This is a genomic window from Carbonatibacter coralli (genome assembly GCF_039592655.1).
In the GTDB taxonomy this organism is placed as follows: Bacteria; Pseudomonadota; Alphaproteobacteria; order Kiloniellales; family Kiloniellaceae; genus Carbonatibacter; species Carbonatibacter coralli.
This window is the reverse complement of sequence record NZ_JBBUTJ010000006.1, coordinates 57,672-173,014: the sequence shown is the minus strand read 5'-3', so window position 1 is coordinate 173,014 and position 115,343 is coordinate 57,672. Positions and strand designations below refer to the sequence as shown.

General features: G+C 54.6%; 108 protein-coding genes, 2 tRNA genes and 1 riboswitch (2 of these 111 cut by a window edge). Of the genes, 37 read left to right on the top strand and 73 right to left on the bottom strand.

Features of this window, described 5'->3' with window-relative positions:
• Positions 1-1,199, bottom strand: the 5' portion of a protein-coding gene (gene recQ, locus AAAH10_RS13920; RefSeq protein ID WP_343564635.1) for a DNA helicase RecQ. Its footprint begins 670 nt before the window's first position; 1,199 of the gene's 1,869 nt are visible here — the first part of the coding sequence; its start codon is at positions 1,197-1,199; its stop codon lies beyond the left edge, outside the window.
• A gap of 187 nt (positions 1,200-1,386) precedes the next feature.
• Here recQ and AAAH10_RS13915 point away from each other — a divergent pair, with 187 nt between their 5' ends.
• Positions 1,387-1,833 carry a hypothetical protein gene (locus tag AAAH10_RS13915; protein WP_343564600.1) on the top strand — a complete coding sequence of 149 codons (447 nt, stop codon included), beginning with the start codon at positions 1,387-1,389 and terminating at the stop codon, positions 1,831-1,833.
• A gap of 89 nt (positions 1,834-1,922) precedes the next feature.
• Here AAAH10_RS13915 and AAAH10_RS13910 read toward each other — a convergent pair whose 3' ends face one another.
• Together AAAH10_RS13910 and AAAH10_RS13905 are read right to left on the bottom strand one after the other, a co-directional pair.
• Positions 1,923-2,639, bottom strand: a complete 717-nt coding sequence (locus tag AAAH10_RS13910) for a Bax inhibitor-1/YccA family protein (RefSeq protein WP_343564598.1) — start codon at positions 2,637-2,639, stop codon at positions 1,923-1,925.
• A gap of 245 nt (positions 2,640-2,884) precedes the next feature.
• The gene (locus AAAH10_RS13905; protein ID WP_343564596.1) at positions 2,885-4,873 is read right to left on the bottom strand and encodes an acetoacetate--CoA ligase; all 1,989 of its coding nucleotides are present in this window, start codon (positions 4,871-4,873) and stop codon (positions 2,885-2,887) included.
• A 495-nt stretch (positions 4,874-5,368) separates the two neighbouring features.
• On the opposite strand from AAAH10_RS13905, the gene AAAH10_RS13900 reads away from it, so the two are divergent.
• Positions 5,369-7,741 (top strand): mechanosensitive ion channel family protein, encoded by a 2,373-nt coding sequence (locus AAAH10_RS13900; RefSeq protein WP_343564594.1) that lies wholly within the window; start codon positions 5,369-5,371, stop codon positions 7,739-7,741.
• Positions 7,742-7,970: 229 nt separating this feature from the next.
• Positions 7,971-8,447: a hypothetical protein gene (locus AAAH10_RS13895; RefSeq protein WP_343564592.1), complete on the top strand. Its 477-nt coding sequence runs from the start codon at positions 7,971-7,973 to the stop codon at positions 8,445-8,447.
• Positions 8,448-8,453: 6 nt separating this feature from the next.
• Here the strand turns inward: AAAH10_RS13895 and AAAH10_RS13890 are convergent, their stop codons facing one another.
• The 5 genes from AAAH10_RS13890 to AAAH10_RS13870 form a co-directional block, all read right to left on the bottom strand.
• The gene (locus AAAH10_RS13890) at positions 8,454-9,965 is read right to left on the bottom strand and encodes a heme biosynthesis protein HemY (protein WP_343564590.1); all 1,512 of its coding nucleotides are present in this window, start codon (positions 9,963-9,965) and stop codon (positions 8,454-8,456) included.
• The gene (locus AAAH10_RS13885) at positions 9,962-11,524 is read right to left on the bottom strand and encodes a carph-isopro domain-containing protein (RefSeq protein WP_343564587.1); all 1,563 of its coding nucleotides are present in this window, start codon (positions 11,522-11,524) and stop codon (positions 9,962-9,964) included. Before AAAH10_RS13885 ends, AAAH10_RS13890 begins: the two co-directional genes overlap by 4 nt.
• A gap of 158 nt (positions 11,525-11,682) precedes the next feature.
• Positions 11,683-12,429 carry a uroporphyrinogen-III synthase gene (locus tag AAAH10_RS13880; protein ID WP_343564585.1) on the bottom strand — a complete coding sequence of 249 codons (747 nt, stop codon included), beginning with the start codon at positions 12,427-12,429 and terminating at the stop codon, positions 11,683-11,685.
• A 2-nt stretch (positions 12,430-12,431) separates the two neighbouring features.
• Positions 12,432-13,385 (bottom strand): hydroxymethylbilane synthase, encoded by a 954-nt coding sequence (gene hemC / locus AAAH10_RS13875; RefSeq protein WP_343564583.1) that lies wholly within the window; start codon positions 13,383-13,385, stop codon positions 12,432-12,434.
• A 121-nt stretch (positions 13,386-13,506) separates the two neighbouring features.
• Entirely contained in the window at positions 13,507-14,370 is an 864-nt protein-coding gene (locus AAAH10_RS13870) for a DMT family transporter (protein ID WP_343564581.1), read from the bottom strand.
• A 289-nt stretch (positions 14,371-14,659) separates the two neighbouring features.
• On the opposite strand from AAAH10_RS13870, the gene tsaD reads away from it, so the two are divergent.
• The 3 genes from tsaD to AAAH10_RS13855 are packed head-to-tail and all read left to right on the top strand — an operon-like array spanning position 14,660 to position 17,067.
• Entirely contained in the window at positions 14,660-15,739 is a 1,080-nt protein-coding gene (gene tsaD, locus AAAH10_RS13865) for a tRNA (adenosine(37)-N6)-threonylcarbamoyltransferase complex transferase subunit TsaD (RefSeq protein ID WP_343564579.1), read from the top strand.
• Positions 15,740-15,741: 2 nt separating this feature from the next.
• On the top strand, positions 15,742-16,761 hold the full coding sequence (locus AAAH10_RS13860) for an NAD(P)H-dependent glycerol-3-phosphate dehydrogenase (protein WP_343564577.1): 1,020 nt from the start codon (positions 15,742-15,744) through the stop codon (positions 16,759-16,761).
• Between the two features lie 18 nt (positions 16,762-16,779).
• Complete coding sequence (locus AAAH10_RS13855) at positions 16,780-17,067, top strand: YciI family protein (RefSeq protein WP_343564575.1); 288 nt, start codon at positions 16,780-16,782, stop codon at positions 17,065-17,067.
• Between the two features lie 79 nt (positions 17,068-17,146).
• Here the strand turns inward: AAAH10_RS13855 and AAAH10_RS13850 are convergent, their stop codons facing one another.
• On the bottom strand, positions 17,147-19,627 hold the full coding sequence (locus AAAH10_RS13850; RefSeq protein ID WP_343564573.1) for a methyl-accepting chemotaxis protein: 2,481 nt from the start codon (positions 19,625-19,627) through the stop codon (positions 17,147-17,149).
• A 1,172-nt stretch (positions 19,628-20,799) separates the two neighbouring features.
• Positions 20,800-22,437, bottom strand: coding sequence for a GMC family oxidoreductase (locus tag AAAH10_RS13845; protein ID WP_343564571.1), 1,638 nt, complete (start codon positions 22,435-22,437; stop codon positions 20,800-20,802).
• A 296-nt stretch (positions 22,438-22,733) separates the two neighbouring features.
• On the opposite strand from AAAH10_RS13845, the gene AAAH10_RS13840 reads away from it, so the two are divergent.
• The 4 genes from AAAH10_RS13840 to AAAH10_RS13825 all read left to right on the top strand — a co-directional run bounded on the left by AAAH10_RS13840 (position 22,734) and on the right by AAAH10_RS13825 (position 26,845).
• Positions 22,734-23,900: a TRAP transporter substrate-binding protein gene (locus tag AAAH10_RS13840; protein ID WP_343564569.1), complete on the top strand. Its 1,167-nt coding sequence runs from the start codon at positions 22,734-22,736 to the stop codon at positions 23,898-23,900.
• A gap of 96 nt (positions 23,901-23,996) precedes the next feature.
• On the top strand, positions 23,997-24,665 hold the full coding sequence (locus tag AAAH10_RS13835) for a TRAP transporter small permease (protein WP_343564567.1): 669 nt from the start codon (positions 23,997-23,999) through the stop codon (positions 24,663-24,665).
• 11 nt (positions 24,666-24,676) lie between these two features.
• The gene (locus tag AAAH10_RS13830; protein ID WP_343564564.1) at positions 24,677-26,044 is read left to right on the top strand and encodes a TRAP transporter large permease; all 1,368 of its coding nucleotides are present in this window, start codon (positions 24,677-24,679) and stop codon (positions 26,042-26,044) included.
• A gap of 18 nt (positions 26,045-26,062) precedes the next feature.
• Positions 26,063-26,845, top strand: coding sequence for an IclR family transcriptional regulator (locus tag AAAH10_RS13825; protein WP_343564562.1), 783 nt, complete (start codon positions 26,063-26,065; stop codon positions 26,843-26,845).
• A gap of 129 nt (positions 26,846-26,974) precedes the next feature.
• On the opposite strand, the gene AAAH10_RS13820 is transcribed toward AAAH10_RS13825, so the two are convergent.
• From AAAH10_RS13820 to AAAH10_RS13760, 13 genes are all read right to left on the bottom strand, one after another.
• Positions 26,975-27,391 carry a pseudoazurin gene (locus AAAH10_RS13820; RefSeq protein ID WP_343564560.1) on the bottom strand — a complete coding sequence of 139 codons (417 nt, stop codon included), beginning with the start codon at positions 27,389-27,391 and terminating at the stop codon, positions 26,975-26,977.
• Between the two features lie 161 nt (positions 27,392-27,552).
• A complete protein-coding gene (locus AAAH10_RS13815) occupies positions 27,553-27,957 on the bottom strand; it encodes a hypothetical protein (protein WP_343564558.1) in 405 nt (134 codons plus the stop codon).
• Positions 27,958-28,067: 110 nt separating this feature from the next.
• Entirely contained in the window at positions 28,068-30,188 is a 2,121-nt protein-coding gene (gene pnp, locus AAAH10_RS13810; protein ID WP_343564556.1) for a polyribonucleotide nucleotidyltransferase, read from the bottom strand.
• A gap of 349 nt (positions 30,189-30,537) precedes the next feature.
• Positions 30,538-30,807: a 30S ribosomal protein S15 gene (rpsO, locus tag AAAH10_RS13805; RefSeq protein ID WP_343564554.1), complete on the bottom strand. Its 270-nt coding sequence runs from the start codon at positions 30,805-30,807 to the stop codon at positions 30,538-30,540.
• 35 nt (positions 30,808-30,842) lie between these two features.
• Positions 30,843-31,787 carry a tRNA pseudouridine(55) synthase TruB gene (truB, locus tag AAAH10_RS13800; RefSeq protein ID WP_343564552.1) on the bottom strand — a complete coding sequence of 315 codons (945 nt, stop codon included), beginning with the start codon at positions 31,785-31,787 and terminating at the stop codon, positions 30,843-30,845.
• 24 nt (positions 31,788-31,811) lie between these two features.
• Positions 31,812-32,279: a 30S ribosome-binding factor RbfA gene (gene rbfA / locus AAAH10_RS13795; RefSeq protein ID WP_343564550.1), complete on the bottom strand. Its 468-nt coding sequence runs from the start codon at positions 32,277-32,279 to the stop codon at positions 31,812-31,814.
• Between the two features lie 105 nt (positions 32,280-32,384).
• Positions 32,385-35,120: a translation initiation factor IF-2 gene (infB, locus tag AAAH10_RS13790; RefSeq protein WP_343564548.1), complete on the bottom strand. Its 2,736-nt coding sequence runs from the start codon at positions 35,118-35,120 to the stop codon at positions 32,385-32,387.
• Between the two features lie 24 nt (positions 35,121-35,144).
• On the bottom strand, positions 35,145-35,807 hold the full coding sequence (locus tag AAAH10_RS13785) for an RNA-binding protein (RefSeq protein ID WP_343564633.1): 663 nt from the start codon (positions 35,805-35,807) through the stop codon (positions 35,145-35,147).
• 91 nt (positions 35,808-35,898) lie between these two features.
• A complete protein-coding gene (gene nusA, locus AAAH10_RS13780) occupies positions 35,899-37,416 on the bottom strand; it encodes a transcription termination factor NusA (RefSeq protein WP_343564546.1) in 1,518 nt (505 codons plus the stop codon).
• Between the two features lie 100 nt (positions 37,417-37,516).
• Complete coding sequence (gene rimP / locus AAAH10_RS13775; RefSeq protein ID WP_343564544.1) at positions 37,517-38,068, bottom strand: ribosome maturation factor RimP; 552 nt, start codon at positions 38,066-38,068, stop codon at positions 37,517-37,519.
• Positions 38,069-38,277: 209 nt separating this feature from the next.
• Entirely contained in the window at positions 38,278-39,000 is a 723-nt protein-coding gene (gene trmB, locus AAAH10_RS13770) for a tRNA (guanosine(46)-N7)-methyltransferase TrmB (RefSeq protein WP_343564543.1), read from the bottom strand.
• Positions 39,001-39,134: 134 nt separating this feature from the next.
• On the bottom strand, positions 39,135-40,307 hold the full coding sequence (metK, locus tag AAAH10_RS13765; RefSeq protein ID WP_343564541.1) for a methionine adenosyltransferase: 1,173 nt from the start codon (positions 40,305-40,307) through the stop codon (positions 39,135-39,137).
• Between the two features lie 458 nt (positions 40,308-40,765).
• Positions 40,766-41,386: a MarC family protein gene (locus tag AAAH10_RS13760; RefSeq protein WP_343564539.1), complete on the bottom strand. Its 621-nt coding sequence runs from the start codon at positions 41,384-41,386 to the stop codon at positions 40,766-40,768.
• Between the two features lie 222 nt (positions 41,387-41,608).
• Here AAAH10_RS13760 and hemP point away from each other — a divergent pair, with 222 nt between their 5' ends.
• The 6 genes from hemP to AAAH10_RS13730 all read left to right on the top strand — a co-directional run bounded on the left by hemP (position 41,609) and on the right by AAAH10_RS13730 (position 47,944).
• The gene (gene hemP / locus AAAH10_RS13755; RefSeq protein WP_442490275.1) at positions 41,609-41,776 is read left to right on the top strand and encodes a hemin uptake protein HemP; all 168 of its coding nucleotides are present in this window, start codon (positions 41,609-41,611) and stop codon (positions 41,774-41,776) included.
• 91 nt (positions 41,777-41,867) lie between these two features.
• On the top strand, positions 41,868-43,976 hold the full coding sequence (locus tag AAAH10_RS13750; protein ID WP_343564537.1) for a TonB-dependent hemoglobin/transferrin/lactoferrin family receptor: 2,109 nt from the start codon (positions 41,868-41,870) through the stop codon (positions 43,974-43,976).
• Between the two features lie 182 nt (positions 43,977-44,158).
• Positions 44,159-45,238: a hemin-degrading factor gene (locus AAAH10_RS13745; protein WP_343564535.1), complete on the top strand. Its 1,080-nt coding sequence runs from the start codon at positions 44,159-44,161 to the stop codon at positions 45,236-45,238.
• A gap of 44 nt (positions 45,239-45,282) precedes the next feature.
• Complete coding sequence (locus tag AAAH10_RS13740; protein WP_343564533.1) at positions 45,283-46,155, top strand: heme/hemin ABC transporter substrate-binding protein; 873 nt, start codon at positions 45,283-45,285, stop codon at positions 46,153-46,155.
• A complete protein-coding gene (locus AAAH10_RS13735) occupies positions 46,152-47,180 on the top strand; it encodes a FecCD family ABC transporter permease (RefSeq protein WP_343564531.1) in 1,029 nt (342 codons plus the stop codon). The genes AAAH10_RS13740 and AAAH10_RS13735 overlap by 4 nt, the downstream gene beginning before the upstream one ends.
• Positions 47,177-47,944, top strand: a complete 768-nt coding sequence (locus AAAH10_RS13730; RefSeq protein WP_343564529.1) for a heme ABC transporter ATP-binding protein — start codon at positions 47,177-47,179, stop codon at positions 47,942-47,944. Before AAAH10_RS13735 ends, AAAH10_RS13730 begins: the two co-directional genes overlap by 4 nt.
• A 73-nt stretch (positions 47,945-48,017) precedes the next feature.
• Here the strand turns inward: AAAH10_RS13730 and AAAH10_RS13725 are convergent, their stop codons facing one another.
• The 6 genes from AAAH10_RS13725 to AAAH10_RS13700 form a co-directional block, all read right to left on the bottom strand.
• The gene (locus tag AAAH10_RS13725) at positions 48,018-48,473 is read right to left on the bottom strand and encodes a helix-turn-helix domain-containing protein (RefSeq protein ID WP_343564527.1); all 456 of its coding nucleotides are present in this window, start codon (positions 48,471-48,473) and stop codon (positions 48,018-48,020) included.
• Positions 48,474-48,631: 158 nt separating this feature from the next.
• A complete protein-coding gene (gene lnt / locus AAAH10_RS13720; RefSeq protein ID WP_343564525.1) occupies positions 48,632-50,362 on the bottom strand; it encodes an apolipoprotein N-acyltransferase in 1,731 nt (576 codons plus the stop codon).
• A 5-nt stretch (positions 50,363-50,367) separates the two neighbouring features.
• Positions 50,368-51,477: a hemolysin family protein gene (locus tag AAAH10_RS13715; protein ID WP_343564523.1), complete on the bottom strand. Its 1,110-nt coding sequence runs from the start codon at positions 51,475-51,477 to the stop codon at positions 50,368-50,370.
• 47 nt (positions 51,478-51,524) lie between these two features.
• Entirely contained in the window at positions 51,525-52,127 is a 603-nt protein-coding gene (gene ybeY / locus AAAH10_RS13710; protein ID WP_442490276.1) for an rRNA maturation RNase YbeY, read from the bottom strand.
• Between the two features lie 5 nt (positions 52,128-52,132).
• Positions 52,133-53,113 carry a PhoH family protein gene (locus tag AAAH10_RS13705; RefSeq protein WP_343564629.1) on the bottom strand — a complete coding sequence of 327 codons (981 nt, stop codon included), beginning with the start codon at positions 53,111-53,113 and terminating at the stop codon, positions 52,133-52,135.
• A 253-nt stretch (positions 53,114-53,366) separates the two neighbouring features.
• A complete protein-coding gene (locus AAAH10_RS13700; RefSeq protein ID WP_343564519.1) occupies positions 53,367-54,275 on the bottom strand; it encodes a LysR family transcriptional regulator in 909 nt (302 codons plus the stop codon).
• A gap of 191 nt (positions 54,276-54,466) precedes the next feature.
• Between AAAH10_RS13700 and AAAH10_RS13695 the strand changes: the two genes are divergently transcribed.
• The 4 genes from AAAH10_RS13695 (at position 54,467) to speB (ending at position 58,469) form a co-directional block, all read left to right on the top strand.
• A complete protein-coding gene (locus AAAH10_RS13695; RefSeq protein WP_343564517.1) occupies positions 54,467-55,486 on the top strand; it encodes a TRAP transporter substrate-binding protein in 1,020 nt (339 codons plus the stop codon).
• A gap of 78 nt (positions 55,487-55,564) precedes the next feature.
• Positions 55,565-56,197 carry a TRAP transporter small permease gene (locus AAAH10_RS13690; protein ID WP_343564514.1) on the top strand — a complete coding sequence of 211 codons (633 nt, stop codon included), beginning with the start codon at positions 55,565-55,567 and terminating at the stop codon, positions 56,195-56,197.
• A complete protein-coding gene (locus AAAH10_RS13685; RefSeq protein ID WP_343564512.1) occupies positions 56,194-57,474 on the top strand; it encodes a TRAP transporter large permease in 1,281 nt (426 codons plus the stop codon). Before AAAH10_RS13690 ends, AAAH10_RS13685 begins: the two co-directional genes overlap by 4 nt.
• Positions 57,475-57,497: 23 nt before the next feature.
• On the top strand, positions 57,498-58,469 hold the full coding sequence (gene speB, locus AAAH10_RS13680; RefSeq protein ID WP_343564510.1) for an agmatinase: 972 nt from the start codon (positions 57,498-57,500) through the stop codon (positions 58,467-58,469).
• Positions 58,470-58,561: 92 nt separating this feature from the next.
• Here the strand turns inward: speB and miaB are convergent, their stop codons facing one another.
• From miaB to AAAH10_RS13590, 18 genes are all read right to left on the bottom strand, one after another.
• Positions 58,562-59,932, bottom strand: coding sequence for a tRNA (N6-isopentenyl adenosine(37)-C2)-methylthiotransferase MiaB (gene miaB / locus AAAH10_RS13675; protein ID WP_343564508.1), 1,371 nt, complete (start codon positions 59,930-59,932; stop codon positions 58,562-58,564).
• Positions 59,933-60,028: 96 nt separating this feature from the next.
• Complete coding sequence (locus AAAH10_RS13670; RefSeq protein ID WP_343564506.1) at positions 60,029-60,940, bottom strand: lysophospholipid acyltransferase family protein; 912 nt, start codon at positions 60,938-60,940, stop codon at positions 60,029-60,031.
• Between the two features lie 15 nt (positions 60,941-60,955).
• Positions 60,956-61,822 (bottom strand): GNAT family N-acetyltransferase, encoded by an 867-nt coding sequence (locus tag AAAH10_RS13665; protein ID WP_343564504.1) that lies wholly within the window; start codon positions 61,820-61,822, stop codon positions 60,956-60,958.
• 243 nt (positions 61,823-62,065) lie between these two features.
• Complete coding sequence (locus AAAH10_RS13660; protein ID WP_343564502.1) at positions 62,066-62,515, bottom strand: Fur family transcriptional regulator; 450 nt, start codon at positions 62,513-62,515, stop codon at positions 62,066-62,068.
• Between the two features lie 241 nt (positions 62,516-62,756).
• Positions 62,757-63,173 (bottom strand): Ros/MucR family transcriptional regulator, encoded by a 417-nt coding sequence (locus AAAH10_RS13655; RefSeq protein WP_343564500.1) that lies wholly within the window; start codon positions 63,171-63,173, stop codon positions 62,757-62,759.
• 286 nt (positions 63,174-63,459) lie between these two features.
• Positions 63,460-63,951 carry a ribosomal protein S18-alanine N-acetyltransferase gene (gene rimI / locus AAAH10_RS13650; protein ID WP_343564498.1) on the bottom strand — a complete coding sequence of 164 codons (492 nt, stop codon included), beginning with the start codon at positions 63,949-63,951 and terminating at the stop codon, positions 63,460-63,462.
• Between the two features lie 12 nt (positions 63,952-63,963).
• Positions 63,964-64,695 carry a tRNA (adenosine(37)-N6)-threonylcarbamoyltransferase complex dimerization subunit type 1 TsaB gene (tsaB, locus tag AAAH10_RS13645; RefSeq protein ID WP_343564497.1) on the bottom strand — a complete coding sequence of 244 codons (732 nt, stop codon included), beginning with the start codon at positions 64,693-64,695 and terminating at the stop codon, positions 63,964-63,966.
• Positions 64,696-64,824: 129 nt separating this feature from the next.
• Positions 64,825-65,388 (bottom strand): NifU family protein, encoded by a 564-nt coding sequence (locus tag AAAH10_RS13640; protein ID WP_343564495.1) that lies wholly within the window; start codon positions 65,386-65,388, stop codon positions 64,825-64,827.
• Between the two features lie 134 nt (positions 65,389-65,522).
• On the bottom strand, positions 65,523-66,062 hold the full coding sequence (locus tag AAAH10_RS13635; protein WP_343564494.1) for a universal stress protein: 540 nt from the start codon (positions 66,060-66,062) through the stop codon (positions 65,523-65,525).
• A gap of 68 nt (positions 66,063-66,130) precedes the next feature.
• Positions 66,131-66,889, bottom strand: a complete 759-nt coding sequence (locus AAAH10_RS13630) for a TIGR02186 family protein (protein WP_343564493.1) — start codon at positions 66,887-66,889, stop codon at positions 66,131-66,133.
• Positions 66,886-67,800, bottom strand: a complete 915-nt coding sequence (locus AAAH10_RS13625) for a sulfite exporter TauE/SafE family protein (protein WP_343564492.1) — start codon at positions 67,798-67,800, stop codon at positions 66,886-66,888. Before AAAH10_RS13625 ends, AAAH10_RS13630 begins: the two co-directional genes overlap by 4 nt.
• Positions 67,801-68,005: 205 nt before the next feature.
• Complete coding sequence (trpS, locus tag AAAH10_RS13620; RefSeq protein ID WP_343564491.1) at positions 68,006-69,049, bottom strand: tryptophan--tRNA ligase; 1,044 nt, start codon at positions 69,047-69,049, stop codon at positions 68,006-68,008.
• 190 nt (positions 69,050-69,239) lie between these two features.
• Complete coding sequence (locus tag AAAH10_RS13615) at positions 69,240-69,929, bottom strand: hypothetical protein (RefSeq protein ID WP_343564490.1); 690 nt, start codon at positions 69,927-69,929, stop codon at positions 69,240-69,242.
• 11 nt (positions 69,930-69,940) lie between these two features.
• The gene (gene murJ, locus AAAH10_RS13610) at positions 69,941-71,554 is read right to left on the bottom strand and encodes a murein biosynthesis integral membrane protein MurJ (protein WP_343564489.1); all 1,614 of its coding nucleotides are present in this window, start codon (positions 71,552-71,554) and stop codon (positions 69,941-69,943) included.
• Positions 71,555-71,632: 78 nt separating this feature from the next.
• Positions 71,633-72,430, bottom strand: a complete 798-nt coding sequence (locus tag AAAH10_RS13605) for a hypothetical protein (protein ID WP_343564487.1) — start codon at positions 72,428-72,430, stop codon at positions 71,633-71,635.
• A gap of 118 nt (positions 72,431-72,548) precedes the next feature.
• A complete protein-coding gene (dnaJ, locus tag AAAH10_RS13600) occupies positions 72,549-73,688 on the bottom strand; it encodes a molecular chaperone DnaJ (RefSeq protein ID WP_343564485.1) in 1,140 nt (379 codons plus the stop codon).
• Between the two features lie 122 nt (positions 73,689-73,810).
• Positions 73,811-75,721, bottom strand: coding sequence for a molecular chaperone DnaK (dnaK, locus tag AAAH10_RS13595; RefSeq protein WP_343564483.1), 1,911 nt, complete (start codon positions 75,719-75,721; stop codon positions 73,811-73,813).
• Between the two features lie 186 nt (positions 75,722-75,907).
• A complete protein-coding gene (locus AAAH10_RS13590) occupies positions 75,908-77,308 on the bottom strand; it encodes an aminotransferase-like domain-containing protein (protein ID WP_343564481.1) in 1,401 nt (466 codons plus the stop codon).
• A 104-nt stretch (positions 77,309-77,412) separates the two neighbouring features.
• Here AAAH10_RS13590 and AAAH10_RS13585 point away from each other — a divergent pair, with 104 nt between their 5' ends.
• From AAAH10_RS13585 to AAAH10_RS13570, 4 genes are all read left to right on the top strand, one after another.
• Entirely contained in the window at positions 77,413-78,273 is an 861-nt protein-coding gene (locus tag AAAH10_RS13585; protein ID WP_343564479.1) for a DMT family transporter, read from the top strand.
• A gap of 191 nt (positions 78,274-78,464) precedes the next feature.
• A complete protein-coding gene (locus AAAH10_RS13580; RefSeq protein WP_343564477.1) occupies positions 78,465-79,016 on the top strand; it encodes a hypothetical protein in 552 nt (183 codons plus the stop codon).
• A gap of 22 nt (positions 79,017-79,038) precedes the next feature.
• Positions 79,039-79,662 carry an alpha-ketoglutarate-dependent dioxygenase AlkB family protein gene (locus tag AAAH10_RS13575; RefSeq protein WP_343564475.1) on the top strand — a complete coding sequence of 208 codons (624 nt, stop codon included), beginning with the start codon at positions 79,039-79,041 and terminating at the stop codon, positions 79,660-79,662.
• 47 nt (positions 79,663-79,709) lie between these two features.
• A complete protein-coding gene (locus tag AAAH10_RS13570; protein ID WP_343564473.1) occupies positions 79,710-80,756 on the top strand; it encodes a hypothetical protein in 1,047 nt (348 codons plus the stop codon).
• On the opposite strand, the gene gshB is transcribed toward AAAH10_RS13570, so the two are convergent.
• The 5 genes from gshB to rsmI all read right to left on the bottom strand — a co-directional run bounded on the left by gshB (position 80,743) and on the right by rsmI (position 84,704).
• The gene (gshB, locus tag AAAH10_RS13565) at positions 80,743-81,693 is read right to left on the bottom strand and encodes a glutathione synthase (protein ID WP_343564471.1); all 951 of its coding nucleotides are present in this window, start codon (positions 81,691-81,693) and stop codon (positions 80,743-80,745) included. The two genes, AAAH10_RS13570 and gshB, sit on opposite strands and share 14 nt — an antisense overlap.
• A 108-nt stretch (positions 81,694-81,801) precedes the next feature.
• Positions 81,802-82,683 (bottom strand): SirB1 family protein, encoded by an 882-nt coding sequence (locus AAAH10_RS13560; RefSeq protein WP_343564469.1) that lies wholly within the window; start codon positions 82,681-82,683, stop codon positions 81,802-81,804.
• A gap of 37 nt (positions 82,684-82,720) precedes the next feature.
• Positions 82,721-83,323 (bottom strand): BON domain-containing protein, encoded by a 603-nt coding sequence (locus AAAH10_RS13555; protein ID WP_343564467.1) that lies wholly within the window; start codon positions 83,321-83,323, stop codon positions 82,721-82,723.
• A 56-nt stretch (positions 83,324-83,379) separates the two neighbouring features.
• Entirely contained in the window at positions 83,380-83,790 is a 411-nt protein-coding gene (locus AAAH10_RS13550; RefSeq protein WP_343564465.1) for a YraN family protein, read from the bottom strand.
• Between the two features lie 5 nt (positions 83,791-83,795).
• Positions 83,796-84,704: a 16S rRNA (cytidine(1402)-2'-O)-methyltransferase gene (rsmI, locus tag AAAH10_RS13545; protein ID WP_343564463.1), complete on the bottom strand. Its 909-nt coding sequence runs from the start codon at positions 84,702-84,704 to the stop codon at positions 83,796-83,798.
• 68 nt (positions 84,705-84,772) lie between these two features.
• Here rsmI and AAAH10_RS13540 point away from each other — a divergent pair, with 68 nt between their 5' ends.
• From AAAH10_RS13540 to AAAH10_RS13530, 3 genes are all read left to right on the top strand, one after another.
• Positions 84,773-86,248, top strand: coding sequence for a penicillin-binding protein activator (locus AAAH10_RS13540; protein WP_343564461.1), 1,476 nt, complete (start codon positions 84,773-84,775; stop codon positions 86,246-86,248).
• Between the two features lie 187 nt (positions 86,249-86,435).
• Complete coding sequence (locus tag AAAH10_RS13535; protein WP_343564459.1) at positions 86,436-88,010, top strand: SulP family inorganic anion transporter; 1,575 nt, start codon at positions 86,436-86,438, stop codon at positions 88,008-88,010.
• Positions 88,011-88,149: 139 nt separating this feature from the next.
• On the top strand, positions 88,150-88,761 hold the full coding sequence (locus AAAH10_RS13530; RefSeq protein ID WP_343564457.1) for a LysE family translocator: 612 nt from the start codon (positions 88,150-88,152) through the stop codon (positions 88,759-88,761).
• Positions 88,762-88,767: 6 nt separating this feature from the next.
• On the opposite strand, the gene AAAH10_RS13525 is transcribed toward AAAH10_RS13530, so the two are convergent.
• Genes AAAH10_RS13525 through rph form a run of 5 tightly spaced genes read right to left on the bottom strand, consistent with a single transcriptional unit; the run spans position 88,768 to position 92,664 of the window.
• Complete coding sequence (locus tag AAAH10_RS13525) at positions 88,768-89,631, bottom strand: phytanoyl-CoA dioxygenase family protein (RefSeq protein ID WP_343564455.1); 864 nt, start codon at positions 89,629-89,631, stop codon at positions 88,768-88,770.
• Between the two features lie 5 nt (positions 89,632-89,636).
• On the bottom strand, positions 89,637-90,002 hold the full coding sequence (locus AAAH10_RS13520; protein ID WP_343564453.1) for a hypothetical protein: 366 nt from the start codon (positions 90,000-90,002) through the stop codon (positions 89,637-89,639).
• Between the two features lie 30 nt (positions 90,003-90,032).
• The gene (gene hemW / locus AAAH10_RS13515; protein ID WP_343564451.1) at positions 90,033-91,286 is read right to left on the bottom strand and encodes a radical SAM family heme chaperone HemW; all 1,254 of its coding nucleotides are present in this window, start codon (positions 91,284-91,286) and stop codon (positions 90,033-90,035) included.
• Between the two features lie 7 nt (positions 91,287-91,293).
• Positions 91,294-91,902 (bottom strand): RdgB/HAM1 family non-canonical purine NTP pyrophosphatase, encoded by a 609-nt coding sequence (gene rdgB, locus AAAH10_RS13510; RefSeq protein WP_343564449.1) that lies wholly within the window; start codon positions 91,900-91,902, stop codon positions 91,294-91,296.
• A gap of 18 nt (positions 91,903-91,920) precedes the next feature.
• Complete coding sequence (rph, locus tag AAAH10_RS13505) at positions 91,921-92,664, bottom strand: ribonuclease PH (protein WP_343564448.1); 744 nt, start codon at positions 92,662-92,664, stop codon at positions 91,921-91,923.
• 241 nt (positions 92,665-92,905) lie between these two features.
• Here rph and AAAH10_RS13500 point away from each other — a divergent pair, with 241 nt between their 5' ends.
• The 3 genes from AAAH10_RS13500 (at position 92,906) to AAAH10_RS13490 (ending at position 95,492) form a co-directional block, all read left to right on the top strand.
• On the top strand, positions 92,906-94,198 hold the full coding sequence (locus AAAH10_RS13500) for a hypothetical protein (RefSeq protein WP_343564446.1): 1,293 nt from the start codon (positions 92,906-92,908) through the stop codon (positions 94,196-94,198).
• A gap of 89 nt (positions 94,199-94,287) precedes the next feature.
• Positions 94,288-94,839: a L,D-transpeptidase family protein gene (locus tag AAAH10_RS13495; RefSeq protein ID WP_343564444.1), complete on the top strand. Its 552-nt coding sequence runs from the start codon at positions 94,288-94,290 to the stop codon at positions 94,837-94,839.
• Between the two features lie 86 nt (positions 94,840-94,925).
• The gene (locus AAAH10_RS13490) at positions 94,926-95,492 is read left to right on the top strand and encodes a hypothetical protein (RefSeq protein WP_343564442.1); all 567 of its coding nucleotides are present in this window, start codon (positions 94,926-94,928) and stop codon (positions 95,490-95,492) included.
• Between the two features lie 83 nt (positions 95,493-95,575).
• On the opposite strand, the gene grpE is transcribed toward AAAH10_RS13490, so the two are convergent.
• The 8 genes from grpE to AAAH10_RS13450 all read right to left on the bottom strand — a co-directional run bounded on the left by grpE (position 95,576) and on the right by AAAH10_RS13450 (position 101,834).
• On the bottom strand, positions 95,576-96,214 hold the full coding sequence (grpE, locus tag AAAH10_RS13485) for a nucleotide exchange factor GrpE (RefSeq protein ID WP_343564440.1): 639 nt from the start codon (positions 96,212-96,214) through the stop codon (positions 95,576-95,578).
• Between the two features lie 60 nt (positions 96,215-96,274).
• Complete coding sequence (gene hrcA, locus AAAH10_RS13480) at positions 96,275-97,306, bottom strand: heat-inducible transcriptional repressor HrcA (protein ID WP_343564627.1); 1,032 nt, start codon at positions 97,304-97,306, stop codon at positions 96,275-96,277.
• Positions 97,307-97,486: 180 nt separating this feature from the next.
• Positions 97,487-98,662: a GTP cyclohydrolase II gene (ribA, locus tag AAAH10_RS13475; protein WP_343564438.1), complete on the bottom strand. Its 1,176-nt coding sequence runs from the start codon at positions 98,660-98,662 to the stop codon at positions 97,487-97,489.
• A 95-nt stretch (positions 98,663-98,757) separates the two neighbouring features.
• Positions 98,758-99,183, bottom strand: a complete 426-nt coding sequence (locus AAAH10_RS13470) for a gamma-butyrobetaine hydroxylase family protein (protein WP_343564436.1) — start codon at positions 99,181-99,183, stop codon at positions 98,758-98,760.
• 3 nt (positions 99,184-99,186) lie between these two features.
• Positions 99,187-99,372: a Trm112 family protein gene (locus tag AAAH10_RS13465; RefSeq protein ID WP_343564434.1), complete on the bottom strand. Its 186-nt coding sequence runs from the start codon at positions 99,370-99,372 to the stop codon at positions 99,187-99,189.
• Positions 99,373-99,427: 55 nt separating this feature from the next.
• A complete protein-coding gene (locus AAAH10_RS13460; protein WP_343564433.1) occupies positions 99,428-100,111 on the bottom strand; it encodes an LON peptidase substrate-binding domain-containing protein in 684 nt (227 codons plus the stop codon).
• A gap of 124 nt (positions 100,112-100,235) precedes the next feature.
• Positions 100,236-101,186, bottom strand: coding sequence for a tetratricopeptide repeat protein (locus tag AAAH10_RS13455; RefSeq protein ID WP_343564431.1), 951 nt, complete (start codon positions 101,184-101,186; stop codon positions 100,236-100,238).
• A 120-nt stretch (positions 101,187-101,306) separates the two neighbouring features.
• Positions 101,307-101,834 carry a prolyl-tRNA synthetase associated domain-containing protein gene (locus AAAH10_RS13450; RefSeq protein ID WP_343564429.1) on the bottom strand — a complete coding sequence of 176 codons (528 nt, stop codon included), beginning with the start codon at positions 101,832-101,834 and terminating at the stop codon, positions 101,307-101,309.
• Positions 101,835-102,033: 199 nt separating this feature from the next.
• Here AAAH10_RS13450 and AAAH10_RS13445 point away from each other — a divergent pair.
• Together AAAH10_RS13445 and AAAH10_RS13440 are read left to right on the top strand one after the other, a co-directional pair.
• Positions 102,034-102,108 (top strand) — tRNA-Gly (locus AAAH10_RS13445).
• Positions 102,109-102,174: 66 nt separating this feature from the next.
• Positions 102,175-102,249: transfer RNA gene (locus tag AAAH10_RS13440), tRNA-Gly, on the top strand.
• Positions 102,250-102,409: 160 nt separating this feature from the next.
• On the opposite strand, the gene AAAH10_RS13435 is transcribed toward AAAH10_RS13440, so the two are convergent.
• Together AAAH10_RS13435 and AAAH10_RS13430 are read right to left on the bottom strand one after the other, a co-directional pair.
• Positions 102,410-102,841 (bottom strand): GFA family protein, encoded by a 432-nt coding sequence (locus tag AAAH10_RS13435; RefSeq protein WP_343564427.1) that lies wholly within the window; start codon positions 102,839-102,841, stop codon positions 102,410-102,412.
• Positions 102,842-102,934: 93 nt separating this feature from the next.
• Entirely contained in the window at positions 102,935-103,810 is an 876-nt protein-coding gene (locus AAAH10_RS13430; protein WP_343564425.1) for a LysR family transcriptional regulator, read from the bottom strand.
• 151 nt (positions 103,811-103,961) lie between these two features.
• On the opposite strand from AAAH10_RS13430, the gene AAAH10_RS13425 reads away from it, so the two are divergent.
• From AAAH10_RS13425 to AAAH10_RS13415, 3 genes are all read left to right on the top strand, one after another.
• Positions 103,962-106,406: a GcvT family protein gene (locus tag AAAH10_RS13425; protein ID WP_343564423.1), complete on the top strand. Its 2,445-nt coding sequence runs from the start codon at positions 103,962-103,964 to the stop codon at positions 106,404-106,406.
• A 50-nt stretch (positions 106,407-106,456) separates the two neighbouring features.
• Positions 106,457-108,022, top strand: a complete 1,566-nt coding sequence (locus tag AAAH10_RS13420) for a trimethylamine methyltransferase family protein (protein ID WP_343564421.1) — start codon at positions 106,457-106,459, stop codon at positions 108,020-108,022.
• Positions 108,023-108,206: 184 nt separating this feature from the next.
• Positions 108,207-108,449, top strand: coding sequence for a hypothetical protein (locus AAAH10_RS13415; protein WP_343564419.1), 243 nt, complete (start codon positions 108,207-108,209; stop codon positions 108,447-108,449).
• A 78-nt stretch (positions 108,450-108,527) separates the two neighbouring features.
• Here AAAH10_RS13415 and AAAH10_RS13410 read toward each other — a convergent pair whose 3' ends face one another.
• Both AAAH10_RS13410 and AAAH10_RS13405 read right to left on the bottom strand, forming a co-directional pair.
• On the bottom strand, positions 108,528-109,178 hold the full coding sequence (locus AAAH10_RS13410; RefSeq protein ID WP_343564417.1) for a glutathione S-transferase family protein: 651 nt from the start codon (positions 109,176-109,178) through the stop codon (positions 108,528-108,530).
• Positions 109,179-109,207: 29 nt separating this feature from the next.
• Positions 109,208-109,756 carry a cysteine hydrolase family protein gene (locus tag AAAH10_RS13405; RefSeq protein ID WP_343564415.1) on the bottom strand — a complete coding sequence of 183 codons (549 nt, stop codon included), beginning with the start codon at positions 109,754-109,756 and terminating at the stop codon, positions 109,208-109,210.
• A 102-nt stretch (positions 109,757-109,858) separates the two neighbouring features.
• On the opposite strand from AAAH10_RS13405, the gene AAAH10_RS13400 reads away from it, so the two are divergent.
• Positions 109,859-110,800 carry a GlxA family transcriptional regulator gene (locus tag AAAH10_RS13400; protein WP_343564413.1) on the top strand — a complete coding sequence of 314 codons (942 nt, stop codon included), beginning with the start codon at positions 109,859-109,861 and terminating at the stop codon, positions 110,798-110,800.
• Here the strand turns inward: AAAH10_RS13400 and AAAH10_RS13395 are convergent.
• The 4 genes from AAAH10_RS13395 to AAAH10_RS13380 all read right to left on the bottom strand — a co-directional run bounded on the left by AAAH10_RS13395 (position 110,792) and on the right by AAAH10_RS13380 (position 114,159).
• Positions 110,792-111,274: a hypothetical protein gene (locus tag AAAH10_RS13395; protein ID WP_343564410.1), complete on the bottom strand. Its 483-nt coding sequence runs from the start codon at positions 111,272-111,274 to the stop codon at positions 110,792-110,794. The two genes, AAAH10_RS13400 and AAAH10_RS13395, sit on opposite strands and share 9 nt — an antisense overlap.
• A 95-nt stretch (positions 111,275-111,369) precedes the next feature.
• A complete protein-coding gene (locus tag AAAH10_RS13390) occupies positions 111,370-112,377 on the bottom strand; it encodes a FecCD family ABC transporter permease (protein WP_343564407.1) in 1,008 nt (335 codons plus the stop codon).
• Between the two features lie 4 nt (positions 112,378-112,381).
• On the bottom strand, positions 112,382-113,335 hold the full coding sequence (locus AAAH10_RS13385) for an ABC transporter substrate-binding protein (RefSeq protein WP_343564404.1): 954 nt from the start codon (positions 113,333-113,335) through the stop codon (positions 112,382-112,384).
• Positions 113,332-114,159 carry an ABC transporter ATP-binding protein gene (locus AAAH10_RS13380; protein WP_343564402.1) on the bottom strand — a complete coding sequence of 276 codons (828 nt, stop codon included), beginning with the start codon at positions 114,157-114,159 and terminating at the stop codon, positions 113,332-113,334. Before AAAH10_RS13380 ends, AAAH10_RS13385 begins: the two co-directional genes overlap by 4 nt.
• Positions 114,160-114,366: 207 nt before the next feature.
• Positions 114,367-114,589, bottom strand: a riboswitch (cobalamin riboswitch).
• A 189-nt stretch (positions 114,590-114,778) separates the two neighbouring features.
• On the opposite strand from AAAH10_RS13380, the gene AAAH10_RS13375 reads away from it, so the two are divergent.
• A protein-coding gene (locus tag AAAH10_RS13375; protein ID WP_343564399.1) for a hypothetical protein crosses the window boundary here: on the top strand, positions 114,779-115,343 show its 5' portion. The gene runs 371 nt beyond the window's last position; the window shows 565 of its 936 coding nt (coding positions 1-565); its start codon is at positions 114,779-114,781; its stop codon lies off the right edge, out of view.

Sequence of the window (115,343 nt, the reverse complement as noted above, 5' to 3'; positions counted from 1 at the left end):
TCCCCGAAATACTCCAGCACCACCTGACGGCGGCAGCGCGCGGTTTCACAAAAGCCCAGCAGGGCGTCCAGCTTTCGCTTTTCAACACGCTTCTGCTCCTGCGAAGCCTCGGACTGGGCAGCCATCTGGTGCAAACGCGCCAGATCATTGGTGCCGTAAATCATCCAGGCTTCTGCCGGCAGGCCATCCCGCCCGGCGCGCCCGGTTTCCTGATAGTAGGCTTCCAGGGATTTCGGCAAATCGAGGTGCACCACAAAGCGGACGTCGGGCTTGTTGATTCCCATCCCGAAAGCCACCGTGGCCACCATGATCACAGCATCATCGCGGATAAAGCTGTCCTGACTTCGTGCACGCTCCTCCTTGCTCATCCCGGCGTGGTAGGCCAGCGCATTGTAGCCCGAAGCCCGAAGCATCTGTGCCGTGTCCTCGACCTTGTTGCGGGACATGCAGTAGATAATGCCCGCTTCCCCCTCATGGTCCTGCAGGAAACTTTCAAGCTGCCGCTTGGGAGCCGTCTTCAGGCCCACACGGTAGCGGATATTCGGGCGGTCAAACCCCGCCACATACTGCTCTGCGCTCTGCAGGTGCAGCCGCTCGACAATATCCTTCCGCGTCGGTCCGTCTGCCGTGGCCGTCAGGGCAATGCGCGGAATTCCGGGGAAGCGGTTCTTGAGAACAGCAAGCTGAAGGTACTCGGGCCTGAAATCGTGTCCCCACTGGGACACGCAGTGTGCCTCGTCAATTGCAAAAAGAGACAGCCTGCACCGCTCCAGCAGATCCAGAAAAGGCTCTGTCATCAGCTTTTCCGGGGCCACATAAAGCAGATCCAGCTCTCCGGAACGCATGACCCCCTCGATGGAACGGACTTCACTGAAATCCAGGGAGGAGTTGAGAGAGGCCGCACGAACACCGGCTTCACGCAAAGCCGTCACCTGATCCTGCATCAGGGCAATCAGCGGCGAGATAACAACAGCCAGCCCCTCCCGACACAAAGCCGGGATCTGATAGCACAGGGATTTCCCCCCGCCTGTCGGCATGAGAACCAGTGCATCTCCGCCTGAAACCACATGCCGGATAATGGCCTCCTGATCCCCGCGAAAGGAACCATAGCCGAAAACCCTCTGCAGAATGTCTGCAGGGCGTTCGTCAGCCGTCACAAAGGGAGTACCGGCTGATGGAGCCAGTCTCTCTGCTTCCATAGTCATGCGGGAAAAAACCTGAAGAACCTGTTCATCGTCATAAAGGGTTATAGCCCTGCTGCTGACTCAGCGTCAAAACCCTTTTGAGGGCTTTTTCCAAGTTCCCTGTCGACAAGGGCACTTTCAAGAAGTTAATCTCATAGCAATAAAAAGACTTTTTTATAATTCTTTGAACAGGATAAATGCGTTGCCCGATCAGAAACCGCTCTCGCCGGAAGAACTGAAAACACTCTACCGCAGTGGAGCACAGGACGATATTTCCGCACTTCAGAAGCTGATCTCCGGTCTTGCAGATCAGAAGCAGGAAGCACGTGCGGATGTCATCTCGGAAATGGCAGCCATTCTCCACAACGTCAAAGGCCAGGGAGCGAGCTTTGGCTACCCTGCCATCACCCTTCTGGGCAGCAATGCCCATCTGATGATCAGGTTTCTTCAGGACACCACCCCTGAAACAGGAGAGCTTGCGAACATCCAGGCTGTGATCAAGGCCCATCTGGACATGATCGAACTGCTCCTCAAAGAAGACATTCAGGACACAAAGAGCGCTCCGCTGAACAACGCGATCGCCGCACTGACAGAACACTGCGCCCGGAACCTGCCGCAAGACCTGCAGGACAAGGTCCTCCGAAGCTGACTGGCACAGTAAAATCGAGTTTGGCGAAACAGCACAACAAAAAACCCCGCCTTTTCAGACGGGGTTTTTCCTTGGAAGGCTCACACTGCCTACTCGCGGTTGCCCAGCAGTTGCAGCAGCATGATGAAGAGGTTGATAAAGTCCAGATAGAGACGCAGCGCACCAAAGATCGCCATGCGCTCACCGTCTTCCGCAGACATCGCTTCGGAATAGGACAGTTTGATCTGCTGCGTGTCATAGGCCGTCAGACCGGCAAAGACAACAACACCAACAAGGGAAATGATCAGGTGCATGACAGAGGAGGCAACAAAGATGTTCACCACCATTGCAATGACCAGCCCGATCAGGACCATGCCCAGCGCTGCACCAAGAGGGCCGAGGTTACGCTTGGTTGTGTAGCCGTAAAGGCTCAGACCAGCGAAGGAACCGGCTGTGATGAAGAAAACGCGGGCAACAGAAGCGCCGGTGTAGACCATGAAGATGTACGACAGGGAAATTCCCATCAGAACAGCGTAAACCCAGAAAACCATCTGGGCCGTGGCCGGCTTCATGCTGTGAATCTTTGCAGAGAGGAAGAAAACAAAACCAAGTGGCGCGAGCATCACAACCCACTGCAGCGGTGTGCCATAGATCGCCTGCATCATCGCAGGGCTCTGGGACACGCCAAAAGCTGTCAGTCCGGTCATGACCAAAGCCAGTGCCATGTAGTTGTATACCTTCAGCATGTACTTGCGAAGGCCTTCGTCATAAGCGGCCATGGTGGCCTGCTGACGTGTCATTCCATCAAACTGAGGACGTTCCATCATCTCTTTCTCACTCTGATCCCTAAAGTTTCAGTGTACCCGGGATAACCCCGTATAGCTCCGGTTAAAGTTCGGGAAGTTCAACACACCTGAACAGGCGAATCAGACTTCACGGATTTCTGATACCCATATTGGGACTTTCCGGAAGAAAATCAATGGGACAATCCGTCAAAAGAGACAGAAACCGATCTTTTTTGTCGGATATTCTGCCTCTTTTTCAACAGGAAAACCCAAAACCCCGTGCAGGCCTAGTCACTTTGCAGCTCGGGGAGGTTCCTGAAGAACTCCAGAGCTTCCGGATTTGCCAGTGCTTCCACATTCTCCACAGTTCGCCCGTTGACGACATCGCGCACCGCCAGCTCAGTGATCTTGCCGGAGCGGGTTCTCGGGATATCCTGAACAGCAAGCACCTTGGCCGGCACATGTCGGGGCGTACAGCCTGTCCGGATCTGTGTCCGGATGGTCTTGACCAGCGCCTCATCCAGCTCCGGACAGTCATCCTGCAGGACAACAAAGAGGACGACACGCACATCGCCATCCCAGTCCTGCCCGACCACAATCGCTTCGCGGATCTGCGGAAGGATCTCGACCTGGCGGTAGATTTCCGCTGTTCCGATCCGGACACCTCCGGGATTGAGCGTTGCATCGGAACGTCCGTGAATCACAAAGCCGCCCTGTGCGGTCTGCTCCAGAAAATCTCCATGGGTCCAGATGTTGTCAAAGCGGGCAAAGTAAGCCTTGTGATAGCGCGCACCATCCTCGTCACCCCAGAACATCAGGGGCATGGAGGGGAAAGCGCTCCGGCAAACCAGTTCACCCTTTTCACCCTGTGCCACCCTGTTGCCGTCACCATCCAGTGCACAGACGTCACAGCCCAGAGCCGGAGTCTGCAACTGTCCTTTCCACACAGGAGCGGTCGGTTCACCGAGCAGGAAACAGCCGACAATATCCGTTCCGCCGGAGATCGAAGCAATCTGCAAATCCTGCTTGATTGCGGCATAAATGAAATCATAGGCCTCCGGCAGCAATGGCGAACCCGTCGAATAGAGGGTTCTCAGCGCCTCAAGCCTGAAATCATCAGCCGGGCGCAGGCCCATTTTGTTGAGGGTATCCAGATACTTGGGTGATGTTCCGAAGTGGGTGACCCCTTCCTCGTCAGCCAGACGCCACAGAATATCGGGCGTCCCCGCAAAGGGCGAACCGTCAAAACAGATCACCCTGGCACCGGCCACAAGACCGGATACCAGCCAGTTCCACATCATCCAGCCACAGGTCGTGAAAAAGAACAGGCTGTCATCCTCTTTCAAATCACCATGCAACAAATGCTCGCTGACATGCTTGAGCAAAACGCCACCGGCCCGGTGCACAATGCATTTCGGCACACCCGTCGTGCCCGAGGAAAACATGATGAAAAGCGGCTGGTCATAGCCGGAACGGACAAATTCCAGCTCGTGATCCTGCGATCCGCCACCCAGCGCTTCCCAGGCCGAAGCCTTTTCAATCGAATGGCTTCGCAGTGCACCGGCACCCTCCCACGGGATCATCACGACAGCAGCCAGTGAATCAATCTGCGCAGCCAGAGCCTCGGCCTTTTCTGTTACAGAATGGCGCTTGTTGTTGTAATCGTAGGCATCAACCGAAATCAGAACCTTCGGGGAAATCTGGCCGAAGCGGTCCATCAGCCCCTGCACTCCGAAATCGGGAGAGGCAGAGGACCAGACAGCCCCCAGCGAAACAGTCGCCAGCATGCCAATGATGGCCTGCGGCATATTCGGAACAACCGCAGCAACGCGGTCACCCGGCTCAACACCCAGATCCTTCAAGCCCCTGGCAACGCGCGCGACTTCCGCACGCAGTTCGTCGCGGCTCAGGGCAGCCTTGCGACCTTCTTCACCCCAGAAAACCAGTGCTTCCTGGCTTCCCTCGTGTTTGAGGAGGTTTTCCGCAAAGTTGATCCTCGCTTCCGGGAACCAGATGCTTTTGCGTGGATCAGCATCCTGTTTCAGAAAGGGAGCCGCACCCTTCTCCCCGACAAGACCTGACCAGTCCCAAAGGGCTGACCAAAAGTCTTCAGGCTGTTCCACAGACCAGCTGTGCAGATCGGAAAAGGATGAAAATCCGGAAGGCATCCCGTGGCTTTCGGATACCCGTTTCATGAAGTCTGTGACGTTCGCGTTTTCAATGCGTTCGGCAGACGGACTCCACAAAGGAGCCTGGGACTGTTGCAGGTCTGTCATGTCTCTTGTTTCCCTGATTTTTTATCGTTGCGTTTACCGCTTGGGCAGCAAGGTAATAGACAAGGCCTTTAACGGGCAAGACTGATCTCTTCAAAGCGCTTTATTAATTCCCGGCACACTTCAACAGGCAGGATACAAACTCTTCATTTCCAAAGAGTTCTGCCTTTTCTGCAGCTACATTTTTCCGAATCCGGCAGGTTTCACTCCTGCCCGGATCACCCCGCTCGGACAGGCGGGAGCCATGGTTTCGTAACAACAGGGAAACCATTTGAAATCGTTTCCGAAATCATAAGGCAACAGCGACAGATGCACTTGGTGGAAACAGTTGAGGGCAATGCCTGTCAAACCAACAGAAACCATCCCGAAGAGACGAGGCCTGTGATTTCACGGAAATCTGTCTTCCGTGAATCCGCCTGAACATTCAGTGGAGAAAATCTCCCCTGAAACCCGTGGGAAAGCGCTGTTCTCTCGAATGATACCGCGCAAGGAGAAGAGTTGAGTCACAGTCCCCGATTTATCACCGGCCTCCTGTTCGCACTTCTTGCCGCTCTCGCGATTTTACAACCGCAGCAGGGTTTGGCACAGTCAGATGCGCCAATTGCACAGGACCTGGAACCCCTGCTTCAAAGTGCAAAAGACAAGGGACTGAGCGTCATTATCGTCTCCCCGGAGACGGAAGACAGTGCTGTCCGGAACACAGGACCCGGCTGGGGTGAACAGGCGCTGAAAATACGCTCCGAGTTTTTCAGAATCATTTCGAAAGCCCCACAGCTTGGCACAAGCATCATCAAAACACTTGGGGATGTCAGTCCCGATGGCACCTTCAACTGGCTTGGCATTGCCCTTCTGACAGCAGCCGGTGGCACTGCTGGCGGAACCGCCTGTACCCTGGTCACCCGGAGCTGGAGCCGGCAATACTTCAAAGACCTCTTCAATCCGGCCCCCCGGAACCGGGCCGAGAAAATCTCCTATCTGATGTTCCGGGCCCTGATCATTCTGGTGAATGTTTCGATTATGGCCCTCTTTGCAACTGTCGTGGCGGTGGTCTTCGATTCCGGACACAAGGAAAGCCGTGAAACCATCGGGGTTATCATTGTCGCCTACACATCCTACAGAATTTTCAGACACGTGATTTTCTTTAATCTGATTGCCCCCGATACGCCCTCGCACCGCATGATCAATCTCGATGACAGGGACGCCGACATGATGCAGAGCGACTGGCGTACAATCGCGCCGGTTGTCATCGTCATCTGCGCATTTTTTGTCTGGCTCAAACTGCTGGGTCTGACACCGGATGCCCTGAAGCTTCTGGTAACAGGCTCGCTTCTCCTTTGCGCCCTGATAATCGGTTATGGCCTGCTGAAACACAAAAAGCAGTTCCACGGAATCATTCTGGGTGTGGGCGAACCATCAGCCAAATCACTCTGGCGACGTTTTCTGGCATCCCAATGGCATGTGATCAGCCTCGCCTATCTTGCAACAGCCCTGCTTGTCAGCACCTACAAAATACTGCTGAGCCTGCCAAGCGCCCTTGCCGTTATCGCCGCTCCAATCGTTGCAGTCATTGGCTGTATTGCCCTCTATGCCTTCGCACTGATTTTCATCGATCGTTTCTATACCGCGCGCCAACGCCGGTTTGAAGAACGTGTGCAACTGGCCCATGATCAGAAGAAACGGGAGCTGGAAGCGGAACAGAAGAGCGCTGCAGAAGCCCGGAAAGGCCGGACAGACGATGATGATGACGATGAAGAGATGATCATCAACAAAATGATGTCTGCCAGACAGCTCGAAGACATGCCCGTGTTCAAGCCGGTCTTCAAAACGGTTCTGGAAGAAGGCGTCGGCGTGCTGGTCACCCTTCTGGGCATCGGTTTCGTCATGACAACCTGGGACATCAGTGTCGGAACCGAGGAGCATCACCCGATCACTGCATTTTTCGACACGCTGATGATTATATTTCTGGGATGGATGATGTACCGCTGTGTCGCGGTCTACATTGATCACCAGCTTGAACAGGAAAACAGTGACAACCCCGCAGAAGAAGGCGAACCCGGTGAGGAAATGACCGGAAAAAGTGCCAGTCGTCTGGCAACGCTTCTTCCGCTGGTTCGGAATGTGCTGGTCGTCTCGATCATCGTCCTGTCCCTCATGATCATCCTGTCAAACCTCGGCATTGACGTCGCCCCCCTGTTCGCCGGGGCCGGCGTCATCGGTCTGGCTGTGGGATTCGGCGCACAAACCCTGATCCGGGATATCTTCTCCGGGGGCTTCTTCCTCTTTGATGATGCCTTCCGCAAGGGCGAGTACATCGAGATGGAAAATATCCGCGGCACGGTGGAAAAAATCTCCCTGCGCTCTTTCCAGCTGCGTCATCACAATGGCCCGCTCCACACGGTTCCCTTCGGTGAAATCAAGCAGCTGACCAACTACTCGCGCGACTGGGTCATGATGAAGCTCCCCTTGCGCCTGACCTATGACACGGATGTCGAGCGGGTCCGCAAGCTGATCAAGAAACTGGGGCAGCGATTGCTTGACCATCCGGATGTCGGCGACCTCTTTCTGCAGCCGCTGAAATCCCAGGGCGTCTACCGGATGGAAGACTCTGCCATGATCATCCGCGTGAAGTTCATGACAAAGCCGGGGGACCAGTTCATGACGCGCAAGGTTGTCTATGCCGCGATCCGTGAACTCTTTGAACAGGAAGGCATTCGCTTTGCAAGCAAGGAAGTCACGGTCCGCCTTGCCGATGAATCCGCAAGCGATCTGAGCACGCAGCAAAAACACTCCATCGCAGCCTCCGCCGCACGTTCAGCAGCAGACGACGAAGCAGCCACTGCAACGGAGCGACCCTCTGATGATGGTCCCTGACAGCAGCAGACCACACTGAAAATGCAGCCCGGGAAAATGCAAGCCGGTTCAGAAGACCAAAAGATCTCTGGCAGTCTTTTCCAGCAGAACTGAAATCATACTGTAACAGCCAAATAAAAAAATAAGCCTGCTGTTTAATTCCGGCAGCACAAAAATTCCTGAATAATCAATACCTTGCGCACAGCCTCCCTTGCCCGGCGCAAAGGCAATCCGAATGAGGAGAAAACCAGTGAAAAAACTGTTCGCGCTTTTCAGTATGACTGCCCTTTTGTCACTTGTTCAGCTTTCATCGGCTCATGCAGAGGACAAGCTGGACGAAACCCTTGATGATTTTATTGAGGCAATTGTCGCTTTGGACAACGAGGCCTTCTATGACGTCTTTCTCGAATCTTTCACCACTGATCCAAGGTTAACCCCTGAGGATATCGAGAAAGCCGATATGAGAGCGCAGCTTGATAACATCATGAGTCAGAGAGAGTTCTACGGAAACATTCTCTCTCAAGGAATTATCAGAAAGAAGCAGTGCAAAGACAAGATCGCCAGCGTGATCTGGCTGGCCTTTGCAGATCAGGGTCAATTTTTCTTTTCATTCAACTTCTTCAATGTGGACGGGGACTGGTCCATTGCAACAATCGACATTGAAGGACGAGGCGGTTTCGAAGACCTCCTGAACGCGCTGGAAGAAAACAGTCGGGATTTTTGCTGAGAGCCCTCAGGCTCCCAGCTTGCGAACCGCTTCCTCGGCGGCCAGGGCTGTCCGGGCCTTGTCTTTCTCCGCTCCGTCTGTCACTGCAGGCAGAGAGCTCGCCGGTGCCACATCCTTTTCCGTGGGCACAGGCGCAGACACAGGAACCGCTGCCCTGATTTCCGGATCCTGCGAAGGTTGTTCCTTCCCGTGGAAGTCCACCGCGCCCGGTTCAGCCTGGGTTTGCCAGGCCGGACGGGACCAGCTGAGACCGTCAAGCTGGTTACAATGTCCACAGTGAGCGGTCCAGTGATCGGCCGCACCACCACAGTTGCTGCACACCCAGGCCATGGGAACCTGCGCGGTTTCAGAACGCTGCAGCCATTCTGCAGCCCTGGCTGTATTCCCGTGTTCTCCCTGTTCAAGCTGGGCCATCAACTGACACACAGTCCGGCTTGGTTTTTCTTCGGCAATGGCGTCCAGATGACGGCGTGCTGCACCCCAAAGGCGGGCCTTGAGGTTCGCGCGGGCCATGACAATATGGCTTTCACGGTGATCTGCCTTGCTGTCGACCAGCAGGGCCAGTTCCCTGACCTGCCTGACAGGGTCCTGCTCGTCACAGGACAGCAGGAAAGCTGTCGCCAGATCCCTGTGAGGTTCTGAAGCCCAGGCCTTTTTGAGGACCTTTCTTGCATCGCGCTTGTTACCGGCCTGAATCAGGGCTTCAACATAGACTGTGACCACAGGAACGAGCGACGGCACCAGCTTGTAGGCCGCTTTTGCAGCTGCAAGAGCTTCGCCCACCTTGCCTTCTTCCAGCAGCTTGACCGCCTGTTCACGCTTGAGGATTGCCCGTTTTCGTTCGGCATCACTGCGTGGCACAGCCCCGCTTTTTGTCGCGCGCAGCAGGGCCGTCTCGGCAGTGGAGAGGTCCCCAACCTGCTCGGACAGGGCAAAGAGTGTTTCAGAAACCCAGGGTGTTTTGGGGCTGATGGCCTGGGCCTGACGTGCCAGAGCCAGAGCCGTGTCAACATCGCCGCGCTTCTGTGCCTGATTCATCAGACCCCGGATACCCAGCAGGGCCATTTCCGGAACCGCCATCATCTCTTCATAGGCTCTGGTTGCTGTCGCTTCATCATTTGACAACTGTGCAGACTGCGCTGTCAGCAAGAGTGTCAGGGACGCTTCATCACTCAGCAGGTTTCTGGCCTTGTCAGCCTGACGGCGCGCCAGTGCGGCATCCCCTGCTGCAACCGCTGTCATTCCCTGCATCAGGGCATGATAGCCTGCACTGCGCTTGCGTTCCCTGCGCGAGCGCCCCCAAAGGCCGGGCAAGCCCAGAACGGAGCGCCAGAAGCGATAGAGCAGGGCGACCACCACCAGCAGGGCAAGAACCATCAGAATGACGATTCCAACAGATGTTTCAATACGATACCCCAACCATTCAACAGAAACGATACCGGGCCGGTTCGCAATCCAGACAGCCGTGATCACCACCACGGCCAGCTTCAGGAAATAAAGGAAGGACTTGTGAATCATTGTGCAGTCCCCCCACTTTCAAGAACGGCCCCTTGCTCGGTCACACCCGCCAGCAGCGATGTCAGCTGTCTCAGGGTTTCCGCCGCCTGCAAGCGCTGATCGGCGCGAACCAGCCACTCATCTGCGGCAGAAAGCGTCGGTCCCTGCAGTTGTCTCAGCTCGCGGACTGCACCGGCCAGATCATCTTCGCTCAACAGTTCCTCTGCACGCCAGAGCACAGCAGAAACCTGCTGTCCGTCCTGAGGCCCGGTTTCACGAACGGACACCAGATTTGTCACCCGTCCAACCGCCTTTTCAATCCAGCCCTCTGCAGCATCAATCTTGTCGGCAGAAACAACAGCGCGCGCCACGGCCGGAAAATCCGTCTTCAAGCCGGTCAGGGACGGCAATCCCGTTGATGCGATCCCGTTCAGAGGCTCAAGGGTCATCAGAACCGTATCACGCCCCTGTGCAACATTCCGCACCAGATCCAGCTCCCTGACGAAGGGAGCAGAACCTCTCAGCGCATCACGCAGTTGCAGAATGGAAAGAGCCAGATAAACATCCTGACCACCCGGTGCTGTCACCGGAGATGCTGTCCCCACGGGCTGGTTGGCCACCTGATCCCGCAGGGAGGAGATCTCGCCCTGCAGACGGCCAATCTCGCTTTCAAGACCTGTCACATCTGCCGAAACAGCCGGGGCGGAAGCCGTGCCATCACCAGCCGGGCGTCTTTCCAGACGATCCAGCCGCCGCGCCTGATTGCGAAGCTGCGTTTCAAGCGAGGACAGATCTGTCGAACCGCCCGACGACGGAGAGGATGAACCGGAAGCCCCGAGATCGCGAAGCTGTGCAAACAGACGATTGTAATCCTGCCTGAGGGTGCGCACATCACTTTCCAGCTTCCCGGAGTTTGCAGCAGAGGATTGCTGTCCGTAAACAACGTCTTCAAGACTGCTCAGGCGCTGATCAACATCGCTCAGCGCAAGCTGTGACACACCGCCCGCAGCAATGGGAAGCTTTTCAACCAGCGGCAACCAGTGACCACGGAAATAGACGACAGCCCCCAGGGCCACAACGGTCAGACCAGCCCCCAGAAGCGCACTTCTGAACAGACTGCTTCCCTTTTTGACCGGTTTTGCCTCCACGGCGACCTTGTCCTTGTCGGAAACAGCTTCCTGCCTTTCATCCTTTTTCACAGGTTCCGTCTTTTTGTCAGTCTGACTTTGGACAACCTTGTCCTTGCTGCCTGCTGTCGGGATCGCGCTTTTCCCCGAAGGAGCTGCCTTGTCATCCTCTTTTTGAGGGTCCTGCGTTCCTTCGCCCTGCAGGCTGTCACTGGCGCGAACTCTGGCAACGTCAAGAGTGATGGACTTGTCTGCCGCAGCTTTCAGGATTTCCTCGTGCCGGGCAGCCGGAATGGAATCCCGCTCCTTCCAGCCCTGCACCGTACTGACCGCAACTCCCAGTGCCTTGGCCAATGGCCTCAGGCCACCAAAGGCATTGATGATTTCCTGAGTTGGGCTTTCAGAGTTCTGAGAATTGTCCCGGGACGGTGTTTCTTTTTTCCTATCGGTCACGTTTGTGCCCTTCATTCCCTGTCAGTGTTTCGGCAAACAAGACAATTTAAACTGAAAATTGCTGTTATCTCTGTTCACTATGCGCCAGATAACCATCAAAATCCAGTCACGAAAGCGCAAACGTACGTACAGCAGTACAGATAGGGGCAAACCCGGCTTTATAAAGGGGAAAGACGCTTTTTCATCAAAGACAGGAGCGACAGGCGTTCAGGCTTTTCCGACGTGAGCACCTGCAAGGCAGGGTTTTCCCCCAGTGCTTCACATACAGCAGGGCTCAGACAAAAGGCAGGCAACCCCTCCAGATGGTCTTCAAGCCCGGCTCGCGCGACAAGCTCCATAAAGGTTCGTGCCGATCTGGGAGAAAAGAATGAAAGAGACCCGATTTTGCCGTCTTTCAGCAACTGGCCTGTCCCGGGCTTCAGGGTATCAGCCTTGCGGGCCTCGTAAAGAACCTCTTTCCGGTAATCAAAACCACGTTCTTCGAGTTCCTGTCCCAGCTCACCTGCCAGAACAGAGGCCGCAGGATGGAAAAGGACACCATCTCCGGTCCTGATCCTGTCCTGAACAAGACGAACAAGGCTGCCAATATCACCGCTTGCGGAGAAAACCTGCGCAAAACCGGCAAGCTCTGCCTGACGGGCCGTTGAATCACCGACAGCCAGAACGGTCAGGTCCCGTCGGCTGCTGCTCTGCGCAAAGGCCCTGACACCATTTGCAGAGGTCATCAGAAGCGCCTGCACATCATCCAGCCGCAGAGCCGCCTCCGGCTTCAGAAACACCAGATTGAAAACAGGATCGTGTTGCGTTTGCAGGCCAAGTGCTTCCACCTCGGAACGAAAGGGTTCCAGATCGGCATCAGGACGTGTGATCAAATGATACAAACGCTTCTCCCAGTCAGCGGGCACGGTCAGTGTCCGGCCTGTTCCTGAATCATTCTGAAGAAATCCTCACCGGCCTGGGCTTTCAGGTCGCGGCCAGCGTCCTGCCCCATCAACACAGCCTCCTGAACAGAACCCTTGCGCTCTGTTCTGAAAATTTCACTGCCATCGGGCGCAGCAAGCAGACAACGCAGGTGCAACTGCTCCCCGTCCAGCTCGGCCAGTGCCGCAATCGGTGTGCGGCAGGAGCCATCAAGCTCGGCAAGGCAGGCACGTTCTGCAGAAATCCGCTGGGCCGTCGGGCGATGATCAATCGCATCGACAAGCGCTCTGACACGGTCATTGTCACTCCGGATTTCCAGCCCGACAGCCCCCTGAGCCGGGGCCGGCAGCATTTCCTCTGTGCTCAGAGCCGCCGTGATCAGATCACTCTTGCCAAGGCGGTTCAGCCCTGCAACAGCCAGAAGCGTTGCATCCACCTGACCTTCTTCCAGCTTGCGCAGTCTTGTCTGTACAGAACCGCGGAAGGTGATGACCTCCAGATCGGGACGGAACGCCTTGATCTGGGCCTGTCTGCGCAGGGAGGCAGAACCAACAACAGCCCCCCGGGGCAGGTCGGCAAGCGAGGTTGCCCTGTTTGAAAAGAAAGCATCCCGCGGATCTTCCCGCTCCAGAACGGTGCTGATTTCCAGACCGTCCGGCAACCAGGTCGGAACATCCTTCATCGAGTGAACAGCGATATCAATCGAGCCATCCTGCAGACCGTCCTCGATCTCCTTGGTAAAGAGGCCCTTGCCACCAATTGCAGACAGCGCCCGGTCCTGAATCATGTCGCCTGTTGTCTGAATCACAACAACCTCTATTGCACCTTCACCGGAAAGCTCCGGATGTGCTTCTGCCAGAAGGCGACGCGTTTCATACGCCTGTGCCAGAGCCAGCGGGCTGCCACGTGTTCCAAGGCGAAGAAGGGGGGTATCTGCCATGTAATCCTCAGTCTCTTTTCAGGACCTTGCTCCAGACGCAAAAGCCCCGTTTTGTTGCTTGCCTGCACCATACTCCGGCCTGCCGGACAGGGCAAGGCGACAGAAACGCACAAGAACAGGGCTAGATACTGAGAATACCTGCAATCCCGGCCGCCATGACAAGCGATGCCAGAAAACGCCTCAGAATGGCACCTTCCCTGAAGTACAGCCCCCCGATCAGGACCGAGACAGGAATGGAAGCCTGTCGCAGGGTTGAAACCAGCGCCACATCCGCTCCCTGTGCAAAGGTGTAGAGAATCATCTGGTAGGACCCGAACCCGAGAGCACCGATCAGCAGGGCAAAGGGCAGATGATGCCTGAGAATCTTGCTGACATTCCGGGTCGTCTGGAAGGATCTGTCAATAAAGGTGAAAAAGACCAGCATCAGGACCGCGTTGATTCCGTCCACCCAGGCCATGGTCACTGAAGCCGGAATGCGCTGGACCATCTCTGCATCAGCCAGGGAATAGAAGCCGGTGCCGAAAAGCGCCAGAATGGCCATTCCCAGAATGCGTGGATTTTCCAGAAGATTCTTGCCCCTGCGGTACTGCAGAATCACGCCACCCAACAGAACCATGCCGATAAAGAGCAGGCTCATCAGACTGTAGGACGCAGAAAAGAACAGAACAGACGCCAGAACAACAACCAGAGGTGTCGAACGCACAATGGGATAAAAGGCCGACAGATCACCGTGCCGCAGGACGTAGATCAAACCGATTCCATAAAAGAACTGCCCACAGAGGGACCACAGGGCATAGGGCCAGACATCAAGGATCTGCATGAAATCATGCCCGTGCCAGAGCGCTGTCAGAAAGGCAAAGAAGCTCAGGCCCATGGTAAAGACAATGTAATAGGAGCGCTGATTGTCCCGCCCCTTGATCAGGGCATTCCAAAGCGGGTGCAAAACAGCAGAAGTCAGCACGATAAGAGCCAGCGTCGTATCCATCAGGCCTCCAAACACTCACAGCCTGATTCAAGCCGGTCACAGGCTTTGCTTCTCAGCGCATTCAAGAGTCGGTTTTCAATAAAATGCAGCGGTTTTTTACAATTTTGTTGCACTTTTGTTTCAACAAAAACTGATACAGTCCTCTGTCTTTTTATCAAGCTGAATCTTTGCCTTTTGCACAGGAAGGGCTATATCGGTATCAATACTGTCATTTGTTGCATCAAACCGGATGAAAAGACCGCCCCGGAACCTGCCCTCTTCATGGAATCCGGAGTCTCAAGGAAACCTCATGATCGTTCTAGGCATCGAGACAAGCTGTGATGAAACTGCTGCGGCTGTTGTCGACAGCGAACACAGAATTCTGGCCAACAAGGTCCTGTCACAGCTCGACGAACACCGCCCCTATGGCGGCGTGGTTCCCGAGATCGCTGCCAGAAGCCACATGGAACATCTGGATCGCCTGATCCGTGAAGCACTGGAAGAGGCCGAACTGACCTTTGCCGATCTTGACGGAATTGCCGCAACATCCGGACCGGGGCTGATCGGTGGTGTTTTCGTGGGCATGATGACAGCCAAATCCATTGCTGCGGCGCGCAAACTGCCCTTTATCGCCGTCAACCATCTTGAAGGTCATGCGCTCACAGCACGACTGACCGAAGGCGCAGAAGCAGCAGCCTTCCCCTACCTTCTGCTCCTGGTGTCCGGCGGACACTGCCAGCTGCTCTCGGTCGAGGGCGTTGGTCGCTACAAAAAGCTGGGCAGCACCATCGACGATGCCGTTGGGGAAGCCTTCGACAAAACAGCCAAGATGATGGGACTGCCCTACCCCGGCGGCCCTCATCTGGAGCGCTGTGCCCGCAATGGAGATCCCAAACGCTTTGATCTGCCCCGCCCCATGAAGGGTCGGCCGGGATGCGATTTTTCCTTCTCCGGCCTTAAAACAGCGGTCCGCAACAAGATCGAAGGTCTGATTGGCAGGGATGCCGACCCAGCCCTGCTGAGCGATCAGGATCGCTCAGATCTCGCGGCATCCTTTCAGGCAGCCGTTGGTGATGTTCTTCTGGATCGCTGCAAAAAGGCAATGGATCTTTTTGAAAGCGAGTTTGGGCAGTGTGGCCCGCTGGTCGTTGCTGGCGGTGTTGCCGCCAATATCGCCCTGAGAGAAAAGCTGACAGCCCTCTGCACAAGCCGGAAAACCGAACTGCTCGCCCCACCTGTTGCACTCTGTACAGACAATGGTGCCATGATTGCCTGGGCTGGCCTCGAGCGTCTGCGTCTGGGCCTGAGTGATGACTTCGCAACGCCGGCCCGACCACGCTGGCCTCTTGACCAGCTCAAGGGCGCCACCGAAAGCGACAGGGCATCATGACCATGCAGAACCCGCCTTTCAAAATCGCTGTGCTGGGTGCCGGTGCCTGGGGAACGGCTCTGGCCATCCAGTCTGCACGCCAGGGCAACGAGACACTGCTGTGGTGCCGAAAGCCGGAACAGGCCGAAGCCATGGCCCGCGAAAGGGAAAACACCCGCTATCTCAAAGGCGTTGCCTTTCCCGAAAAACTGAAAGCCACCTGCGAGCTGTCTGATCTGTCCGGTTGCAACAGCCTGATCCTCGCTGTTCCGGCACAGCACCTGCGGTCCATATTGCTTCAGGCCCTGCCTCTTCTCCCGAAAGCTGTGCCACTGGTGCTTTGTACCAAGGGTGTGGAGATCAGCAGCGGCCTGCTGATGACGGAAATGATCCGGGAGATTGCACCCTCCCACCCTGTCTGTGTGCTTTCGGGACCAACCTTTGCAATCGAAGTGGCAAAAGGCCTGCCGACCGCCGTCACCTTTGCTGCGGATGACCGGGAATGGGCCGGACGCTTTATTGACACTTTCTCCTCAAAATCCTTCAGAATGTATTATACAGATGACATTCAGGGATCAGAGATCGGAGGAGCCGTCAAAAATGTTATCGCCATTGCCTGCGGCATTGTCGAGGGACGGCAGCTTGGCGACAATGCCAGGGCAGCTTTGATTTCCCGTGGACTTTCAGAGATGATCCGTCTCGGTCTGGCCTGTGGAGGCCGCGCAGAGACCCTGATGGGCCTGTCCGGTCTTGGCGATCTGACGCTGACCTGTACGGCCAGACAGTCACGGAACTACGCGCTGGGATTTGCCCTGGGGCAGGGGCAGTCCCTTCAGGAACACCTCAACAGCCGCAACACTGTTGCCGAAGGCGTCTCCTCCGCAGAGTCAGTCACGGCCCTTGCGCAAAAGCTGCAGCTGGACATGCCGATCTGCCAGGCCGTTCATAAAGTCTTGCATCGGAACGAACCGCTGGACACAGTGATCAGCGAATTGCTCAACCGCCCGCAACGGGCAGAACCCTTTCTTGCTTCAACAGCATAAACAGACAGGATCTTTTCTATGAAGTTTGCTTTCTATTGCGTCGATAAACCGGGTCACACCCATGTTCGCGCTGAAAACCGCGAGGCACACCTGGAATACGCCAAAGGCGTCAATGACAGAATGCTCTGTGGCGGCCCGCTGCTGTCCGATGACGGGGAACAGATGGTCGGCTCACTGCTCGTAATCGACTTTGACAGTCTGGAAGCTGCGCAGGAATGGGCCAAAAACGATCCCTATGCCAAGGCTGGCCTGTTCGAGTCCGTCCGCATCAGCCCGTGGAAACACGTTTTGCCGCTGCAGGGCTGACAGTTTCTGCAAGACCTGACAGAAAAGCCCTGCTCCGATCTTTCGAAGCAGGGCTTTTTCCGTCACAGGCCTTCAGGTCTCATGCAACCTCTTCCAGACGGGCCGGATGACCCAGTCTTGTCAGAATGTCTTGCAATTTCTCTTCATTCATCTCGAACTGATCCACGGCAAAGCCCTTGTCATCCAGACGGATCACAGCACCTTGCAGCTCGCAGCCTTCCATAAAGCGGAAAGTCACGTATTCCCCGATGCTGAGCTTCTCATGCAGACACTGACCATCAGCACAGCGGACAACAATCCGCGCACCACTTTTCGAGAGGTCCATCAACTCGACAGAGTATTCCGAACCCTCATGAATCACAGTGATGTTCATACCATTGGCAGGATAGCGATCATCGGCTCTCCTGTTGCCAGCCTTCGACTGACGCAGGGTTTGCAGATACTCGCGCACCTTGGTTTGCAGTTCCTTGCTGGAAGCCGCCAGTTCCTGAACACATCCCAGCGAGCTGCGTGTCATGGTTCCCGCCTTCTGGGACGAGTTCGAGATATCCAGGATTTCCTCTGACATCGAGTTTGAATCAGATGCGACTTCCTGAACGTTCGAGGCAATCTCCCGCGTGGCAGAATCCTGCTGTTCAACGGATTGCGTGATGGCTTCCGTCACTTCCCCGACAGAGGAAACCGCTGTGGAAATCTTTGTGATCGCCTTGCTGGCCTGGGTTGTGGCCTCCCGGATTTCGCCAATCTGGCTGGAAATCTGCTCGGTCGCCTTCGCCGTCTGGTTCGCCAGTGCCTTTACTTCACTGGCAACAACAGCGAAGCCCTTGCCGGCCTCACCCGCACGCGCAGCCTCAATGGTGGCATTGAGCGCCAGCAGGTTCGTCTGTGCTGCAATGTTTTCAATCAGACTGATGATTTCACCAATCTGGTCTGCCGCTTCCAGCAGGCCTTCAACCTGCTGGGACGACTCATTCGCTTCGCTTACAGCCTCGGCCGTGACCTTGGACGCCTGAACAGCCTGATTGTTGATTTCCTGAATGGAAGCCGCCAGCTCTTCAGTTGCAGAAGCAATGGTCTGCATCTTGCCATTCACTTCCTCGGAGCGGCCCCGCGCTGTTTGTGACAGGCGGTTCGACTGCTCGGCATCATCCGCGAGCTCTGCCAGACTGTCATTCACAGTGCTGGTCTGTCCCTGAACACCTTCAACAACGCTCAGGACAGAGCTTTCCAGAAGGTCAGCCATCTCGAGCGACTGTTTGCGCTGCTGCTCCAGTGAAAGCTTCTGTTCTTCTGCACGTTCAGCAGCCACCCGGACATTTTCTGCGATGTTCTCCTTGAAGACCTGGGCGGCCTGCGCCATTTCGCCAACCTCGTCGCGACGATCCAGCCCCTCGATATTCGTTTCCAGTTTGCCTTCTGCCAGAGACGTCAGAGCACTGGTCATCCTGGTGATCGGCACGGTCAGGGTTCTCGAGGCCAGGTAGGTGATCACAAGGCTCAGGATCAGCATGACCACAACCAGCATGGCAATGTCCCGAATCACTGTGTTCAGAGGTTCAAAAACCTCGTGAGATGCCAGTTCCACAACCAGGACCCAACGCGTTCCCAGAAAATCAACGGGCATGAACCCTGCAACAGTTTCATAGCCGGTGTAGCTCTGGTTGGTGATAATGCTTTCCTCACCGGCCAGTCCTCTTTCAACAGAATCTGTTTCAATCACCTGGGTCAGAATGGAGTTCTCATCAAAGCGTGATGCACTGCGCATCAGATGGTCTGTGCCCACCAGATAGCTCTCACCCAGTTCTCCCATGCCCGCATACTGAGCCAGATGCTTGTTGATCCGGGCAATAGGCATCTGGAAAGCCAGAACACCAAGGTTCTTGCCGTTTGCATCGACAATCTTGCGTGCCACAAAGGCAGCCGGAGCCCCGTTGCTGGGCGCATAGGGCCTGTAATCATCAAAGGTCAGCTTGTCGGGATCGTTCACAACCGATGCGCCGGTGAAAACAGCTGCAAGCCCGCTGTCCTTGTAGGGACCCGTCACAAAATTCTGGGCGTAATCCAGCTCCTTGAAAACGGAATAGACAAGATCACCATTCGGATTGAAGAAGAAAATATCGTAATAGCCCCGCTTGACGAGCAGCTCCCGGAACCAGGGGTGATACTGGGCATGAACCGCGTTGTACATCAGATCACCTGGTGCCTGGTTCAACTTGTCCTTTTCACCCGTCGGGTTCGGATTGTCCTCGATATAAAGCTTGTGGAGCGTCTCAATCCTGTTGCCCGGAACATATTCCCACGCTTCGTCAAAAGCCTCGAAGGCCGCAATGGTGTTGGGATTGTCTGCGACAAGGATCAATTCCTGCTTGATTGTATCCAGGTCTGTGTGAAGGGCATCATATCGGCTCTCAAGAATTGCTTCCAGCTCGTGCTTTACTTCGTACTCCAAAGAAATCTTTGTTTCGTAGTAAGACAGGATGCCTTCTGTAACCGCCACAAATGCAATCATTAAGCCGACAAAGATATTGAGTTTAAGACCAATCTTCATGTTCTTGATCATGTCAATTCCGCCTGCAAAATTAATTAAACTATCACAACTATAAATTTATTCGCCTTAAGCAATAGTTAATCAAGAGTTCAGACCAAAAGGGCAATAAAATTACTGAAGATATTCGAATACAAAGGCACTCGGACCACAAAAGGAAAACCGGCAACTTTACCGGAATTGACGGCACTTGTATTTCATCTGAAAAGGGGGGAGGTTTTACAACAAACAAGGGATTGATCTTGTTTCACCGGGGGAGCGGTGAATGAAAGCTCCCGGAAAGATCATGCCCTTGCAGAAAACGGACAGGTTTTGCTGACCCGGCGTGAAATTCGCCTCTTGCAGCAGGAGAAACAGAAACCGGATGCCTTGTGCTGACCGCATACGCCACGATCATGTCATATCCCGGTTTTTGAACTGCCTTCGCCTTTTTCGCCCTTGATTTGCGAGACGGGGCAGAGGAAATACACTTCAGACAAAACGGGGCAAGGTACTGAGGGGCTGTCATTCGGTCATCAAACCATCAGACAGGACAAGTTGCAGTGACCCGGTTTTCTGAAGCAGAATGCTTCAAAATGTCTGTTCCGATAAGAGCCTGCCGGAGATCCAGTTCCGGCAACCCGGCAAATCGCAGGAAGGAACCTGCTTCTGCTTCAGCCTTTATCAGGGAACAAGCTGAAGCACTCAGCTGGAAGACACACCTTCAAAAGCAACAATTGACAAAATCAGGGCTGTGCCCCAGCTCAGGAAGGCTTCAAACGTGCTTGCGTTTTCACCGGAGAACAGAATTTCGAACATTTCCATAACATTAATCCTTCATGATTTTCAAAGAGTTAATCAGATCGGCGACCTGATGACTTCATCATGGATGTTCGAAAAAACAGTCTCAACGTTTATCGTTTCAATATTATCTAAAATCCGGTTTTCATTTTAATTTCCTGTTAATTAAAATAGAATCAATTTTGTTTTTATTTGTATATTTCAGTTACAACAAATTTTATCTTTATAAAAAAATTTTTGTTTTGTTCTTGTCACGTCAAAAGAATCCGGAAATTCCCGTAAAAACAGATCTCAAATCATCCGTTTTACAGAGAAAACCCACCTGTCAAATGCCCGTCAAAGACACTCGAACATGTTTTTTTCAGAGCGATTCAGGCCCTGGACAGAAAGATCACCCAGAAAGCCGATCAGCGATCCTCGAGGATCATATCCGCGGCTTTCTCCCCTATCATGATGGTTGGCGCATTGGTGTTTCCGGAAACGAGGGCCGGCATGATGGACGCATCCACAACACGCAGTCCGTCCACTCCATAGACACGCAAACGCTCATCCACAACGGCTTCCGGGTCTTCCGCAGGCCCCATCTTGCAGGTTCCGGCAGGGTGATAGATTGACTGCGCCAGCGCCTTTCCCGCATCCAGCAGCTGCTCGTCGGTTGCAGCCTGCGGGCCGGGGCGCAGCTCTTCGGCAATCAGGGGAGCAAGGGTCGCACTTTCAGCAAAGCGCCGGGACCATTTCATTCCGGCCACAACAGATTCCTGATCTGCTGCTGCTGAAAGGTAGTTCGCGTGAATCGCAGGGTGATCCAGCGGATCAGGCGATCTCAGGCGAATCTCCCCCCTGCTTTCGGGGCGCAGCTGACAGGTTGAAGAGGTAAAGGCGGAAAAGGGATGGAATCCCTCACCGGGGGAATCTGCACTTAAAGGCTGCATATGGAACTGCAGATCGGGGATTTTCAGTGCTTCATCGGAACGGCAGAAAACGCAGACCTGACTGGCGGCCAGCGTCAGGGGTCCCTTGCGCCGCAACATATAATCCAGACCGGCCATCATCTTGCTCCAGGGCGAAGCCAGATGATCGTTCAGGGAAATGGGCTGGTTGATTCTGAAAATCATGCGGATCTGCAAGTGATCCTGCAGATTTTTCCCCACTCCCTTCAAGGCGTGGACAAGGGGAATACCCTTGTCCTGCAGCTCGTCGGCAGCTCCGATCCCAGAGAGCATCATCAACTGTGGCGAATTGATCGCTCCGGCAGAGAGGATCACTTCCCCAGCAGCCCTGAAAAAACGTTCCTGCCCCTGGACCGTGGCATGAAGACCGGTCACTTTCCTGTCTTCAAAGAGAATTCTCTGAACCTGCGCTCCTGTCAGAACTGTCAGGTTCCGGCGCTGTTTGACCGATTTCAGGTAAGCAACTGCAGCAGAACAGCGCCGCCCGTTTCGGGTCGTAAGCTGGAAATAGCCCGCCCCCTCCTGATCGGCTCCGTTGAAGTCCGATTTGACCGGCAGTCCCAACTCGTCGGCGGCCTTGATAAAACGGTCACTCAGATCCGTCTTGAACACCGCGTCCTCCACATTGAGAGGCCCGCCCTGGCCATGGAAGTCATCCGCACCGTGCTGCTGGTTTTCCGAGCGCATGAAATAGGGCAGCACCTCCTCATAGGACCATCCCCTGTTGCCCAGTGCATACCAGTTGTCATAGTCAAAGCGGTTGCCACGGATATACAGCAGCCCGTTAATGGAACTGCTCCCCCCGAGCGTCTTGCCTCTCGGCCACTTGATCGAACGGCCGTTCAGCCCCGGATCACTCTCCGTCTGATAACACCAGTCCCATTTCGGGTTGTTGATCGTTTTGAAATAGCCGACCGGAATGTGAATCCAGGGATACCAGTCCCGGTCTCCTGCTTCCAGAAGCAGCACGCGAATACCGGGATCAGCCGAAAGCCGATTGGCCAGAACACACCCCGCCGAACCCGCTCCCACGATAATATAATCGAAGGTTTCTGCGTCCCTGAGCTGTTCCGGTTGACTGTCCCTGTTCGACATCTGCTTTGTTCCTGCCCCCTGAGGGTCTGCTTGCTGCTACCACAGGGCCGTATCATGGAAGGTCGGCTTCCTGTGGAAAGACCGAGCAGCCAAAGGCCCTTAAAATAGGCTTAATTGATAAATAATGAGATTTCAAGTCTCATTATTTATCTTGCAAAAAGATTGCTTTTGTATTTAATGAGACGATAAGTATCAATAAAATAAAATCGGTTAATGGGAGGCATACAATGAAGATATCCAACAAGATCAACAACATATCACGCAGGGATCTGTTCAGACTCGCAGGTCAGTTTGGCATGTCATCAACATTGATGGCTGCAGCAACAATGGGCGGAGCAGCCACTTTGCCCTCTCTGGCCAACGCAGCTGAAAGCACCTATCAGAAACGATTCAAGAAACCGGCGAAGCACACACTCAAGTTTGGAGCCGCCGGATTCAATGCACGAAACCTGCTGATCGAACGGGCCGGTGCCCTGTTCTTTGCGCAGGACCTTGAAGAACGGACCGATGGTGAAATCCGCATCGAGTTTATCGGCGACAACCAGATTTGCGGGCAGCTGTCCTGCGTGAAAAAAACCCAGCAGGGTATTGTGGATATCTATGCGGCCTCCACACAGAACTCCGCCGGTGGCGCTCCCTATCTGAACGTTCTCGATTACGCCTACATGTTCCCGGGCAGGGCATCACAGTACCACTTCCTCTACAGCCCGGAGAGCCAGAAAATTCTTCGCGATCCCCTGGAAAAACGGCACGGCCTGAAGTTCCTGTTCAGCCACTGCGAGCTCCGCGGCATCCAGCTGGGACAGAAATGGGCAGACAAGCCCACAGTGAACAAGCTGGAAACACTCTTCGGCACCAAGAACCGCGTTACGGGAACACAGCTGGGCCGCATTGCCATGCAGCAGCTCAACCTGAACCCTGTTCCCGTTGCCTGGGAAGAGACACTGGACGGCCTGAAACAGGGCCTGATCGACGGGGCGGAAACATGGGCCTCTGCTGTGGCCTACGCCAACATGTCCCCCGTTGTCTCCCAGTCTGTCGATCTGAAATTCTTCTGCGGTACAGAGCACACCTCCATGTCTTCAAAGGTCTTCGACAGCCTGTCGCCCGAGCTTCAGGAAGCCGTTCTGGAATCAGCCTACACAGCGCAGGTGCACGTTCAGGCCGCCAACGAGGCTGCACTGGTCAAAACCGTTGGTTTCTCGGACCCGCAGCTTCCCGGTACACTCTTCGACCAGCACAATGTTCGTCCGGCCTTCCTGCCTGATTCAGAGATCAGAATGGCCGAGGAGATGTGTTCGCCCGAATTCAATCCGGAACCCTGGGCCGAATGGCGTGAGCGCCTGAACAAATGGGCCGGCGGGATTGACACCTACAGCGAGATTCACCGCATTGCCCGTGAAGTTCCTGCTGACATGCTTCCGGAAAACGTTGAACCGCGCCGCTGGTGGAAAGAAGCCTGATCCCTGTCAGGATTTGTGCTTAACTGTTCTGGCCAGTGCGTCGTGAGATCCGCGCGCTGGCCAGACTCCTGATTCAATGGACAGGGAAAAGACTGCATGGCCTCCTTACTTGAAGGGCTTGGAACGATCTTTCAGGCCCTAGCCTCCATGGACTCCTTTGAAATATCGGATGCACTGAACAGCCCGTCAGCCTACCTCTTCGGTCTGATTCTGGTGCTTCCAGGCAGCTGGCTGCTGATGCTCGTTCTGCAAAAGACACCCTTTTTGGACAAATACCTTGAACGCAGCCTGCTGGTTTCAACCTATCTGGCCATCGCAGCCATCATCTTTATTGAAGTGATCCGCCGCTTTGTCTTTCAGGTACAGGCGCCCTGGTCGACAACCCTGCCGCCCTATCTTTTCCTGATCATGGCCTGGGTTGGCTGCGCCTATAACACCAAGCTGCGCACCCATCTTTCCTTTTCAGAGTTCAGGCAGAAATTCCCGCCCTTCGGCCAGTTTCTCTGTCTGTCACTTGATGCGGTCCTCTGGCTTGTCTTTGCCCTGATTGTCGTGGTGACATCGCTCAAGCAAACGGCCAACTCTGCTGCAAACTTCCAGATTCTGCTGGGCACGGACAACGTGATGCAATGGTGGTTCTACGCTGTCGTTCCCTTCAGCTGGCTGATCCTGTCCGCCCGCGTGATGGAAAACTGGCTGGAAGATCTTCACAACTACAAGTCGGGGAAACCACTGATCACCCTGAACGCGATTACCGGCGAATAGGGAGTGGCTCCATGTCTGACGGTTCCTTGATCACACTCATCTCCGCAGGGGTCACCATCCTCTTCATGCTTGGTGTTCCCATTTTTCTCATCATCGGTTTCTGGGTTGTTCTCTGCAGCTTTGTACTGGGACTGACTCTCGACAATGTCGGCGTCGCCCTGGCAGATGTCTTTACGGACGGTTTTGCCCTGCTGGCCATGCCCCTCTTTATTCTGACCGGGGATCTGATCGCCCAGTCCGGAATCGCCCGGCGCCTTTCCGACTTTGCCTATGCCTGTCTGGGCTGGCTGAGAGGAGGACTGGCCATGGCAAGCCTCGGGGCCTGCGGCCTCTTTGCTGCGATTTCCGGCTCCAACTCGGCCACGACGGCAACGATCGGTGCCATGATGCATCCGGAAATGGTCAAGGGAGGCTATGACGAGCGCTTTGCTGCAGCCACGGCTGCATCGGGCGGAACCGTCGGGATTATCATTCCGCCTTCCATTATCTTCATCGTTTACGGCTTCCTGATGAATCTGCCCATTTCAGATCTCTTTGTCGGTGGCATTATCCCCGGAGCCATGATGGTTGTCGGCATGCAGTTCGCCTGCTGGCTTGTTTGCCGACGCAACGGCTGGGGGCATCTGATCCCGCTGAACATGAACAGGATTCTGAAAACGGCCTTTGGAGCCTGGCTGGGCTTCTTTGCCATCGGGCTTGTCCTGTGGGGCATTTACACCGGCAAGTTCTCTCCGACCGAGGCCGCCGGAGTGACCGTCGGTTTCTGCATGCTGGCCGGTCTGATCTCGCTGCCGCTCTATCGCCTTACAAAACGGGACAGGAACCCCTCTGCTGACATCAATGACAAAAGCTATGGTGACATGTTGCTGGTCGAGGGTTTCAGGGTCCGCGACATTCCCGGCATTGTTCTGCGCTCTGCCCAGATTTCCGGCATTCTGGCTCCGATGATCGCCATTTCAGTCGTCATGCAGCAAATCCTCTCCCTTCTGGGCGCAAAGGAAACCATTGAGGTCTTTGTCACCGGCATGGGCGGGTACTACGCTGTCCTCTTTACGGCCATGACTCTGGTTTTCATTGCCGGCATGGTGCTGGAAAGCCTTCCCAACACGATCATCATGGCCCCGATCCTCGCACCCATCGCCCACTCGATCGGCATAGATCCTGTGCATTTTGCCGTGATTTTCCTGGTTGGAGGATCAATCGGCTTCATCACACCGCCCTATGGTCTCAACCTCTATGTCGCAAGCGGTGTAACAGGTGTTCCCTATTTCAGGCTTTTGAAGTATACGGTTCCCTATCTTATCTCACTGCTTGCAGTCTGGATTGTCGTCGCACTCCTTCCCGAGCTTTCCACAATCCTGCTGCCCAACAGGAACTAGTATCAGGGTGAATTGCCGATGACCTCCGGGGCACATGATCAAAGTGAAATCTCCTCCAGAAGCCTGCGTTTTTTGCTGATTCTGGAAGAGGTTTCCCGGATTGGTGTCCCTGTCACCCCAACGGAAATCAGCAAAAATCTGGGACTGGCAAAACAGACTGTTCACCGCATTTTTGTCACGCTGGAAGAAACCGGTTTCCTGCAACGCGAAACAGACGGAAAACACTATTCCGCCGGGCCGCGCATGCGCACACTCTCGCTGGGGATCATGTCGTCCGTACGCTCCAGAACAGCCCGCCTTTCGGTGATGCAGGCCCTTTCGGACGAAATTGGCGAAACCGTCAACCTCGTAATCCCTGATCGTCACAACATGACCTATCTGGACAGGGTCGAGACAAACTGGCCCCTGAGAATTGAGCTTTCAATCGGAACCCAGGTTCCCTTTCACTGTACAGCAAGCGGAAAACTCTATCTCAGCTCCCTGCCCAAATCCCGCCTGACTCCGATCCTTGAAACCCGGAAACTGGAACGCTGTACAGACAATACTCTCTGTGATCCCGATCTTCTGGGCCGGGAACTCGACGAAATCCGAAAGCGCGGCTATTCAACCGACAATGAAGAGTTTGTCGCCGGGATGGTTGCCGTTGCGACGCCCATTCTGGATGCCAACAACCGGATGGTGGCCAGTCTGGCCTTTCACGCCCCAACCCCCCGGATGTCCCTTGAAGATGCCGTCAAGCATCTCGAGAGCCTTCAAACCGCAGCGCAAAAGCTCTCGAACATTCTGCGCGAAGAAGCCTGAGAATTCAGCCACCACACGTTCCCGGAGCAGCAGCAGCTCCAGTGAAGTGATACAGGTTTTCTGCAGAAGAAAGCCCCTTCCCGGTTTGCGAACAGAAAAGGGGCCGGAAGCACATAATTTCAAGGCGCTCTACAGGGCAGCAACGAGCTTTTTGAACTTTTTCTTGCTTCTGCCATAGGCTTTGGCCTTTGCCACAGCATCAAGGTTCGATGTGTCATCACCAACAACCACCAGACCAATCATGCCCATGCCCTTGTGTGGCGTGCACCAGTAGTAATAGACGCCTGGCGTGTCAAATGTGAGTGCCGCTTCCTTGCCCAGCTTTGACTTGAAGGTCATGTTGTTGGGTGATGCAACCATTTCCACGTTGTGCCCCTTGTCTGTTGGAACCCATGTCACAGTATCACCAACATTAACGCGAACGATTTCCTCGCTGAAAATCATACGATTGCCATCGGCGTCCTTGTTCAGCATTTCGATTATCATATCGGCAGCATAGGCAGGAGCAGCGAAAAAAAGGACAAGGGAAAGAAGCAACTGTTTCATCGTAACGAACTCTGTCTGGTTTCTACATCAACAGATCCAGACTTGTTGAGAATCATTCACAACTCAATTGTCCTTTTTGTCACATACACACTCTGTCGCACCCTCCTGCCCTGAAGCAGACAGGATCAGGCAGCCAACAAACAACCTGCCAGACAGACCTGCTATTTCAGAAGAACCTTCACGGTTTCATCCGCCCAGCCTGTCGTGTTGTCACTCAGCCTGACGAAAACCTCGGTCGTGCCTGCAGGAATCTGTACACCGGACAGACTGCGCGTAAAGGGCTGTTCGTTTTCATGAGGGTGATGAAGTTTACGATATCCCAGAACATCCCCTTGCGCATTTTCCACACGCCAGCCATCCGCATAGTGATCCCAACCCGTATCCCCGTGCCTGACGGTTACATTGAAGCGCCAGCTCCCGGCTGTTTCTGCAGCTTCAACCTTTACAATCTCTCCCGGATCAGCCCAGGCAACAGCTGCAGACAAAAGGGAGCAAGAGAAAACAAGCAATTTCAGGACAGTACGCATTTCCGGCCTCGGTTGATAATTGGGGTCATTCAGGATCATAAGACCATTCTGCCTCCGAAGTCCGCAGGAAAATCACCACAGACAGGAAAAGCGGGCGCCCACAGGACGCCCGCTTCAAAACCGAGTTCTCAGAAGTCAGAAACTGAAGATTACTCTTCGCCGCCTTCTTCCTTGCCTTCCAGGTCCTCACCGGTTTCCTGATCAACGCGCTTCATGGACAGCTTGACCTTGCCACGCTCGATACCGATACACTTGACCTTGACTTCGTCCCCTTCGTTCACAACGTCAGTGACCTTGGCAACACGGCGGTTTTCCAGTTCGGAAATGTGAACCAGACCGTCGCGCGCACCCATGAAGTTCACAAAGGCACCGAAGTCAACAACGCGAACAACCTTGCCGGTGTAAACCACACCAACCTCGGGTTCCGCCACGATGGACTTGATCCAGTTGACAGCAGCTTCGGACTGCTCGGAATCAACGGCTGCAACCTTGATTGTGCCGTCGTCCTCGATGTCAATCTTCGCACCGGTTGTTTCGGTGATTTCACGGATCACCTTGCCACCTGTACCGATCACTTCACGGATTTTGTCCGCAGGGATGGAGAAGGTGGTGATACGCGGAGCATTGCCGGAAACCTCTTCGCGGCTGCCTGTCAGGGCCTTGCCCATCTCGCCGAGGATGTGCAGACGGCCATCGCGCGCCTGACCCAGAGCAATCTCCATGATTTCCTTGGTGATGGAAGTAATCTTGATGTCCATCTGCAGGGCTGTGATACCGGCTTCGGTACCGGCAACCTTGAAGTCCATGTCACCCAGATGATCTTCATCACCCAGAATGTCGGACAGGACAGCAAAGCGATCCCCTTCCTTGATCAGACCCATCGCAATACCTGCAACAGGGCGCTCAAGCGGAACACCCGCATCCATCAGAGCCAGGGAAGTACCGCAGACTGTCGCCATGGAAGACGAACCATTGGACTCGGTCACTTCGGAAACAACACGGACTGTGTAAGGGAAGTTGTCGGAACCCGGCATCTTCGGGTGAACAGCACGCCATGCCAGCTTGCCGTGGCCAATTTCACGGCGACCCGGAGAACCCATGCGGCCAGCTTCACCCACAGAATAGGGAGGGAAGTTGTAGTGCAGCATGAAGCGCTCGCGATAGCTGCCTTCCAGCTGGTCAATGATCTGTTCATCCTGACCGGTCCCCAAGGTGGTTGTCACCAGAGCCTGTGTCTCGCCCCGTGTAAAGAGAGCAGAGCCGTGTGTCAGGGGCAGCATGCCAACCTGGCAGTCAATCGCGCGCACCTGCTTGGTGTCACGACCGTCAATACGCTCGCCCGTGTCCAGAATCTGGCCACGGACCACTTCGGCCTCCAGCTTCTTGAACAGACCACCTGCAATCGCAGCGTCCTCTTCCTCGAAACCTTCCACAATCGCTTCCTTCACAGCAGCGATCTTCGCCTGACGCTCCTGCTTGACGCGCTCCTTGTAGGCTTCAGACAGCTTTTCAAGGATACCGGCAGCCACCAGCTTGTCCTTGACGACAGCAACCTGCGGATCGGCTTCAGCCAGATCACGTGGCTCTTTCGCACACTGTTCTGCCAGATCGATGATGGCATTGATCACGGCTTCGCCCTGCTGGTGACCAAAGCTTACAGCACCCAGCATCACATCTTCAGACAGTTCGCTTGCTTCTGATTCAACCATCAGAACGCCTTCGCTGGTACCGGCAACGATCAGATCCAGATCCATGTCTGCATAGTCTGTCATACGCGGGTTCAGGATGTACTCGCCATCCTTGTAGCCAACGCGGCAGCCTGCGATCGGGCCGAGGAACGGCAGACCGGAGATGGTCAGCGCCGCAGAGGCACCAATCATGGCAACAACATCCGGATCGTTTTCCAGATCGTGGCTGACAACGGTACAGATCACCTGTGTTTCACAGAGGTAGCCATCCGCAAAAAGCGGGCGGATCGGACGGTCAATCAGACGGGAAACCAGTGTTTCCTTTTCGGAAGGACGTCCTTCACGCTTGAAGAAACCACCCGGGATCTTGCCCGCAGCGTAAGCCTTTTCCTGATAGTTCACAGTCAGGGGGAAGAAATCCTGACCGGGCTTTGCAGCTTTTGCACCAACGACGGTACAGAGAACAGATGTATCACCGTAAGACGCCAGAACGGCGCCATCAGCCTGACGCGCAATGCGGCCTGTTTCCAGTTTCAGGGTGCGACCACCCCATTCAATTTCCTTGGTATAGATGTCGAACATCTTTTGCCTTTCAAACAATAAAAGGGCCGATCTTCTCTGCCGGACCTACGGAAACTGTCCTCTCAAACGAGCAAAACAGACAGCTTTCGCAGGACCGGCCTTACCTGATGTCACTCCAGCCCTTTCAAGTAACACCAATTAAAACAGTACTTTGACTCAACCTTCTTTCTCATGTGCAGAAAGCAGAGCCGTGAAAACGCTCGCATAGTCTCACAAAGCACTGTCCGGCTAAATGACAAAATGCAAAAAACAGCAGAAATCTTTGATTTTTCCGACCCTGCTGTGCGTCAAAGACAAAACGCCCGATGTTTTCACACCGAGCGTTTCGAATCTCAAGCAACCGAGAAGCTTAGCGACGCAGGCCAAGACGCTCGATCAGGGTCTGGTAACGAGCCTGATTTTTGCTTTTCAGATAGTCCAGCAGACGGCGACGCTGACCAACCATAATCAGAAGACCACGACGGGAGTGGAAATCTTTCTTGTGGGTTTTCAGGTGCTCGGTCAGGTTGGAGATACGCTCGCTCAGTACAGCAACCTGTACTTCAGGAGAACCTGTATCGCCTTCTTTGGTTGCGAACTCGGTGATGAGCTCGGCTTTACGCTCAGCCGTGATCGACATCGCATTTTCCCTTCAAAAGAATGATGCCTGTGGCATCAGAGGTTTAAAACACGAACGGGACTCAGGATCAGATCGTCCAGCTGACAAAGCGCGACGGGTGTCACGCCTTCCTCTGCCAGAATGGTCTGGTCAGATCGTCCGGACAGATCCTCTGCGAGCTCTCGGGCACGTGTGTGATCCAGGACCACCTTGCGACCGAAACGCAGATCTGCAGCCTCCGTTTCAGATAAAGCCAGCACCGAGATGTCGTCCAGTGCGGCTCTGATCGGGAGCAATTGCTGATGCAATTCCTCTCCAGCGGCGGGACTATGCCCCATCGCGTCCAAAGATTCCAGTGAAATCGCATGTTCAAGCCCGAAGGGGCCGACTCGGAGTCTTCGCAGCATGACAATGTGCCCCAGGGTTCCGAGCTTTCCAGCAATATCCCGTGCGAGGGAGCGCACATAGGTTCCCTTGCCGCAGTCCACCTCGAAGGTTGCCTGATCGGGACCATCCACGGACAGAAGTTCCAGCCTGAAGATCTCGACCCTTCTGGCTTCCAGTTCGAATTCCTGATTGCTGCGCGCAAGATCGTAGGCGCGTTTGCCATCCACCTTCAGCGCGGAAAAGCGCGGGGGAATCTGCTGAATGGGCCCCAGAAACTCCGGCAAAACAGCACGAATGGCCTCTTCATCCGGACGGTGATCACTCTCCTGCGTGATCTGCCCGTCACTGTCGCAGGAATCTGTCTCCTGTCCCCACTGCACGGAGAAGGCGTAGGTCTTCCGCCCGTCCATGGCATAGGAAACAGTCTTGGTCGCTTCCCCGAAAGCAAGCGGAAGAATGCCCGTTGCCAGAGGATCAAGCGTGCCGCCATGTCCGGCTTTCTGTGCATTCAGCAAGCGGCGGGCCCTGCCCACCATCTGCGTGGAGGTCACTCCAGTCGGCTTGTCCAGAACCAGCCAGCCGTGCACCGGGTTGCCCTTCTTCTTTCGCCCCATGAGCCTCGCTCCTGCCCGGATGACCTAGCGGTCGTCGTCCTCGTCATCATCGGCATTGGCCAGCGCTTCAAAATCAATGCTGTTCGACGCCTCGTCACGATTCAGATCCTGCGCCACATGTGCAGAGTGGAGCAGTTGATTGATCTTGTCGGCTTCGTCAAAGGACAGGTCTTCCTCGAAACCGATACGCGGCACAGAACGAAGGTTCATCATACCGGAAATCTCGCGCCGGAAATAGGCACTGGCCTTGTTCAGGGCCCGCACAACCCCGGGCAGATCTGCCCCGCCGAGAGGAACGACGAAAGCCGTCGCGTTCTTGAGATCGGGGCTGACACGAACCTCTGTCACAGTAATGGACAGATCGTAAAGCACCGGATCATTCAAGGTGTGACGCGGCAGGATTTCCGCAAGGGCGTGACGCAGCTCTTCACCCACACGCAACTGACGTTGGGAGCGCGGCTGACCACTTCTGTTGTCCGATTGTCTGGACATGACACTGACCTCATACAGAGAGACGCTTTGCTCGCGTCTTCACAAAACAAGCGGGGGCTGATACCGGACCAGCCCCCACGATCTTCAGATGAAACAGCAGCAGGCTTAAAGCTCGCGCGCAATTTCCTCAATGATGTAACACTCGATCTGGTCGCCAGGCTGGATGTCGGAGTAGTTTTCAAATGCCATACCGCACTCGTAACCCTCGCGCACTTCCTTCACCTCGTCCTTGAAGCGACGCAGCGTTTTCAGTGTGCCATCGTGAATGACAACGTTGTCACGCAGCAGGCGAACCTTCGCGCCACGCTGAACGATACCATCCGTAACCATACAACCGGCAACCTTGCCAACCTTGGAGTTCTTGAAGATTTCGCGGATTTCCGCGTAACCCAGGAACTTCTCGCGCTGTTCTGGCTCCAGCAGACCGGACATCGCCGCTTTCACATCGTCCACAACATTGTAGATGATGGAATAGTAACGGATGTCGACCTTTTCCTGACGGGCAAGATCACGCGCCTGCGGGTTCGCACGAACGTTGAAGGCAATAACCAGCGCACCGGTCGAGTTCGCCAGTGTGATATCGGACTCGTTCAGGGCACCAACGCCGGAGTGAAGAATATTGACCTTCACCTCGTCTGTTCCCAGCTTGTTCAGGCTGGTTGCGATGGCTTCCATGGAACCGTGAACATCCGCCTTGATGATCACAGGCAGCTCTTCTACAGAACCCTCTTTCAGGCGTGCCAGCATCTGCTCCAGAGTACCGCGGCTGGATTTCGCAATGTCCAGTTCCTTCGCACGCTGGGAGCGGAACTCCGAAATGTTGCGCGCCTTGGCTTCACCCTCTTCAACGACGATGAAATCCTCACCGGCATTCGGGACACCGTTCAGACCCAGAACCTCGACAGGTTGGGACGGGCCAGCCTGCTTGACCTTCTGGCCACGCTCGTTGACCATGGCACGGACACGGCCCCACTCGGTACCGGTCACGAACACATCACCAACATTGAGCGTGCCTTTCTGGATCAGGATGGATGCCAGCGCACCACGGCCCTTGTCCAGCCTGGACTCAACGACAGTACCAACGGCAGAACGATCCGGGTTTGCTTTCAGCTCCAGAAGTTCGGACTGCAGCAGAATGGCTTCTTCCAGCTTGTCCAGCCCCTGGCGTGTCTTGGCAGAAACCTCGATGGCCAGAATGTCACCGCCCATGTCTTCCACGATCAGTTCGTGTTGCAGCAGTTCCTGCTTCACACGATCCGGGTTGGCTTCGGGCTTGTCACACTTGTTGATCGCGACAATGATCGGAACCTCGGCAGCCTTCGCGTGGCTGATCGCCTCGACAGTCTGCTCCATGATACCGTCATCGGCAGCAACAACCAGAACGACCACATCCGTGACGTTGGCACCGCGCAGACGCATTTCCGTAAAGGCTGCGTGACCCGGTGTATCCAGGAAGGTGATCGGCTCGCCGGTGCTCAAACGGACCTGATAGGCACCGATGTGCTGGGTGATACCACCCGCCTCGCCGGAAACAACATCCGCAGAGCGGATTGCATCCAGCAGGGATGTCTTGCCGTGGTCAACGTGACCCATGACCGTCACAACAGGCGCACGCGCCTGAAGCTGCTCTTCCGTATCTTCTGCAGAGATCAGAACATCCTCGATATCCGCATCTGTGACACGTTTCACAGTGTGACCGAATTCCTCGATCACCAGCTCTGCGGTATCCGCATCAATAATCTGGTTGATGGTCGCCATAACGCCCATCTTCATCAGCTTCTTGATGACCTCGGTCCCGCGCTCGGCCATACGGTTCGCAAGTTCCTGAACCGTGATTGTCTCGGGCAGTGTCACTTCGCGAACAACACGACCACCATCACGACCACCACCGACATTCCCGCCGCGTTCCTGGGCCTTCTGCTTCTCGCGCTGACGCTTTACAGAGGCAAGGGAACGCTGACGTCCACCGCGATCCTCATCCAGCGCCTCGGCGATGGAGAGCTTGCCACGACGGCGCTCCGGCTCGGCAGACGGCTTGGCTGTCTGTTTGATGTTGAAGGTGTTTTTCTTCTGCTTGACGCGACCACCCAGGCTGTTTGCCAGCATTTCCTCAACAGAAGCAGGCTCGGACTTGCCTTTTTTCTCTTTGGCATCCTTGGCCACGGCAACAGGGTCCTCGCCATTTTCACGACGCTTGCGTGCATCGGCAGCAGCGCGCGCCGCATCCTTGGCTTCGCGCTCGCCCTTTTCGCGATCTGTCTGGGCAGCAGCGATCCGCTTTTCTTCCTCTTCCATCTCGCGACGCTCGCGTTCCTCGCGCTCGCGCTCCTTGGTCGCTTCAGCTTCGCGACGGGCACGATCCTCGGCTTCGCGAGCGGCACGTTCCTGCTCTTCGATACGGCGCTGCTCTTCGAGGATTTTCTTTTCCTCGTCCGCTTTTTTCGCCGCTTCAAGAACGCGCAAACGCTTTTCGCGCTCTGCATCTGTCAGGACATCCTGCTTGGAAGCCGGTGCAGGGGAACGATTGCCACCGCGATCATTGTTACCGCCGGAACGCTTCGGACGGGAAGCGCCGGGTTTTTCAGCCTTTGGCGCAGGCTTCTCCGCAGGCTTCTCTGCCGCCGGAGCCGCAGATCCTGCAGGAACAGCCTTCATACGACCCGCTTCATTGCGCTCGAAAGTACGGCTGCGTTTGACTTCAACAGTCACAGCTTTGGATCGACCATGACTGAAGCTCTGCTGAACCTGACCCGTCTCCACTGTCTTCTTGAGTTCCAGTGTGTTCGGGCGTTTCAGTTTCAGTGGCTTTTTGCCATCAGTTTTATCATTACTCGACGTCATGTCTTAAGGCGTCCACTCTCTGTCTTAGCGGGAATCCCGCGGTTCTGTGCGTAAGGCCGACAATCGCGCAACATCAGCAGCGAAAGCATCGGCAATGCCACCGGGGCGCAGTGCAACGTGTACCCACGCATCACGCCCCAAAGCCTGGCCCAGCTGTCTTGCGCTAAAAAGCTCGACAGGTGCCGGAACTGTTCCAATCGCCCGGCCAAGGCCCTGTAATTTTTCCTTACCGTCCTGCGCAGCATCACTGGCTTGCAGCATGAGGCCAACCTTGCCGGATGTCAGCCAGGCCTTGACCTTTTCAAAGCCAGCTGTGAGCTGTCCGGCACGTCTGGCAAGACCCAGCGCATCAAGACAACGCTGCTCCAGAACGGTTTCAATCTGTTCAACCAGCCCCTCGGGAACACGGGCCGATTGCTTTGCAGCACGTGCAAAGAAATTCTTTTGACAGGCTTTCTCTAACACATTTCGGCTTGGAGACAACCAAATTCCACGCCCCGGCAGCTTTCCGGCAAAGTCAGGTACGACCACCTGATCCGGTCCGATGACAAAACGCATCAGCTCCGTTTTTGGCAAAACCTGACCTGTCACAGCACAGCGACGCAGCGGCCCTCTTGCCTCTTCGTCCCTTGAAGGAAAGACCGGATCTTCCCCTTCAACTGTCTTGGTCTGATCCTTGGCAACCATTGTCACACGCCCAACCCGGAAAAACTGCCTTGCAGCAGAATGTGTCAGAAGAGGTTGTCGACCCTGTCAACAACCCCGCCTTTTCAAAGACTTATTCCTCGTCCTCAAACCAGTGAGCACGGGCAGCCATGATGATGGTGTTTGCCTCTTCCTCGGTCGGAGCAAGATCGGCACCCAGCATTTCGATCAGTTCATCTGCAGCAAGATCAGCAAGATCATCCAGTGTCTTGATGTTCTGCTCACCCAGCTTCACACCGCGCTCGGTTGTGATGCCTTCGATGGCCAGCATTGCGTCATCAAGACCCAGTTCCTGACGGGCTTCTTCCAGCTCGGCAGCCTTGCGATCCAGATAGTCACGGGCACGGTTGCGCAGTTCCTCGGCAACCTCGTCATCAAAGCCTTCGATTGTCGCCAGCTCATCAACCGGAACAAAACCGACCTGCTCGATGGACACGAAACCTTCGGCAACAAGCAGGTGTGCAATCACATCATCAACATCAAGCGCATTCATGAAGAGTTCGGAACGCTGACGGATTTCATCCTGACGACGACGGCTTTCCTCTTCCTCGGTCAGGATATCGATATCCCAGCCTGTCAGGATGGAAGCCAGACGGACGTTCTGTCCACGGCGACCAATCGCCAGAGACAGCTGTTCGTCAGGAACAACAACTTCAATACGACCCGCATCCTCGTCCAGAACAACCTTGCTCACCTCGGCAGGAGCCAGCGCATTCACGATGTAGGTCGCGGTATCTTCCGACCACGGAATGATATCGATCTTTTCACCCTGCAGTTCGGTCACGATCGCCTGAACGCGGCTTCCGCGCAGGCCCACACAGGCACCGACAGGATCGATGGAGGAATCGTTGGACAGAACAGCAATTTTGGCACGGGAACCCGGATCGCGGGCAACAGACTTGATCTCGATCACGCCGTCGTAGATTTCAGGAACTTCCTGGGCAAAAAGCTTCGCCATGAACTGCGGGTGGGAACGGGAAACAAAGATCTGCGGACCACGCTGTTCCTCGCGAACATCATAGATGTAGGCACGGACACGATCACCATTGCGGTAGTTTTCACGCGGCAGGGTTTCGTCGCGGCGCATGATGGCCTCGGCACGCCCCAGATCAACAGTGACATTGCCAAACTCATTCCGTTTGACAACACCGTTGATCACTTCACCAACACGATCCTTGAACTCGTCGAACTGACGGCCACGCTCGGCTTCACGGACCTTCTGGACAATAACCTGCTTGGCAGACTGGGCTGCAATACGACCCAGATCAATCGGTGGCAGCTCTTCCATCTTGAAGTCGCCAATCTGCAGGCTGTCGTCACTCCAGCGAACACGGGCATCCTTCACCAGCATCTGGGTGAATTCATTTTCAATCAGGTCAACAACTTCGGTGTAGCGGTGAAGCTTCACTTCGCCTGTCTTGCGGTCAATAGTGGCACGGATGTCATGTTCCTGACCATACTTCGCACGACCCGCGCGGGAGATGGCCTGTTCCATGGCCTCCAGCACTTCGTCACGATTGATGCCTTTTTCACGCGCAACGGCCTCTGCCACCTGCAGCAGTTCGGTCCGGTAAAGAGCACTTGTGTCCATCTGTACACGTTCCTCAGTAAAGTTGGTGGAATCCTGTCGGACAGGCTCTTCCACAATATGCCGAAGTCAAATCCGGCCCTTAAAAGTTCAAACCAGCGTTCTAGCTCAGGGGTTCCTGATCAGAAGGACGCATGGCCTCCATCAATTCATCTGTCAGCAACAGCTTCGCCTTGACCACATCACCAAAGGCCAGTCGTGCTTCTGTTTCCTCGTCCAGTTCGAGGCAAATCGCTTCGCCTTCAACCCCCAGAATGCGCCCCTTGAAACGGCGGCGCCCTTCAACGGCAACCGACATCTCGACACGGGCATGAAAGCCTGCAAAGCGATGAAAGTCGCGCAGGCGGGTCAGGGGACGATCAACCCCGGCAGAACTGACTTCCAGTGCGTACTGACCGGAAATCGGGTCTTCCACATCAAGAATTGCCTCTGCAGCACGGCTGATATCAGCGCAATCCTCAACAGACATACCGCCGTCCGTCAGACGCTCTGCCATGATCTGGAGAACCTTGCGATCCTCCTGACCGGAAATGCTGACCCGGACGATCTGATACCCCATCGCAGCCAGTGTCGGCGCAATCAGGCGTTCCACCTCTGCAGCCTGTCCCTCACTGGTGCTGGACAGATCAGGAATATTGTCGATGTTCGTTTCCACGCCTCTGTCTCCGAAAGGTTTGCCTGCAACAGCCGATCAGGCTTTGCCAGGCTCCAGATACAAAAAATGGGCCTCATGGCCCACCCTTGTCACCGGATTGTTCCTGTTCAGTCTGAAAACAAGCTGAACTTGCGCGCAAACTACTCCTGAAACCTGCGAAAGGCAAGTCCTTTCTTGCCCTGTCCCGCCCCGCAATTCCATCACAGTATTCACGCTTTGCGAAGGAAACGCAAATACCCCGGCTTTCTGCCTTTTTCGACGCCCTTCTCCTCGTAGCGGGTCTGCGGCCAGTCCGGAGTCCTCCGGTCCCAGTCAGACGGCCCCGAAGCCTGCCATTCAAAGGCCGGGTGCGGCACCGCACGTTCCAGCATCCAGCGCAGATACCCCATATCGTCTGTCGCCATGCGCAGCTCCCCGCCGGGTTTCAGCAACCGGGCAAAGTGATCCAGGGTTTCGACCTGCAGCAGGCGCCGCTTGTTGTGGCGTGTCTTGTGCCACGGGTCCGGGAAAAGCAGGAAAACACGCTCCAGAGATCCTTTGGTCATGGCCGGCAGAACCTGTCGCACGTCAGCCTGGTGGATCCGGACATTCCGTGCCCCGTTGGCATCCAGATGCTTGAGCAGGGAAGCCACCCCGTTGATAAAGGGTTCAACGCCGATGATATTCACATCCGGATTGTGCTCTGCCTGATAGGCCAGATGTTCACCCCCGCCAAACCCGATCTCGAGCCAGACCGGGTTTCCATTGCCGAACTGTTCCGCCGGATTGAAAGGCGCATAGCTGTTTTTTTCTTCCCCCAGTTCAAGCAACAGGGTCAAAGACGGCAAAAGGTTTTCCATCAGGTCCGTAGCCTGCTTGCGCAGGGGACGACCCTGACGGCGACCATAAAATGTTCTGCTTTTGCGTTCCTGTTCCACGGGGGCTTCTCCCAACAGATGACTATCCTGGGCCCTTCTCTAATGCAGAGGCTTTCAAATAGCAAGACGGGCACAGAAAAAGGGCCGCAAGCTTTCGCGCGGCCCTGATTCCTCTATCCCGGTCCGGCAAATCCGGACAGCGGGCATTCCTAAAGATTGAAAGCAGATTTGAGCTGATCCACCAGATCCAGACGCTCCCAGGAGAAGGAACCGTCTTCGCGTGCGTCACGGCCAAAGTGGCCATAAGCAGCAGAATCAGTGTAGATCGGACGGTTCAGCTTGAGGTGCTCACGGATACCGCGTGGAGACAGATCCATCAGATCGCGGAGAATTGCCGGAATGGCGTTCTCGTCAACCTCGTTTGTACCGTGCGTGTTCACATAGAGCGAAAGCGGCTTGGAAACCCCAATCGCATAGGACACCTGGATCGTGCAGCGCTCGGCAAGGCCGGCACCGACAATGTTTTTCGCCAGATAACGCGCAGCGTAGGCCGCAGAACGGTCAACCTTGGTTGGATCCTTGCCGGAGAAGGCACCACCACCGTGAGGTGCGGCGCCACCATAGGTGTCGACAATGATCTTGCGGCCTGTCAGGCCAGCGTCACCATCAGGACCGCCAATGACAAAGCGGCCTGTCGGGTTCACATAGAACTCCTCTTCCGGGCACATCCAGCCTTCAGGCAGGTTCTTTTGAACGTGCTGGCGCACAACTTCGCGGATTTCCTCGTTGCTCATGGCCTCGCTGTGCTGCGTGGACACAACAACAGAAGTCGCGCGCTGCGGAACACCGCCGCGATAGTCCAGGGTGATCTGGCTCTTTGCATCCGGGCCCAGACCGGCAACTTCACCGGAGTGGCGAACCTCGGCCAGAGAGCGCAGGATATTGTGTGCATAATAGATGGGTGCAGGCATGAAAGCCGGGGTCTCACGGCAGGCATAACCGAACATGATGCCCTGGTCGCCAGCGCCTTCATCCTTGTTTTCTGCAGAGTCCACACCCTGGGCAATATCAACGGACTGCTCGTGAATGTAGTTCTGAACAGTCATGTTTTCCCAGTGGAAACCATCCTGCTCGTAACCGATCGCCTTAACAGCCTCACGCGCTGCATTCTCGATCATGTCCGGCGTTACGGATCTGGGACCACGAACCTCGCCAGCCAGAACAACACGGTTTGTTGTCGCCATGGTTTCAACGGCAATACGGGCTTCGGGATCATGGGAAAGATAGAGATCAACGATCGTATCAGAAATGCGGTCACAGACTTTGTCCGGGTGTCCTTCAGAGACGGACTCACTGGTGAATTGGTAGCTGCCAGGTCTCATGACAACGGCCTCACTTTCAATAGTGTTACAAGTAAAGGAAGGTCTGTCCCCACGGACAGCCTCCAACCTCGTGTCCGCTTGTGATGCTCTACGTCACAGGCGGGCGTTTAAGGGTTCTGCACAGTCACACCCGAAAGGTCGTTCCAGGTCCGACTGTAACACGGAGGTACGCTCTTTGCGCTCTACCCTAACTGAGCTTCGCGATATTCGCTTACCAGGCTTTCTCTCTGTTGTCCCGGAGCAAGACAAGGCTCTGAAACAAAACAAATAACAACATGCAGATGTCTTTATATAGATCGAAAACGCCTAAGACATGACGCAAAACACCAGAAGATGCAAATGATTTTTCACGTCAGCGCCCTGTTCCCGGGATCCCTCATAGTCAGCCAGAAACATTAAGAACTCTTAAATTCCAGCCTCCAAAACGGCCTCCCGGATCCCTTTTCAACGGCAAGCCTCTAAAGAGCGAAGACAGCCTTGACTCCGTCAACCACCATTTCAACGGCAATAGCCAGCAGAATCATCCCCATCAGCCGGGTCATGATGACACGCATGGTCTGGGTCAGGGCCTTTTCAAAGAGGGAGGAGAAAAAGAACACAAGGAACAGAAGCAGCAGAACAACGCCGACGATGGCGGCAGTTTCGGCAAAGGCAAGAGTGCTTTGGGCATGCCCGGCATAGATGATGAGCGTTGCAAGCGTTCCCGGCCCGACGATCATCGGGAAGGTCATGGGATAAAACGCAAGACCCGACAGGTTTTCAACCTGCTGACCATCAGTCGAATGGTGGGAGGAAACCTCCTTGCCGTTCAGCATCGAGAAGGAAATCTGGGCGAGCACGATACCGCCGGCAATCCGGAACTCGTCAATGGTGATGCCGAAAAAGGCAATGATCTTCTGCCCCAGAAAGAGGATGACACCACACATGATTGCCGAAAAGAGCGTCACCTTTGCCGCAAGCAGTCGCTGCTGGGCAACGGTGAACCCGGAGGTCAGCGCCAGAAAAATGGGCAGATTCACGAAGGGGTTCATGATCGCAAAGACCCCTCCAAAGATTTTCACCAGTTCTGCCTGATCCATAATCCCCTCCTCAAAAGCACGACACAGACATCAGAAAGTCTTGAGAACACTCAACAAAAACAGCTCCAGCCTTTCAGATAACGATTTCATAAGACAGGAATTCAAAATTTTGTGATCCGGAAAGTGTCGAAAATATGACATTTCACTTGCAACTGATAATGATTCTCACTACTCATAGTCAGGAATTGCTGATTACAAACCGTCACAGTTCAGGAGTTTGCTGTGGATAAAACCCTCTGCGACAACAGGGATCGCTCCCTTTTGCTGGCCAACAACTGTTTGCAAAGCGCAGATATTTTCAAGGACAGCAAGGAAATCCGTATTGAACACCAGGGCGCGTTCTACACGCTCCGGCTGACGGCCAACGGCAAATTGATTCTGACAAAATAAGGCTTCAGCCAGCCACCAAGCCGAGCATTCCCGCTTTAGCCAGGCAGCCCGTCACGAGCCTCTCTCAATTCTGACTATTGGAGACCCCCCTATGCGCAGAGCACAGTTTCTGGCGTGGACGGGGCCCTTTGTGACCTTGACGATGCTGTCTGCAACGGCCCATGCACAAAGCGCCACACCGCCTGAAGACACTGAACCCAAAATCGAACAGCTTGATCCGATCACCATCTATGCAACCCGCACGGAAAGGTCCACCTTCGAGGTTCCGGCCCTGGTGACTCAAATCGATACCGAAGCGCCGGGTAACGCAACGGCTGGAGATGTAGAAGATCTGCTTCAGTTCTCACCGGGCGTGGACATCACAGACAGCCCGCGACGCAACGGGCAAACTGTCAGTATTCGCGGCTTTGACGATGAATCAATCATCACACTGCTTGACGGACGTCGCCAGAATTTCGAATCAGGTCACGATGGTCGCGCCTTTATCGACCCCGCTCTCCTGAAATCTGTGGAAGTGGTCCGCGGATCGTCGTCTTCAATTTATGGCGGCGGTGGCATCGGTGGCGTTATCGCCTTTGAAACCAAGGATGCGCAGGACCTTCTGAAAGAAGGGGAAGAATTCGGTGTTCTGACCAACATAGGTTTCAGATCTGCCACAGATGAATTTGTCTCGACAGCCTCGGGTTTCGGTCTGGTCGGAAACTTCGACTATCTCGGCTCTGTCAGCTACAGAAATTCGGGCGACATTGAACAGGGCGGCAACAACAGGCTTGATAATGACAGTGAACTGATCAACGGCCTCTTCAAGCTCGGAGGAACGTTCGAACATCACAGAATTGAAGCTTCTGCCCAGCTTTACAATGATGATGCAACAGAACCGAACAACCCTTCTGATGTGTCCAACAACACAGACAACCCCTTTGTTGAAAAGGATGTCACAGACAACCAGTTCAGCATTGGTTATACGTACGAAAATCCGGAAAATACCTGGCTCAAGCCAAGCCTCCTGATTTACTACAATCAGACAGAAGTTGAAGAGACAAACTTCACCGGAAGCAACACCGGACGCGTTCAATCGCGCGAATACGAAACACTTGGTCTGAATCTGGACAACCAGAGCAGCTTCAAGATCAGCGACAACCAGACCCATACCTTCAGCTACGGTTTTGAACTCTACAGAGACAAACAGAACGGCAGCAATTCTGCCGATCTCGATGATGTCCGTGGCGGTGTCCCGAATGCCAAGGCCCTTAATTTCGGTGCTTATATCCAGGATGAAATATCACTGGAGAGTTCTATCGGTGAGTTTCTGATCATTCCTGCCGTTCGTTTTGACAGCTACGACAGCGAAGACGATATCGGCAACTCCCAAAACGAAACCGAATTTTCCCCGAAGATCGCCCTGAGCTATCTGCCAACCGACAATGTCGTTCTGTTCGGCAGTATCTCCCGGGCTTTCCGTGCCCCGAACCTCACAGAAATCTACTCCAGAGGCCAGCACTTCCCGGGACTGACAATTGATCCTCCAGGCCCTCCTCCTCCCGTTGTTATCTTCCCGGACAACTTCTTCGTTCCCAACCCGGACCTGAGACCGGAAACAGTCACAACATTTGAAATCGGTGCCGGTGTGGATTTCGATGACGTCTTTGCAGCCGATGACACCTTGAAAATCAAGGGTGCCTATCACTACAACGATGGTGAGGATTTCATCTCTTCAACAGTCAACACAGCTGCTGGTACCACCACAATCGACAATGTTCCCAATGCACGCATCTTCGGTTTCGAAATCGAAGGTAAATACGACCTTGGAAACTGGAACACCAAACTTGGCCTGAGCTATGTCGAGGCAGAAAACGACGACACAGGTGAATATCTGTCAAACAATGTTCCTCTGACTTTCTATTCCGACGTCAGTTACAACTTCACCCGGATCGACAGTACCGTGGGCTGGCGGGGACGCTTTGCTACAGACAATGACAAGGTTCCAAACCCTGCTTCAGATGACGATGAAGTCATCAGAGCCGATGGTTACGGTGTTCACGATCTCTACTTCAGCTGGCGTCCAACCAGTGGCGACTTCGAAAACGCTTCCTTTGATGTCGCTGTCACAAACCTGTTTGACACAGAATACCGCAAAGGCATTACCCCTCTGCTTCAGGAAGGTCGCAGCCTGAATGCCCGACTGACCTACAGATGGTAATTCATCAAACCGGGTTTAAGAGTTCAAAACCCGGTTTGAAAAGCTGTTCAAAGGCCTTTTGTAAAAAGGCCTTTGAGTGCGTTCCGGCCTCCGGGAATCCGGGGGCCTTCCGTGCACAATTGATAACAGAGAAACCAACCTCCAAAGCACACCTTTCAGAGTTTGCAACGAAGAGAACATCAATGACGTCAACACACAAATCAGCAGAAAACATCAGATCCCGACACGCAGACCTGCTCAGGGAAAAACCCGGCACAAGAATTCGCGACGCCGCCGCAGAGTTGAACCTGAGCGAGGCAGACCTGATCGCCAGCCGTGTTGGTCATGACGTTATCCTGCTCAAAAGCAGTGCAGAGGAGATCATCAAATCTGTCAAACAGCTCGGAAAAGTGATGGCCCTGACGCGCAACGAGTCCTGTGTTCATGAACGCAAAGGCGTTTACGACAACGCGCAGTTTTTCCTTCACGGCCCAATGCAACACGGTCTGCTTGTCAATGACGACATTGATCTCAGGCTCTTCATGCACCACTGGAAACACATCTTTGCCGTGCTGGAGCAAACAGAAAAGGGTCTGCGCAAAAGTCTGCAGTTCTTTGACAAGGCCGGCATGGCTGTTCACAAGATCTATCTGACAGAGACCTCCGATGAAGCGGCCTTTGACTCTCTTGTCCGGGACTTTACAGCCGAAGAACAGATCGATGTTCTCGCACTTGAAGACTACAAGCCCAAAGCAACCGACCTGCCGGATCAGGACATTGACTGGAGCGCCCTTCGAACAGACTGGGAAAACCTGAAAGACACCCACGACTTCCATTCCATGCTGAGAAAGCACAAGGCAGGCCGGGTGCAGGCCTTTCGCAATATCGGGTCTGACTTTGCCTACGAGGTTGCACCGGGCGCCATCAGGGCCGTTCTCGAAAAAGCACGGGACACACAGTGCAAAATCATGGTTTTTGTCGGGAATCACGGCTGCATCCAGATTCACGGCGGCCACGTTGAAACCCTCAGGGATTACGGTCCCTGGTTCAACGTCCTGGACCCGGACTTCAACCTGCACCTGCGCACGGACCATATCGCTTCGTGCTGGGTGTCGCACAAGCCGACAACAGACGGCCATGTCACCGCGCTGGAACTTTTTGATTCAGACAACGGGATCATTGCAACGCTCTTTGGCTGGCGACGCCCGGGCATTCCCGAGCTGCCTCTCTGGCGGGAGATCATTGATGCCTTGCCCCCAAAGGATCAGAGCAGCGCAGCCTGATTCATCAGATCATCCCGCATTCTTCCTGCATCAGAGTCACAAAAATGATTAAAACAGCCACCTCGCTCATCCAGGGATTCTTGCTGACAGCAGCCCTTCTCGCTACAGGCCCAGCCAACGCCGGAGACGTTCCGGAACGCATCCTGTCTGTTGGCGGCGCCCTGACAGAAACAGTCTATGCCCTTGAAGCCGGCGAAAAGCTGGTTGGCAACGATACAACCAGCACCTTCCCTGATGCTGCCAGAGCACTCCCGAAAGTCGGATATCAACGGGCCCTGTCCTCGGAAGGCATTCTGTCCCTTGCTCCTGACCATCTCTTCATGACAGATGAAGCTGGTCCTCCGCCCGTTCTTGCGCAACTGAAGGCCCTGAAGCTTCCCATGACTGTTATTCCGGCAGGCCGGAGCCTTGAAGATGTCAAGAGCACAGTCCGGACCATCGCAAAAGTCATCGACAAAGAGCAAACTGCTGAAGAACTCATCCACTCCATTGCCCGGGATGAAAGGAAGCTCGCAGAGAAGAATCAGGCCGTGACAAAACCCAAGCGGGTCCTGTTCATTCTCCAGCACGCTGGTGGAGCTCCAATGGCAGCAGGGCTTTCCTCTGCGGCCAGCAGCATTATCGAACTGGCAGGTGCGCAAAATGCCGTACAAAACTATCACGGCTACAAACCCCTCACACCCGAAGCTCTGGTGGAAATCCAGCCGGATGCCCTTCTGCTCACATCGGAAGGTCTGGCGCATACCGGCGGTCTGGAGAGTCTGCTGCAAACACCGGGTCTGGCCCTGACACCTGCCGTTCAGAACGAGCAGATTATCGATATGAACGCGCTTCTCCTGCTGGGCTTCGGACCACGGACAGCACAGGCCGCCCTGCAACTCCATGATGCACTTTATGCAGCGGATAGTGCGCAATGAGGTTCAAGGCAATCACCAGTCTGTTTTCCCGCTCGAACGGCTGGCTGATTTTGATGATCCTCACCCTGTTTCTGGTGGCCGGCACAGCCAGTCTGATCGGCGCCATCAACATTCTCCCGGGGGACATTCTCACCAGCGGCTTCACGCCGCAACAGGAAGCCATTCTGACAACAATCCGCCTGCCAAGGGTTTTTCTGGCTGCGATCACAGGTGCCGCACTGGCTGTTTCGGGAGCCGCCATGCAGGGCCTCTTTCGCAATCCGCTGGCTGATCCCGGACTGATCGGCATTGCAGGCGGCGCGGCGCTTGCCGTCGGACTGGTCATCGTTATCCTTGGCCCGATTGGCGGATTAGCGGGGCTTTACAGCCTGGGCATCGCAGCCTTTGCCGGAGGCCTCTCCACGTCGCTTCTGATCTTCTATCTGGTTCGCAAGGCAGGCGGCTTTTCTGTCACCACCATGCTGCTGGCCGGCATTGCGATCAATGCCATAACTGCCGCAGCGACAGGCTTTCTGACATTTCTGAGCAATGACCAGCAACTGCGTGCCCTGACCTTCTGGACCATGGGCAATCTGGGAGGCGCACTCTGGCCTGCCGTTCTGGTGGCCCTGTCCGTTGTGCTGCCCGCAACAGTGCTGCTTGCTCGATCCGCACAGCAGCTCAACATTCTGATGCTGGGTGAAGCCGAGGCTGAACATCTGGGCGTCAACACAAAGGCGTTGAAATACCGCATTGTTTTCTGCACAGCCCTCGCCGTGGGCATCGCTGTTGCCGTCAGCGGCATTATCGGTTTTGTCGGGTTGATTGTGCCTCACCTGATTCGCCTGCTTTTCGGCCCGGACCATCGCTTTCTGATACCTGCATCTGCTCTCGGAGGGGCTATCCTTCTGGTGATTGCCGACACACTTGCACGTACGGTGGTGATTCCCGCCGAGATCCCCGTCGGAATCCTGACCAGCCTGATTGGCGGCCCCTTCTTTCTCTTTCTTTTGATCAGGCAATTCAGAGGGATGATCTCGCTGTGATTGAAGCGCACAATCTGATTGTCCAAAAGGGGAGAAGCACGCTTCTGGACGATGTTTCACTGAAACTGCAGCCGGGACAGCTCACCGCCATTGTCGGCCCGAACGGTGCAGGAAAATCCACCCTGCTCAAATGCCTGAGCGGTTCGGTTTCACCATCATCAGGTACGGTTTTCTGGAATGAAAAACCCCTGAACACCTTCACGCCGGAAGAGTTGGCCAGAAAACGCGCTGTCCTTTCCCAAAACAGTTCTGTTCAGTTCCCGTTCAAGGTTCGCGACATTGTTGAAATGGGCCTCAACCCGCATCTCTCGACGGGCCTGGGGCAAAAATCCGCCGAAGCAGACGCGCTCATCCGTCAGTCCCTTGAACTGGCAGAGATATCAGCGTTGCGCGACCGCACAATTACATCCCTTTCAGGAGGAGAACAGCAAAGGGCCCATCTCGCCCGAACGCTCTGCCAGATCCTGCACAGGCAAAATACAGCTCTTTTTCTGGATGAACCGACCTCTGCCCTGGACCTCAAGCATCAACACGGCACCCTGCAGCTGGCTCGGGACTTTGCGCAGGAACACAATGCAATTGTGGTGATTGTTCTCCACGAGCTGCGTATGACCCTGCAATACTGTGACCAGGCTGTCTGTCTGCAGCAAGGCAGGCTGGTTGAAGCAGGTCCCGCAAAAGAAGTCCTGAACAGTTCACGTCTCGCGGAGCTGTTTGATATTCCGGAGCGGATTGCAAAAGACCTCACCCGCTCCTTTGCGTAGGCAAACAAAAAGCAGCTCTGCAAGGGAGCTGCTTTTCAAACCCTGCCTGAACAGGCAAGTCTTCATGAAAGGCCTAGAGAGCCTCTTCTGTCTCCGCAGAAGCATCAGCCGCCGAACCCAGCGCCTTGGTCATTTCAAACAACCGCTTGCGCAGCTGCGGGTCTGTGATCTTGTAATAGGCCCGAACCAGCTCAAGCGTTTCACGCTTGGCCATGGGATTGATCTCCTGCGTGATGCTCTCTGCAGGCTTTTCTTCCAGCTCACGATGACGGACCGGAGACTGATCTGCAATTTCCTGCGGCATGTCAGAGAAGAAATAGCCGACGGGAACATCGAGAACACGTGCCAGGTCATACAAGCGACTGGCGCCCACACGGTTCATCCCGCGCTCGTACTTTTGAACCTGCTGAAAAGTCAGCCCGATGGAATCACCCAGTTTTTCCTGGCTCATGCCAAGCAGAGTCCTGCGCTGACGGATCTTGCTTCCGACGTGCACATCAATTGGATTAGGTTTACCTTTACCCTTCATTTGTCAGCCCCAGTCTCTTTCACCATCGGCTTTCAGGCGTTCCTGTGCCACAGCATAACCAAGAAAACCGCTCAACCATGTTTAGCTATAGCAGAACAACATACTATCTTATGTTGAGTTCTGAGTACAACTTTAATTGTGGTTTTACAATCAAAATCCTAAATTCTCGTTCCAATTTTTCTAATGAGAAAAACAGAAAGAGACAAAAGGAAAACAATAAGAAAAACAGACATATTCCCAATCAGAGAAAAGAAAGTCCTCTTTTCCAGTTCTTTTGGAAGTTTTTGATCCAGATACCCTTTTTCACCCAAGGGATAACTTTGCAACAGGCGCCCATAGCCATCAATCACTGCAGAAATACCCGTATTGGCTGCTCTGAGAACCGGCAACCCTTCCTCAACGGCACGCAACTGCGCGATGGACAAATGCTGATAGGGACCTGATGAGCTTCCAAACCAGGCATCATTTGTAATGTTGAGCAGCCAGTCCGGGCGATTGTCAGGATCCACAACAGCTCCGGGGAAAATAATCTCGTAACAGATCAGTGGACTGAAGGCTGGCAGATTCGGCCCAGAGAGCGTTTGCGGCCCCGGCCCTGCAGAGAATCCGCCCTGCCCGAAAGAGGTCAGCTTGCCCAGTCCCAGCGGTGTGTATTCACCAAAGGGCACCAGATGCGCCTTGTCATAGGTTCTGACGATATCGCCCCTGCGGTTGAGAACATGAAGGGAATTGTAGAACTCTTCCAGATTGACCTGACCTGTTCCTGCGCTGACTTCATAGCGGGGCGCGCCTGTGATCAGATAACCGGCCTCCGGCGCGGCGCGTGCCACAAGCTGCTGTAACTCGCTGTTGCTGTTCAAAACGTAAGGCACAGCTGTTTCCGGCCAGATCACCAGATCAGGTTTGCGCCCTTCTGCTGTCGGTGCCTCGGTCGAGAGAACGATCTGGTTGAAGATATGCCCCCGTCGCAATTCCGGGACCCACTTTTCCTTTTGCGCGATGTTCGGCTGAACAAGACGCACGACTGTTTCGTGAAACGCAGCATCACCGGAAGGTGCATCCTGCAATCGCCCTGCTCCCCAGAAACAGGCTGCCCCGGGAAGAGCCCAGAAAAGAACCAGAATCAAAACGGGTCTTCTGAGAGTCTGGCGGGTCACAATATGTCTGATCCGGACAGCCAGCGGAACAGCTGTCCCGCTGGAGGCACGAAGAAGGGGAACAAGCTTCTCAATCGCAAGGTACGGCCCCAAAAAGACCAGCAAGGCCAACAGGGACAACCCCCAGACACCAAGCACGGAACCGAACTGAAGCAGTTCAGGCACAGAAACCCAGACCTGACCCAGCAGGTTCCACGGAAAACCCGTAAAGAGCCAGGATCGCAACCATTCCACCAGAACCCAGCTTGCCATAAAAGCAAGCAGAAGCGCAGAGCCCTCCAGCTTGAAACGGCGTTTCAAGCCATGAGTCATCGCTGCGGTTCCTGCAAAGAACAGTGCCATTCCACCTGCAAGGGCAGACACCGCAAAGGGCATGAGCCAGCCATGCCGGGCAATATCGACAAGAAAGGCTTCCCCGACCCAGTAAAGGCTGAGCGCATAAAAACCCAGACCATAAAACCAGCCGGACCAGCAGGCCTGCTTCAGGGTTTCAGCCTTGCTGACAAACCAGAAAAGCAGCATCAGTGAAGGAAACAACAGAACCAGCAGGCCAAAAGGCGGGAAAGCAAGGGCAGAGAAGACGCCGCCTGCAATCAGCAAAGCTGCCTTCCTGCGGCCCTTCGGCAGGGCGTTTACAGGACTGTATTCCTCTGCATCCCCGGACTGCCTCAGAACCTCGGGCTCACGGCCGGAACCCCTGAACAGGCGCAGCACCGCGCGAAAAGCCTGCATCCGCTTCAGCCCCTGTCTTCTGATGAAGAAGAGGAAGCCCGAGCGTCCTCGCTGTCATCCTGTTGCGCAGTTGTCAGGGGCTTGAGGCCCGCCTGGGCCAGAGTCATCAGACTCGGACTCTGCGGAGGTACATTCCAGACGCGCAGCTTCTTGATCCGCCGGGCATCTGCATCAAGAACCTCGAAACAGAGATCCGAGTGATCATGACGGATAATTTCCCCGCTTTCGGGAACGCGATCTGCAAGCCAGAAGACAAGACCGCCCAGCGTGTCGATATCTTCGTGCTTTTCCTCTTCACTCAGGATCGAACCGATCTGATCCTCGAGTTCCTCGATTTCACAGCGGGCATCCGCGATAAAGGAGCCGTCCGGACGCAGGTAGAGGCCCGGACCGTCATTGGTGTCATGCTCGTCCTCGATCTCGCCGACAATCTCTTCCACCAGATCCTCAATGGTTACGAGACCGTCAATGCCCCCGAATTCATCAACGATAAGGGCCATGTGAACACGCGACAAACGCATCTCCAGCAGGAGATCCATCGCCCGCATGGACGGCGCGACAATCAGGACACGGCGAACGAGAGACTGCAGGGAGCCAGCCAGACCGGAATCACCCAGCGACTTGCCTTCGGCATCCTGCTGGCGTGCAAACTGGAGAACGTCCTTGATGTGGACCATGCCCACAGCATCATCCAGCGTTTCCCGGTAGACAGGCATCCGCGAATGCCCGGCCTCGGTCATACGATCCATCAACTCGGACAGAGGCGTTTCAATATCCACGGCGATGATGTCTGCGCGCGGCACCATGACATCACTGCAGGACAGATAGCGCAGCTGCAGGATATTGCTGAGCATCAGGCGTTCATCGGCACTGATCGGCGTTATATCCTCTTCGGATTCGCCCTGCTCTTCAATTTCATCAATAATCTCGCCAATTGTCTCACGCAGATGCGATTCACCTCCCCTGAAACCGAAAAAGCGTTTCAGGGAAGACCACCAGCCTGAAGCGGCCTCGGGTCTGGAGGCATTCTGGGGAGAAAGGACACGATTGTCCGTCACGGATACACCCGGACTGCCCGGCTCAGGCTCCGGATCGGTTTGTGAAGAGGAAAGCATCTCTTTGTTGCCTTGATAATCACGAAAAGAAACTGAGGAAGAGTCCATTACTGTGCCTCATCCATCAACCATTCTGAACCCTCAGCATAAGGGTTTGCAACACCCAAACGGGCCAGGATTAACACTTCCAGTTGCTCCATTTCCTCGGCTTCCTCATCGGAAATATGGTCATAACCCAGCAAATGCAAGGTCCCATGCACCAAAAGATGAAGAAAATGGGCTTCCAGAGACTTGCCCTGTTCCGCGGCTTCCCGCTGCAGTGTCTCACGGGCAAGCACAATATCACCCAGCGACAGATACCCGGTCTGTTCTGCCCTGACGGCTTCATCCGGATCATCCAGCATGGCGAAGGACAGAACATTGGTCGGCTTGTCCTTCTGGCGGTGATCCCGGTTCAGAACCCGGACTTTGTCATCACTGCTCAGAGCCACAGACAGCTCGGCAACAGAACACAACAGCCCTGCATCAGGCCCGACAGCAGGGGAAAGCCCCATGGCATAAGCCAGAACGACAGCCCTGTGAATCAGGGCTTTGGCATCAGGCAGGACGTCCAGCCAGAGCTCATCCTCGACAGAACTGTACAGCTGCAAGCCCAGAAGCGACCCGGTCGTCTCCTGCTCTTCCAGTGGTGATTCCATTTCGGCAATCATCGCACTCATTGAGGTCCCTCGAAGAAATCGCGTTCCTCATGGAGGCCCTGTTCACTTTTCCTGAGACGGTTGTCATAAGCGCGAACAATCTTGGTCACCAAGGAGTGGCGCACAATATCCGACGATGTGAACTGAACAAAACCGACCTCATCCATGTGAGCCAGTGTTTCGGAAGCATCCTTCAATCCCGAGAGTTGCCCCTTTGGCAAATCAATCTGGGACAGATCGCCTGTGACAACCATGCGGCTGTTTTCCCCCAGACGGGTCAGGAACATCTTCATCTGAACAGAAGTCGTATTCTGGGCCTCGTCAAGAATGACAAAGGCATTGGACAGGGTCCGCCCTCTCATGAAGGCAAGCGGTGCAATTTCAATCTCGCCTGAATCAAGGCGGCTGTTCACCTGTTCTGCGGGGAGCATGTCGTAAAGCGCATCATAAAGCGGGCGCAGGTAGGGATCGACCTTGTCCTTCATATCACCGGGCAGGAATCCCAGACGCTCCCCGGCTTCCACGGCGGGACGGGAGAGGATGATCCGCTCGATCTTCCCCTGGATCATCAGGGACACCCCATAGGCAACAGCCAGATAGGTCTTGCCTGTACCGGCCGGGCCAATTCCGAAAACCAGCTCGTGTTTGTCCAGTGCTTTCAGATAGGCCGCCTGCCCGGGAGACCGCGGGTTCAAACGGCGTTTGCGCGTGACAATGGCGACATCTTCGCTGTGGGTTGCCTCGGCAGCCTGTTCCTTCTCGAAAAAGGCGGAATCCGGTTCTGCGCTTGTCATGCGGAGCACGGCATCAACATCGGCGATCGTGACATCCAGACCCTTTTCGAGACGTTCGTAAAGCGCCTTGAGTGAAATGCTTGCAGTTGTGACGTTGTCCCTGGACGTCCCTGTAATGGAAACCTGATTGCCTCTGGAGGCCAGCCTGACATTGAGCTGCTGTTCCAGCCGGGCCAAATTCTGATCGTGCTCTCCATAGAGCATCGGGAGGAGATTGTTGTCGTCAAATTCCAGAAACTTGTTGAAACCATCCTTGCCTGTGGCCGAATGCCCGTTCCGTGTGCGTCCGTTCAAAAGGACACCTCCCTTTCCATAAGCTTCAATCGATTCATCCAAACGGATATCTGAACTGCAAACAAATTACCCCTTACAAAGAACAATAGCATAAGAAAGCTATGTTAAAAAATGATGTTAGCATTCCTGATCGTGAATTTTGTACACAGATTTCACCTCCGCATCAGGCTTCCCTGCCTTTTCGCTCCAGCATGACATCCTGAAAGACATCAATGAAAACAGAAGCCGCATAGCGTTTCAGAACGGATTTCCGGCTGACCAGACTGAATTCCGATGCCCAGACAAGATCGGGATGCTTCAGCTCCCTCATCTGTCCCTTCCTGACCCAGTCACGTGCATAGTGCACAGGCAGGGCTCCCAGAAAACGACCACTCAGAATCAGAATGGCCTGGGCTTCCATGTTCGAGACCAGCGCCGGACTCTCCCCCAGTTCAACAGAGCCTCCGCTCTCCGATTTCCAGTAGGTCCGGCTGGACATGGGATAGTTTTCGACAAGAGAGGGTTCAACCTCGCCTTCCGCAACCGTAAAAAGCGGATGCTTCATACCGCAGTAAAGCCTGTGTTCCTCGGCAAAGAGGGGAACGTAGTCCAGCTCTTCCAGCCGCTGGGAAAAGGGAGCGATGGCCAGTTGGATCCGGTTGTTGAGCAAATCCGTTTCCAGCTCGTTCGGCGCAGCCATTTTCAATTCGAGCTGAACCTCGTTGTCATCCGCATAAAACCGTTCAATCACCTCACTCAGGGGAAAGTCTGAATTGGTCAGCACATTGTCAACCAGGCCGATACGAAGCGTGCCTTTCAGTTTCTCCTTCAGATCAATCAGCTCGGCTTCATAATCCTCAATGATATTGAGCAGCTGGCAGCATTTCTCATAAGCACTTCTGCCACGCTCTGTCAGATAGAACCCGCTGCGTCCCCGCTGACACAGCACATAACCCAGCGTTTCTTCCAGCATGTTGATATGTGCACTGATCGCTGGCTGGCTGAGGCCCAGCAGTTGCTGTGCACCGACAAACCCCCCGCCCTCGACAACGGCACAGAAGGTCCTTAACAGCTTTTTAGAGTACAGCTCCATTTCCACACTCCCAACCACTGGATGTCATGCTCTAAAAACATCATAAATCATAATATATACATTTTATATTTTTATTTTTTTTATGAAAAAAACTGTGCTCCTATGAATGAAAGACAACAAGAAGCGTGCCGCCTCCGAAGGGGTCAACACGCACAGGTACTTTCCGATCCAACGCAATAGGGAGCTACACAATGAAACGCGTAAAGTCCTTTCTGGGAGTTCTGGGACTCTCGACATCTCTGATCGCTCTTCCGCTGAGTGCCATGGCTGAAGAGTGGAAATTTGCCATTGAAGAAATTTCCGGCTCCATCATGGATGCCTATGCGCAGGAATTCAAAAAGCGCATCGAAACGGCAACCAACAACGAGGTAACGGTCACAGTCTATCCGATGGGCACGCTCGGCACGCCGACCGAAACCGTTGAGCAGACAGCAGACGGCATCATCAACTTCACCAACGTATCCATCGGCAACCTGGGCACGATCGTTCCGGAAAGCCAGGTCTTCCTGCTTCCCTACATCCTGCCGTCCGATGCCGAAAAGACCTCGGAAGTTCTAAGCTCCTCCGATTTCATTTATCAGGACCTCAACCAGGATTTCCAGAGCAAGGGTCTGGAAATCGTCACCATGTATTCAGAGGGCGCACAGGTCTGGACGACAAACCGGGAAATCCGCAAGCCGGAGGATCTGGACAACTTCAAGATGCGTGTGATGGTCTCTCCGATCCTGCTGAAAACCTATGAGGATCTCGGTGCCAATCCGACCCCGCTTCCCTTTGGTGAAGTTTACGGCGCCCTTCAGCTCAAAGCCGTCGATGGCCAGATCAACCCTGCGGCAACCATCGAGGAAATGAAGTTCTACGAAGTGACGGACTATCTGATCTGGGCGGGCGAACAGGAACTGATCACAACTGTGGTTGCAGGATCCGACTGGTTCGAAACCCTGTCCCCGGACCGTCAGCAGCTTGTCAGGGAAACCATGGCTGGCATGGCTGATTTCATCAACGAGACAACGAGAAAATTCAACGATGAAAAGCTTGAGAAAATCAAGCAGGCCAAGCCGGAAATCAAGCTGATTGTTCTGACTGAAGAAGAGCGTGCAGCCTTCCGCGCGCGCAGTGAGAACACCCACGAAGCCTATACGGAAATCACTGGCGATCGCGGTGCAGAGCTTCTCAAGGCCCTGAACGCAGCCGTCCAGTCAGTCCAGTAAGGCCCAAGGAAAGCTGTGTGCAGAACACGCCCGCCTGATCTGTTCCGGGCACAGCTTTTCCAACAGGGAATTTGAAAAATGTCCAGCAGCACTGAAAGACTCGTGAAAAGCTTTACTCTCCTGGATCAGTATATCGAAAAGACGGAAAAATTTATCCTGTGTTGGAGCATCATTATTATGGCGACCAACACAATTGCAAATGTTCTGGGACGTTATGTCTTTGGACAGTCAATCTATTTTTCCGAGGAACTGAACGAGTTCCTGATGGTGATCATCACCTTTATGGGGCTGGGGTATGCAACGCGGCGCGGTATTCACATCCGCATGTCGGCCATTTATGACACGCTGCCGTGGAAAGCCAAAAAGCTCATCATGATTCTCATCGCGCTCACAACAGCCATCATGATGGCAGTTCTTGCGTGGTACGCCTTTGAATATGTTGAAAAAGTCGCACGCCGGGGACGTGTCACACCTGCGCTGCAGCTTCCGCTTTACCTCACCTATATCTGGGTTGTTGCCGGTCTTGCCATCACCTCCATCCAGTATTTTCTGACCGCCCTGCGCAACACCGACTTTTCGGATCAGGACGTCTATGTCTCCTTTTCCGAAATTGACAGCTATGAAGACCCCGAAACCCTGTCTGCACTGAAAAACATCAAGGTGCAGGACACAACCGCTTCCGACACAGACAGGAAGGGAGATCAGCAATGACCGAACTGATGCTCACAGTCATGATCATCCTGCTCCTCATGGGTTTCCCCATGAAGATGCCGCTCCTCTCCGCAGCGGTTCTGGGTTTCCTGATCTATCTGCCCAACCTGAGCCTCCAGACTGTCATCCAGCAGATGATTGGTGGTGTCAAACCAAGCGCCCTGGTTGCCATCCCCATGTTCATTCTTGCCGCTGACATCATTACCCGTGGCCTTTCTGCCGACCGGCTCATTGATGTCGTGATGCGCTTCATGGGACACATCCGGGGTGGACTGGCGATTTCCGTTACCGCCGCCTGTGCACTCTTCGGAGCTGTCTGCGGTTCGACACAGGCCACTGTTGTGGCAATCGGTGGTGCCATGCGGCCACGCATGCTCAAGGATGGCTACAAGGACAGCTTTACCATTGGCCTGATCGTCAACGCAGCAGATCTGGCCTACCTGATTCCGCCCTCCATCGGGATGATCATTTACGGCGTGATTTCCGGCACCTCGATTTCCGAACTCTTCATCGCCGGCATTGGTCCCGGTCTTCTGATTGTCGCCCTCTTCTCGCTCTATTCCATGTGGTACGCCCACAAACACCAGATTCCGGTTCACGCCCGTGCAAGCTGGACAGAGCGACTGACCGCCCTGCGCCGGGCTCTCTGGCCCGCGGGCTTCCCGGTGATCATCATGGGCGGCATCTACGGAGGTGTCTTCAGCCCGACGGAAGCTGCGGCAATCTGTGTGCTCTATGCTGTTGTTCTGGAAGTGTTTGTTTTCCGCTCCATCAGCCTCAGGGATATTCCCGACATCGCGCTGTCCACAGGCGCCATCACATCGGTTGTCTTTATCCTGATCGCAGCAGGTGCCGCTTTCTCCTGGACACTGTCCTATGCACAGGTTCCCCAGGCCATCATTGAAGCAATCGGACTGGATGGATCAAGCCCGCTGACCATTCTGCTGGCCATCAACATCGCCTTCTTCCTGGGCTGCATGTTCGTGGACTCCATTGTCGTGATCCTCATTCTGGTTCCGATCTTTGCTCCGCTGATTCAACAGACAGGGCTGGACCCGGTTCTCGTCGGGGTTCTCATCACGCTTCAGGTCGCCATTGGTGCTGCAACACCGCCCTTTGGCTGCAACCTCTTTACTGCCATTGCCGTTTTCAGGCGACCCTTCATGGATGTTGTCCGCGGGGTTCCGCCCTTCCTGCTGATCCTGCTGGCTGTCACGGCACTGCTGGTTTTCTTCCCTCCACTGGCTTTGTTCCTCAGAGACCTTGCCTTTCGCTAACACTTTGAATTTCGGAGTAAGTTATGGCTGATCATGGTTATGAATCAGGACGTTTAAACCTGCCTTTTGTTGGCATTGCCACCTTTGCCAAAAAGGAACATGCGGCAGACTGGGATGCCATTGATGCCGATGTTGCCATCATGGGTGCACCCTTTGACTTCGGAACCCAGTTCCGTTCCGGAGCGCGCTTTGGCCCCCGTTCGGTGCGCGAGGCCTCCACGCTTTTCTCTTTCGGCCACGCAGGCGCCTATGATCATGAAGATGACTGTGTCTATCTGGGCGAAGACGTGAAAATGGTTGATATCGGCGATGCTGACATCATCCACACCGACACCGTCAAAAGTCACCAGAACATCGAACACGGCGTCAAAAAGATCCTCGAAGCCAATGCCATCCCTGTTGTTATTGGTGGCGATCACTCCGTAAACATTCCCTGTATCAATGCTTTCAGGGAAGACGCAGAGAAGAACGGCCCGATCCACGTGATCCAGATTGACGCCCACCTCGATTTTGTCGATGAGCGCCACGGCGTGCGCTATGGTCACGGCAACCCGATGCGCCGCGCCATTGAGAAGGATTACGTTTCCGGAATGACCCAACTGGGTATCCGCAATGTCTCCTCGACAGCACGCGAAGGCTATGAAGATGCCAGAAACCGCGGTTCGGATATCCTCTCGGTCCGGCAGGTTCGCAAGGTCGGTCTGGAACAGCTGCTTGAGCGTATTCCCAAAGGCGTCCGCTACTATGTCACGATTGATATCGATGCCTTCTGCCCGTCCATTGCACCCGGCACCGGCACCCCGAGCCATGGCGGTTTCCAGTACTACGAAGTGCTCGAAATCCTGCAGGGACTGACCAGGCAGGGACAGGTTGCAGGCATTGATCTGGTGGAAGTTGCACCCGACTATGATCCGACCAACGGCACCTCCATTCTAGCGGCACAGCTGCTGATGAACTTCATCGGCTTTATCTTTCACGAGAAAAACAAGGCTTGAATTATCTCCACAGTGAAGTCTTCCCGTGAAACTGAAAGCGCGCCAGGCACAGCCTGACGCGCTTTTTCTTGTTCTGCGGGATCTGAAATCCTTCAGGCCGATGCTGCAGCCGGGCTTTCAATCCCTGTCGTCACAACAGTCCCGGCCAGAGAATTTGCCAGAGCCCGGTCAATCCGGACATCAATGGAATTCCCGAGCAAACGGTCCGGGGCCTCCGCAAAAACCGACTGCATGAAAGGACTGCGACCGATCAGCTGGCCTTCGTGCTTGCCCTTGCGGTCAAAGAGAATGTTGAAGGTCTTGCCGACACAGGACTGGTTAAACGCAACCTGCTGTGCATTCAGCAGTTCCTGCAGCATGGCCAGACGCTGCGATTTGACCTCTTCCGGGATCTGGTCTGCGATACCCGCTGCCGGAGTGCCCGGACGCGGGCTGTACTTGAAGGAATAGGCCTGTGCATAGTTCACATCTGTCACCAGACGGATTGTATCGGCAAAATCCCGGTCGCTTTCCCCCGGGAAGCCAACAATAAAATCACCGGAAAGCGCCAGATCAGGACGCGCTTCACGCAGCTTGTCGATCACACGGCGATAGTCATCAGCCGTGTGTTTCCGGTTCATCATCTCCAGAATGCGATCGGAACCGGCCTGCACAGGAAGATGAAGATAGGGCATCACCTTCTCCGCCTTGTGCGCCTGAATCAGTTCATCTTCCATGTCGCGCGGATGGGATGTCGTATAGCGCAGACGCTCCAGACCGTCGATTTCTGCCAGCTCCAGCAAAAGACGTCCCAGACCCCAGGTTTTCCCGTTCGACGTTTCTCCGTGATAGGCGTTTACATTCTGGCCCAGAAGGGTGATTTCACGCGTTCCGGATGCAGCCAGCGTTCTGGCTTCACGGATGATGTCCTCAACCGGGCGGGAAAACTCCGCGCCACGGGTATAGGGCACCACACAGAAGGTGCAGAACTTGTCACAGCCTTCCTGAACCGAGAGAAAGGCCGTTGGCCCCTGGGAACCGCTCTCTTCCGGCAGGAAATCAAACTTTGATTCAACGGGGAAGTCCGTATCGATCACACCGCCACGGTTTTCATCACCCAGAGCCCTGGAAACCATCTCCGGCAGACGGTGATAGGTCTGGGGACCAAAGACCAGATCCACAGACGGAGCCCGGCGAACGATCTCCTCGCCCTCGGCCTGTGCGACACAGCCCGCAACACCGATCAGCATCTCCCCGCCCTGCTGTTCACGGCTCTCCTTGAGCTTGCGCAGCTTGCCCAGTTCGGAAAAGACCTTTTCAGAGGCCTTCTCGCGAATGTGGCAGGTGTTGAGAATAATCATGTCAGCGCCTTCCGGCGTCTCAACGGGCTCATAACCCATTGGTGCAAGCGCGTCTGTCATGCGGACACTGTCATAGACATTCATCTGACAGCCGTAAGTCTTGATGTAGAGCTTCTTCGCCACGGCGAACCCATCCTCTCCGGGTCAGACAACGAATTTCCGCAGGACGAGAAAGAATAAGGGAAATTCGGCAGCTGACGGCACTGACAATATTTATCGTTATAGCGCCAATGGATTCCCGGTCATATCGTGAAGGGAGAAATCAAAACCGGCCTCACAGCGATGCGCCATGGCCCGGGAGACTCCCACTGCAACCTTCTTCTGGCAATAGCTTGCCAATTCCTTGCGATCGGAAAAGTTCTCAAAGAGAACAGGCTCGTGACATTCAACCTGAACCGTCAGAACCCCCATTGACAAGGCATGCCACAGATGCCCCGCCAGTTCCATATCGCCATACCAGGCATAAAACGGGCGGAAACAGCGCTCCAGAGGCATACCATCCAATCGCGTGTATGTAATGGAGATTGGCTGAACCAGCAAGGGCTGATCTGCCTTTTTCACCGGAGTTTTGTTCTTTTGTTCGTCTGAAAGGTCCTGCTCGCCGACTGCAAAGAGGGAGGAGCGGAAAGGCAGAACACGTGTTCCGTCACTGGATGTGCCTTCGGGAAAGAGGATCAGGCTGCGCCCGGTGGAAAGGCGTTTGGCCAGATCATCCCTGCCCTTTGCAGCCCTGGAGCGGCGGCGTTCCACAAAAACGGTGTTTCCCAGTCTGGCCAGAAAACCGAAGAAAGGCCACTTGCTGACTTCAGCCTTGGCAACAAAGGCCGCATTCAGGCTTGAACCCAGGACCATGATATCCAGATAGGACACATGATTGGAGACAAAGAGCGTGGAGCGGTCCTGCTTGAAGTCACCCTTGATTTCAACCTTGATCCCGGTGATGAAACAGCAGGCCTGATGATAGAAGCGGATGAAGCGTTCGAGCGTGTGCTCCCCTCTCAGGGAAGCAGGCGTGATCGAGATCAGCAGATGCACCGGCAGACAGGACAGCGTAAAGACCAGATAACAGAAAAGCCTGAAACTGGCCCGAACCGGGGAACCGAAACCTGATGCAACTGCACTCTCGATCATCTCACCAATCCCGAATTACTCCGCGGCCACGTCAGACTGCGCATCAATCTGGCCTGCCTTGCGGGTGTAATGTTTAAAATACTTGTCGGTCACACGTTGCGTTTCCACAACAACGCAAACATCTGTCGTGCCGAACTGCTCGTCGACAACAGCACCTTCCCCGATCGTCCCGCCAAGACGCAGATAACCCTTGATCAAAGGCGGCACCGAACGCAGCGCAGAACGGTCATCAATCTCGTCACGCGCCAGGCGTTTCATGTCCACATAACGGTTGGGCAGCGCCTCCGGGCAAATGGAAGCATCCGCCGCATGATTGTAAGCCAGATAGGACAGCGGAAGGGCCAACTCGTCCGGATCTGTACCCTCGATTGAAGCACAGCCGAACATGTACTGGATATCGTGGTTGAAAACGTACTGGGCAATCCCCTGCCACAGGAGTTGCATTGTGGAGCCACGTCTGTAATCCGCATGGATACAGGAACGCCCCAGTTCCAGCAGTCCGTTGGAACGCTTCAGCAGGCGGGAGACATCAAATTCATCAGCTGTGTAGAAACCACCGGAATTCTCGGCAACGCTGCGACGCAACAGACGATAGGTTCCGACGATGGCATCCGCGCCCTGCCCCAGGGAATCATCCAGAACGATCAGATGATCGCAAATGTCATCATAGCGGTCAAAATCGCGTTCTTCACGGGCCGTCGCATCATCCGGACGGGCAGACATTTCCCGATAGAAAACGTCATATCTCAACCGTTGGGAGGCACGAATGTCCTTTTCGTCACGCGCCAGACAGATTGTCAGAGGGCCGACAGTGACAGGAACGAATTCCTGCGGCCTCTCTCCAAACTCCGGACTGTCATTATGCTCAGTTGAATTGCTCATCACCGATCAGGCCTCCAGCCTTTTTTATTTCTGCTTTTGTTTTGTTCTCGTTTCAGAGGACAGTAATCCCCTGTTGTTGAGTTTTTGTTTCCATTGCATGACAGCAGGATCAAAAGTACGGGTCAATCCTGTGACTCTTTTTTCAATCTGCAGGTTATCTCACTGACACAAAAACAAAAACCTGCAACATATGCTGTTGCAGGTTTATCGCACAATCTTCACCCTTTTGTCACAGAGGGGAGATCAGAGACTTTCATTGGCCATATCGCCAATAGCCTTGCAGCCTTCACGCACAGCATAAAGCTCCAAACGATGGTCCACCAGACGGTAACCAAGTTTGAGTGCCATTTCTTCCAGCATAACATGAATTGAATCATCACTGAATTCCAGAACTTCACCTGAGTTCACATCAATCAGGTGGTCATGGTCTTCCGGCGTTGCTTCCTCATAACGCGCACGACCATCCCCAAAGTCGTGACGCTCAAGAATATTCGCTTCTTCAAAGAGCTTTACTGTCCGGTAAACAGTGGCAATGGAAATACGGTCATCACGCGCTGAGGCACGCTGATAGACCTGCTCGACATCAGGGTGATCTGAAGCCTCTGAAAGAACACGCGCAATAACCCGGCGCTGCTCTGTCATTTTGAGCCCTTTTTCCACACATAACTGTTCAAGACGTGAAGGCGTTGTCATTTTCAATCAGTTTCCCAAAAGTAGTCCGGCTTCAGAATAACAGGAAAATCCCACATGCAGCATCAAAAGTTACAGTGAGTCCCGGAAGCTTTTTGTAGAATGATTCTAAACTACACCATTTACAGCTTTTTGCAAATGCCTTTAAACGCGGGAAGAAAAGCTTTCACAGATCAGAAAGCAAAAAAGCCCGGATCCAAAATCCGGGCTTTCAACAAAAGGCTGTATCAGGTCAGCCTGAACCTTACTTCTGACCACGGCTGCTGCGTGTACCCAGACCAATCTGCTTGGCCAGAGAGCTGCGCTGCTTTGCATAGTTCGGTGCAACCATTGGATAGTCCTGAGGCAGGTTCCAGCGATCACGGTATTCTTCCGGAGTCATATTGTAAGCTGTTTTCAGGTGACGCTTGAGCATTTTCAGCTTCTTGCCATCTTCCAGACAAACGATGAATTCCGGCGTAACAGACTTCTTGATAGGCACAGCCGGAACAGGGCGCTCAGGCTCCTGGGGTGCTTCAACACCCAGCTGGCTCAAGGTAGAATAGACATCACGGATCAGCTGTGGCAAATCAGCAATGGCGACAGAGTTATTTGAAACGTGTGCAGCAACCAGATCAGTTGTCAGCACCAGCAAATCGCCATTGTCTTGCTCTTTGGACATGATGAACCTCATTGACTTGGTAAATATTAAACGAATTTTTTCAACGCTGTTCTATCACAAATAAAACGCAGGGAAAGAACTTTCTAACACTTTTGACAAAGAAAATGTCAAAAAGACGAGTTTTCCTATAAACAAGGCATCAACAAAAATAACTTCAGCCTCAGAAGCCAATACTGAAGCAGTTCTCGCTCAATTCGATAAAATCCAAGCTAGTTTCTAAAACTGAAATCATGATACATCAAAAATATATCTTTATAAATATAAAATCATACACAGAAATAATCTTTTATTTTGCGACAATTATTTCCATAATATCCGCATCACAGGGTTGTCCGTTTTTTGAATAATAGCCCTTTCTTGTGGAAATCGACCTGAAACCAAAATCTTTATAAAGCGCTTTTGCCGCCCTGTTCTCTACATCAACCTCCAAAAGAATGCGACAAATTGACTTCCCCCGAAGAAAATCCGCCATAGCCTCCAGCAGTTTTCGCCCCAGTCCCCGCCTCCGGAATTGAGGATGGATACAGAAGGTCAGAATTTCTGCCTCGTCCGCAACCGTCTGTAGCAGCAAAAAGCCAGCCGGTTCATTTTCTTGACTTTCGACAGTCATCAACACCACACCGCTCATCGCAAAAAGCTCTCTGAACGACTTTGCCGACCAGGACAATCCATCCGGAAAACCTGATGCATGAAGAGCGGCACACAACCCGGCTAGTGCCTCACCGTTCAGGGAAAGGTCCTCGAAAAACCTGATGCTGTGTGCGGGGGAGCTGCCCATTTCCCTCTCGTCCTACTTCGGATTTTCTTCTCTGGGAGGTTGCTTCTTTGCGGGCAACGATACATCCGGCGGACGCAGATACAGCGGCTGAAGTGCTGCGCTCCCGACCGGTTTCCCGAACAGGCCCTGTTCCTGAACACAGGCCAGGATCATCTCGCCGGAAATCCGCTCTCCCTGCTCCAGAACCGAACAGCTGCAGGACGCATCTTCCAGATCGTCAAGCACCTGATCCAGAGCATTGCCGGCCACAAAAAGGCTCTGACCCTCAAGGATCCTGGCAAGCTTCGACGGATTCACAGCCATCGGGTCCGCCAGAGCCCTTCCATCAAGATCAAAGGATTGTGCAAAAAGATCGTCCCGCTTGGCATCCAGAACAATCAGCAACCGGCTTTCCCTGCTGTCAGATGAGGACAAGGCATCCGCTCCGCTCAACGCATGTGCAAGAACATCAAAGGCCGAAACCCCGACAACGGGAATATCCAGAGCCAGAGCCATACCCCGTGCCGCAGCCAGGCCAATTCTGACTCCGGTAAAGCCCCCCGGCCCCGTGGTCACAGCGAGCCCTTCAAGATCACTGTACTCCAGCCCCGCTTCCTTCATAACCTCTTCAACAAGCGGGATCAGACGTTCAGACTGCCCCCGGCTCATGGCTTCAAACCGGCTCGCCATCACCTTGCCATCACAGGCCAGGGCAACGGCACAGGATGCGCCTGTCGTATCAAAAGCCAGATAAGCACCTTTCATGGAGCCTTTACCTTCTTCAAAAACACCCGGCCCTTTCGAATGGAGCCAGAAAAGCGGGAGGCCCTCCGTTCAGGAGAGCCATCCTTTATCAACCAACGTTTTGTATCCGCAGGAATTCAGAAAAAACGGTCAGGCGACAGCACGCACCTCTGTCACTTCCGGAATGTAGTGACGCAGCATGTTCTCGATGCCCATCTTCAGGGTCATGGTCGAGGACGGGCAGCCCTGACAGGCCCCCATCATTGTCAGATAGACCACACCATTTTCAAAGCCCTGGAAAACAATGTCACCACCATCCTGCGCAACAGCAGGGCGGACACGTGTATCAAGCAGTTCCTTGATCTGGGAAACGACCTCGTTGTCTTCTTCGCCTTCAGTTTCGGCGTGGCCAGTGCTGACTTCAGAAGGATTCAGCAAAACCGGACGGCCAGCCGTGAAGTGCTCCATAATCGCACCCAGGATGGACGGCTTCAGAATATACCATTCCTTTTCGTCTTCCTTCGTGATGGTGACAAAGTCAGCACCGAAGAAGACGCCGCGGATCCCTTCAACCTCGAACAGGCGCTGCGCCAGCGGGGAGTTGGTTGCAACATCGGCGGACTCGAAAAAGGCCGTCCCTTCTTCCATGACAGTACAGCCTGGCAGGAACTTCAAAGTCGCCGGATTTGGTGTCTGTTCGGTTTGAATAAACATGGATGACCTCTTTTGACTCTACAGATAAAGGCGTTTGATCTGCTGATCCTTATATGGAAACAAAGCCCGGCCTTTCAAGCAGGAACTCACATTTCGGGGAGAATTCCTGCTTCCCCGAGGCCTGTCAGCCTTTCCTAGCTGATCATGTCAATTTCCTCAATTGTCAGATTGTCGGGAACCAGCGTGATCGGAACGTGGATTTTCCCGACAAACTTGCCGGTCAGAGCCGAAACCAGCGGCCCCGGGCCACCAGAACCGGCACGCGCAGCCAGAACCAGAATGGAAATCTGCTCTTCCTCGTCAATCAGCTTGAGCAGCTCATCCCGGCGATCCCCCTCGCGGATGTAAACCACCGGCATCTTGCCGGACATCTCCTGGACATTTTCCAGCAAGTCATCCAGAACCTTTTCAGCCTGCTCACGGGCTTCTTCCTGAATCAGGTCACCAACAGACATCCAGTGGGTGAATTCCGTCGACTCAATAACATAGAGGAGCGCCACGCGTCCGCCTGTGTGCTCGGCACGGCGGCAGGCAAAGCGCAGAGCAATCTGCATTTCCTCGGAATCATCAACAACAACCAGAAAAATACGCTCGGGCTCTACGGCCTCCGGCGTTCGAACCTCATCAGATGACAGCTCCTGCTGATCATCGCTCTTTGGTGTTGTGTCATTCATAACACGCCTCCCGGGCAAGTCTTCCTGCTGTAGTTCTTTTTTACTGTGCAGGAAAAAACGGCTTTTGCCTAGCGTCGGAAGACAATGTGTCCCAACCATCCCGCGATCAGTGCAATGATAACTGCAACGACACCATAATACGCAGACTGGTTATAGGCAAAGTCATATATCTCGGCTTCAAGGCCGACCTTTGCCACGGAAAGCGGGACCGTCCGGGCATCGACAACCCGGCCAGCCTGCAAGTGATAGATTGTGACATCATAGCTGCCAATCGGCACATTTGACGGCAGCGAGAATTCCGTCCTGAAGAGGCTGTCCCCCAGAAAACGGATCTTTCCATGCTGCAGCTGATAGGTTTCCAGATCTGTCAGATTGCGCAGCAGGCCCTGCTTCCAGGCCTCGGCCACCGGTCCGGAGGCCTTGGTTGAAGGGAGGTCAAGGCCGATATAGTCGACCCCGATGCCGTTCAGGGCGCGAATGGCACTGTTCGTGATGTCATCGAGAGGCGCGGAAGAGGCAATCGCATAGAAACTCGGCACATCCTCGAAAACCATGGAGCTGGTGTTGATCCAGATTCCACCGACATTGCTCTTGCGGTGCATCTTGAAGTCCGTCGAGGGCCCCCGGACCACGACAATCACATCCCCTTCATCAGGAATGGTACCGAAAAGCGTGATGCTGTCCCCGAAGAAATCGGCCTTGATCGCCACAAGGTTGTTGGTCAGATCCGCCTCGAGCACAGCCAGCGCCGGACGCGCAAACGACAGGGTCAGCACAACAGAGAACACGACAGCCAGCGCAGAGGTCAGGGGCTTGAACTTTCTCATCCCAGCACCTCCAGCGAATAGATATCAGCAGGCGGAATCAGCAGATCGAGGAAGAGCTTGATACAGACAGACAGCACCAGCAGCCCCAGCAGGAGACGGAGCCACTCCGCACGCAGCCCGGCACCGGCGCGCGTTCCGATCTGTGCGCCGATGACAGAACCCAGCAGGAGAATCATCGCCAGCACGACATCAACCGTCTGGGTTTCAATGGACTGCAGGATCGTGATGTTGATCGCAACAAAGATCACCTGAAACAGGGAGGTTCCGATCACAACAGCCGTCGGCATCCCCAGAACATAGATCATGGCCGGCACAAGAACAAAGCCGCCGCCAACCCCCATGATCGCAGAGAGCACCCCGATCATCGCGCCAATACCGAAAGGCAGCAGAGCGGAGATATAGAGCCGTGATTTGCGGAAACGCATGCGCAGCGGCAGACCGTGGAACCAGTGGTGTTCATGGAGCTTCTTGCGAGGCCCGCCCGGACGCGACTGCTTGGTCACAGCACGGATGCCCTCGACAGACATCAGAATACCAAGCGTGCCCAGCAAAATCACATAGGACAGGTTAATCACAAGATCGATCTGGCCCAGTTCACGCAAAAGCTTGAAGAGCAGGACACCGAGGAACGACCCCAGAAAACCGCCAAGAGTGAGGATCCCCCCCATCAGGAAGTCGACGTTGCCGCGTTGCATGTGCGCCAGCACGCCGGACACCGAGGAGGCAATAATGTTGTTGGACTGGGTCGCCACGGCCACGGCCGGAGGAATACCGATAAAGATCAGCAGGGGCGTCATCAGAAAGCCACCGCCAACGCCAAAGATGCCAGACAAAAATCCGACGCCACCCCCCATCAGAAACAGGAGGAAAACATCAATCGAAATCTCAGCTATCGGCAGATAGATTTGCATCGCCGTAAATCAGACCCACAAGAGAACAAAGCTTCGGGATATTCCGTTATTTTTAGATAGCAGAGAAATCGTAAAGACTTTGTTGTATTCCGTTCATTAAAGACTAGCGTTTTGCTGGCTCACAGAAAAGCCATTCTCTTTCACAATGCAATAAAAAAAGGGAGACCGACGCTCCCTTTTTTCCAAAAGATGAAATTTTTTCGGATTATCTGAGGAAACCCACGGCATCATAGACCTCATCCAGAACCGGTTTTGCAAGAGCCGCAGCGCGCTCTCCCCCGTCCTTGAGAATTCCGTCCAGATAGCTCCGGTCATCGACCATCAGGCGCTTCATTTCCGCACCGATCGGTCCCAGCTTCTCGACAGCCAGATCGGTCAGATCCTTCTTGAAATCAGCAAAACCCTTGCCTTCGTAGCGCCCCAGCACATCACCGAGCGTCTCGTCATTCAGCGCCGCATAGATGTTCAGCAGGTTCAGGGCTTCCGGGCGTTCCTGCCGGAATTCACTGTCAATCTCGCCATTGTCACCGAGAATCCCGGCACCCGGCAGCGGGTTCGGATCACTAACAGCCTTGCGAATCTTCTTCGCGACTGTGTCGGCATCATCCAGCATGGTGATGCGGCTCAGATCGGACGGATCGGACTTGCTCATCTTCTTCGAACCGTCACGCAGGGACATCACCCGAGTCGCAGCACCCATGATCAGCGGTTCGGTGATCGGAAAGACCTCCCTGCCGAAATCGGTGTTGAACTTCATTGCAATGTCACGGGTCAGTTCAAGATGCTGTTTCTGGTCTTCACCCACAGGAACATGCGTGGCCTTGTAGGCCAGAATATCGGCCGCCATCAGGTTCGGATAGACATAGAGGCCTGTTGAAACCTTCTCGCGATTCTTGCCCGCCTTGTCCTTGAACTGGGTCATGCGGTTCAGCCAGCCGATCCGCGCCACACAGTTGAAGATCCAGCCCAGTTCGGCATGCGCAGAAACACGCGACTGGTTGAAAATGATGTGCTTCTTCGGATCAACCCCGGCCGCAATGTAGGACGCCGCCACTTCACGCGTGTTGTGAATCAGTTCCTTCGGGTCTTGCCAGACTGTAATCGCATGCATGTCGACAACACAGAAAATACATTCATAGTCGTCCTGCAGGCGCACGAAATTGCGAATGGCGCCCAGATAGTTGCCCAGATGCAGATTGCCTGTCGGCTGGACCCCTGAAAAAATGCGATTTTGTACAGTCTCGCTCATGATCTTTCCATCACACGCTCTTGCTCAGCCAGCGGATTCCGGCCTTTTTGCGTTCAGGCGCTTTATCCTCTTTCCGGCCCTGCGGGTCAAGGCAGAAGGCGTTCCGAACGACAGTCCTTTTCCCTGAAGCGACGTCAGGTCACAGCAAAGGCTCCGGATTGTGAAAAAACAGAACAGGGCGCTCAGCGCTTCAAGGCTGCGGCTGCTCCTCTTCCAGAAGACGAGCCTGCCCTTCGCTGTTGACCTCCACTGTCACCTCATAGCGTCTTCCGGGATCACCATAATGATCAAAACCGAAGACCAGACAATCCGGACAGGCCGGAGTTCCAATGCGGACGAGCCGCAGGGAATGGCCATCCTGCTGAAAGATTTCTGTCTGCCCGACAAGTGCTCCGGCAATGTCATGCCGCATCGCGCCGGACAGTAAAGGCTCTCCGAGACCGGATATTTCATAATAAGCACGGAAAAAACCCGCTCTCGAAAAGAGATCAAGAACCCGGTCTTCTGCCAAAACGGGGAACAGCAGGTTCAACCAGTCCCCGCTCTGCCTGATCCTGATGGGGAAACGCTTGTCTTCAACAGCATGGAACTCCGCAAGAAAAGCGGTCAGTTCAGGCAAACCCGGTGTCAAACCGTCCTCGCCTTTCAGAATCAGATCAATTTCCCGCCAGGCCATCTGCCTGTCCTGATCCTGATAGAAGCCCGCCGGACTGTATCCACGATCCGGCGTACAGTCTTCACAGACAGCATCTCCCTGCAACCATTCTCCCGTGGAAGGCCGAAAGGCAATCCCCTCGTCATTGCCGTTACTGCTACCGCTATAATGGTAAACCGCAGCAAGAAAACCCAGAGCGCTTGCAGCGAAGACAATACCTTTCATGACGCCTCTCCTTACGAACGGCGAAGCAGCCCCTTGAGATCACGGAGCTGCACAGCCCCGATCAGCGTGGCCAGCAGGCCATAGATCACAAGACCACCCGCCACAAGAACAGCCAGGGCCAGAGCCTTTTCCAGCAGGGGACCATTGAGGAACGGCAGAAGCCAGCGCTTTCCGGCCCAAAGGGCAGAAGCCATCACCAGTGAAGCGGCTATGATCTTGGGCAAACGCCAGATCAGACGGGCATCCACGCGGTAATGTCCGCGGTTGCGCAGCACGATATAGAGCGCCAGCACATTCACCCAGGAGGAAACCGTGGTCGCCAGCGCGATTCCGATGTGTCCCAGCTTCTGGAAGAGAATAAAGCTCAACACAATGTTCAGCACAATCGACAACAGGGCCATGCGAAACGGCGTCACGGTGTCATGGCGCGCAAAGAAAGCGGGTTGCAGCAGCTTCATCAGCACAAAGGCAGGCAAGCCGGCCGAATAGGCCATCAGCGCTGCGGCGGTGGCATCAGAAGCCTCACGGGAAAACTGGCCGTGCTCGAAAAGCACCACCACAATCGCCCAAGGCATGGCGATCAGCGCTGCTGTGGCCGGAAGGGTCAGGGCCATCGCCATTTCAATGCCGCGGTTGAGCGTGGTGTTGGCTCCCGTCTCGTCCGAAGCCGCCAGACGGCGCGACAGTTCCGGCAGCAACACAATTCCGAAGGCCACACCGATCAGGCCCAGAGGCAGCTGATAGACGCGATCTGCATAGTAAAGGTAAGATACGGCCGAGGCCTGCAAAGAGGCAATCAGGGTGCCGATCTGTACATTGATCTGCATGGCCCCTGCCGAGAGCACACCGGGCCCCATGCGTTTGAGCAGAGTTCGCATGTCCTTCGAAAAGCTTGGACGGCTCGGCAGCACAAGGAATTTCGCACGATGGCAGGCCACAACCAGCAAGGCCAGCTGCGCGACACCTGCAACGACAACAGTCCAGCTCATCACCAGCCCCTTGTCCTCAAAGAAGGGCATGACACCGGCCAGAGCCACGATAAAACAGAGGTTCAGAACCACTGGCGCTGCTGCGGCTGCCGCAAAGCGGCGCAGGGCATTGAGCACTCCGGACAGCAGGGCAACCAGAGACATGAAAAAGAGATAGGGAAAGGTGATCACACCCAGTGACACGGCAAGGTCAAACTTTTCGGACACCCCTGTCGGATCAGACAGATGGCGGACAATCAAATCACCCAGTTCCGCATAGCTGGCAGAGGCGCCTTCTTCCAGCAGGAAACCCGGTGCCAGCACAAGCGTCACCCAGGGCATAAAGGCCATCGCCAGGATCGAGAGAACCACCAGCACAACCGCCAGCGTGGCAAAGACCTGCCGGGCAAAGGTCTGCGCCTCGTCCTCCCCGTCCTGCTCCAGCTTCCGGGAGAAGATCGGGACAAAGGCTGCGTTAAAGGCTCCTTCGGCAAAGATGCGGCGAAACAGGTTCGGCAGTTTGAAGGCCACAAAAAAGGCATCGGCCACAGGCCCGGCCCCGATCACCGCCGCGATCAAAATATCGCGAACAAAGCCCAGAATCCGGCTGATTCCCGTAAAGCCCCCCACCGTGAGCATCGAACGCCCCAGTGCCATGCCCAAAACCCTTCCCTGCGAATGACCCTGGCTATTCTTTTACGGGATTGCGGCAGGAATGTAACCCTGAATACCCTTTTAATTGCTCTGATATTCTTTTCTCATATCAATACAATGTCTTTGAGCTTTCCAATCATTACTAAATATCTCAAAATCATGTGTATATATTGCATCTACTTGAGTTAAATCTCTCAAAACGTTTGCATTCATCTGATCTTTAAAATGCGAATTGTTGTCGATTTTATCCAGAAATTTTCTATAATAAACGCAAAATTGATCCGATCTAAAATCATTATCTGGAAATTCAGATTTAAATCTTGCGAATTTATAAAGCGAAGAATTTAAAAAATACAACTTGTGAATATCTAAAAATAAATCAAATTCAGAATTATAAAACCTATCATCTTCAAAGTACGATTTTAATCTAGAATTTTGAATTTGGTATTCTTGTATTAACTCAGATACTCGATTTAAAACCAAACCATCAAACAATTCCAATGATTTATTAATTTGCTCCAAGGTATAAATCGATAATTTCGGCACTCCTAATTCTCTATCTATACGCCTATCACAATCACTATTATTTATAACTTTTATACATTTATCGATGTATTCACTAATTTCCGAAAGATTAATAACAAATAATACTCGAGCCCCTTTTAATCGCATTTTTTTATTATTTTTAATTTTTAGAACTGCTGTCAAATAAGCTAATCCACCAGCTAATAATGTTGCAAAAGGACCAAATGCCTGAATAAATTCAAGCCACTTAGTTTCTCTCAATGATTCATTTAAAATAATTCCACCTACATTAATCATGCTCCAAAAAACCAAAAGCACTACAAAAACACCTAGAACAAAATGAATCAATCTCATTAAAATCAACTTTTTGTTAAAAATTAAATTCTCAATACAACTTCGTTTAAAAAACTTCCCAAATCAATAAAAAAGCCCGCCGAACTGGCAGGCTTTTTTGGTACAGAGCATCAAGGCTCTAGTCTGTCAGATCGTCCCAGAATTCCCTGACGCGGTCAAAGAAGCCACGGGATTGCGGGCTGTTGCTGTGATCGTCACCGGCTTCGGCGGCAAACTCCTCGAGCAACTCGCGCTGACGTTTGGTGAGGTTCACCGGTGTCTCCACAGCCACCTCGACAAACATGTCGCCACGGTGATCGCTGCGCAGGATGGACATGCCCTTGCCGCGCAGGCGGAACTGCTGTTTGGACTGGGTGCCCTCCGGAATGGTCAGACGCGCGCGTCCGCCATCAATGGTTGGCACTTCCAGTGTTCCACCGAGGGACGCCTTCACCATGGAAAGCGGCACACGACAGAAGATGTTGGCATCCTCACGCTGGAAAATCTTGTGCGGTTCGATGGTGATGAAGATGTAGAGATCACCCGGACCACCGCCCTGCTGACCCAGTTCACCCTCGCCGGACAGGCGAATGCGGTTGCCCTCGTCAACACCGGCCGGAATCTTGACCTGAAGGGTCTTTTCCTTTTCGACCTGGCCCGAACCATGACAAGTGCCACAAGGCGACTTGATCACCTTGCCCTTGCCACCACAAGTGCTGCAGGCCCGCTCCATGGTAAAGAAGCCCTGCTGGACACGCACGCGACCATGGCCCTTACAGGTGCCACAGGTTTCGGGCTGGGTGCCCTTTTGCGCGCCGCTCCCGTCACAGGAATCACACTTTACAGCGGAAGGGATCTTGATTTCCGTGGACTTGCCGTGGAAGGCCTCTTCCAGCGAAATCTGCATGTTGTAGCGCAGATCGGAACCGCGTTGCGGACCGCCGGAACGACGACCACCGCCGCCAAAGCCACCGAACATCTCCTCGAAGATATCGGCAAAACCGCCACCGCCGAAATCGAAACCGCCAGCACCCGCGCCCGGTCCGCCACCATTTTCAAAGGCTGCGTGACCATACTGGTCATAGGCCGCACGCTGCTGGTCATCCTTGAGGATGTTGTAGGCCTCGTTGACTTCCTTGAAGGACTTTTCGGCTTCTTCATCACCCGGATTGCGGTCCGGGTGGTACTGCATGGCCAGCTTGCGATAGGCAGACTTCAGTTCCTTGGCATCCGCAGTGCGGCTGACCCCCAGAACCTCGTAAAAATCCCGTTTCGACATGCTGTCTGTATCCTTGAATAAGAGGAAAGCTGATCGTGATGTTTCTGTTGCGAAACGAACATCACCGCTGGACCAATGAAGGGGCTGCAAGCAGCCCCTTCAAGCGTCGGATCAGACTGGGATCAGTCTTTCTTCTTGTCGTCGTTGACTTCTTCGAAGTCTGCATCGACAACACCGTCATCGGCAGTACCGGAAGCCTGCTCACCGCCTTCGGCACCTTCTGCGCCTTCAGCGTTTGCATAGAGCGCTTCACCCAGCTTCATGGAAGCCTGTGCCAACTCCTGGGACTTCGACTGGATCTCCTCGAGATTGTCGCCTTCCAGTGCAGTGCGCAGTGCAGCAATTGCCGCTTCGATTGCAGCCTTGTCTTCGGCAGACACCTTGCCTTCCTCGACTTCACCGAGGGTCTTCTCGCTCTGGTGGATCAGGGCTTCACCCTGGTTTCTGGCCTCTGCCAGTTCACGACGCTGCTTGTCAGCATCCGCGTTGGCTTCGGCATCCTTCACCATTTGCTCGATATCGGAATCGCTCAGACCGCCGGACGATTCGATACGGATCTGGGTTTCCTTGCCGGTACCCTTGTCCTTTGCAGAGACATTCACAATGCCGTTCGCATCAATGTCGAAGGTCACTTCGATCTGTGGAACGCCACGTGGAGCAGAAGGAATACCTTCGAGGTTGAACTGACCCAGCATCTTGTTGTCAGCCGCCATTTCACGCTCACCCTGGAAGACACGGATGGTCACAGCGGACTGGTTGTCTTCGGCAGTGGAGAAAGTCTGGCTCTTCTTCGTCGGGATTGTGGTGTTGCGATCGATCAGCTTGGTCATCACGCCACCCAGGGTTTCGATCCCCAGAGACAGCGGTGTTACGTCCAGAAGCAGAACGTCTTTCACATCACCCTTGAGAACACCCGCCTGAATGGCCGCGCCGGTTGCAACAACCTCATCAGGGTTCACACCGCGGTGCGGGTCCTTGCCGAAGAAGCCTTTCACCTCTTCCTGGACCTTTGGCATACGGGTCATACCACCGACCATGATCACATCGTCGATCTCGCCCGGGGAAACACCGGCGTCTTTCAGCGCAGCTTTCACAGGCTCCATGGTGCGTGCGATCAGATCACCGACCAGGCTTTCCAGCTTCGCACGGGACAGTTTCAGCGTCAGGTGCTTCGGACCGGAGGCATCAGCCGTGATGAACGGCAGGTTAACTTCGGTCTGGGTGGAGGAAGACAGCTCGATCTTCGCCTTTTCGGACGCTTCCTTCAGACGTTGCAGCGCCAGCGCATCGTTGCGCAGGTCAATGGAGTTCTCTTTTTTGAACTCGTCCGCAAGATAGTCGATGATGCGGTTGTCAAAGTCTTCACCGCCGAGGAAGGTGTCACCGTTGGTGGACTTCACTTCGAAAACGCCATCACCGATTTCCAGAACGGACACGTCGAAGGTACCGCCACCAAGGTCATAGACCACAATGGTGCCGCTTTCGCTCTTGTCCATACCGTAGGCCAGCGCCGCAGCGGTCGGCTCGTTGATGATCCGCAGAACTTCCAGCCCCGCAATCTTGCCGGCGTCTTTTGTTGCCTGACGCTGAGAGTCATTGAAGTAGGCAGGAACAGTGATCACAGCCTGTGTGACAGACTCACCGAGGTAGGTTTCCGCAGTTTCTTTCATCTTTTGCAGGATGAAAGCGGAAATCTGGGACGGGCTGTATTTCTCTTCACGGGCGGAAACCCATGCATCACCGTTGTCCGCCTTGACGATGTCGTAGGGAACGATGTCCATGTCCTTCTTGGTCAGCGGATCGTCGAAACGACGGCCGATCAGACGCTTGATCGCAAAAAGGGTGTCTTTCGGGTTTGTCACAGACTGGCGTTTCGCTGGCAGACCCACCAGGCGTTCATCGTCTGTAAAACCAACCATGGAAGGCGTGGTACGTGCACCTTCCGCGTTTTCAATCACGCGAACATCCTTGCCGTCCATGACAGCAACACAGGAGTTCGTAGTACCAAGGTCAATTCCGATAACTTTGCTCATTTTTATTCCTCACACAGTTAGCAACCGAATTTGGCGGCCTTTCCTTGAAGCACCGCCGACTGGGTCCCTTATGGGTGCTTGTTGTACCCCTGACGGGTACGGTGGATATATATGCAGCCTCTTCATGCTCTGCAAGAATGAAAAAGGGAAAAAAGCACCAAAAATCGGCTTAAAGAACGCCTTTTGCTATGCCATGAGCCGCTTTAAAACCTCATAGATGCGCGGATCGGAAGACTGGGTCACATTGAAGCGCAGAAATCCGCTGGCAGAGCTGGACTGACTGAAAACATTCCCCGGTGCCAGAACGATGTTCTCGCTCAGGGCCTTGCGGGCCAGATCGGCGGCATCAGCACCGTCCGGAAGCTGGCACCAGAGATACATTCCCCCCTTTGGCATGATCCAGGGTCTGATCCCGACAGCTCCGAGTCTTTGCCTTGTCTCTCCCATGGAGCGGGCCAGCCGGGTGCGCAGACTTTCCATGTGCCTGCGATAGCTTCCATCCTTCAAAACAGTGTGAATCAGTCCGGCCGAGAGATTCCCCGCACCAAAGGTCGTCGCGATTTTCAGATCAACAAGCCCCTCGACCCAGTCCGGCCGGGCCACGATGTAGCCGCACCGGACAGAAGCTGAAAGACGCTTGGAAAAGGAGCCGATGTGAATCACGCGTTCCAGCCCGTCAAAGGCCGCCAGCCGCGGCGCGGTTTCATGCTCGAAATCCGCAAAGGTGTCATCCTCGACCACAATCATCCCGGAATCCTCGATCAGCTTGAGGATTTTGTGGGCGATCACGGGTGACAGAGTTGCTCCAGTGGGGTTCTGCAGAGCGGTGTTGGTGATATAAAGCCTGGGTCGTTCTTCTTTCAGCACCTGGGCAAAGGCATCCGGGTCCGGTCCTGCCGGGGTAAAGGGAACCGAGACAACCCTTGCCCTGTGTGCCCTGAGAATCGCGTGAAAATTGAAATAGCAGGGGTCATCCACCAGAACCGTCGCGCCCGGCTCAATCAGGAAACGGCACAGGAGATCAATGGCCTGTGTTCCTGAATCCGTCAAAAGAATCTGATCCGGGACAACATCCAGCCCGGAATTGATCAGCCGCTGTGCCAACAGCCCCCTCAGAGGCAGCGACCCCAGAGGTGTTGCATAGTCGACCAGCAGGCTTTCATCCCCCCTCGAGATCGTCCGCAAGGCCTTGCGAATGGAAGCCTCCGGCATCCAGCCCGGTGGCATCCAGCCACAACCGGGCTTCAGAAAACCCTCATCCGCCTCCAGCGACTGCCTTGACACCCAGAGCGGATCAACAGCACGGTCCAGCCGTGGCGCCAGATCGGCAAGCGAAAGGGGCGGAAGATGCCCGGCAACATAAAAGCCCGACCCGCGCCTGGACAGAATCACACCCTCCGCTGACAGACGATCGTAGGCCTCAACCACTGTTGAATTGGAAAAACCCAGTGTTCCGGCCAGACTTCGAATGGACGGAAGCCGGGCTCCCGGTGCCAGTGATCGTGAGGAGATTCTCTGTTGAATCAGGGAGACAACCTGCTCGACACGCGTTCCTTCCTGCCTGTGAATCTCTGCTTTGTGTTCCATCTGTATTGCCATTTGAATCAGTACAGTTTTGCAAAATTGTACTGAACTGTAACTGGTACATCGCGCAACCGCAAGCTATGCCGACAGGGAACGGAGGACAAGAAATGAACACAACAACACAAGGCTGGCTCAACGGATTTATCGGCGTTCTGATCTTCAGTGGCTCCCTGCCGGCAACCCGCGTTGCCGTCGGGGACTTCGACCCTGTCTTCCTCACCCTTGCCCGTGCAGCAACGCCAGCGCTGATTTCCTGTGTTCTCCTCCTGCTCTTTTCAAAAGCCAAACCCGCCCGGGAAGACCTTCCAGCGCTGATGGTCACATCCTTTTGTGTCGTGATCGGCTTTCCTCTTCTGACAGCCCATGCCCTGCAGCACATTACCTCGGCCCACTCCCTTGTCTTCATAGGGCTGCTTCCCCTTGCGACAGCCCTGTTCGGGGTCTTGCGCAATCAGGAGAAACCCCATCCCGCTTTCTGGATTTTTTCCCTGTCAGGGAGCGCACTTGTGGTGGGATTTGCCCTGTCGCAGGATCAGGCTGTCTCTCTCATCGGTGACAGCCTGATGATCATCGCAATTCTGCTGTGTGGTCTGGGCTATGCCGAAGGAGCGCGCCTGTCACACAAGCTTGGCGGATGGCAGGTCATTTCCTGGTCACTGGTCATTGCTCTGCCCGTAATTGCGCCACTTCTGCTGTGGTTCTGGCCAGCGAGCTTCTCACATGTTCAGATGCCGGCCTGGCTTGGCCTCGCCTATGTGTCCCTTTTCAGCATGCTGATCGGCTTTGTGTTCTGGTATCGCGGATTGATGCAGGGCGGCATTGTTTCCGTTGGACAGCTCCAGCTGCTGCAACCCTTCATGGGCCTGATGCTGGCTGCCCTGCTGCTGAACGAGACCATCAGCTGGGCCATGATTCTGGTCACAGGCGCTGTTCTCCTCTGTGTCAGAACGGCCAAACGCTACAGCTGACAATAAACCCCAAGTAAAAGCATCTGTAAAAGCCTGTGGTTTTTCTGTGTCAGAACGATCACAACTGAAACCCGGTTCTTCACAGAGACGTTATGTAAAGTATTTGTGTCCGAATGTGTTGGGTTCTGCCCTATTTCCGCTGCTTTTGAGCCTCCATATCCTTACCTGTAACTTCACTGAAAGGTTTGGATATGAAACGCATTCACTCTTTTGTTTTTGCCCTGATTGCTTTCACGCCTCTGATGCTCTTGCCACAGGCGGGTCACGCCGGTCAGTACAACCACAACAATGCCTACGAAAATGTTGTGGAAGACGTTATCGTCTACACAGCCAAACGCATTTACAGGGAATCACGCCATCAGGATCCCCATTACGGTGACCGGGACTATTCCCGCAAAACGCATCACAGCTATAAGAAGCCATACTACAAAAAGCACCACAGTCACGGCCGCAAGCTTTCAAAGAAACAGCGCCACAAACTGAAAAAACTAAGGCACGAGCACAGCTACAACGTACACCTTCTGCAAAAGGGACTGGAACACGACCTCCACAAACTGCGGATCCGGTACGGCATTGGTGATCACGGCTACAAAAGCAGACACCACTCCAAAAAGAAGCACAAATACTACAGAAAGTATGAAAAACGTGCAGACCACCGGATCTCGGCCTACTATAAGGATCTGCACAGGGAAAAGCGCTACTTTGAGAAAAAGCGCCGACATATCCTGAACAAACGATACTGAATCCCGGCCTTTCGGAGGTCCATTGAAACAAAACAGCTTTCCAGAAGGTTTCCGCTTTCTGCCCGGCTATCTGGACAGGGAAGCACAGGAAAATCTGCTCGATGAAATCAGGGAGGGTCTCAGGGACTCTCCCCTTTTTCAACCTGTCATGCCCGGAACGGGCAAACCCATGTCTGTGAAAATGAGCAGCTTTGGATCCTTCGGCTGGTACACAGATCAAAAGGGCGGCTACCGTTACGAACCACGGCACCCCCGGACCGGCAGGGACTGGCCCGCGATCCCCGGATCCCTTCTGAAACTCTGGGATGATCTGGCAGGCTACCCTGCGCCACCCGAAAGCTGTTTGATCAATTTCTATGAACCCGACGCCAGAATGGGTCTGCATCAGGATGCCGATGAACAGGACAAAAACGCCCCCGTTCTTTCCATTTCCCTTGGCGATACGGCACTGTTCAGGATCGGTGGTCCCAACCGCAGGGATCGCACGCAATCCATCAGACTTGAATCAGGCGATATCGTGATACTGGACGGGACAGCCCGTCACTGCTTTCACGGCATTGATAAAATCTATCCCGACACAAACACTCTTCTGAAGACAAGCGGACGTGTGAACATTACAATGCGGCGCGTACAAAAGCCTGCCTGATCAAACCACGGCAGGAAAAGCCAACTGGAATCAGGACTCAAACCCGTATGCTCTCTGCCCGAAGGTTCTTCCGGCTGTTTCTCAAGGCAACCCTGATTGCAGGAATCACGGGTTTTGCTACCCTGATGATCGGTCGCCATATCATGATCTCCAAAGCCGGAGAAAAGGCAGACCAGATCATTCAGGCTCTGGAACTCGAAAACGCAGATGATCTGTCCGATCAGGATTTCACACACCTGACCCGTCTGGTTTTTGACAACTTTGAACAAACCACCCACTCAAACTATCCCGAAATCATTGCCGCACGTTTTGTCACCAATCACCGCCTCCCGGACTGGATCAGACTGCCCAATGGTGTCATGGAGATGCTCTTCAACAGGGGTGAATGCAACAATGCTGCAAGCCAGCTGACCTTTGTTCTCAAGCAACTGGGATACAAAAGCCGTCAGTGGGACATGGTGGCTGAAGGAGGCGGGCACTCCGCCCTGATCCTTGAAAGGGACAATGGCGATCAGCTTTTTCTTGATCCCTTCTTCGGTCTTGTTGCAGTTGACACAGAAGCAGGACAGCTGATTTCACCGGCTCACGCGCAGCAACTGATCCGGAAGGGACAGCACCCCGACGAGGTCTTCCGGCTTCTTTCCGACGGGAGCGATGCCTCTTTCTATCAGAGCTTTGCGTCCGTCAAGATGGCCGCCCAGGGAGATAACCTGATTCTGGATTACAGCCTGCCTGCACTCCACGGACAAACCATCACAATTGGCCAGCTTGATTCCAGCATTGCAGACATCATGTCCGGTGGTTCAAACAACAACATATCCGCCTACTGGCACTATGTCGGGCACCGTTACAGCCGCGAATGGGTCAGGAAGCTGAAGGCACAGGATGACCTGATTCTGGAAATTTCCCTGATTCAGGATGCTACAGACAATATTCTGACAGCCTCACCTGCTCCTTCAGTTGAGGGGAAGACACTGAGCTGGAGTCTCAAGAAGGGTGAGGAAATCACCTTTACCGACGGAGAGGCAAAGCTGTCGCTTTCCCGTTTGAACAGCTATCTGGATGTTGACAGGATTGTCATCAGCCCGCGTTAAGCTGGGCCTCGATTGCATCCCAGATATCCGCTTCCAGTGTGACGCCATTGTAGCGGTTGATTTCCTGAATACCGGTTGGTGATGTGACATTGATTTCCGTCATGACATCCCCGATCACATCAATCCCGACAAAGATCAGCCCCCGCTCTTTCAGGGTCGGCCCGATCCGGGCGCAGATTTCACGGTCACGCTCGGTCAGTCCACTGGCATCCGCACGTCCACCCACATGCATGTTGGATCGCGCCTCACCTTCGGCCGGCACGCGATTGATCGCTCCGGCGGGCTCCCCGTCAATCAGGATGATACGCTTGTCACCCTGACGCACAGCAGGCAGATAGGCCTGCGCAATAATCGGTTCACGATAGAGATTGTCAAACAGCTCCAGTACGGAATTCAGGTTCTCGTCATCCGGCTTGATATGGAAAACGCCTGCGCCTCCATTGCCATAAAGCGGTTTGACAATGATATCCCTGTGCTCTGCACGGAAATCGTGAATCGCCCGGGGATCGGAGGAAATCAGAGTGGGGGGCATCAGTTCGGGAAACTCTGTGATGAAAAGCTTCTCCGGGCAGTTTCTCACCCAGGACGGATCATTCACAACCAGTGTCCGGGGATGCACGTGATCCAGCAGATGGGTTGCCGTGATGTAGGACATATCGAAAGGTGGGTCCTGACGCATCAGAATCACATCGATATCCTCGGCCAGATCAACGATCTCCGGCTCACCCAGAATGGCCGGATTGTCTGCCACTCTCTGGAAGGTCACCGGTCTGGCCCGCGCAACAACCTGCGTCCCGTGCATCGACAGGTCCCGGGGAAGATAGTGATAGACCTGATAGCCACGTTTCTGGGCTTCCAGCCCCAGGACAAAAGAACTGTCTCCATCAATCTGGATTGTGCTGACAGGATCCATCTGAATGGCAACGCGAAGGGTCATGGTCTCTGATCTTTCCTCGGACAACCGGGAACAGAACAAGCTGTCCGGTCTACTTATCGATAGGTTCTCATCCGGAGTATTGTGCCTGACAGGGCCGTCTTCAAGACCTTAATGCAGCTGCCTGGAAAGATTCTGCAAAACGGTTGCTGCTTCCATGACAGCTGTCGGGTCTTCAGAAAGCGTCATAAAGGTCTGCAGGGATTGCCGCGCCGCAAAGACATTGCCCTGTTCCGACTGCAGGTTAGCAGCCTCCCTCCACAATACAGCTTCTGTGGGCGCCATGCGAATCATGGTGTTGAGGATGGACAGTGCCGCATCAACACGCTCTGCTTCCAGCAACCGGATCTTGATGTTGTTCTGAAGCCGGAGAAGAATCATCCGGTCACTGATGGAACGGGTGTATTCGGAAGACAGGGGCTGTTCCGGACCAAGTGTATGCTTGAGCATGGCCCTCTGCCATGACAGGGGACGTCTTTCCCCTCCGTGGAAGGGATCCACAACGACCTTCTGCCCTCCGGCAGAAACAGACAGCAGAAAGTGACCCGGGAAATTCAGACCCTCGGCAGACCCTCCCAGGGCCCGAATCAGGTGAATGTAGAGAATGCCCAGGGAAATCGGCAAGCCACGGCGGCGGTCAATCACCGAGAGCAGGGAGGAGTTGTCCAGCGAGTCATAATTCTCCGTATCGCCCTGATAGCTGAACTGGTCATAGAGAACCGCATTGACCACGCTCAGGAGGTCATCCAGCTCCGGCGATCCTGCCACCTCCTGCTGCAAAAGATCCCTTGCCGCTTCGACAAGCTCTTCACCATGCTGGATATAGGGTGTCAGATCAACAGTCTGCGCCTGTTCAATATCCTCACTCGTCTCTGCAAGATCAGGCCTGTGTGCTCCCAGCACCAGGGCTGTTGCCAGCAGTTCGACAGCCTCATCCCCATGCTGCCCGACGGCATCCAGATGGTTTGCAAAGGAGGTAGCTTCTTCAGACATGGGCTCTGTCCCTGATGAAAAGGTGTGCAATGACGGACTATTGCAGACGGGAAGGATCATCCTTCAGGACGACATAGCTTACAACACGACGCACATAGGGAACATCCCGGGCATGGGCAATAACCCTGTTGACCTCTTCCTGATTCTGCCCAATCCCCAGCAGGTAGACATTCGCATTGGTCGTATTGACAGCATAGTTGACCGAAGTGACCTCGCCATCAAACAGAAGCTTGCTGCGCAACTGGGTTGAAATCCAGACATCGTTCGCCGAATCAAGCAGGTCTCCGCTGGTGTTGACTTCCAGTTCGTTGATCACTTCGCGCACCCCGGCCACCTGCCAGCTCAGCCTGACAGCCTGACCACGCGCCTCTTCCGTTTTGACAACACCGTTCAAAAGCACGCGCCCTTCATGGGAGGTCACGGAAACCTTGCGGAATGTTTCAATGTCATACTGGAACAGGCTCTCATTGATCCCCAGCACAATCTGGCTGTCTGAAATGGCCTTTTCCGTCGAGCGTTCCTGTGCAGCAACGGTTCCCGCTGTTGCTGCCGCACCAACAGCCGCGCCAATCGGCGTGCAGGCCGCTGTTCCAAGCGCTATCAAAACAAGAGTTCCAATCATCCGGAAAGGTCGCATCATTCTCTTTACTTTCGGTCTTTCATTTCCTGTTTCAGAAGATAGGGAAAACCCTATCTCTATTCTCTCCATGCATCGACAATATGGCGAGGCCATGACAAACCCCACCAGCCCCTGTCTGAAAAGGTCACAACATCATAGCGTTGTGCAAGAGCTTCCTTTCCCGCAGAAAGAAGAGCTTTCTCGGCCGCAAAGGCCTGTGCCGCTCTCATGATACGCTGCTGTTGTCCGGTTCCGATCGACTGCAGGGCCTCTTCATGCGTGGTTCTGGCCTTGACTTCAACAAAAACAAGCACCTGACCCTTTTGCATGACAAGGTCAATCTCGCCAACCCGCGTTTTGTAGCGTTTTCCCAAAAGGCGATAACCTTTCAACACAAGATAGAGGGCCGCAAGGGTTTCCGCCCGCAGACCACGCTTCCAGCGTTCCTGCCTTGTACCGGTGTCTCCCTGATTCCGTCCCTGTCTCACAGCCTTTACCCGCCATCCCCCTTGATCAGCGCCAGCGCTCTCTTGTAAACCTGCTTGCGGGGCAAGCCCAGCGCACCGGAAACGGAGGCAACAGCATCCTTGAGACTCGCGCCTTCAAGGGCCTTTTTGAGCTCCGCATCCAGTTCTTCCTCGCTGAGCCCTTCATCCCGCACCAGGGGAGCCCCGACAACCACAACGATCTCTCCTTTGGGATTCCCGCCGGCCCTGTAATGGTCTGCAAGTTCCTCCAGGGGACCGCGCCTGACCTCTTCAAATTTCTTGGTCAACTCCCGCGCTACAGCAGCAGGGCGATTTCCCAGCACAGCCGCCATATCGGCCAGGGAATCAGCCAGACGGCTGGGTCCTTCGAAAAAGATCAGCGTCGAAGGAACGGTTTTGATTTCATCCAGTGCGTTCTTTCTGGCGCCTGATTTGTTCGGGAGAAAGCCATGAAAGAAATAGCGGTCTGATGGCAAGCCGGACAGGAGCAGGGCCGTTGTCGGCGCCGAGGCACCCGGGAGTGCTGTGACCTCCAGCCCTTCCTCGATTACCGTCTGCACAAGCTTGTAGCCCGGATCTGAAACCAGCGGAGTGCCGGCATCCGACACAAGGGCCACAACCTCGCCTTTTTTGATCCGTTCAATGATCTGGGGACGCACCCTGGCGGCAGAATGTTCGTGATAGGCAATCATCGGAGCCTTCAGGTTCCAGGCCTGACACAGCTTTCCAGTGACGCGTGTGTCTTCGCAGGCTATAACATCAGCCTGCTGCAACAGCTTTTTTGCGCGATCTGTTATATCACCCAGGTTGCCGATCGGTGTTGCAACAAGGTAGAGTGCTGGTTCAGGTCCGGGTGGACTGTACTCACCGTCCTGATCAAGGCCGGGGGAAATCAGTCGATTTTTGTCTGTCATACTCTACTCATGAACAATCTGGTCGTTTGATCAGCTGGTGCACTTTGTTTGAAAGCGGAACAGGAACCTTGCAGGCTCTTCTGAACACTCTTCATATCCTTCGGGCTGTCTCGACAAAAGGCCGTCTTCCAGTCCTTTTTGCCACAGCAACCCTGATTCTTGCCGCCTGTGCGCCAACACCGCGCCCAGAGCCTACTGAAACCACCACGCCCCCGCAAGAAGAGACCACAGCCGCCGAGGAAACGCTGCCCGACACGGCTCCTTCCGAAGAGCTTCCGGACGCTTTCCCAGAAACAACAGACTCTGAGGAACAGCCCCTTGTTTCCGGTCCCCGGAAGACCAGGGTCGCCCTGTTGCTGCCCCTGTCAGGCCGTGCTTCCGCTGCGGGGCAGGCCCTGATGAATGCCGCACAGCTGTCACTTTTTGATCACGCCACTGAAAATTTCGAGCTGATCATTCGCGATACGGCAGGCAGTGCACTGCGCGCCCGACGCGCCGCAGAGGAAGTCGTCAGTGAAGGCGCGGAACTCATCATTGGCCCCCTGTTCGGGCAGTCCGTCACTGCAGTTGCTCCCGTTGCCCGCCAGGCCGGTGTCTCTGTTATGGCCTTTTCCAACGACATCGCTGTCGCCGGTGATGATGTCTACCTGCTCGGCCTCACCCCGGAGCAGCAGATCGACCGCGTCGTCAGCTATGCCCGTGAACAGGGCCTGAGCCGCTTTGCCCTTCTGGCACCGTCCAATGCCTTCGGAAACAGAATCTCCAGTGCAATGTCACAGTCTGTGAACAAATCCGGAGGCTTTCTTGTCAGGAACACCTTCTATCTTCCCGGTGCCCAGGATCAGCGCGAGACTATCAAGGCCCTTGCAAACTTTGACCAGCGCAATGCTGAACTCAAGGCGCGCCGCAGGGCACTGAACGCAGAAGGCACAGCCGCCGCAAAACGTGCTCTGAACCGTCTGAAAGGCCGTGATACTCTCAATCCACCGGACTTCGAGGCCATTCTGGTTGCCGCTTCCGGTCGTGATCTGCTCACTCTGGCTCCGCTGCTCAACTTCTATGATGTTGATCCCCGGGTTGTCCGCTATCTCGGCACGGCACAATGGGACAACCCGCGTCTGGGACGTGAGCCAACGCTGACAGGCAGCTGGTTTGCCGGCTATTCCCCGAAGAACTGGACGACTTTCTCCGAGCGCTATCGTCTTGTCTACGGCGACAATGCACCCCGACTGGCAGCGCTTGCCTATGATGCCATGGCTATGGCTGCCATTATGGCGCGCTCGGCAGAAAGCCGGGCAGTGCCTGTCGATTTCAGCAGGCAAATGCTCACCCGTTCTGCAGGCTTTACAGGCATCAACGGCTATTTCCGCCTCAACACAGACGGTCAGGTGGAACGTGCATTGCCTGTCCTGACACTGCAGCGCGATGCCGTTGAAGTGGTTGAGGAAGCACCTGCAAGCCTGCCAGTGGCCGAACAGTTCCCGGCAGGCTCCGGGACAACATCCGAAGCTCCGGTGACAAACGGGGAAACAGTTCCCCAATAGGCCCCGGCGACACTCCCGTAAAATACGGTTATGAAAATTTGGAAGGCTGCCCTGCAAAACGCGGGGTTTCGGCTGCTGTCCAAATCTGTTACACAGCGCGTCAAAGTGCCCCCTTGGCAGAAGACAACACAGCTGAACGGGTCGGCGCAAAATTTCGATCCCAGACAAAAGACGGGATATAAGTCTGATGAAAAACTACTCCTTTCTGGATAAGAGAAACCTCAAGGCCGACGTCCTCTCAGGCCTGACCGTTGCTCTGGCCCTTGTGCCGGAAGCCGTTGCCTTTGCCTTCGTTGCAAATGTTCATCCGCTGGTCGGCCTCTATGCTGCCTTCATCGTGGGGCTGGTCACGTCATTGCTGGGTGGGCGCCCGGGCATGATCTCCGGTGCGACCGGTGCCCTTGCCGTCGTGATCGCCTCCCTCGTCATTCAGCACGGTCCCGAATACCTTTTTGCGGCTGTCGTGGTGATGGGGATCATCCAGATCCTCGCGGGCGTTTTCCGCCTCGGCAAGTTCATTCGCATCGTCCCCCATCCGGTCATGCTGGGTTTTGTGAACGGACTGGCCATTGTGATCTTCCTGGCCCAGCTCACACAGTTCAAGGATTCCAGCGGCTCATGGCTGGAAGGTGAAGTGCTTTATCTGATGCTCGGTCTGGTTGCCGTGACCATGGGTATCATTCACTTCCTGCCAAAGTTCACCAAGGCCATCCCCTCTGCACTGGCTGCAATCATCGTGATCTCTGCACTGGTGATCGGTCTGGATCTGAACACTCCGACTGTTGGCGATCTTGCCTCCATCGCAGGCGGGCTTCCCGAATTCCACATTCCGGCTGTTCCCCTTACACTCGAAACACTCTGGATTGTCCTGCCCTACTCCGTCATTCTGGCCGCTGTCGGCCTGATTGAATCCCTGCTGACCCTGACGCTGATTGACGACATCACCGAAACCAAGGGAAGCACTGCACAGGAGTGTGTGGGCCAGGGTGTTGCCAACCTGATCACCGGCTTCTTTCAGGGGATGGGTGGCTGTGCCATGATCGGGCAATCCATGATCAACATCCGCTCGGGCGGCCGCAACCGCCTTTCCGGTACCGTTGCAGCCGTCTTTCTGCTGATCTTCATCCTCTTTGCTTCCAGCTACATTGAACTGATTCCGCTGGCTGCGCTGGTGGGTGTGATGTTCATGGTCGTGATCGGCACCTTTGCGTGGCCAAGCCTGAAAATCCTGCACCGCATTCCCAAGGCCGATGCCCTTGTCATCGTTCTGGTGACCTCGGTCACAGTCGCAACAGACCTTGCCATCGCGGTTGTTGTAGGTGTGATCGTTTCCAGCCTCGTCTTTGCCTGGAACGCAGCCAAGCAGGTCTCTGCCCGGATTGAAACCACAGGGGACGGCCAGCACACAACCTATACCCTCTCTGGTCCGCTGTTTTTTGGCTCGGTGGCAAACTTCAGCGAGCTTTTCGATCCGCGCAACGATGCAGACGATGTCATTATTGACTTCCGGAACTCCCGTGTCTGGGATCACTCCGGTCTGGAAGCCATCGACGCCCTTGCCGAACGCTATCGCCGCTATGGCAAGACCGTTCATCTGGTCCATCTCAGCCAGGACTGTCACCACCTGCTCAACAAGTCTGCCGATCTGGTTGAAGTCAATGTCATCGAAGACCCGCAATACGGTGTCGCAACAGACTACTTCCGCCACTATCACGATGACCTGCCCGGCGCAGTAGAAGCCAACAAGGCGTCAAAGGCCTGATACAGAAGGGGAAAGCGGATGGACATTTCATCCGCTTTCCTGCTTCCGCAGCAGATTGTCACAAGACAATACTTCCGTGGATCAGAATGTCTTTTGCAGATAAGCTCTGCCCATTGTTTGAAGAATGGAGTCTGAAACCGTGAGCTGGGAAACTGTTCTCACCCTGTCGATTGCCTGCATCATCGCCATGGCCACCCCCGGTCCCGGTGTTTTTGCAGTGATCAGTCGTGCGCTGGCTCTGGGCTTCAAACGCAACCTGCCCTTCATCATCGGAATGGTCTGTGGTGATCTGACACTTGTTGCGATCGCTGTCTCCGGCCTCGCGACACTGGCTGCAACAATGGGCGAGTTCTTCGCTGTTCTGAAGTTTCTTGCGGCAGGCTATCTGGTCTATATCGGCTACAAGGCCTTGCGCAGCAAGGCACAGACACTGGATGACATGGCTGTCAGCGACAAGGGAGCATGGCGCGCCATGAGCACCGGCTGGCTCCTGACGGCATCCAATCCCAAGGCCATTCTGTTCTATATGGCTTTTCTGCCCGTTTTTGTGGACATCCCGACACTGGGTCTGACCGGCATTCTGGAGGTCTGTGCCATCGTCACGGTCTGTCTGAGTTCCGTCATGGTCGGTTACGCCGTCCTGTCCAGCTCTGTGCGCACCCTGTTTCGCAAGCCAAAGGCCGTAAGGATGCTCAACCGCTTCACCGGAACAGCCATGATCGGCACTGCCGTCGCGATCGCCAGCCGCTAGACTGCATCAGGCCTTTTCTTTCCCCAGCTGCACCAGTTCCTCCGGTATGGATTCAATGTGTCCATACTTGGCAAACTGTTTGAGGATCAAGTTCAAACGCTCCTGTGGTGCAGGAGGTCGGGCAGGGTCAAACAGCGGTTCACAGAGGGGATCAAGCGCCCCGTTCTGGAACTCAAGGGACAGCGACAACCGCGGAGCTTTTGCTCTGGGACCGGATGCACCGCCCCAATGCCACAGATCCTGTCGCCATCCCATCAGGGCACCCGGCCCGGCAGGCAGCGCCACAACAGACTGATGGGGCAGTTGCGAAGCATCCGGGAAGGGCCCCCCGGCAGCCCGTTCGCGATCCAGTGGCAGCACGGACATACATCCGTTGTGCGGTGTCGCTTCTGTCAAAGGCAGCCAGAGTGTCAGCGAAACCAGCATTTCAAGCCCGGCAATGTCCACGACAGACTGATCGGCTGAATCACGGTGCGGCGGCCAGCCCCGCCCCTTTCCCGGTGCAATATACCACGCCCAGAAATGGGGAAGGACGCGATAGCGCTCCCCCAGAAAGCGCGACAGCAAGGGCTGCGCTCTCAAAAAAAGCGTCCAGACTTCATCATAGAGATAGACAAAGACCTGCGGCAGCCCTGCCTGATACAGTCTCTCCATCACAACCCGGACAGGCGCCAGCTCGCTTTCATCATAGAGCGGAGGCAGAGCAAGATAGCCCTCATCCCAGAGACCCTCCGACACAGCATCAAGGTCTTCCTCCGACAGGGCAAGCTCCCTGACAGACAGACGCTGAGCGGAACAGGTCAGTTCCGGCGCAAAGTCCCGCCAGAAATCCACAGATTTGATTTGCTCTGTCGTAAAGGGCAGCGACATACCGGCTATCCGAGTCTTGAACGGATGGCCGTGTGCATCATGGCCCGCGCCATGTTCTGCGCCGTCTCGGTCAACAGGAGGCCTTCATCGCCTTTCGGACCTTCCAGCTTCTCCAGCCTGTAACTCTCCGGCAATCCTTTGATTCCGGCGGCCTGAACCACCGGATGGTTCTCCAGCGCCTCGATCAGCTCAATGCAGCCTTTCCACTTGAAGGTCAGCGTGCGCACCATCCGCTCGATATCCTCGTTCAGGCGTGGGCGGAGACTCTCGAAATCGGCCTGGGCCAGTTCATCGCGGGACAGTCTGGCCTGTGCGAGAATCACTCCTGCCGCCCGATCAAAATCCACCTTGCCCAGATTCATGTTCAACATTGTTTTCTTTTCCTGTTTCAGAACGCTTTTCTATCCGTCACCCAGCAGATGGGCCAGAATGGCGTCCAGTCGTTCACGCCCCTCTTCACTGGCCCGGATACCCTGATCATCCCTGCTCAGATAACCTGCAGCAACAAGCTGTTCCAGAGGCTTCTGTTGGATCCAGTCCTCCAGCGCCCTGCCGGTTTCCCCGACAATGGCCTCCAGTGCAACTCCCTCCTGAAGACGCAGCCCCATCATCAGCATCTCTTCAAAACGCTGCTGATCGCCCAGCCATTCATTGCCGCGGCTGGCATCGCCTTCTTGCTCGACAGATTCCAGCCACGCTTCCGGCGCACGATGCTGGCGCGTTGCCAGCTTTCGTCCGGTCTGTCCCGGTCCTCCCAGAAGAGTCAGACGACCATGGGCGCCCGGACCGATCCCCAGATAGTCACCATACCGCCAGTAAACCAGATTGTGGCGGCTTTCCTCTCCCGGTCTGGCGAAGTTCGAGACTTCATAGGCCGGAAGCCCCCGCCCTGTCATGGTTTCACAGGTCAGTTCATAGAGGCTGGCCGCCCGATCCGGATCCAGCTCGATCAGTTCACCACGTCTGCGCGCCGCATGGAAGGGGGTATTCTCCTCGACAGTGAGCTGATAGAGGGAGAGATGGGCGCCTCCCAGATCCAGAACAAAATCCAGCGCTTCATTCAGCTCTTTCTGCCACGAGGTCTTCTCCTGACCGGGACGGGCATAGATCAGATCAAAGGAAAAGCGCTCAAAATGCTTTCCGGCCAGCGCCACAGCCTTCTGCGCATCCTCCACAGAGTGCTGCCGCCCCAAAAATCCCAGATCTTCGGACCGAAAAGACTGTACACCCAGCGAAACGCGATTGATGCCGGCATCCCGAAAAGCCGCAAAGCGATCTGATTCAACCGAGGTCGGGTTGGCTTCAAGGGTGATTTCCAGATCATTCCTTGCCGGCCAGTGCTGCCGGATGCGATCAATCACAGCGGCCACCGTGTCCGGCTCCATCAGGGACGGCGTTCCTCCCCCGAAGAAAACGGACCCGAGAACACGCCCTGTCCCGCCCTGTGCGGACAAACGTTCCGCTTCTGAATCAATCTGCCTGACCAGAGCGTCCTTCCACCTGCTGTGATCAACAGTTTCCCGGACATGGCTGTTGAAATCGCAATAGGGGCACTTGCTTTTGCAGAAGGGCCAGTGGACATAAACGCCGAACCCTCTCTGCACGGCAGAAAATGGCTCGGACTGTTTGTGCGCCTCTGCTCCCTGTCCACTCATTTGACACTTATCCGAACAGCTTTTGAACCATCTGTTCAAAGGCACGGCCCCGGTGACTCATGGACTGCTTGTCCTCTGACGGCATTTCACCAAAGGTTCTGCTTTCACCCTCCGGCTGGAAGACCGGATCATAGCCAAACCCGCCTTCACCGCGCAGAGGCCAGACGATTTCGCCCTCAACCCGCCCCTCGAAAAACCGGACAGCTCCATCAGGCATAGCCAGACAAAGCGAACAGACAAAGGCCGCAGAACGATCCTCATTGCCTTTTCGGGCAGCCTGTTCCAGCGCGTCCTGCACCTTGCTCATCGCCAGCCCGAAATCCTTTTGCGGACCAGCCCAGCGCGCCGAGTAAATTCCGGGCGCTCCATCCAGCGCGGCAACCGCCAGCCCGGAATCATCGGCAAGAGCAGGAAGGCCGGAAGCCTTCGTAGCAGCTACCGCCTTGATTTCAGCATTGGCCGCAAAGGTCAGACCTGTTTCCTCCGGTTCCGGGAGATCAAGCTCACCAGCGGAGACAACTGCAATGCCATGAGGCTGCATCAAGGCCTGAATCTCGCGAAGCTTTCCGGCATTGTGTGTGGCAATAACAAGCTTTTCACCAATTGGGCGGGTCATGGGATCACTGCCTCTGGATTAAAGGCCCAAGGCCTGATTCTGCTTTTCAACGAGGACTTTGATCGCGCCTTCGGCCAGATCAAGCAGTTCATTGAACTCTGCACGTGTGAAAGGCTTGTCTTCGGCCGTGCCCTGAATCTCGACAACGCCCAGCCCTCCGGTCAGAACGAAGTTGGCGTCCGCTCCGGCATTGGAATCCTCGTCATAGTCCAGATCGGCAACGGCTTTGCCTTCAAAGAGACCGCAGGAGATCGCAGCAACATTGTCAATCAGCGGAACTGTTTCAATGACACCCTGTGCCACAAGTTTTTGAAAGGCCAGATGCAACGCAACAAAACCGCCCGTGATGGATGCTGTCCGTGTTCCACCATCAGCCTGCAGAACATCGCAGTCAATCTTGATCTGCCGCTCGCCAAAGCCTGTCATGTCTGTCACGGCACGAAGGGAACGGCCAATCAAACGCTGGATTTCCTGGGTCCGGCCAGACTGTTTTCCCCTTGCAGCTTCGCGATTCATGCGTCCGTGAGTGGAACGTGGCAGCATTCCGTATTCAGCAGTCACCCATCCCTTGCCGGAATTGCGCAGCCAGGGCGGCGTTGAATCATCAATGGTCGCAGTACAGAGAACATGGGTATCCCCGAACCTGATCAAACAGGAGCCCTCGGCATGTTTGTTGACACGGGTTTCGATAGACACTTCACGAATCTGGTCGAGGGAACGGCCTGAAGGGCGGCCACTGGTATTCGCGGTCTCGTTTGACATTTCTTGTCCTGACTATAGCTGCAACTGGGCGATCTCCGGTTCCTGCGAGGGAACACTGCTGAGTGCGGAAGCTACAGCACGGCCCCCCTGTCGTCCAGAGACATTGCCGGATCGGGACTGTCCTTGCGGATAATTCCGACCAGCCCCTTTCCGAACCCTGAATGGCACAAGGTTTGCTTATAAAGACGGGAGGCATTGGGCCTCAGGAACAACTCAACAAACCCGAGACAGGATGTCTTCCGTGACCGAGCTTGTATCACCGTCGCAAAAGCCTTTGTTTTACAATGGAAATCAGTCTGCACCCAATCTGGCGGCTCCCCTGAATTCCAGCGCCTTGTCTGTTGCGTCCCGGACACAGGGTCAGGCACCAAAGAGCGACTCCCTACAGGATGTTCCCATCTCTGCACCCTTTATTGCCCAGTTGCAGGAAGCAGCGCGGCAGGAGGCTGCCTTGAGCAAAGAGCTGAAGAACGGGAACCCGAAAGCTCCGGCACCTGAATCAGCCAACCCAACAGCAGTCCAGACAGCGGCTGATCAGGACGAAAACAACGAGTTCGGCTTTTTCGACTTTCTGGACATCATCAATCCCCTTCAGCACATTCCTGTTGTTTCAACCATTTACAGAGAAATAACAGGGGACGAGCTTCACCCGACGAGCCGGATTTTTGGTGGTGCTCTTTACGGCGGAGTCCCCGGCGCTGTTTCCTCGATCATCAATGCCATTACAGAAGACACAACCGGCAAGGATATCGGTGAACACATTACCAGCGCGCTGTTTGGCGATGACGAGCCTGAAAACGGTCCCCTGCTTGCTCGAAACAATGCAGTCACCGGTCAGGAAACAGCAAGGGCAGCTCCGACAAACAGCCTTCCGGCGGAAGATCTCGTAGCAGCGGTTCCGCCTGCCCCGCAACAGGCATCCACACCGCCAACGGCAACAGCCTCTGCATCGGGCTCTCCGTCAGACAGTTCCTCCTTTGCCTACGAAGGGCAGGATGCACTGGCGGCACTTTACCGTGATCTTCAGACAACACGGCAACAACCTGCGACAGTCGCTCCGGGCGGGCAGACAGAAGCTGCTCCTGGCGTCAGTCCTGCAAGCACAACGGCAACAGAACCCCGGCTTGCGCCAACTCTGGCCGCTTTCACACAGCCTCACGAGCAGGGAACAGCAACGGCCCGAAATGCGAACTACTTCGTCGATAACGGTCAAAAGTGGTTTAATCTGAGGCAACCCGGCAGCAACAGCCTGGTCAACACAGTCCAGGTGCAATCCCCTTCCTTTCAGTCCACCCGTCCCCTCCTGAAAGACTCAGTCAGTGACTCTGTCCGGCAAACCGTCGCACCAGCGACTGCAAGCGATCCGGCGATCAGGGACAACACGGCTTCACAGGCGGCCAGCAAACACTATCAAAAGGCAGCCAATCAGATCAGACTCTCTGCGCCGGATGACATCGCGACAGAAATGCTGCGAAATCTTGATCAGTACGAAGCTCTCAAGGTCAACAGCTCAACACTGACCAATTCACTGTAGGACGGATCATATCTTGCCAGTCCGTGGTCAGGGAGGCATAAACCTCCTGACACTCTCAAGGCACGCTCTGCGCAGGAACTGTTTTTACAATGGACATTTTTATCAGACCTCTCCAATCCGAAGACAAAACTGAAAGCCCTACCGGATGGGTTGCCGTTTGCGGTCAGGATATCTGGCCCTGCTCCATTGGAAAAAACGGCGTTGTTGCAGCCGGTGACAAGGAAGAGGGTGACGGAAAAACACCGCTTGGCACATGGCCGCTCCGCAACATTCTTTTCCGTCCTGATCGCATTGCACCCGAAAACCGGGATTTCCTGCCGGATGGTTTGCGCTGCTCTCCGCTCTGCCAGCGCGATGGCTGGTGTGACGACCCTGCTGATCCCTCCTACAACAAGCCGGTTGCCATCCCCTGCCAGTCAGGCCACGAAAAGCTCTGGCGTGAAGATGCCACCTACGACATCATCGGCATTCTGGGGCACAACGACGATCCGGTCGTCCCCGGAAAAGGCTCGGCAATTTTCCTGCATCTTGCCAGAGCAGACTTTTCCGGAACAGAAGGCTGCATTGCCCTTCAAAAGGATGATCTGGTTTCGCTCCTTGGCAAAATTGGCAATCAGGCTCATTTTACCATTGAGGAATAATCCGCATCCTCACAGACTTTTGTGTGGTGAAATCCAGCAACCATAACCATCTCGAAACCTGAAAAGCGTTTCAAAGGGATAGCATTATGAAAATGTCCAAGCTTCTGCCTCTGCTTGCTGTATCAGGCGCCCTCGCGGCCTGCAGCTCTGTCAGCACGCTCAATCCTGTGTCCTATTCCGGTGGTTACTCGGCTTCCGAAGCCCAGAATGCTGCCCTGAGTGGCACAGTGAATGTTGAAGTGCTGGTTCAGGACGAGACCACACAGCAAGCCACAGAACAGGCCGTCACCGCTGCGCTGAACAAACATGGCCCGAAGTGGATCGTCACCCGTTTCGAAAGCTCTTCAAAAAGCCATTCCAGATACAAGCTGCGCTACATTATTGATGCACCTGTGAACCTGAATCCCATACAGATCTGCTCTCTGGAAGAAGAGGAACTGGATTTCAGCAAGGCCTCTTCAAACGGTGATGTTGTCATTGGTGCAGCTCTGTGCAGGGACACACACGCCCTGTCCTATTTGCGGGGCCGCCTTCTGCCGGCAGACAAACCGGGAACCGAAGCCTTCACCCGTGTGATCGGTGAAACCGGACGTACCCTGATGAGAAACATCAACCCGAACCGGGATGATTGCAGCTACATTGACTGCGACTGATCACATTCAGAATCAGGAACCCCATTCCACAAAAAAGCCCGGCCTGAGCCGGGCTTTTGCCTGTCAGAGCCTGTCGAGAGGAATCAGGCGCTTGTGTCGACTTTCTCGGGAGCCGGCTGTGACGGACCGCCCTTGGCAATACCGACACGCGCCGGACGCAACAGACGATCATGCAGCTTGAAGCCGGGTTGCATGACCTGAACAACGGTGCCTTCCGGCGTGTTGGGGTCCGGAACCTCGAAAAGAGCCTCATGCTGGTGCGGATCAAGACGAAGCCCCAGTGCCTCGACTTCCTTGATGCCGTGCTTTTCAAAAGCCTGAATCATGGAGCGACTGGTCATGGTGACGCCATCCAGCAGGGTCTTGAGCTGTTCTGATTCGGCAACGGCATCGGCAGGAACGGACTGGACTGCACGCTGCAGGTTGTCCATGACTTCCAGGAGGTCAACAACCAGCTTCTGCGGAGCATAGCGGGCCGCATCCTCCTTTTCGCGTTTGGTGCGGGCGCGAAGGTTTTCCATTTCTGCCATGGTCCGCAGCATCTGGTCCTTCATATCCGCCTTTTCAGCTTCCAGCGCAGCAATCACCGCCGTAATGTCAGCGGCAGCTTCACCGCCTTCTTCAAGCTGCTCTTCCTCTGCGACCAGATCCTCGAGAACCTCTTCCTGCTCGTTCAGAGTTTCGTTCTCTTGTTCTGCAGTTTGCTTTTCCGTGTCTGACATTCGTTTTCTACTCAATCCATAAGAAGTTTTGACTCTGCTGTCCCGTTCGGAACCGGAGAGCTATCCGATCATCCGTCCGAGAACCTTGGCCGTGTAATCCACCATGGGGATGATGCGGGCATAGTCAATCCGCGTAGGACCAATCACACCAATTGCACCGACAACCTGTTCCCGGGCATTCTTATAAGGGGCCATTACTACAGAACACCCGGCCTGGGCAAACAGTTCGTTTTCCGATCCGATAAAGATCTGAACGCCATCTGCAGCTTTGGTCATATCAAGCAACTTGATCAATGATTCCTTTTTTTCAAGGGCTGTGAAGAGATGACGGACCCTTTCCAGATCTTCCAGAGCCGTAATATCCCCCAGAAGCCGGGACTGCCCCTTTACAATCAGGGCGCCTCTGGGATCCCCCATTTCATCATTGGCCCAGGTCACGATGCCGAGTTCCACAACCTTTGCAGCCAGATGGTCCAGCTGCGCCCGATCCCTTTGAAGTTCAAGTCTGATCGCCTCGATGGCCTCTTCAAGCGTTCGACCGATCAGTCTGGCAGACAGATAGTTTCCGGCCTCAATCAGCGCCGAGGGCGGCAATCCCAGCGGCAGCTCGATCACCCGGTTTTCCACCTCCCCATTGGCTGTCACCAGCACAACAAGTGCCCGCCCCGGCCCCAGGGATACAAACTCGAGATGCTTGAGGGGTTCCTGCATTTTCGGGGCAACAACAACACCGGCACAGCTCGAAAGGCCGGAAATAAGGCCGGAAGCTGTCTCCAGAACTTCCGACATGGACCGGCCACCGGAGTTGCAGCGATCTTCGATATCCTCGCGCTCCTGCGGGCTCAGGCTTCCATATTCCATGAAACCGTTCACATACATGCGCAGCCCCAGGTCGGTCGGCAGTCGCCCTGCAGAGGTGTGGCGGGAAAACAGCAGCCCCATGTCTTCCAGATCAGCCATGACATTGCGGATTGTGGCCGCAGAGACATTCAGCCCGGCCATTTTGGAAAGAGTTCTGGAGCCCACAGGTTCACCGGTTCCGACATAGGCATCAACGACCTTGCGAAAGATCTCCCGCGATCTGTCGTTCATGTCTTCCAGAACGCTGTTCAAAACCTGCTTGTGCGTGGAATCCGTCACCGTGATGCTCTTTGCTTGTCTTGTTCCTGCTTTCTGAATCTAGGGCGCGCAAAAGCGCGGGTCAATAGAGACAGCCCCTGACAGATGGACTAACAGGTGGACAGACGAAAACCGGCCCCGGAAACAAAACCCTCAGATCATGTGACCGAAGCGTTCAACCTTGGTCTTGAGGTAGAACTCGTTGTGACCGTTGGAGGGGAAGAAGTGTTCAACCCTCTCGACCACATTCACACCCCACTGTTTAAGCTCGGCAACCTTGTCAGGATTATTGGTCATCAGGCGAACGGCATCGAAACCGAGCTGACGCAGAATCTCGGCAGCCGGAATATAGATCCGTTCATCCGGATCGAAACCCACAAGCTCGTTGGCTTCCATGGTATCAGAGCCGCGATCCTGGAGTTCATAGGCCCGCAGCTTGTTCATCAGACCGATTCCCCGGCCTTCCTGTGACAGATAAAGGAGAACTCCGGCCCCGGCCTGGTCCATCGCTGCAATTGCACCGCGAAGCTGATCCCCGCAGTCACACCGCAGACTTCCCAGCAGGTCTCCTGTAAAGCACTCCGAATGCAGACGTGCCAGAACGGGTTCACCCGGCTTGGGATCACCAACCAGAAGAGCCATGTGCTCGACACCTCCACCCGTTGGGCGGAAGGCAACAACGGTAACCTTTTCAGCAATTTCCAGCGGCACCCGCGCCGTGGCAACGCGTTTCAGGGCATAGGCAGACGCAGCCCTGTAACGCGCGATCTCGGAGGCAGAAACGAAAAGCAGGTCATGCTTTCTTGCAAAGGCTTCAAGTCCCGGCCCGTCCAGTGACAGGGAAGAAAGATCTGCAAACAGCACGGAAGGCAAAAGGCTGGCCAGCTTGACCAGCTGTACAGCATTGCGGGCCACCTTCTCGGGCAGCGGAATACTCAGCAGTTCCTCGTGAATCAGATTGCGTCCGGCAGGATCGTGCAGGGGATCAACCAGACAGGAAATCTGCTCAACCGGCATCTGGGCCAGATCAAAACCGATCACATCCCCGGTTGCCTCACGGCCATGAATCATGGATTTGGCTTCATCGATTCCGATTGCGGCAGCCCGCCGTGCTGTCAGAACCAGCGAAGGCTCATTGCCCCCGGCAAGGGCTTTCATATGATCCAGAGCCTGATCACTCGCGGTCTCGGCAGCCTGAATCAGCGCGCACCCCTGATCTTCCTCATAAACAAGAACAGGGACTCCGCGTCGCATCTCTGCCATGGCGCGTTCCACGGCATTGAGAAGTTGCGGTGATGCTTCATCACGTTGTGCTGATTCTTGAACCACAGGCGGCACTTTCATAGCTTGGAGGGGAACAGACTGCCCCGGGGATTCAGTCTGCGCTGCCATCATTTAAGAAGCTCTTACCAAAAAGACAAGTCTCAATGGACTGTCGGGCTGGCTCCGATTGATCCGGAAGGATCACGCGACAAGCCCTTTTCCTCCAGAGATGCCAGATAATCGGACCAGAGTTGTTCCTGATCCCGACCCAGTTTGTACAGATACTGCCACGAGTAGAGGCCGGTATCGTGCAAATCGTCAAAAACAATCTTTACCGCATAGTTGCCAACAGGCTCGATATTGATGATTCCGACGTGCATTCTGCCAGCGATTGTTTTCTTTTCACCGGAAGAATGCCCCTGAACCTCTGCCGAGGGGCTTTCAACCCGCAACAGCTCTGCGGTAATCAAAAAGACTTCACCGGTATTGAAGCTGACCTTCAGAATCTTTTCTGCAGAAAGATAGGCCAGATCAGTCACCCGGATCTGTGAATCAGCGTCATGGCTGTTTTCTTCAGCAATCGCCATCCCTCAGGACTCCAGAGAACGCGCTTCATCCACAAGCATGATCGGAATCCCCTCGCGGATCGGATAGGCCAGACTGGCCTGACGGGAGATCAGCTCCTGCGCATCCGCATCATAATCAAGCGGAGCCTTGGTCAGAGGACAAACCAGAACTTCCAGCAATCTGGGATCGAGGCGGGTTTGATCATTCATTGGTTTCATTCCATTCAGTTCCTGCCGGATCGGGCGGATTTCTTCTTAGTACAGACTAGGAGCTTTTACCAGATCCCTGATGCAGAGCCATCTCCATGATGACTTCCATGACATCGGCACGCATGTTCAGATTGGGTGCTTCCAGAATGGCCTGTTTTTCCACAGGTGAAAAGGGGCAGATCATCGCAAGGGAGTTTACCAGACGGTGTGTTTCCGTCTGTTTGATCGCATCCCAGTCAGCCTGGATATTCTGGGCTTCAAAATAGCCGGACAAAACAGACAGGAGACGATCGCGGTCCAGATTTTTATCGTCCTCCCCCTCTTCCAGCATGTCAGCCCTGAAGGAGGAAAAATCGGCTTCAATCACCCGAAAGCCCTCTTCGGTCAGTTTTTCACTGCTCACTTCAAACCGGACAAGCCCCTTGAGGGAGATGACATAGCGGCCATCATCCGTTTCACCAAAGGTCGTGATTCGACCGGCACAGCCAACGGAATAAAGCGGGGCGGCTCCATCATCAATACTTTCGTGCTCGTGGCCTTCCTTGCCGGCATGAGCAGGTTGAATCATCCCGATGATCCTGTCATGGGACAAAGCGTGATCAATCATGGACAGATAACGCGGCTCAAAGATATTCAGGGGCATCTGCCCTCCTGGCAGGAGAAGGGCTCCGGTCAGAGGGAACACGGGAATTCTTGCCGGAAGATCTTCATAACGGGGGTCAAATACGCCACGGGACATAACTGTTGTTCTTTCTGCTGCTGATCACGAAAAGGCCGGGCAGCTGTCACAGTCTAACAGATGACCGGCTCTTTCCGAAATTTACGCCTGTCCCGAACCTTTGGATTGGAACAGGATTCCCGGATCAGGAGAACAGCAGGGAAGAAAGACGGCTGCGCATCTTGATGGTCAAAGGATCTGTAAAACCCCAGGCTTCAAAGAATTCCAGCAATTTCCTGCGGGAAGCCTGTTCGTTCCAGTCCCGGTCCTTGCGGAAGATTTCCAGCAGCAGCTCGGCAGCTTCCTCCCGATGGCCTTCAGCCTGCAGGGCAACGGCCAGATCAAAACGGGCCTGGTGATTGTCTGCATCGGCCTCCACGGCCTGACGCAGGGCCAGAACCTCGCTGGAATCCTTGCGTTCCCTGGACAGCTCAAGACGGGTCACAATCGCTGCCAGCTCGGGTGCTTTTTTCTGTTCTTCAGGCAGCTCTTCAAGGAATTCACCGGCTTCGGCTTCAAAACCCAGTTCCAGCTGGCAGTTCAGAATGCCCTGCACTGCTGCAATGTTTGAGGGATCGTGCTGATAGATCTGGCCATAGATGGAAAGTGCGGCCTCGAACTGACCGTCCTCGAAGGCCTGTTTCGCCTGTTCGACAGCCTGTGCCAGCGGATCATCGGAAGCCGCGCCGGTTGTCTCGATCAAACGCGTGACAAAGGCTTCCACCTCACTTGGTGGCTGAGCTCCGGCAAAGCCGTCGACAGGACGTCCCTGGAAGAAGGCATAGACCGTCGGCACAGACTGGATACGAAGCTGTCCGGCCAGCATCTGGTTTTCATCAATGTTGACCTTGACCATGCGAACAGCGCCACCAGCTTTCTCAACCGCAGCTTCCAGCGCAGGCATCAGCTGTTTGCAGGGACCACACCACGGGGCCCAGAAATCAACGATAACAGGCTTTTGCATGGAGGCTTCCAGCACATCACGCTGGAAATCCTGCTGGTTGGTCTCCTTGATCAGTGTGCCGTCATCTGCCGCAGCAGCTGTTTCCTGATCGCCCCCCTGTGCATAAGGGCCTGTTGCTGTAATGCCTTGCATTGTGATCTCTCCCATTTCCGGGCCTCGTTACGCCCGAAGTTTGATCCGGTTTCGTCCTCTGAAATGATGGTTTTACCCGCCAAGTGCAAGGGGCTTTTACGCCCCCCTGATTCACAGAGGCTATTCCTGTGGCAAAAGAGCCTCGAGATTCCCGAGATCCAGCAGGCTTGCCGGATGACCGACAGCCTCAAGAAAAGCCAGCAAATCCTTCGGTGCAATAGCACTGGTCATGGTGTTGACAAGCGGGTGGAAATTGGCGCGGTCAAAATCCAGAAAACCACTGTCCAGAACAACCTGGACAGCATTGTTCTCGTCATTGATCGCAGCGAAAGGGGTCACAGAGCCGGGAATCACACCCAGAAACTCCATCAGACGATCAGGACTGCCAAAGGAAACCTTGCCCGCACCGATCACCTTGCCCAGCGTCTTGAGATCAATCTGGCGGCTCTCAATGGAAACGACCAGCCACATCTGCCCCTTCTTGTTTCTCAGGAAAAGGTTCTTGCTGTGGGCACCGGGGAGTTCCCCGCGCAGTTCCTGTGATTCCTCCACGGTAAAAACAGCGGGGTGCTCGACGGTCTCGACAGAAATGCCGAGCGACTCCAGCTTGGCAAAAAGGGACTCCGGGCCATGAAGAGGCTGTGTCATGTTAGGCTCCTGTTCATTGATCTTTGACAAACCGCTTATCAGCACTGGAAAGCAAGGGCAAGGCAGGAGCCCGGACTGCTTTGAAAATCTTTTGCTTTAAAAAAAGCATCATAAAGCCAAAAAGGGGGTTGCATGGCCCGCCCCGCTGGAGTAAATACCCGTTCACCGACAGGGTAAACCTGTTGATGCACTGGTCCATGCGGGCGTAGCTCAGGGGTAGAGCGTCACCTTGCCAAGGTGAATGTCGTGAGTTCGAATCTCATCGCCCGCTCCAGTGATCCGGCTTCCAAGCTGAACAAACCTGGCAACGAGCCGGGTTTTTTATTGAAAAATGGCGTATGCGGGCGTAGCTCAGGGGTAGAGCGTCACCTTGCCAAGGTGAATGTCGTGAGTTCGAATCTCATCGCCCGCTCCATTTTTCCCGAAAAGAGGCCACTGGCCTTCCCCAGGAGAATTGAAACCGGGACAGACCGTGATCCGTCACAAGCTGCTCTCTGTCAGAGCAGACAGCACCACGTCTCTGTACAGTGTTCCCTTTGTCGACCAGACGAATTTACGGTCTTCCCTGCCTCCATCTATTTGAAGTCCATGGACAAAGCACCATCGGACGAGGCATCAAATTTCGGAAGCGCATCATCCAGCACACAGAAATCCGCCTTTTCCGCCACAAAGATGTGCCCGATGGTTTCAAGCCCTGTTTCCCCGTCCAGTGATCCGGCCAGAATCCCCGTTGCATCAAGCTCGTAAGGGTCCCAGAAAAGGCTGGAGCCACAGTTCCGGCAAAACCCGCGCCGGGCCACATCGGATGTCCTGTACCAGGCCAGGCCCTGATCTTCAGTGATTCGAATATCGGACTTGAGTGCCTTGCTGTGGGCTCCGAAACTCCCGTGAAGCTTCTGACACATGGTGCAGTGGCAATTGACGACACCGCGCAAGGGACCCGTCACTTCATATCTCACCTGACCACAAAGACATCCACCAGTGGAAATCGTTTTATCACTGGTCATTTTACGCTCCATTTCCTTGTCCCCCCGTCGTAATTCGTTTGCGATCCGGAATGATCTGGACAACAGGTTCCGAGCAACACGGTACCACTGTCATCAAAGCTCGATCGACGGATCATAACCTTCTGTCGAGAAGTGATTCTGCAAGAGTTTCATCAGGCGCCTGTGTGCTGTCCTGTGCCGATTGCGCAAGTGAACCGCGCCATAGACAGATTGCTGGATCAGCGGGGCACGCCTGACCTCTCGACACTGCCCGCTTTCGATCATCTTCTGCGCCATGTCATCCAGCAGATAGGCTGTCCCGCCCATGGAGTGCAGCAAGCCTGCAACCAGCACATTCTTTCCACTGGAGATGTTGGCCCGGGACAGTTCGGGATGATGAACTTCATGCGTTGCCGCAAAGGCGGGGGACAGGTTCGAGAAAATGTAGCTCTCCTGCCGGATTTCATCAAAATTATCAGTCTCGGTTGAAACCATCCGGCAGGTTATTTCCCCAAGGCTTTCAAAATGCAGGTCCGGGTGCGGCTTGGGCGTGAAAATAATGGCCAGATCCAGCAAACCGTGAATCAGGTCCCGGCACATCTGTTCGGAATAGTCTCCTTCAATGTAAAGGGTCGAGTCGGGGAAAAGCTCCCGGAATTCCTGGACCCAGTCTCCGATCTGCGATGTCGCCAGATCATGCTGCAAACCGATTTTCAGAGTCGTCACAACCGAGGGATTGACCTGGGTCACCCGCAGGGCCTCGAACCAGTTGCGCTGGAGTCTGCGGGCATGAGCTTCAAACTTCAGGCCGTGGATCGTCAGTTCGGTGCCCGAGCGATTGCGCTGGAACAGTTTAACACCCAACACTTTTTCGAGAGCCTGTATCCGGGAGGACACTGTGGACTGGGTGATGCCGATGTTCTCTGCAGTCCTGTTGAAAGACTGGGTTTCGCAGAGATCAAGGAAGGTTATGACCCAGTCAATCTGCATGAAAAGAAGCCCCCGTTTGCCATCGGAAAACACAAGCTAATCGAAAAAGGCGATCAATGGCAATAGGCCGAACGAATTGAAAGAAGAATCAGCGCGGTAAATACTCATCCCATTGCAATTTTCATGACCTTTTCGAGCTCGGGAGAACAGTATGTCAGCGTTACCGACATCTGCACGTGTGGTTATTATTGGAGGGGGCGTCGTCGGCTGCTCCGCCCTCTATCATCTGGCCAAGGCTGGCTGGACAGATTGTGTGCTACTGGAAAAGAACGAACTTACAGCCGGTTCCACCTGGCACGCAGCAGGAAATGTTCCAACCTTTTCAACATCCTGGTCCGTCATGAACATGCAACGGTACTCGACCGAGCTGTACCGTCGCCTGGGCGAGGAAGTTGACTATCCGATGAACTACCACGTGACCGGTTCCATCAGACTGGCACACTCCAAAGAACGCATGCAGGAGTTCGAACGCGCCAAGGGCATGGGCCTGCATCAGGGAATGGATCTGGAAATCCTGTCTCCCGAAGACATCACGGAACGCTATCCCTTTATCGAGACACACGATCTGGAAGGTGCGCTTTATGATCCGGCCGATGGCGACATCGACCCCGCACAGGTCACACAGGCTCTCGCCAAGGGCGCACGCGATCTGGGGGCAAAGATTGTCCGCTTCTGTCCGGCAACAGGTGTCAGCCGCGATGACGATGACTGGATTGTCCACACAGAGCAGGGCGACATCCGCTGCACCTATGTTGTCAACGCAGCAGGCTATTACGCGCAGCGCGTGGGTGAATGGTTCAAGCCCCATGGTGGCCGCTCTGTGCCCATGATGGTGATGAGCCACCAGTATCTGGTTTTCGAGGAAGTTGAAGCCGTCAAAAACTGGGCGCAGGAAAATGGCAGGAAACTCCCGCTGTTGCGCGATGTGGACACCTCCTATTACCTGCGCCAGGAAGGAACCGGCTTTAACCTTGGCCCCTACGAACGCAACTGCAAGGCCCACTGGACAACCACCGATGATCCCATGCCGGAAGACTTCAGCTTCCAGCTCTATCCCGATGATCTGGAACGGCTGGAGTTCTATATCGAGGATGCCATGGCACGCGTGCCGCTGCTGGCAGAGGCAGGGCTTGCCAAGGTGATCAATGGTCCGATCCCCTATGCACCGGATGGCAATCCTCTCGTCGGTCCGATGCCTGGTGTGCCCAATGCTTTCGAGGCCTGTGTCTTTACCTTTGGCATTGCACAGGGTGGCGGTGCCGGGAAGGTCCTCGCAGAATGGATCACCCAGGGTTACACCGAATGGGATATGTGGTCCTGTGATCCCCGCCGCTTTACAGACTACACGGATCAGGACTACTGCATTGCCAAGGGCATGGAGGTCTATGGACACGAATATGCCATGCACTTCCCCTGGCACCGCTGGCCCGCCGGAGCGGACCGCAAGCAGTCTCCCGTTCACCCGAAGATTCTGGAACAGGGCGGACAGATGGGCGCCTACAATGGCTGGGAACGGGCCAACTGGTTTGCAAAACCCGGCGATGACACCTCCGAGGAAGCCACCCAGACCTGGAATCGTTCCGGCCCCTGGGAAGCACGCATCCGCGAAGAATGCGAAGCAGTTCGCGATGCTGTCGGGATCCTCGACCTCCCGGGGTTCTCCCGCTTCAATCTGGAAGGCGAAGGGGCTGCTGTCTGGCTGTCCGGACTGATCTCCGGTGCCCTGCCCAGGACTGGCAAGATGAATCTGGGCTACTTCCCGGATGAACGCGGCCGCATTCTGACAGAAATGTCCCTGATCCGTCACGGCGATGATCACTTCACCCTGATCACGGCCGGAGCTGCCCAATGGCACGATTTCGAATATTTGAAGTCCCGCCTGCCCGTCGGCCTTGAACTGACAGATCACACTAGGGATTTCTCGACCTTTATTGTGACAGGCCCCCAATCCCGCGATCTGCTGTCGCGCCTGACAGATGCCGATCTCTTCCTGCCCTGGCTTTCACACCAGAGTGCTGTTGTTGATGGCTGTGAGGCTTTTCTCGCCCGGGTTTCCTTTGCCGGTGAACTGGGCTGGGAGGTTCACTGTGCGAATGAACACGCTCTGAAGATCTATGAAACCATTGTCTCCGAGGGGGCCAAACCCTTCGGCATGTGGGCGCTCAACAGCCTGCGGCTTGAAAAGGGATACCGCGCGTGGAAGGGCGATCTTTCAACAGACTACAGTCTGCTCGAAGGCGGACTGGAACGCTTTGTCAAGCTGGACAAGGAACAGCACTTCCCCGGGAAAGCTGCTCTTCAGAACGAAAAACAGCAAGGCAGCACCAAGCGTTTTGTCACGCTGCTGGTCGATGCAGGCAAAGCAGATGCCCCCTACATGTCGACCCTCTGGCACGACGGAAAGGTTGTGGGCGAAACAACCAGTGGCGGCTGGGGCTACAGGGTAAACGGCTCGATCGCACTGGGGATGCTGCGCAGTGATCTCTGCAAGACAGGACAGGAAATCGAGGTTGAAATCTATGGCGAGCGCTGCCGTGCGGTCGTTCAGGAAGATCAGCCTCTGTGGGATCCTGCAAATGAACGTTTGCGGGCCTGATCGGCTGTATCAGGCGTGATTCCGGACAATAAGAACAAAGGAACACACAAGTGAGTGACGACAATCTGGTGACCCAAGACTCTGAAAAACCAAGACGTTCCGGCCGTGCTGGTGGCCGGGCCGCGCGTGTTGCACTGCGTGCTGCACCACTGGCCGAGGACCTGCGCCCCGTTCGCGCAGGCCTTCCCGGCGGAAAGTTCAATCCCCTGAGCGAAGCAGACATGAAACGGATTCATGAAGCCGCCCTGCAGGCTCTGGAAGAAATCGGGCTGTCACAGGCTCCGGCATCCGGCATTGAAGCCATGACCAAAGCAGGGGCCATACTGGGGGACGACGGGCGCATCCGTTTTCCGCGGGCCCTGGTGGAGGACATGCTCTCCAAAGCCGCAAAGGACATTACCCTGCATGCACGTGACCCCAAGCACGACCTGCATCTGACAGGAACCAATGTTCACTTCGGAACAGCAGGCGCAGCGGTTCACATTGTCGATATCAAAACCAACGAATACCGTGAATCAACATCCAAGGACCTGCTGGAAGCGGCACGTCTGGCGCAGCATCTGGACAACATTCACTTTCTGCAGCGCCCCATGGTCTGCCGGGACATCATCGACAACTTCGAGATGGACCTGAACACGATCTATGCCTGCTGCAGTGGCACAACAAAACACATCGGAACATCCTTCTCGGACCCGAGTCATGTCGAAGGCTGTTTCGATCTGATTCACATGATTGCCGGTGGAGAGGACAAGTGGCGCGAACGCCCCTTTATCTCGAACTCCAACTGCTTTGTTGTTCCCCCCATGAAGTTTGCAGAGGAAAGCTGCATTGCCATGGAACACTGTATCCGCGGTGGCATGCCGGTTCTGCTGCTTTCCGCAGGACAGGCCGGAGCAACAGCCCCCGCCCCGATTGCCCTGACAATTGTACAGGCTGTTGCCGAGTGCCTTGCAGGCGTTGTCTATGTCAACTCCATCAAACCCGGACACCCGGCAATCTTCGGAACCTGGCCCTTTGTCTCCGACCTGCGGACCGGTGCCATGTCCGGCGGATCGGCAGAACAGGCCCTTCTGACCGCAGGCTGTGCCCAAATGCACCGTTTCTATGGCCTTCCCGGAGGGGCCGCTGCCGGGATCTCCGACAGCAAACTGCCGGACATGCAGGCCGGATGGGAACAGGGCATCACAAATACGCTCGCAGGTCTTTCCGGGCTGAACATGGTCTACGAGTCTGTTGGCATGCATGCATCCCTTCTGGGCTTCTGTCTGGAAAGCATGGTTCTGGGTGATGATATCCTCGGACAGGTTCTGCGCTGCGTCCGCGGCATTGATGTGAACGAGGACAGTGTTTCCATTGAAGCCATGAAAGCCGTATGTATCGATGGTCCGGGTCATTATCTGGGCAGCGAACAGACGCTCAAGCTCATGCAGACAGAGTATATCTATCCCACCCTTGGCAACCGGATGAGTCCGAAGGAATGGGAAGAAGCCGAAAAACCGCAACTGCTGGAAAAGGCCATCGAGAGGAAAAATGAAATCCTCCACAAGGCCGGCAACATGATCGACCCGGAGATCGACCGGGCCATTCGCGCCAAATTCAACATCCACTGCGCCTGAGCATTGCATGGCGTTCAGCAAAAAGGGGAGAGCAAAGGCTTCTCCCCTTTTTGTCTGCTTTCGTCCCCCAAACACAAATCACTTTGTACAAAAGCAGGAAATCACCGACACTGCTGCTCACAAAGACAGTGCAAGCCTCTGACACAAGCTTGTTTCCCGAACAGGCAATCCGGAGATTTTGGAGATGCGAAAAGCAATGGCAATTGCTTTAAAACTGGCCGGATTTTTGGGATTTCTGGCATGGATTGCGGGATATCTCTGGATCACAGGACTGGCCTGTGCATTCAAAACCAGCCAGAGCGACTGTGATATCCCCTTACCCTGGCAACTGAGGAATCAGGAAGATTTCATGCTTCTTGTCCTGATTCCCGGATGCATCGTGGCGGGTTTGTTCCTGGTGGCATGGAAAGTCGGCCGTTCGAAATAAGAGACCCGTCAGTCCGAAGCCTTCCGTGCAACAGGCACAATCATTCATCACAAAACCAGATCCGCAGTCCTTCTTTCCTCAAACCCCGGGAATAATCCGCTGATCCAGCTCCCTGTCCTTCAGACGGTCTGACTCAATCAGTTCTGCAATTTTCGGACGCGCCAGCATCCGGTCACGATAGGCCACCAGATTGCTGTACCCAGATTCATCCAGCCGCGCATTGCGGGACAAGACAAAGAACCAGCTCAGATAGGCATCCGCAGCAGAAAAGCTGTCCCCCACCAGAAACTCCCGGTCGGCGAGATGTCTGTCCAGCAGTTCAAAACGTTGCGGGGCCAGATCACGGACACGATCCTTCACATCATCCGTTGCCTCATTGTAGAAAACAACACGGAAGATCTGCTTGTGCAGCTCCGTTGCACAGAAGGCAATCCAGCGCACCATCTGGAAATAATCCACGTCAGACGGGTCCCGACGGAACCCGGTTTTTTCCGACAGGGACTGCAAATACAGCAACACCGTGGAGGTTTCCGTCAGTGTTGTTCCGTCCTCAAACTGCAAAACCGAAACCTGGCCCAAAGGGTTGATATCATAGAGCGAACCGCCCCTTTCCAGTTCCTTGGTTGCCAGATTCAAAAATGCAATTTCCAGAGGCACATCGCCCTCCGCAGCCACAAAACGGGCCGCCAGAGAACAGGTCAGGGGCGCATGCATCAAGGTTGTGGTCATGTCTCTTGCTCCGTTTTCCACTGCCGTTCTCAGGATGCCAGATAGCTGTCAGCGGTGGTCACAGTTGCATAGGCAAAGGACAGCGCGGACATGTAGGCGGCATGCACATCTTCTGCCGGAACAACGCGGCCCCCGAACTCCTGATCAAAGGTCGCACAGGCATCCTCAATTACAATATTGCTGAAACCGAAGTCGGATGCCGCCCGTGTGGCCGCATCAATACACATGTGGCTCATCATCCCGACAAAGGTAATATTCGTAATTCCCCGCGCATCCAGAAGCTCCTTGAGATTGGTCTCCAGAAAGGCGTTCACCTGATGCTTCAAAACAGTGTCCTCACCGTCCAGGGGCTTTACCCTGTCATGGATAAATGCTCCTTCCGACCCCGGACAGAAGAAAGGGGCATCATCGGACTGGAACTCATGGTGGACATGGACAACATAATCACCCGCCGCCCGCGCTGCTTCCAGAACCTGTGCTGCCTTTTCAACAGCTTCATCCGCCCTGTGCAGTGTACAGAGCCCTCCGGGGAAATAGTCGCGTTGCAGGTCGATCAGAACAAGGGCACGTTTGCTCATCGGAATACTCCATCAGCTGAAATGAATGACTGACAGAACGCTAGCGGCATTGCGGAACAAACAGAATTGTCGGATCTGACATTTTTCGGTTAATATCCGCCAATGAACAACATCACTTCTCTTACCTTTGCCATTCTTGACTATCCCGAAGCCCAAAAAGCGGCCACAGAAGGATTGCGGGATCTCTTCACCACCGCCAGTCAGCTGAGTCAGACCTCCGGTGGACCAGCCATCGAGGTGGAGCTTGTCTCGCCGGACTCACTCACCAGCCAGTCAGGCTTTGCAGCTATTGTTCTGCCTCCAAGCCTTGGAGACTTTGCCAAAACGGGCCAGACAGACGCCATCGAGAACTGGCTTCGTGCCCACTATGGAAAAGGCACACTGATCTGCTCGATTTGCGCAGGCGCCTTTCTGCTGGCCCGGACAGGTCTGCTGAATCACCGTGAAGCCACCACCCACTGGGCGCTGGCAGAGGACTTTGCCACGCATTACCCGGATGTTCTGCTTAGGGTCGACAAACTGGTGATTGAAGCGCCTGACCTTATTACAGCAGGCGGTCTGATGGCCTGGACAGATCTCGGTCTGCGGCTTATTGACCGTTTTGCCGGCAGTTCCATCATGTTGGAAACCGCCCGTTTTTTCCTGATTGATACCGGAGAACGCGAGCAAAGCTACTACAGCCGCTTCACGCCTTCCCTCAAGCATGGAGATCAAAATATCCTGAAGCTTCAGCAATGGCTGCAAACACAAACAAGATCCAGCGTCCCGGTCACGGAAATGGCCCGGAAAGCAGGTCTCAGCGACCGCACCCTGCTTCGTCGTTTGCACAAGGCAACAGGGCACAATCCATCCGAGTATCTTCAACATCTGCGCATGAACGAGGCCCGCGACCTTCTGCTTGAATCAAACAGCAGTGTCGATGACATCTCGTGGTCTGTTGGTTATCAGGACCCCAGTGCCTTTCGCAGAACCTTTCACAGGATTGTAGGACTCACGCCCCGAGAATTCCGGAAACGCTTTGCAACAGGGCGGGGCTCAAACTGATTCGCGCAGGTCCAGCCGATACTTCAGAAAGCTTTCATCCCCGTAAACGACAGAGCCAGCGAACATGGCTCCCAACCGTTTCAAAACACCGGTTTTTGTCCGCGAGGGCGGCAAAAGAAAGGTGATGGCACTCAGGCGCACATGCTTTCGGGCCTCGACAAGAGCGGTGCTGAAAATCCTCAAACCGGAACCAAAGAATTCAGGCCTGAGAACCAGACCAAAATCCCAATCCTCGCCTTCCTTTTGAAAACCACCCCAGCCAGCATAGTCTTCGTCACAGAAAATCCCCCAGTGCCCAAGACCATCCCTGTCCCAGCAGGCTTCCTTGGCCAAAACAAAATCCAGTACAGTCTTGCGATCCCACTTTGAGCGCAGCAGAGGCATGTGCTCTGCAACACGCGGATCGTTCATCTGTCTGACAATCTCTTCGGGTGCGACAGCAGTCAGTCTGCAAAAGGTGATGTTTCGCTGCATGGCCTCTCAATCCGGGCAAAGAACGGCTTTCACTGTGCAGGGACAAATGAACCCGCACAAATCAAGCTGTTGTGAGCCGGGGGACAGAGCTGCGCTCAGATAAACTTGCGTCTCAGCAACATGATAAAGACAAAACCCGCACCGATTGAACTGGTGATGATTCCAATGGGAAGTTCCTGCGGGGCCAGCAGAATACGGGCACCCAGATCACTGCCCATCATCAAGAGGGCACCAAAGAGAGCGGAGAGGATAAAGCTCTTTCCATGCAGGGGGCCGGAAAAGGCCCGCGCCATATGGGGAACCATCAGACCGACAAACCCGATCACACCACTGACAGAAACGAAGACAGCTGTTGCAAAGGCACACACCAGAAAAACCTGCAGCCTGAAACGATTGACATTGAGACCCAGGCTCGCAGCTGTCATTTCACCCCCGAGCAGGGCATCGCACTGCCGATACCGCAAACCGGCAAAGAGAGCCAGCACACCAAATCCCGTCATAACGAGAGGGAGGTTGTCCCACCGGGCCAGTCCCATTCCGCCAAGGCTCCAGAACAGAACGGAATGCGCCGCTCTCTGATCTCCGGAAAAAACGAGGTAGTTGGTAATGGCAGTAAAGAAGAAAGACACAGCCAGACCCGCCAGCACCAGACGCTCCGCACCCTGATAGCCCAGACGCCGGATCAGGACATAAACGGTAAAGGCTGCCAGCATGCCTCCGCAGAAAGCAGCAAGCGGCAAGGTCCAGACTCCCAAGAGGTCACCCGTTACCGTGATCACAAGCACAGCCCCGGCTGCCGCACCGGATGAAAGACCAAAAAGGAAAGGGTCAGCCAGATCGTTTCGCGTCACGGTCTGGAGCAGACATCCGACAATACCCAGCCCGGCACCGACCAGAATGGACAGCAAAACACGCGGCGCGCGGAGATCGACGATAATACGATCAATCGGTGAGCTTTCCTGTTCATCGGACAGGCCGAAAGCCCCTTCCAATGCACCGAGAACATCAACAAGGGCGATCGGGGTTGAACCCCAGGACACAGACAGAAAAGCGAGGATGACCAGAAAGGCCATCCCCACTGAAAGAATTGAAAAGTAACGCATTGAATTACTGGAACTGATCCGGATTCATTGTCTTCGCAATCTTTTCAATCGCTGTAATGTTTGCTGGTCCAGGTGTCAGCTCTTCATAACGCAGCGGAACAAAGCGCCCGTTCTTTACAGCGTCGGTCTGGCTCATGGCCGGATGTTCCTTCAGCCATTCCAGCAGGCCTTCAGCGCCGGTTCCGTTCTGATAGTCCAGAAGAATCAGGAACTCGGGATTGGTTGCCGCAACGGCCTCCCAGGAGGAACGCCCCCAGCTGGTTTCCATGTCAGCAGTCACATTTACACCGCCTGCCGCTTCGATCATTGCATTGACAATGGCGTACTTTCCGGCAGTGAAAGGCTTGTCGTCACCGGAATCAAACAGGAAGACACGCGTACCGCTGGCATCGCCAACCTTTTCCCTGATACCCGCGAGCTGATCTTTCCAGCCATCGACCAGTTTCAGGGCTTCCGCTTCCTTGCCGAAGACCTTGCCCAGACGCAGAACGTCACTGTAAAGCAGATCCATTGTCGCGGCCTTTTCAGCCTTGTGCTGGTGCACACAGCTTTCAGACAGGATCAGGGTTTTGATTCCCTGTGGCTCTAGGGTTTCCGGTGTCACCTCGCCACCCGGACGCATGCCGTAGTACCAGCCCGCAAAGAAGGTATCCGCAGAGGCTGCAACAAGGTTTTCAACGGACGGATATTTTGGTGCAAGCTCCGGAATGTCACCGCGCTTGGTGTCAAATTCAGGGCTGGTTTTGTACCAGCCGGAAATTCCTGTAACACCGACCATTTTGTCCTGCAGACCCAGCGCAAAAGCCATTTCGGACATGTTGATGTCGTGAACAACCAGTCGCTCCGGCACCTTGTCAAAGGTGAGGGTCGAATCGCAGTTATCAACTGTTACCGGCTCGGCAGAAGCAAGGCCTGCCGAAAAAATCAAACCGCCCAGCAAAGCTGATGCATATTTCATAACGCTACTCCATTTTCTTCAGAATCACGGCGAGTAAGAGGAATATCCAGAACCGGTATCTTCCGTTCCTGTTCAGGATGATTGAGATAGAGGAAATCCACGCCAAAAACCCTTTGCACAGTTGATTGGGTCAAAACCTTCTCAACCTGATCAAAAGCGACCATCGAGGTCTTTTCCAGCAAGAGGGCGTGTGTTGCGATCGGGGGAATCAAAGCCAGATCATGCAGAACAGAAATACAGGTCACACCGCTTTCTGCGACCAGGGAAAGCAGAAGCCCCTTGGCCAGCGGATCAAGGTGGTTTGTCGGCTCGTCCAGAAAGAGAATTTCCGGTTCCTGGCAAAAGGCACGCGCCAGCGAGGCACGCTGCATCTCGCCGCCGGAAAGCAGTCCCAGACGGTCTTCGGAACGTTCAAGAAGCCTGACCTTTTCAAGGGCCTGATCGACCTTCTGCCTGTGCTCTTCCGGAGCAAACCCTGTGCTGTGCGGAATACGCCCCAGGGAAACATATTCCCGAATGGACAAACGCGTATCGGGTTTGTCCATCTGTCCCACATAGGCAATGAGCCGTGCCCTCTTTCTGGGATGGATATCCTTCAGGGCCTTGCCCTTGAAGAACACCGCCCCGGCAGACGGCACCAGCAGTCCGGCAAGCAAACGCAGGAGTGTGGTCTTACCAGCCCCGTTGGGACCGGCAATAGCCAGAAAGCTCCCCTTTTGAATCTCAAAGGAAACATCCCGAACAAGCGGTTGGCCCGTCTCTGAAAGACAGGTCAGATCCTCAGCTCTCAAAACAGGCAGCAGATCAGAACCAGTCATCGACATCAGTCCCTCCCTTTCCCGGTCCTTGCAGACACAAAAAAGTGGTCAGGAGCTGAAAAAGCACAAGCAGCCCGGCGTTCTGTCAACACAAACTTCCCCCACATCAGGACAGGATCAGTCTGGGAAAGAGAAGCCTTGACCACTTTTGAGCTGGAATAAAACAGTGCAAAAGGGAAACCACTTGCCCCACCCGGAAAACCCCGTCCGGCTTGGATCACATCAACACCTGGCAGGTCTCCTGGCTCGCGGGTCTCCGGAAACACACAACCTTCCCAACCTCACAAGGGGTCAGTGGCATTGCTGATGTGTTCCTCACCGCTCACAGTTGCGGGGGCAGCCACGGCATCGGTCCCTGATGGGCACGCCTCACCGTGTTCCCTTTTAATCCGTTCTCGCGTCTCGCATAAACGGAACCAAGATGGATGAGAGTATTTTCAACTTTGAAACGCTTTGCAAGCAGAAATACAGATCAAAGTCACAAAGCGACCATCAGGAAACGATGAAAGAATTCGCGCTTTAAGAAATCATCAAAGAGTTCCTGATATGGTTTTTGACAAGAAAACTGAACTCCTCAAAGAACAGTTCAACTAAAAGACGAAAAATTGAGCAAGGCAACAGCCACATGAGCACTCTCGAGACAAACACATCAGACAGTCCCGAAATACCGGAACTCGACGATGACAGCCTTTATTGCAAAACCGACGAAGCTGGATTTATTCATGACGGTAAAGGCGAGACCCACACAATACTCGGGCTTCCAATCAGTCGCTTTATCAATCAGAAACTGCATGACTTTGTTGTCAGCCAGGATCACAGAAGACTGGATGAGCTTCTGAGAACACAGCTGGCTCAAAGTGAAAGCACCCTGAACATTGTGACAGCGGAACAGTGGGAAGAACCCTTCCGGGTTTCCGTCACCAAGCTTGCCCTTGAAGCCACCTTTACAACCTTTTTGCAAAGGCTCCCGCTTGAACAGGGCGGTGGCGCCGTGCTCCAGGCCCATGTTGTCGATGAATATGTCAAGGACCAGAGCACATTCCTGGGTGACCTTGCCGAGGATGACAGCCTCTATGACGATGAGCACAAACCTCTGGAAACACTGGCGGTCTCCATGTTTGAAGTCGCGAACCTCTCCAATCCTGACCTCGTTCAGACTCACGGTGAGGAAACCATCAATCGTCTGAAGA

Coding starts and splice junctions, on each gene's coding strand:
- AAAH10_RS13495 (WP_343564444.1), top strand. CDS start 94,288: ATGGACATTTTTATCAGACCTCTCCAATCCGAAGACAAAACTGAAAGC.
- AAAH10_RS13845 (WP_343564571.1), bottom strand. CDS start 22,437: ATGTCGAACAGGGACAGTCAACCGGAACAGCTCAGGGACGCAGAAACC.
- gshB (WP_343564471.1), bottom strand. CDS start 81,693: ATGACCCTTCGCGTTGCCATTCAGATGGATCCTGTCAGCACAATCCAG.
- AAAH10_RS13690 (WP_343564514.1), top strand. CDS start 55,565: ATGTCCAGCAGCACTGAAAGACTCGTGAAAAGCTTTACTCTCCTGGAT.
- hemC (WP_343564583.1), bottom strand. CDS start 13,385: ATGGCAGATACCCCCCTTCTTCGCCTTGGAACACGTGGCAGCCCGCTG.
- AAAH10_RS13640 (WP_343564495.1), bottom strand. CDS start 65,388: ATGTTTATTCAAACCGAACAGACACCAAATCCGGCGACTTTGAAGTTC.
- AAAH10_RS13425 (WP_343564423.1), top strand. CDS start 103,962: ATGTCAGCGTTACCGACATCTGCACGTGTGGTTATTATTGGAGGGGGC.
- AAAH10_RS13555 (WP_343564467.1), bottom strand. CDS start 83,323: ATGATGCGACCTTTCCGGATGATTGGAACTCTTGTTTTGATAGCGCTT.
- AAAH10_RS13705 (WP_343564629.1), bottom strand. CDS start 53,113: ATGCTCTATGGAGAGCACGATCAGAATTTGGCCCGGCTGGAACAGCAG.
- AAAH10_RS13455 (WP_343564431.1), bottom strand. CDS start 101,186: ATGCAAGGCATTACAGCAACAGGCCCTTATGCACAGGGGGGCGATCAG.
- tsaD (WP_343564579.1), top strand. CDS start 14,660: ATGATCGTTCTAGGCATCGAGACAAGCTGTGATGAAACTGCTGCGGCT.
- rpsO (WP_343564554.1), bottom strand. CDS start 30,807: ATGTCGATCACGGCTGAGCGTAAAGCCGAGCTCATCACCGAGTTCGCA.
- rbfA (WP_343564550.1), bottom strand. CDS start 32,279: ATGTCCAGACAATCGGACAACAGAAGTGGTCAGCCGCGCTCCCAACGT.
- AAAH10_RS13660 (WP_343564502.1), bottom strand. CDS start 62,515: ATGACAACGCCTTCACGTCTTGAACAGTTATGTGTGGAAAAAGGGCTC.
- AAAH10_RS13890 (WP_343564590.1), bottom strand. CDS start 9,965: ATGATTCACAAGTCCTTCCTTTATTTCCTGAAGCTGGCCGTGGTGGTG.
- AAAH10_RS13390 (WP_343564407.1), bottom strand. CDS start 112,377: ATGCGTTACTTTTCAATTCTTTCAGTGGGGATGGCCTTTCTGGTCATC.
- AAAH10_RS13855 (WP_343564575.1), top strand. CDS start 16,780: ATGAAGTTTGCTTTCTATTGCGTCGATAAACCGGGTCACACCCATGTT.
- nusA (WP_343564546.1), bottom strand. CDS start 37,416: ATGGACACAAGTGCTCTTTACCGGACCGAACTGCTGCAGGTGGCAGAG.
- AAAH10_RS13470 (WP_343564436.1), bottom strand. CDS start 99,183: ATGGCGATTGCTGAAGAAAACAGCCATGACGCTGATTCACAGATCCGG.
- AAAH10_RS13630 (WP_343564493.1), bottom strand. CDS start 66,889: ATGAGAAAGTTCAAGCCCCTGACCTCTGCGCTGGCTGTCGTGTTCTCT.
- AAAH10_RS13835 (WP_343564567.1), top strand. CDS start 23,997: ATGGCCTCCTTACTTGAAGGGCTTGGAACGATCTTTCAGGCCCTAGCC.
- rimI (WP_343564498.1), bottom strand. CDS start 63,951: ATGGGCAGCTCCCCCGCACACAGCATCAGGTTTTTCGAGGACCTTTCC.
- AAAH10_RS13465 (WP_343564434.1), bottom strand. CDS start 99,372: ATGAATGATCAAACCCGCCTCGATCCCAGATTGCTGGAAGTTCTGGTT.
- AAAH10_RS13820 (WP_343564560.1), bottom strand. CDS start 27,391: ATGAAACAGTTGCTTCTTTCCCTTGTCCTTTTTTTCGCTGCTCCTGCC.
- AAAH10_RS13760 (WP_343564539.1), bottom strand. CDS start 41,386: ATGGATCAGGCAGAACTGGTGAAAATCTTTGGAGGGGTCTTTGCGATC.
- metK (WP_343564541.1), bottom strand. CDS start 40,307: ATGAGACCTGGCAGCTACCAATTCACCAGTGAGTCCGTCTCTGAAGGA.
- ybeY (WP_442490276.1), bottom strand. CDS start 52,127: ATGATTGCCGAAATGGAATCACCACTGGAAGAGCAGGAGACGACCGGG.
- trpS (WP_343564491.1), bottom strand. CDS start 69,049: ATGAGCGAGACTGTACAAAATCGCATTTTTTCAGGGGTCCAGCCGACA.
- AAAH10_RS13590 (WP_343564481.1), bottom strand. CDS start 77,308: ATGGAACACAAAGCAGAGATTCACAGGCAGGAAGGAACGCGTGTCGAG.
- AAAH10_RS13735 (WP_343564531.1), top strand. CDS start 46,152: ATGAGGTTCAAGGCAATCACCAGTCTGTTTTCCCGCTCGAACGGCTGG.
- AAAH10_RS13850 (WP_343564573.1), bottom strand. CDS start 19,627: ATGATCAAGAACATGAAGATTGGTCTTAAACTCAATATCTTTGTCGGC.
- AAAH10_RS13450 (WP_343564429.1), bottom strand. CDS start 101,834: ATGACACAGCCTCTTCATGGCCCGGAGTCCCTTTTTGCCAAGCTGGAG.
- AAAH10_RS13380 (WP_343564402.1), bottom strand. CDS start 114,159: ATGTCGATGACTGGTTCTGATCTGCTGCCTGTTTTGAGAGCTGAGGAT.
- rsmI (WP_343564463.1), bottom strand. CDS start 84,704: ATGACAGACAAAAATCGACTGATTTCCCCCGGCCTTGATCAGGACGGT.
- AAAH10_RS13715 (WP_343564523.1), bottom strand. CDS start 51,477: ATGCTTTCCTCTTCACAAACCGATCCGGAGCCTGAGCCGGGCAGTCCG.
- dnaJ (WP_343564485.1), bottom strand. CDS start 73,688: ATGTCGAAACGGGATTTTTACGAGGTTCTGGGGGTCAGCCGCACTGCG.
- hrcA (WP_343564627.1), bottom strand. CDS start 97,306: ATGAACGACAGATCGCGGGAGATCTTTCGCAAGGTCGTTGATGCCTAT.
- AAAH10_RS13870 (WP_343564581.1), bottom strand. CDS start 14,370: ATGGATACGACGCTGGCTCTTATCGTGCTGACTTCTGCTGTTTTGCAC.
- AAAH10_RS13395 (WP_343564410.1), bottom strand. CDS start 111,274: ATGCAGCGAAACATCACCTTTTGCAGACTGACTGCTGTCGCACCCGAA.
- AAAH10_RS13435 (WP_343564427.1), bottom strand. CDS start 102,841: ATGACCAGTGATAAAACGATTTCCACTGGTGGATGTCTTTGTGGTCAG.
- murJ (WP_343564489.1), bottom strand. CDS start 71,554: ATGGCACTGGGGCGTTCGATGCTCACGGTGGGGGGCTTTACGGGAATC.
- AAAH10_RS13580 (WP_343564477.1), top strand. CDS start 78,465: ATGAAACGCATTCACTCTTTTGTTTTTGCCCTGATTGCTTTCACGCCT.
- AAAH10_RS13560 (WP_343564469.1), bottom strand. CDS start 82,683: ATGTCTGAAGAAGCTACCTCCTTTGCAAACCATCTGGATGCCGTCGGG.
- AAAH10_RS13840 (WP_343564569.1), top strand. CDS start 22,734: ATGTCATCAACATTGATGGCTGCAGCAACAATGGGCGGAGCAGCCACT.
- AAAH10_RS13405 (WP_343564415.1), bottom strand. CDS start 109,756: ATGAGCAAACGTGCCCTTGTTCTGATCGACCTGCAACGCGACTATTTC.
- AAAH10_RS13905 (WP_343564596.1), bottom strand. CDS start 4,873: ATGACAGACCTGCAACAGTCCCAGGCTCCTTTGTGGAGTCCGTCTGCC.
- AAAH10_RS13750 (WP_343564537.1), top strand. CDS start 41,868: ATGCGCAGAGCACAGTTTCTGGCGTGGACGGGGCCCTTTGTGACCTTG.
- AAAH10_RS13625 (WP_343564492.1), bottom strand. CDS start 67,800: ATGCAAATCTATCTGCCGATAGCTGAGATTTCGATTGATGTTTTCCTC.
- AAAH10_RS13605 (WP_343564487.1), bottom strand. CDS start 72,430: ATGAGATTGATTCATTTTGTTCTAGGTGTTTTTGTAGTGCTTTTGGTT.
- AAAH10_RS13410 (WP_343564417.1), bottom strand. CDS start 109,178: ATGACCACAACCTTGATGCATGCGCCCCTGACCTGTTCTCTGGCGGCC.
- AAAH10_RS13665 (WP_343564504.1), bottom strand. CDS start 61,822: ATGAGCAATTCAACTGAGCATAATGACAGTCCGGAGTTTGGAGAGAGG.
- lnt (WP_343564525.1), bottom strand. CDS start 50,362: ATGCAGGCTTTTCGCGCGGTGCTGCGCCTGTTCAGGGGTTCCGGCCGT.
- AAAH10_RS13490 (WP_343564442.1), top strand. CDS start 94,926: ATGAAAATGTCCAAGCTTCTGCCTCTGCTTGCTGTATCAGGCGCCCTC.
- AAAH10_RS13400 (WP_343564413.1), top strand. CDS start 109,859: ATGAACAACATCACTTCTCTTACCTTTGCCATTCTTGACTATCCCGAA.
- speB (WP_343564510.1), top strand. CDS start 57,498: ATGGCTGATCATGGTTATGAATCAGGACGTTTAAACCTGCCTTTTGTT.
- grpE (WP_343564440.1), bottom strand. CDS start 96,214: ATGTCAGACACGGAAAAGCAAACTGCAGAACAAGAGAACGAAACTCTG.
- AAAH10_RS13700 (WP_343564519.1), bottom strand. CDS start 54,275: ATGGAGCTGTACTCTAAAAAGCTGTTAAGGACCTTCTGTGCCGTTGTC.
- AAAH10_RS13695 (WP_343564517.1), top strand. CDS start 54,467: ATGAAACGCGTAAAGTCCTTTCTGGGAGTTCTGGGACTCTCGACATCT.
- pnp (WP_343564556.1), bottom strand. CDS start 30,188: ATGTTCGACATCTATACCAAGGAAATTGAATGGGGTGGTCGCACCCTG.
- AAAH10_RS13635 (WP_343564494.1), bottom strand. CDS start 66,062: ATGAATGACACAACACCAAAGAGCGATGATCAGCAGGAGCTGTCATCT.
- AAAH10_RS13910 (WP_343564598.1), bottom strand. CDS start 2,639: ATGATGGAACGTCCTCAGTTTGATGGAATGACACGTCAGCAGGCCACC.
- AAAH10_RS13520 (WP_343564453.1), bottom strand. CDS start 90,002: ATGTTGAACATGAATCTGGGCAAGGTGGATTTTGATCGGGCGGCAGGA.
- AAAH10_RS13785 (WP_343564633.1), bottom strand. CDS start 35,807: ATGGTTGCCAAGGATCAGACCAAGACAGTTGAAGGGGAAGATCCGGTC.
- AAAH10_RS13570 (WP_343564473.1), top strand. CDS start 79,710: ATGCTCTCTGCCCGAAGGTTCTTCCGGCTGTTTCTCAAGGCAACCCTG.
- AAAH10_RS13655 (WP_343564500.1), bottom strand. CDS start 63,173: ATGTCCAAAGAGCAAGACAATGGCGATTTGCTGGTGCTGACAACTGAT.
- AAAH10_RS13740 (WP_343564533.1), top strand. CDS start 45,283: ATGATTAAAACAGCCACCTCGCTCATCCAGGGATTCTTGCTGACAGCA.
- rph (WP_343564448.1), bottom strand. CDS start 92,664: ATGTCAAACGAGACCGCGAATACCAGTGGCCGCCCTTCAGGCCGTTCC.
- infB (WP_343564548.1), bottom strand. CDS start 35,120: ATGACGTCGAGTAATGATAAAACTGATGGCAAAAAGCCACTGAAACTG.
- hemW (WP_343564451.1), bottom strand. CDS start 91,286: ATGAGTGGACAGGGAGCAGAGGCGCACAAACAGTCCGAGCCATTTTCT.
- AAAH10_RS13585 (WP_343564479.1), top strand. CDS start 77,413: ATGAACACAACAACACAAGGCTGGCTCAACGGATTTATCGGCGTTCTG.
- AAAH10_RS13385 (WP_343564404.1), bottom strand. CDS start 113,335: ATGAAATATGCATCAGCTTTGCTGGGCGGTTTGATTTTTTCGGCAGGC.
- AAAH10_RS13825 (WP_343564562.1), top strand. CDS start 26,063: ATGACCTCCGGGGCACATGATCAAAGTGAAATCTCCTCCAGAAGCCTG.
- AAAH10_RS13615 (WP_343564490.1), bottom strand. CDS start 69,929: ATGAAAGGTATTGTCTTCGCTGCAAGCGCTCTGGGTTTTCTTGCTGCG.
- AAAH10_RS13830 (WP_343564564.1), top strand. CDS start 24,677: ATGTCTGACGGTTCCTTGATCACACTCATCTCCGCAGGGGTCACCATC.
- AAAH10_RS13815 (WP_343564558.1), bottom strand. CDS start 27,957: ATGATCCTGAATGACCCCAATTATCAACCGAGGCCGGAAATGCGTACT.
- AAAH10_RS13745 (WP_343564535.1), top strand. CDS start 44,159: ATGACGTCAACACACAAATCAGCAGAAAACATCAGATCCCGACACGCA.
- AAAH10_RS13430 (WP_343564425.1), bottom strand. CDS start 103,810: ATGCAGATTGACTGGGTCATAACCTTCCTTGATCTCTGCGAAACCCAG.
- AAAH10_RS13415 (WP_343564419.1), top strand. CDS start 108,207: ATGCGAAAAGCAATGGCAATTGCTTTAAAACTGGCCGGATTTTTGGGA.
- AAAH10_RS13685 (WP_343564512.1), top strand. CDS start 56,194: ATGACCGAACTGATGCTCACAGTCATGATCATCCTGCTCCTCATGGGT.
- AAAH10_RS13460 (WP_343564433.1), bottom strand. CDS start 100,111: ATGTCCCGTGGCGTATTTGACCCCCGTTATGAAGATCTTCCGGCAAGA.
- AAAH10_RS13525 (WP_343564455.1), bottom strand. CDS start 89,631: ATGTCGCTGCCCTTTACGACAGAGCAAATCAAATCTGTGGATTTCTGG.
- AAAH10_RS13535 (WP_343564459.1), top strand. CDS start 86,436: ATGAAAAACTACTCCTTTCTGGATAAGAGAAACCTCAAGGCCGACGTC.
- truB (WP_343564552.1), bottom strand. CDS start 31,787: ATGGGGCGAAAGAAGAAGGGCAACCCGGTGCACGGCTGGCTGGTTCTG.
- AAAH10_RS13860 (WP_343564577.1), top strand. CDS start 15,742: ATGCAGAACCCGCCTTTCAAAATCGCTGTGCTGGGTGCCGGTGCCTGG.
- tsaB (WP_343564497.1), bottom strand. CDS start 64,695: ATGAAAGGTGCTTATCTGGCTTTTGATACGACAGGCGCATCCTGTGCC.
- dnaK (WP_343564483.1), bottom strand. CDS start 75,721: ATGAGCAAAGTTATCGGAATTGACCTTGGTACTACGAACTCCTGTGTT.
- AAAH10_RS13725 (WP_343564527.1), bottom strand. CDS start 48,473: ATGAAGGGTAAAGGTAAACCTAATCCAATTGATGTGCACGTCGGAAGC.
- AAAH10_RS13670 (WP_343564506.1), bottom strand. CDS start 60,940: ATGATCGAGAGTGCAGTTGCATCAGGTTTCGGTTCCCCGGTTCGGGCC.
- rdgB (WP_343564449.1), bottom strand. CDS start 91,902: ATGACCCGCCCAATTGGTGAAAAGCTTGTTATTGCCACACACAATGCC.